Origin of the sequence: Catenulispora sp. GAS73 (genome assembly GCF_041262085.1) — a bacterium.
Classification (GTDB): domain Bacteria; phylum Actinomycetota; class Actinomycetes; order Streptomycetales; family Catenulisporaceae; genus Catenulispora.
Map to the genome: position 1 here is coordinate 1 of NZ_JBGCCM010000040.1, position 107,615 is coordinate 107,615.

The 107,615-nt window shown below is 70.2% G+C and carries 83 protein-coding genes and 3 pseudogenes; 40 read left to right on the forward strand and 46 right to left on the reverse strand.

What is annotated here, in order from left to right; all coding sequences use genetic code 11:
- Positions 1-93 precede the first annotated feature (93 nt).
- The 3 genes and pseudogenes from ABH935_RS41575 to ABH935_RS41585 form a co-directional block, all read left to right on the forward strand.
- Positions 94-324: pseudogene (locus tag ABH935_RS41575) on the forward strand (flavodoxin); the annotation flags it as partial.
- 62 nt (positions 325-386) lie between these two features.
- The gene (locus ABH935_RS41580) at positions 387-2,501 is read left to right on the forward strand and encodes a cell wall-binding repeat-containing protein (RefSeq protein WP_370383494.1); all 2,115 of its coding nucleotides are present in this window, start codon (positions 387-389) and stop codon (positions 2,499-2,501) included.
- Positions 2,502-2,641: 140 nt separating this feature from the next.
- Positions 2,642-2,893, forward strand: a pseudogene (locus tag ABH935_RS41585) (flavodoxin); the annotation flags it as partial.
- 127 nt (positions 2,894-3,020) lie between these two features.
- On the opposite strand, the gene ABH935_RS41590 reads toward ABH935_RS41585, so the two are convergent.
- The gene (locus ABH935_RS41590) at positions 3,021-4,322 is read right to left on the reverse strand and encodes an alpha/beta hydrolase family protein (protein ID WP_370383495.1); all 1,302 of its coding nucleotides are present in this window, start codon (positions 4,320-4,322) and stop codon (positions 3,021-3,023) included.
- Positions 4,323-4,536: 214 nt separating this feature from the next.
- Here ABH935_RS41590 and ABH935_RS41595 point away from each other — a divergent pair, with 214 nt between their 5' ends.
- Positions 4,537-5,463 carry a phosphotransferase gene (locus ABH935_RS41595; RefSeq protein ID WP_370383496.1) on the forward strand — a complete coding sequence of 309 codons (927 nt, stop codon included), beginning with the start codon at positions 4,537-4,539 and terminating at the stop codon, positions 5,461-5,463.
- 97 nt (positions 5,464-5,560) lie between these two features.
- On the opposite strand, the gene ABH935_RS41600 is transcribed toward ABH935_RS41595, so the two are convergent.
- Positions 5,561-6,400: an SDR family oxidoreductase gene (locus tag ABH935_RS41600; RefSeq protein WP_370383497.1), complete on the reverse strand. Its 840-nt coding sequence runs from the start codon at positions 6,398-6,400 to the stop codon at positions 5,561-5,563.
- A 93-nt stretch (positions 6,401-6,493) separates the two neighbouring features.
- On the opposite strand from ABH935_RS41600, the gene ABH935_RS41605 reads away from it, so the two are divergent.
- The 6 genes from ABH935_RS41605 to ABH935_RS41630 all read left to right on the forward strand — a co-directional run bounded on the left by ABH935_RS41605 (position 6,494) and on the right by ABH935_RS41630 (position 14,963).
- Positions 6,494-6,865 (forward strand): winged helix-turn-helix transcriptional regulator, encoded by a 372-nt coding sequence (locus ABH935_RS41605; protein WP_370383498.1) that lies wholly within the window; start codon positions 6,494-6,496, stop codon positions 6,863-6,865.
- Positions 6,866-7,017: 152 nt separating this feature from the next.
- Positions 7,018-8,322, forward strand: a complete 1,305-nt coding sequence (locus tag ABH935_RS41610) for an ROK family protein (protein ID WP_370383499.1) — start codon at positions 7,018-7,020, stop codon at positions 8,320-8,322.
- A 70-nt stretch (positions 8,323-8,392) separates the two neighbouring features.
- Positions 8,393-9,691 (forward strand): helix-turn-helix domain-containing protein, encoded by a 1,299-nt coding sequence (locus tag ABH935_RS41615; RefSeq protein ID WP_370383500.1) that lies wholly within the window; start codon positions 8,393-8,395, stop codon positions 9,689-9,691.
- Between the two features lie 189 nt (positions 9,692-9,880).
- Complete coding sequence (locus ABH935_RS41620; RefSeq protein ID WP_370383501.1) at positions 9,881-10,771, forward strand: hypothetical protein; 891 nt, start codon at positions 9,881-9,883, stop codon at positions 10,769-10,771.
- A 47-nt stretch (positions 10,772-10,818) separates the two neighbouring features.
- Positions 10,819-12,486 carry a hypothetical protein gene (locus tag ABH935_RS41625; RefSeq protein WP_370383502.1) on the forward strand — a complete coding sequence of 556 codons (1,668 nt, stop codon included), beginning with the start codon at positions 10,819-10,821 and terminating at the stop codon, positions 12,484-12,486.
- Between the two features lie 122 nt (positions 12,487-12,608).
- Entirely contained in the window at positions 12,609-14,963 is a 2,355-nt protein-coding gene (locus ABH935_RS41630; protein WP_370383503.1) for a glycoside hydrolase domain-containing protein, read from the forward strand.
- Between the two features lie 66 nt (positions 14,964-15,029).
- Here ABH935_RS41630 and ABH935_RS41635 read toward each other — a convergent pair whose 3' ends face one another.
- The 3 genes from ABH935_RS41635 to ABH935_RS41645 form a co-directional block, all read right to left on the reverse strand.
- Entirely contained in the window at positions 15,030-15,452 is a 423-nt protein-coding gene (locus tag ABH935_RS41635) for a ribonuclease domain-containing protein (protein ID WP_370383504.1), read from the reverse strand.
- 203 nt (positions 15,453-15,655) lie between these two features.
- A complete protein-coding gene (locus ABH935_RS41640; RefSeq protein ID WP_370383505.1) occupies positions 15,656-16,477 on the reverse strand; it encodes a CHAD domain-containing protein in 822 nt (273 codons plus the stop codon).
- On the reverse strand, positions 16,474-17,430 hold the full coding sequence (locus ABH935_RS41645) for a hypothetical protein (RefSeq protein WP_370383506.1): 957 nt from the start codon (positions 17,428-17,430) through the stop codon (positions 16,474-16,476). Before ABH935_RS41645 ends, ABH935_RS41640 begins: the two co-directional genes overlap by 4 nt.
- Positions 17,431-17,522: 92 nt before the next feature.
- Between ABH935_RS41645 and ABH935_RS41650 the strand changes: the two genes are divergently transcribed.
- Positions 17,523-18,302 (forward strand): cyclase family protein, encoded by a 780-nt coding sequence (locus tag ABH935_RS41650; protein WP_370383507.1) that lies wholly within the window; start codon positions 17,523-17,525, stop codon positions 18,300-18,302.
- Positions 18,303-19,020: 718 nt separating this feature from the next.
- Positions 19,021-20,664: a thiamine pyrophosphate-binding protein gene (locus ABH935_RS41655; RefSeq protein WP_370383508.1), complete on the forward strand. Its 1,644-nt coding sequence runs from the start codon at positions 19,021-19,023 to the stop codon at positions 20,662-20,664.
- A 29-nt stretch (positions 20,665-20,693) separates the two neighbouring features.
- Here the strand turns inward: ABH935_RS41655 and ABH935_RS41660 are convergent, their stop codons facing one another.
- The 4 genes from ABH935_RS41660 to ABH935_RS41675 form a co-directional block, all read right to left on the reverse strand.
- Positions 20,694-21,638: a carbohydrate ABC transporter permease gene (locus tag ABH935_RS41660; protein WP_370383509.1), complete on the reverse strand. Its 945-nt coding sequence runs from the start codon at positions 21,636-21,638 to the stop codon at positions 20,694-20,696.
- Between the two features lie 19 nt (positions 21,639-21,657).
- Entirely contained in the window at positions 21,658-22,605 is a 948-nt protein-coding gene (locus tag ABH935_RS41665; protein ID WP_370383510.1) for a carbohydrate ABC transporter permease, read from the reverse strand.
- Positions 22,606-22,713: 108 nt separating this feature from the next.
- Positions 22,714-24,177 carry an N-acetylglucosamine/diacetylchitobiose ABC transporter substrate-binding protein gene (ngcE, locus tag ABH935_RS41670; RefSeq protein ID WP_370383511.1) on the reverse strand — a complete coding sequence of 488 codons (1,464 nt, stop codon included), beginning with the start codon at positions 24,175-24,177 and terminating at the stop codon, positions 22,714-22,716.
- 264 nt (positions 24,178-24,441) lie between these two features.
- Positions 24,442-25,479: an N-acetylglucosamine kinase gene (locus ABH935_RS41675; RefSeq protein WP_370383512.1), complete on the reverse strand. Its 1,038-nt coding sequence runs from the start codon at positions 25,477-25,479 to the stop codon at positions 24,442-24,444.
- Positions 25,480-25,838: 359 nt separating this feature from the next.
- Between ABH935_RS41675 and ABH935_RS41680 the strand changes: the two genes are divergently transcribed.
- A complete protein-coding gene (locus tag ABH935_RS41680; protein WP_370383513.1) occupies positions 25,839-27,035 on the forward strand; it encodes a LacI family DNA-binding transcriptional regulator in 1,197 nt (398 codons plus the stop codon).
- A gap of 155 nt (positions 27,036-27,190) precedes the next feature.
- Here the strand turns inward: ABH935_RS41680 and ABH935_RS41685 are convergent, their stop codons facing one another.
- The 4 genes from ABH935_RS41685 to ABH935_RS41700 form a co-directional block, all read right to left on the reverse strand.
- Positions 27,191-27,790 (reverse strand): hypothetical protein, encoded by a 600-nt coding sequence (locus ABH935_RS41685; protein WP_370383514.1) that lies wholly within the window; start codon positions 27,788-27,790, stop codon positions 27,191-27,193.
- A gap of 99 nt (positions 27,791-27,889) precedes the next feature.
- The gene (locus tag ABH935_RS41690; protein ID WP_370383515.1) at positions 27,890-29,611 is read right to left on the reverse strand and encodes a bifunctional aspartate transaminase/aspartate 4-decarboxylase; all 1,722 of its coding nucleotides are present in this window, start codon (positions 29,609-29,611) and stop codon (positions 27,890-27,892) included.
- 153 nt (positions 29,612-29,764) lie between these two features.
- Positions 29,765-30,031, reverse strand: coding sequence for a hypothetical protein (locus ABH935_RS41695; protein ID WP_370383516.1), 267 nt, complete (start codon positions 30,029-30,031; stop codon positions 29,765-29,767).
- A 173-nt stretch (positions 30,032-30,204) separates the two neighbouring features.
- The gene (locus tag ABH935_RS41700; protein ID WP_370383517.1) at positions 30,205-30,792 is read right to left on the reverse strand and encodes a DUF421 domain-containing protein; all 588 of its coding nucleotides are present in this window, start codon (positions 30,790-30,792) and stop codon (positions 30,205-30,207) included.
- A gap of 176 nt (positions 30,793-30,968) precedes the next feature.
- Here ABH935_RS41700 and ABH935_RS41705 point away from each other — a divergent pair, with 176 nt between their 5' ends.
- Positions 30,969-31,595: a hypothetical protein gene (locus tag ABH935_RS41705; protein WP_370383518.1), complete on the forward strand. Its 627-nt coding sequence runs from the start codon at positions 30,969-30,971 to the stop codon at positions 31,593-31,595.
- Positions 31,596-32,514: 919 nt separating this feature from the next.
- The gene (locus ABH935_RS41710; RefSeq protein ID WP_370383519.1) at positions 32,515-34,827 is read left to right on the forward strand and encodes a YbhN family protein; all 2,313 of its coding nucleotides are present in this window, start codon (positions 32,515-32,517) and stop codon (positions 34,825-34,827) included.
- A gap of 16 nt (positions 34,828-34,843) precedes the next feature.
- Here ABH935_RS41710 and ABH935_RS41715 read toward each other — a convergent pair whose 3' ends face one another.
- From ABH935_RS41715 to ABH935_RS41730, 4 genes are all read right to left on the reverse strand, one after another.
- Positions 34,844-35,524: a response regulator gene (locus ABH935_RS41715; protein WP_370383520.1), complete on the reverse strand. Its 681-nt coding sequence runs from the start codon at positions 35,522-35,524 to the stop codon at positions 34,844-34,846.
- Between the two features lie 115 nt (positions 35,525-35,639).
- The gene (locus ABH935_RS41720; RefSeq protein WP_370383521.1) at positions 35,640-37,058 is read right to left on the reverse strand and encodes a sensor histidine kinase; all 1,419 of its coding nucleotides are present in this window, start codon (positions 37,056-37,058) and stop codon (positions 35,640-35,642) included.
- 4 nt (positions 37,059-37,062) lie between these two features.
- Positions 37,063-39,360 carry an MMPL family transporter gene (locus ABH935_RS41725; RefSeq protein ID WP_370383522.1) on the reverse strand — a complete coding sequence of 766 codons (2,298 nt, stop codon included), beginning with the start codon at positions 39,358-39,360 and terminating at the stop codon, positions 37,063-37,065.
- A gap of 180 nt (positions 39,361-39,540) precedes the next feature.
- Complete coding sequence (locus ABH935_RS41730) at positions 39,541-40,341, reverse strand: Cof-type HAD-IIB family hydrolase (protein ID WP_370383523.1); 801 nt, start codon at positions 40,339-40,341, stop codon at positions 39,541-39,543.
- 159 nt (positions 40,342-40,500) lie between these two features.
- On the opposite strand from ABH935_RS41730, the gene ABH935_RS41735 reads away from it, so the two are divergent.
- Positions 40,501-41,799 carry a glucarate dehydratase family protein gene (locus ABH935_RS41735; RefSeq protein WP_370383524.1) on the forward strand — a complete coding sequence of 433 codons (1,299 nt, stop codon included), beginning with the start codon at positions 40,501-40,503 and terminating at the stop codon, positions 41,797-41,799.
- Between the two features lie 32 nt (positions 41,800-41,831).
- Positions 41,832-42,971, forward strand: a complete 1,140-nt coding sequence (locus ABH935_RS41740) for a hypothetical protein (RefSeq protein ID WP_370383525.1) — start codon at positions 41,832-41,834, stop codon at positions 42,969-42,971.
- Positions 42,972-42,982: 11 nt separating this feature from the next.
- On the opposite strand, the gene ABH935_RS41745 is transcribed toward ABH935_RS41740, so the two are convergent.
- From ABH935_RS41745 to nagB, 3 genes are all read right to left on the reverse strand, one after another.
- Positions 42,983-43,813, reverse strand: coding sequence for an SDR family NAD(P)-dependent oxidoreductase (locus tag ABH935_RS41745; RefSeq protein WP_370383526.1), 831 nt, complete (start codon positions 43,811-43,813; stop codon positions 42,983-42,985).
- 46 nt (positions 43,814-43,859) lie between these two features.
- Positions 43,860-44,465: a DUF2867 domain-containing protein gene (locus ABH935_RS41750; RefSeq protein ID WP_370383527.1), complete on the reverse strand. Its 606-nt coding sequence runs from the start codon at positions 44,463-44,465 to the stop codon at positions 43,860-43,862.
- Between the two features lie 73 nt (positions 44,466-44,538).
- Positions 44,539-45,321, reverse strand: coding sequence for a glucosamine-6-phosphate deaminase (nagB, locus tag ABH935_RS41755; protein ID WP_370383528.1), 783 nt, complete (start codon positions 45,319-45,321; stop codon positions 44,539-44,541).
- Between the two features lie 197 nt (positions 45,322-45,518).
- On the opposite strand from nagB, the gene ABH935_RS41760 reads away from it, so the two are divergent.
- Complete coding sequence (locus ABH935_RS41760) at positions 45,519-46,055, forward strand: hypothetical protein (protein WP_370383529.1); 537 nt, start codon at positions 45,519-45,521, stop codon at positions 46,053-46,055.
- Between the two features lie 20 nt (positions 46,056-46,075).
- Here ABH935_RS41760 and ABH935_RS41765 read toward each other — a convergent pair whose 3' ends face one another.
- A complete protein-coding gene (locus ABH935_RS41765; protein WP_370383530.1) occupies positions 46,076-46,879 on the reverse strand; it encodes an NAD(P)H-binding protein in 804 nt (267 codons plus the stop codon).
- An 84-nt stretch (positions 46,880-46,963) separates the two neighbouring features.
- Between ABH935_RS41765 and ABH935_RS41770 the strand changes: the two genes are divergently transcribed.
- Positions 46,964-47,446, forward strand: coding sequence for a MarR family winged helix-turn-helix transcriptional regulator (locus tag ABH935_RS41770; RefSeq protein ID WP_370383531.1), 483 nt, complete (start codon positions 46,964-46,966; stop codon positions 47,444-47,446).
- Positions 47,443-48,285, forward strand: coding sequence for a phosphotransferase enzyme family protein (locus ABH935_RS41775; protein ID WP_370383532.1), 843 nt, complete (start codon positions 47,443-47,445; stop codon positions 48,283-48,285). Before ABH935_RS41770 ends, ABH935_RS41775 begins: the two co-directional genes overlap by 4 nt.
- Before the next feature lie 170 nt (positions 48,286-48,455).
- Here the strand turns inward: ABH935_RS41775 and ABH935_RS41780 are convergent, their stop codons facing one another.
- A complete protein-coding gene (locus ABH935_RS41780) occupies positions 48,456-49,571 on the reverse strand; it encodes a glycosyltransferase (RefSeq protein WP_370383533.1) in 1,116 nt (371 codons plus the stop codon).
- Between the two features lie 164 nt (positions 49,572-49,735).
- On the opposite strand from ABH935_RS41780, the gene ABH935_RS41785 reads away from it, so the two are divergent.
- Genes ABH935_RS41785 through ABH935_RS41800 form a run of 4 tightly spaced genes read left to right on the forward strand, consistent with a single transcriptional unit; the run spans position 49,736 to position 53,287 of the window.
- Positions 49,736-50,641, forward strand: coding sequence for an ABC transporter ATP-binding protein (locus ABH935_RS41785; protein WP_370383534.1), 906 nt, complete (start codon positions 49,736-49,738; stop codon positions 50,639-50,641).
- Positions 50,638-51,441 (forward strand): ABC transporter permease, encoded by an 804-nt coding sequence (locus ABH935_RS41790; RefSeq protein WP_370383535.1) that lies wholly within the window; start codon positions 50,638-50,640, stop codon positions 51,439-51,441. The genes ABH935_RS41785 and ABH935_RS41790 overlap by 4 nt, the downstream gene beginning before the upstream one ends.
- Entirely contained in the window at positions 51,438-52,577 is a 1,140-nt protein-coding gene (locus tag ABH935_RS41795; RefSeq protein WP_370383536.1) for a sensor histidine kinase, read from the forward strand. Before ABH935_RS41790 ends, ABH935_RS41795 begins: the two co-directional genes overlap by 4 nt.
- A complete protein-coding gene (locus tag ABH935_RS41800) occupies positions 52,574-53,287 on the forward strand; it encodes a response regulator (protein WP_370383537.1) in 714 nt (237 codons plus the stop codon). Before ABH935_RS41795 ends, ABH935_RS41800 begins: the two co-directional genes overlap by 4 nt.
- Here ABH935_RS41800 and ABH935_RS41805 read toward each other — a convergent pair.
- The 4 genes from ABH935_RS41805 to ABH935_RS41820 form a co-directional block, all read right to left on the reverse strand.
- Positions 53,266-54,321, reverse strand: coding sequence for a hypothetical protein (locus ABH935_RS41805; protein WP_370383538.1), 1,056 nt, complete (start codon positions 54,319-54,321; stop codon positions 53,266-53,268). The two genes, ABH935_RS41800 and ABH935_RS41805, sit on opposite strands and share 22 nt — an antisense overlap.
- A 120-nt stretch (positions 54,322-54,441) precedes the next feature.
- Positions 54,442-55,704, reverse strand: coding sequence for a peptidase S8 (locus ABH935_RS41810; protein ID WP_370383539.1), 1,263 nt, complete (start codon positions 55,702-55,704; stop codon positions 54,442-54,444).
- A 349-nt stretch (positions 55,705-56,053) separates the two neighbouring features.
- Positions 56,054-57,064, reverse strand: coding sequence for a M56 family metallopeptidase (locus tag ABH935_RS41815; protein WP_370383540.1), 1,011 nt, complete (start codon positions 57,062-57,064; stop codon positions 56,054-56,056).
- A gap of 222 nt (positions 57,065-57,286) precedes the next feature.
- Entirely contained in the window at positions 57,287-58,162 is an 876-nt protein-coding gene (locus tag ABH935_RS41820; RefSeq protein WP_370383541.1) for a helix-turn-helix transcriptional regulator, read from the reverse strand.
- Between the two features lie 176 nt (positions 58,163-58,338).
- On the opposite strand from ABH935_RS41820, the gene ABH935_RS41825 reads away from it, so the two are divergent.
- The 4 genes from ABH935_RS41825 (at position 58,339) to ABH935_RS41840 (ending at position 62,182) form a co-directional block, all read left to right on the forward strand.
- Entirely contained in the window at positions 58,339-59,262 is a 924-nt protein-coding gene (locus ABH935_RS41825) for an alpha/beta hydrolase (protein ID WP_370383542.1), read from the forward strand.
- Between the two features lie 103 nt (positions 59,263-59,365).
- Positions 59,366-60,634, forward strand: coding sequence for an FAD-binding protein (locus tag ABH935_RS41830; protein WP_370383543.1), 1,269 nt, complete (start codon positions 59,366-59,368; stop codon positions 60,632-60,634).
- Positions 60,635-60,757: 123 nt separating this feature from the next.
- Positions 60,758-61,174 (forward strand): CBS domain-containing protein, encoded by a 417-nt coding sequence (locus tag ABH935_RS41835; protein ID WP_370383544.1) that lies wholly within the window; start codon positions 60,758-60,760, stop codon positions 61,172-61,174.
- 165 nt (positions 61,175-61,339) lie between these two features.
- Positions 61,340-62,182: an SAM-dependent methyltransferase gene (locus ABH935_RS41840; protein ID WP_370383545.1), complete on the forward strand. Its 843-nt coding sequence runs from the start codon at positions 61,340-61,342 to the stop codon at positions 62,180-62,182.
- An 18-nt stretch (positions 62,183-62,200) separates the two neighbouring features.
- On the opposite strand, the gene ABH935_RS41845 is transcribed toward ABH935_RS41840, so the two are convergent.
- From ABH935_RS41845 to ABH935_RS41855, 3 genes are read right to left on the reverse strand one after another with little or no spacing between them, the layout of a single operon-like run.
- Positions 62,201-64,189 carry a hypothetical protein gene (locus ABH935_RS41845; RefSeq protein ID WP_370383546.1) on the reverse strand — a complete coding sequence of 663 codons (1,989 nt, stop codon included), beginning with the start codon at positions 64,187-64,189 and terminating at the stop codon, positions 62,201-62,203.
- On the reverse strand, positions 64,186-65,124 hold the full coding sequence (locus ABH935_RS41850; RefSeq protein WP_370383547.1) for a protein phosphatase 2C domain-containing protein: 939 nt from the start codon (positions 65,122-65,124) through the stop codon (positions 64,186-64,188). Before ABH935_RS41850 ends, ABH935_RS41845 begins: the two co-directional genes overlap by 4 nt.
- On the reverse strand, positions 65,124-65,804 hold the full coding sequence (locus ABH935_RS41855; protein ID WP_370383548.1) for a VWA domain-containing protein: 681 nt from the start codon (positions 65,802-65,804) through the stop codon (positions 65,124-65,126). Before ABH935_RS41855 ends, ABH935_RS41850 begins: the two co-directional genes overlap by 1 nt.
- 133 nt (positions 65,805-65,937) lie before the next feature.
- Here ABH935_RS41855 and ABH935_RS41860 point away from each other — a divergent pair, with 133 nt between their 5' ends.
- Positions 65,938-67,530, forward strand: a complete 1,593-nt coding sequence (locus ABH935_RS41860) for a hypothetical protein (RefSeq protein ID WP_370383549.1) — start codon at positions 65,938-65,940, stop codon at positions 67,528-67,530.
- An 8-nt stretch (positions 67,531-67,538) separates the two neighbouring features.
- On the opposite strand, the gene ABH935_RS41865 is transcribed toward ABH935_RS41860, so the two are convergent.
- Positions 67,539-69,281, reverse strand: a complete 1,743-nt coding sequence (locus ABH935_RS41865; RefSeq protein WP_370383550.1) for a serine/threonine protein kinase — start codon at positions 69,279-69,281, stop codon at positions 67,539-67,541.
- A gap of 141 nt (positions 69,282-69,422) precedes the next feature.
- Between ABH935_RS41865 and ABH935_RS41870 the strand changes: the two genes are divergently transcribed.
- Positions 69,423-70,226, forward strand: a complete 804-nt coding sequence (locus tag ABH935_RS41870) for an FHA domain-containing protein (RefSeq protein WP_370354109.1) — start codon at positions 69,423-69,425, stop codon at positions 70,224-70,226.
- A gap of 4 nt (positions 70,227-70,230) precedes the next feature.
- Here ABH935_RS41870 and ABH935_RS41875 read toward each other — a convergent pair whose 3' ends face one another.
- A complete protein-coding gene (locus ABH935_RS41875; protein ID WP_370383551.1) occupies positions 70,231-70,770 on the reverse strand; it encodes a hypothetical protein in 540 nt (179 codons plus the stop codon).
- Positions 70,771-70,948: 178 nt separating this feature from the next.
- Between ABH935_RS41875 and ABH935_RS41880 the strand changes: the two genes are divergently transcribed.
- On the forward strand, positions 70,949-72,187 hold the full coding sequence (locus ABH935_RS41880) for a GNAT family N-acetyltransferase (RefSeq protein ID WP_370383552.1): 1,239 nt from the start codon (positions 70,949-70,951) through the stop codon (positions 72,185-72,187).
- Between the two features lie 60 nt (positions 72,188-72,247).
- On the opposite strand, the gene ABH935_RS41885 is transcribed toward ABH935_RS41880, so the two are convergent.
- The 7 genes from ABH935_RS41885 to ABH935_RS41915 all read right to left on the reverse strand — a co-directional run bounded on the left by ABH935_RS41885 (position 72,248) and on the right by ABH935_RS41915 (position 83,248).
- Entirely contained in the window at positions 72,248-74,140 is a 1,893-nt protein-coding gene (locus tag ABH935_RS41885; protein ID WP_370383553.1) for a pentapeptide repeat-containing protein, read from the reverse strand.
- Positions 74,141-74,199: 59 nt separating this feature from the next.
- Positions 74,200-74,745: an AAA family ATPase gene (locus tag ABH935_RS41890; protein ID WP_370383554.1), complete on the reverse strand. Its 546-nt coding sequence runs from the start codon at positions 74,743-74,745 to the stop codon at positions 74,200-74,202.
- 133 nt (positions 74,746-74,878) lie between these two features.
- On the reverse strand, positions 74,879-75,415 hold the full coding sequence (locus tag ABH935_RS41895) for a dihydrofolate reductase family protein (protein WP_370383555.1): 537 nt from the start codon (positions 75,413-75,415) through the stop codon (positions 74,879-74,881).
- Between the two features lie 124 nt (positions 75,416-75,539).
- Complete coding sequence (locus ABH935_RS41900; RefSeq protein WP_370383556.1) at positions 75,540-79,106, reverse strand: ricin-type beta-trefoil lectin domain protein; 3,567 nt, start codon at positions 79,104-79,106, stop codon at positions 75,540-75,542.
- A gap of 116 nt (positions 79,107-79,222) precedes the next feature.
- Positions 79,223-80,899 (reverse strand): protein kinase, encoded by a 1,677-nt coding sequence (locus tag ABH935_RS41905; protein ID WP_370383557.1) that lies wholly within the window; start codon positions 80,897-80,899, stop codon positions 79,223-79,225.
- Positions 80,900-81,014: 115 nt separating this feature from the next.
- Positions 81,015-82,568, reverse strand: coding sequence for a succinic semialdehyde dehydrogenase (locus ABH935_RS41910; protein ID WP_370383558.1), 1,554 nt, complete (start codon positions 82,566-82,568; stop codon positions 81,015-81,017).
- 47 nt (positions 82,569-82,615) lie between these two features.
- Complete coding sequence (locus ABH935_RS41915) at positions 82,616-83,248, reverse strand: hypothetical protein (protein WP_370383559.1); 633 nt, start codon at positions 83,246-83,248, stop codon at positions 82,616-82,618.
- Between the two features lie 77 nt (positions 83,249-83,325).
- On the opposite strand from ABH935_RS41915, the gene ABH935_RS41920 reads away from it, so the two are divergent.
- From ABH935_RS41920 to ABH935_RS41930, 3 genes are all read left to right on the forward strand, one after another.
- Positions 83,326-84,159, forward strand: a complete 834-nt coding sequence (locus ABH935_RS41920) for a hypothetical protein (protein ID WP_370383560.1) — start codon at positions 83,326-83,328, stop codon at positions 84,157-84,159.
- Complete coding sequence (locus ABH935_RS41925; RefSeq protein WP_370383561.1) at positions 84,156-84,551, forward strand: GntR family transcriptional regulator; 396 nt, start codon at positions 84,156-84,158, stop codon at positions 84,549-84,551. Before ABH935_RS41920 ends, ABH935_RS41925 begins: the two co-directional genes overlap by 4 nt.
- 86 nt (positions 84,552-84,637) lie before the next feature.
- Entirely contained in the window at positions 84,638-85,324 is a 687-nt protein-coding gene (locus tag ABH935_RS41930) for an SDR family NAD(P)-dependent oxidoreductase (protein WP_370383562.1), read from the forward strand.
- Between the two features lie 310 nt (positions 85,325-85,634).
- Here the strand turns inward: ABH935_RS41930 and ABH935_RS41935 are convergent, their stop codons facing one another.
- Entirely contained in the window at positions 85,635-86,615 is a 981-nt protein-coding gene (locus ABH935_RS41935; RefSeq protein WP_370383563.1) for a zinc-binding dehydrogenase, read from the reverse strand.
- A gap of 93 nt (positions 86,616-86,708) precedes the next feature.
- On the opposite strand from ABH935_RS41935, the gene ABH935_RS41940 reads away from it, so the two are divergent.
- Together ABH935_RS41940 and ABH935_RS41945 are read left to right on the forward strand one after the other, a co-directional pair.
- Positions 86,709-87,344 carry a TetR/AcrR family transcriptional regulator gene (locus tag ABH935_RS41940; protein WP_370383564.1) on the forward strand — a complete coding sequence of 212 codons (636 nt, stop codon included), beginning with the start codon at positions 86,709-86,711 and terminating at the stop codon, positions 87,342-87,344.
- A gap of 112 nt (positions 87,345-87,456) precedes the next feature.
- The gene (locus ABH935_RS41945) at positions 87,457-88,761 is read left to right on the forward strand and encodes a lipase family protein (protein ID WP_370383565.1); all 1,305 of its coding nucleotides are present in this window, start codon (positions 87,457-87,459) and stop codon (positions 88,759-88,761) included.
- Positions 88,762-89,216: 455 nt separating this feature from the next.
- Here the strand turns inward: ABH935_RS41945 and ABH935_RS41950 are convergent, their stop codons facing one another.
- From ABH935_RS41950 to ABH935_RS41960, 3 genes are all read right to left on the reverse strand, one after another.
- On the reverse strand, positions 89,217-90,431 hold the full coding sequence (locus ABH935_RS41950) for an ROK family protein (RefSeq protein ID WP_370383575.1): 1,215 nt from the start codon (positions 90,429-90,431) through the stop codon (positions 89,217-89,219).
- Positions 90,432-90,542: 111 nt separating this feature from the next.
- Positions 90,543-94,619, reverse strand: coding sequence for a glycoside hydrolase family 3 C-terminal domain-containing protein (locus ABH935_RS41955; protein WP_370383566.1), 4,077 nt, complete (start codon positions 94,617-94,619; stop codon positions 90,543-90,545).
- Positions 94,620-94,715: 96 nt separating this feature from the next.
- Positions 94,716-96,887 carry a glycoside hydrolase family 42 gene (locus ABH935_RS41960; protein ID WP_370383567.1) on the reverse strand — a complete coding sequence of 724 codons (2,172 nt, stop codon included), beginning with the start codon at positions 96,885-96,887 and terminating at the stop codon, positions 94,716-94,718.
- A 335-nt stretch (positions 96,888-97,222) separates the two neighbouring features.
- Between ABH935_RS41960 and ABH935_RS41965 the strand changes: the two genes are divergently transcribed.
- Positions 97,223-100,681, forward strand: a complete 3,459-nt coding sequence (locus ABH935_RS41965) for a hypothetical protein (RefSeq protein ID WP_370383568.1) — start codon at positions 97,223-97,225, stop codon at positions 100,679-100,681.
- Positions 100,682-100,866: 185 nt separating this feature from the next.
- Here the strand turns inward: ABH935_RS41965 and ABH935_RS41970 are convergent.
- Positions 100,867-101,040, reverse strand: a pseudogene (locus tag ABH935_RS41970) (YegP family protein); the annotation flags it as partial.
- 160 nt (positions 101,041-101,200) lie between these two features.
- On the opposite strand from ABH935_RS41970, the gene ABH935_RS41975 reads away from it, so the two are divergent.
- Positions 101,201-101,773: a TetR/AcrR family transcriptional regulator C-terminal ligand-binding domain-containing protein gene (locus ABH935_RS41975; RefSeq protein ID WP_370383569.1), complete on the forward strand. Its 573-nt coding sequence runs from the start codon at positions 101,201-101,203 to the stop codon at positions 101,771-101,773.
- A 15-nt stretch (positions 101,774-101,788) separates the two neighbouring features.
- Here the strand turns inward: ABH935_RS41975 and ABH935_RS41980 are convergent, their stop codons facing one another.
- Positions 101,789-102,865 (reverse strand): YihY/virulence factor BrkB family protein, encoded by a 1,077-nt coding sequence (locus ABH935_RS41980; RefSeq protein ID WP_370383570.1) that lies wholly within the window; start codon positions 102,863-102,865, stop codon positions 101,789-101,791.
- 18 nt (positions 102,866-102,883) lie between these two features.
- On the reverse strand, positions 102,884-104,233 hold the full coding sequence (locus ABH935_RS41985; RefSeq protein ID WP_370383571.1) for an MFS transporter: 1,350 nt from the start codon (positions 104,231-104,233) through the stop codon (positions 102,884-102,886).
- A 12-nt stretch (positions 104,234-104,245) separates the two neighbouring features.
- On the opposite strand from ABH935_RS41985, the gene ABH935_RS41990 reads away from it, so the two are divergent.
- Positions 104,246-105,568 carry a PLP-dependent aminotransferase family protein gene (locus tag ABH935_RS41990; protein ID WP_370383572.1) on the forward strand — a complete coding sequence of 441 codons (1,323 nt, stop codon included), beginning with the start codon at positions 104,246-104,248 and terminating at the stop codon, positions 105,566-105,568.
- Here ABH935_RS41990 and ABH935_RS41995 read toward each other — a convergent pair.
- The gene (locus ABH935_RS41995; protein WP_370383573.1) at positions 105,513-106,412 is read right to left on the reverse strand and encodes an alpha/beta fold hydrolase; all 900 of its coding nucleotides are present in this window, start codon (positions 106,410-106,412) and stop codon (positions 105,513-105,515) included. The two genes, ABH935_RS41990 and ABH935_RS41995, sit on opposite strands and share 56 nt — an antisense overlap.
- Positions 106,413-106,525: 113 nt before the next feature.
- Between ABH935_RS41995 and ABH935_RS42000 the strand changes: the two genes are divergently transcribed.
- Positions 106,526-107,470, forward strand: a complete 945-nt coding sequence (locus ABH935_RS42000) for a LysR family transcriptional regulator (RefSeq protein WP_370383574.1) — start codon at positions 106,526-106,528, stop codon at positions 107,468-107,470.
- Positions 107,471-107,615: the final 145 nt, after the last annotated feature.

A 107,615-nucleotide genomic window follows, 5' to 3' on the forward strand; every position in this document is an offset into this window, starting at 1 on the left:
CCAGCTCACCGGTCCACTCACCCTGCATAGAAGCAGTCTGGCCCCGTCAACAAAACGACGAGGCCAGAACCAAACATCTTCAGCAGCCTTCTAGATCAGGTCTTCTATCTCTGTCTGGACGCTACGAAGAAGCTTCCTTATGCCACCTACATCCATGGCAACAGTGACACCGGTGGCGCGTTGCGGGCGATCGAGTCCATCGCTAGCGGCATGGGGTGGGAACGGGCGTCACATCCGGTTACCGTCACTGGGGAACCGACGAAGGCCGATCTGGATGCTTGCTGGGAACTGGGGGCCACGCTCGCCGCTGGACTCATGGATTGACTCACGATGGATGTATGCCTTCACATACACCGTCGCACCGGCAGACCGAAAGACCGACTCCGATGAAGCAGGAACACAGCGATTCGGATGGTTCTCGCTCGGCGTACGGACTGTCCTCCGGCCTGATAAATGCGCCCCATCGTCGCCTCTGGTGCCGGAGCAGTCGCAGCGCATACGATCGCCGCCGAACCGGCAGTCTCCGCGTTTCGGCAGTCTTCGAGGAAGGACCTCTGTTGTCCAGGCCCATCAACCGTCGGACCTCGCTCGCGCTCAGCGCCGTCACCGCCATCGCGGGGACTGGCGTCGCGACCGCGTCGGAGGCGCACGCTGCTCTGTCGCCAACAAACGGGGTCCTGGCCTACTCCTTCGGCTGGACCTGGCAAGAGATCAACCCCGACGGGAGCGGGCAGCATCAGGTCGTGCCCAGCGGGCCTGCGACCGTGGGCAAAAACGTTCTTCCGATGCGCCCGGAGTTCTCCTTCGACGGGACGCAGGCCGTTTTCCAGAACGCACAGGACGGCGGCATATGGGTCTCCAATGTGGACGGGACCAACGCCCATCCGGTTGCTCAGAACGCTGGGAGCCCCGCGTGGTCCGCCGACGGCTCGGCGCTCTACTTCATCCGGAACTACCAGGTGTGGACGGTCAAAGCCGATGGCACCGGTGAGACACAGATCCTCTCCTCGGTGCTCGCGCAGAAGAACCCCATGTCCTTGCAGACGTCGCAGTCTGGACTGATGGCGATCGGGACCAGTCAGAGCTCGACCGCGACACTGATCGTCGACCCGGTCGCGCAGACCCTGAAGGGCACTGTCGCAGGCACCGACCAGGGCGCCGTTTCGCCGGACGGCAAGCACGTCGCAGCTGCCGCGCTATTGCAGCTCCCTGGCAGTCCCACGTACGTCATGGGGATCTACCAGTTTGACATCACCGGGGCCAACCCGGTCCTCCTCACACCTGCGGATTGGAACATCAACAACAAGGCGCCGAGCTGGTCACCGGACGGAACACAGCTCGCCTTCGTCGGCACCGCACCCGGAGCGAGCGGCGGCATGGCTGTGATCGCTACCGTCGCCGGGTCGGCTCCCCGGCCGATCCCCAACACCGTGGCCCAGACGTCAGAGGATTTCCCTGCCAGTTGGCTGAACGGCCCGTACTACACCGCTCCCCCGCCGCCTCCCCCGGTCACGCCGCCGACCTCGCCGATCCCGCCCGGCACACATGCCGCTGTCCGGCTCGGCGGGCAGGACCGTATCCTGTCTGCGATCGCCACGGCTGATTTCGCGTTCGGAGACGGGCAGCCCAAGGCAACGGTCGCGGTCATCGCACGCTCCGACGGGTTTGCGGACGCGCTGGCAGGCAACGCGCTCGCCGCAGAGAAGCACGGACCGCTGCTGCTCACCAACGGTGGAAGCCTCGATCCCCGCGTCAGTCAGGAGCTCGGGCGGGTCTTGCCACAGGGTTCGACGGTATACGTACTCGGCGGCGTCAACGCCGTCAGCCAGCAGACCGCGGACCAACTGCACACCGACGGGTACTCCGTGGTGCGGATCGGCGGCATCGACCGGTGGGGCACCGCGGTCGGGATCGCCGAGGCGATCTCCTCGACGCCTCACACCGTCATGATCGCCACCGGGACGAACTTTCCCGACGCCCTGGCCGCGGGTGCCGCAGCCGCGCAGGACCCGGCCGGCGGCGTCGTGGTCCTGACCGCGGACGGCACGATGCCCGCCGAGACCGCCAATTATCTACACGGCCTCGACACCTCAAAGGTCACAGTGTATAGCGTGGGCGGCCAGGCGACGGCCGCCGTGGCCGCGATGCCAAGCATGGTCGGACACTTCACCGCGCTGAAAGGCAGCGATCGCTTCGGCACCACCCTCGCCGTCGCGTCCGACACGACGCTGTTCCCGCACCCGACTACCATCGGCCTTGCCACTGGCGCGAACTATCCCGACGCCCTGGCCGGCGGCGCATTCGTTGGTCTGATGCACGGGCCGATCCTACTGAGTGACGGCGGTACGGTTCCGTCCGGCGAACTCGCCTGGCTGCACGGCCAGGGCGCGGGGATCGGGACGCTCGCCGTGTTCGGCGGTACCGCCGCGGTCCCGGCCAGCGCACTTAAGGCTGCCGCGAACGCCATCTGGTCCCCTGGCGGATGGCGCACGTGGCCATGAGGCCTTCAGCCCGTCTATCTGGCGCAACATGGTCGCGTCACTGCGCGGATGGACATCGCCCACAGCTGGGGAGCCCATCCCCTCTGGGACACCGCCGAGGCGTGCGGCGCGGCGGCGCCGCAATCTACGGCAATTGATATGGCGGATCCAAGGAGTCCTTCGACCAGGTCTACTACCCCTGCCTCGACGCGACCAAGAAGCTCCCCTACGCCGCCTACGTCCACGGGAACAACGACACCGTCGGTGCGCTGCGTGCGATCGAGTCCATCGTCGGCGGCATGGGGTGGGAGCGCGTGTTCCGGGCGGTGACGGTGACGGGGGAGGCGTCGAAGGCTGATTTGGAGGCGTGCTGGGAGCTCGGGGCGACTGTCGCTGCGGGACTTAGTCCATGACAGCGCAGTCGTCGCGTCAGCTGTAACGAACGCGTGTGCCGTTGGTCGGGCGTGAGTCCGGTGGCCGCGCCCGAACGGGGGTGCGGCCACCAGTGGTACGTCTGGCACCCGATCTCAGGCCACTGACTCAGGCCAGGAACTCGATCTCGGGGAACGCCGCAGACGGCCGGTCGAGCAGGTGGTTGTCGTGCCCGCGAACGAACCGGTCGAAATAAGCCCGCATATACGTCCGCACGTCGAGCACCGACCGAGTTGGATCCACAGTCCCGATCAGCTGCTGCACCATGCTCGGCGGGAAGCCGATCGTCGCAGCGGCCTCGGGCACCAGCGACTGCAAGTCGGTGTACGAGTTGTGCGCGGCGTTCGCCAGGCGCAGCAGCTTGTGCCAGCCACGCAGGTGCGACCAGGTCTGGGCCCAGCTCGGGTCGTCGCTGAGATCGTGCAGCTGCGAGCACATGAACAAGAACGGCCGGTCCAGCCCGGTGCTCAGGACCGGCCCGTACAGCGAGCCGTCAAGGTTGATCCCGGCGCGGATCCGCCGGTCGTCGAGCATCGCCCACGCCGACGTCGCGCCACCCATCGAGTGCCCGTAGATCCCCACCCGGGACAGGTCCAGCGCCTCGGCCAGGCCGTGTGGCAGCGGACGGTGCTCGGCGTCCGGGTTGCGGCCTCCCGCGATGGCACACAGCTGGTCGAGCACGAACAGGGCGTCAGCGCTGCGGACCGAGACCGCCTCGGTGTTGATCGGCAGGGACTCCGGCGGGATCGTGCGGGGTTCGACGCGGCCGTCGGGGAACTCGACCTCCGCGCCGTCGTGGGTGTGGTCGATGGTGACGACTACGTAGCCGTGGCTGACCAGCTCCTCGGTGAGCGTCGTGCAGGTGTCGCGGTCGCCGCCGGAGCCCGGCGAGAACAGCAGCACCGGACGCCGCCCGCCCCGGCGCTCGGCCGGAGCACCGTCGTGGCCGTGCGTGACGGGCACGGACAGCACACCCGGCGGGATCCCGTTGTCCTGCAGATACACCGACCACGCGTTGGCCGGCAGCCACGGCACGGCGCCGTGGCCGTCGACGTCGCGAGCCGGGTACCAGATGCCGATCATCAGCTCACGCACCGGATGCGACGGCACCCACGGATCGCGCCGGGAACGGTCGATCAGGTGCAGCGCGACGTTCCCGATCCGGTGCGGGCCGGTCGGCGCGGGCAGACTGAGCTGAACCGGCCCGGCGGCCGCGAGTGCTCCCGCCGCGGTGGAGGACCCGGTTGAGGACCCGGTGGCGGCCTGGGCCGTCCCGGCGGCCAGCGTCGGCACGACGGCGCCGACCCCGAGCGCGGTCAGGCCGGCCAGAGCGGTACGTCGGCTGGGATGCGCAGCGGCGAGCGCGGCGGCGAAGGGTGTGGAGCGAGCGGTGGAGCGGGGCACGGACATGAGTTCTCCTATCCCGAGAGACCATTGTCACAGAGCTCTGATTTACCAGACTCGGGTGCTTGTGCGCGCGCGAAATCAACGCGACGCCGGTACGGCGGCCAGTTAAAGTCGCACCGTGGCGTGACGACTCCCGGCCGCCCGCAAAGCGGCCACTCGGCAACGACCGTGCCCCGCGCCGAACCGCGCAGGGGCTTCCTTGTCATGGGAGTGTCCCTTGTCTGTCAATCCTTTCCCCGCGCACGAAGACCGCGACCTCCAGGCCACAGAGCGCGTCGTGGCCTCCATCAATCACACGCACGGCACAGACTTCGTGCTGGACCACCGCCTTAAAGGCGGCTTCCAAAACGGCGCCTACGCCCTGCGCGCCGGCGCCGCACCAGAACTGACAGCCGTCCTGAAGTGGACCGCCGACGCCAACCGCGCCGGCCTGATCCAGCGCGCGCAGCCGGTCGTCGTCGCCGCCCGCGCGGCCGGCTGGCCCACGCCGGCGTGGCTCATGGCGGGAAGCACGCCGAGCGGATACCCGTACCAGGTCCAGGAGATCGCCGAAGGCACCCACCCCGAGCGCGTGACCCGCAACCTGGTGCAGGCCGCGTTGCCGGTGCTCGACGTGCAAGCAGGGCTGCGGCCCGAGACCGACCAGGACTGGTCCGCCTACGACCACGCCGTCGTCTTCGCCGACGAGTCCGGCTTCAGCAGCACCCTGGCCGCGTACTCCCCGGCCGGCGCGGAGTTCGTCGAGACCATGCGCCGGTGGGTGGCGCCCCACCGCGGAGCCGAACTGTGCACCACGGACCTCGTCCACGGCGACCTCAACCCCAGCAACATCTTCCTCGTGGACGGCCGAATCAGTGCCCTGGTCGACGCCGAGGCCCTCGGCAAGGGCAGCCGATTCCACGACCTGGCCACGCTTCTGACCTACGCGCATCTGTGGGACGGCGGCGAGCCAGGGGTCTGCGACGACCTGCTCGCCTACGCCCGCCGCCATGCGGCACCCGGCGAACTCGAAGTGAGTTTCGCCTCGTGCCTGCTGGGTTTGCTGGCCTTCGTGGCGGACCGGAACCCCGGTGACTCCGACGGCCGTGCCGACGTCGACACCCAGATCCGAACGGCGACCGGACTGCTCCGGCCGCCGCACTGAGCCGGGATCGACGCTCTTCCCGCCCTTCCTCGGCCTTCCCCGCCGCAGCCGCCGCAGCCCCCGCCCCGCCGCAGCCGCCGAAGGTGCCGCAGCCCGCTCAGCGGAAAGCGGCGATATTGCTCTGAGCCCAGTCCGCGAACGACCGCGGCGCGCGGCCCAGCACCCGCTCGACGTCCGGGCTGATGCGCAGCTCGGCCGGCGTGGGGGAGCTGAGGATGTCCAAGGTGTCGTCGGCGAGCTCACCCGGCATGCTCTGCTCCATGCCGGCCTTGGCTTCCGCGCGGGTGAGCTCGTGGAACCGCACCGGCGTACCGAGCGCCGCGGCGATGGCCTCGGCCTGCTGCCGCGGCGTGATCACCTCCGGCCCGGTCAGCTCGTACACGCCACCGCTGTGCCGATCGTCGACCAGGCCGGCCGCGGCGACCGCGGCGATGTCCGCCGGGTCGATGATCGGCACGCCGGTGTCGCCGAAGGGCGCGGCGACGAGTCGCTGCGTACGCACGGACTCGGCCCACCACAGGGCGTTGCTGGCGAAGCCGCCGGGCCGCAGGATGGTCCAGTCCAGGCCGGACTCCCGCAGCGTGTCCTCCAACTCGCGCATCGCGATCCGCGTCCTGCCGAAGGGCCGGGTCGCCACACCCAACGTGGACAACAGGACGATGCGACGCACCCCGCTTTCCGCAGCCTTGCTGATGACGTCCGCCGGGTTGGCCCCGAGTGCGTGCAGGTCGCCGGACAGCAGCAGGAACAACGCCTTCGCACCCGTCAGCGCGGGCTCCAGGCCGGCCGGCTCGGCGAGGTCGGCGACCACGTGCCGGACACCCGCCGGGACCGTCGCGGTGTGCCGCGACACCGCCGTCACCTGCTCGCCGGCCTCGGCCAGCGCCCGCGTCAGAGGACGGCCTATGTTTCCGGTAGCACCGGTCACCACGATCATGAACTGCTCCTTCGTCCGAATGTCTTGCCTGCTCACGACGGTAGGAGCCTGGCTAACTTTTGGTAAGGACATACCTGGAGGTAAGCTCATGGCATGACTGGAGGCGCGCAGCTGACACCGGCCGACAGCAGGCCGCGGTATGACGTGTTTCACACTGACTGCCCGGCGCGCGACGTGGTCGACCACGCGACCAGCCGGTGGGGGATCTGGGTGCTGATCTCCTTGCACGACCGGGATCTCCGGTTCTACGAACTGCGCGACAGGATCGAGGGCGTCAGCGAGAAGATGCTCGCTCAGTCCCTGCGCGCGCTGGTCGAGGACGGCCTCGTCTGGCGGCACGTCGAGCCGACGACGCCGCCTCAGGTCACCTACGGTCTGACCGACTTCGGCCGCGAGGTCGGCGAGCCGCTGATGGAGTTGTTCAACCGGGTCACGCGCCGGTTGACGCCCTCCGGCATCGAATGAGTCCGTCCGGCCTTCAAATCTCCTCTCTGCCCGTCGTTTCCGCCGGTTAGTTCTCGTAGGATCCGAACTAACGAGCCGGCATCTCAGGGGATTGCGATAGAACGCCGGCTCGGCGGGCGGACACCCGTCCGCGGACACGGAGGGTCGGGGGCATGAAAGCAGATCCACCAGACGGCTCAAGCGACTTCAGCCTGGGCTTCTGGGGCCGGCGCCCCAGCAACCGCGCTTCGATCCGGCGCACCAACCTCGGCATCATCCTGCGGCTGCTCCGCGACGAGGGGCCGCGCTCGCGCGTCCGCATCGCCGCCGCCACCGGCCTGCCGAAACCGACCGTCACCAGCCTGGTCGCCGAGCTCGTCGAGCTCGGCCTGGCCGTCGAGGGGCGGGCCGAGTCCGACGGCGCTGTCGGCCGACCCGGGACGACGCTGCACCTAGACGGCGCGGCGGTCTGCGGCATCGGCACCGAGATCAGCGCCGACTACGTCAGCGTCGTGGCGCTGACGATGCGCGGCGACGTGCTGCACGAACGGCACCAGCCGATCGCCGTCGCCGAGGCCGGCGTCGAGCCGGTGTTGGACCTCGTCGCCGCTCTGCTCACCGAAGCCCTCGACCGCGCCGCCGAGTCCGGTACCCACGCCGCCGGCATCGCCGTGGCCGCGCACGGCGTCGTCGATCTGGCCGGCGGCCGGGTGCGGTACGCGGCGAACCTCGACTGGCACGACGTCGAAGTCCTCGCCGGGCTCCGCCGCCGCCTCGGCCCCGCCGCCCCGGTCCTGCACCTGGACAACGACGCCAAGCTCGCCGCGCTCGCCGAATACCTGGCGATCAAGGACTCTGACATCCACGACCTGCTCTACATCTCCGCCGGGAGCGGCATCGGCGGCGGCATCATCAGCGGCGACCGATTACTGCGCGGCGCCTCGGGCTTCGCCGGCGAGATCGGCCACATGCCGTTGGATCCGCGCGGCCGGCGCTGCGTCTGCGGACGCACCGGGTGCTGGGAGACCATGGTCGGCCTCGGGGCGCTGCTGCGTCTGGCCGGTCCTTCTCAGGAGTCTGTGAATGAGTCCGCTCCGGAGTCGGCTCCCGCCCCCGTGATGGACGCCGAGCAGCGCCTGGCCGAGCTCAAGCGCCGTGCGCTCGCCGGTGACGGCCCGACCCGCGACGCCTTCCGGCAAGTGGCGACCGATCTCGGCCTGGGGCTCGGGGTGCTGGCCGACATCCTCAATCCGCGCGCGGTGGTCCTCGGCGGATACTTCGCGCACGTCGGCGAGCTCATGCTGGACCAGGTGCGGACGATCGTCCGCGAGCGGGTGATGGCCCCGGAGGCGGCGGCCTGCGAGATTCTGTTGTCAACCCTCGGTTTTCGCGCGCCCGCTCTGGGCGCCGCGCATCTGGCCCTGGAGGACGTCTACCAGGATCCCGCCGGCTATCGGCATCACGGCAGCAGCAGGTAGTACCAGGCAGCACCAGGCAGTACCAGGGGGAATGGTGATCCACCGATCAATCACGGCGGTCGTCGATCGGATGCCGTCCGATCCATCCGATCCGTCCGATCCGCAGGAGACTGACGGAAGCCACTTCGGGGTGGCTCTGCGGCGGTTGCGGGTCGCGGGGATGATGAGCCAGGAGCAGCTCGCGCAGCGGGCCGGACTGAGCGTCCGCGCGGTCCGCGACATGGAGCGCGGTCGCGTGACCCGGCCGCGCGGCGACTCGATCCGGTTGCTGGCCGAAGCGCTGGGCCTCGACCCGGCCGCCAGGACCGAATTCGTGCGGGCGAGCACGCGACCGGCCGGGCCCGGGCCGGCCGGGACGATTCCGGTCGTCGCCCAACTACCGCTCGACGTGCCCTGCTTCGCCGGCCGGCGGCCCGAGCTGGCCTGGCTGAACGCCCAGATCGCCGAGGTGCGGCGGAACGTCGAGGCGGTGACCGTCCTGTCCCTGTCCGGCGTGGCCGGCGGCGGCAAGAGCGCGCTGGCCGTCCACTGGGCCCACACCGTACGGAATCAGTTCCCTGACGGTCAGCTCTACGTGGACATGCGCGAGACGGACACCGGCCGCAAGCCGGTCATGCGCTCCCTGACCGACGTGGTCACCGCGCTGGGCCCGGCGCCGGAGGATCTGCCGAACACCCTGGACGCGCTGATCGGCACCTACCGGACCCTGATGGCCGACCGGCGGATGCTCGTCGTCCTGGACAACGTCGACGACTCCGACCAGGTTCGCCCGCTGCTGCCGGGAGCCGCCGGCAGCGTCGTCGTCGTGACCAGCCGGGGACCGCTGGTCGGGCTGGTCGCGGCCGAAGGCGCGCAGCCGCTGACCATCGGCCTGCCCTCCTGGCCGGACGCCCGCGAGCTGTTGGCGAGGCGCATCGGCGCCGACCGGGTGCGGGCCGAGCCGGAGGCGGCCGAGGAGATCATCGGCCGGTGCGCGCGGCTGCCGCTCGCCCTGGCGGTGATCGCCGCCCGCGCCGCGGTCCGGCCCGAGGCCCCGCTGCGGACTCTGGCCGCCGAGCTGGACGGCTCCGTCGGGCTGCACGCGTTCACCGTGGACGACGCTTCGACCGACATCCGCGGGACGTTCCGGTCGGCGCTGCGATCGCTACCACGCGACGCCGTCCGGCTGTTCCGGCTGCTGGGCCGCAGCGGCACCGGCCACCTGACCGTCGACGCCGCGGCCGAGCAGACCGGGATGTCCTCGTCCCGGATCCGCGGCGCCTTCGACGCGCTGGTGCGCGAGCACATCATGGCCGAGAGCGACCCGGGACGCTTCGGCTCCCACGCGCTGCTGCTGGCCTACGCTCGGGAGCTTTCTGCCGGTACATGATGGTTTCTGCCGGTTAACCGCCGCGCATCTGCCTCGTCCCGAATGGGCGCCGCTGCCTAGTCTGGCAGTCATGACAGGGCCGGCCTGCATCAGCCGGCAGTAGACATCGCAATCTTCTGTGACCCCCCGAACCGACGACGTCGGGACCGGTGCGGGCCATGCCGTCGTGCCCAAATCCCGGGAGACCTCATGAACGACTTCCTCACGCAGCGGCACCGGCTGCGAACCCTGGCCGCGGTGCTCACGGCGGCCGGCGTCGGCGTGGCGATCGCTTCGTGCTCCAGCCACAGCGCCGCCCACACCGCGGCTGGACTTCCGGTGGCTGCGAGCTCTGTTTCCAGCACCGGCGCCGGCCTGAGCACGAGCGCCGGAACCAGCGCCGGAACCAGCGCGATCGCCGCGCCCGGCGGGCCGTCCGCCTCCACCACCGCCGGTCCCAAGGCGCCGACGACTCCGCCGGCAACAGGTTCATCAGGACCCTCATCTTCGCCGGGACCGGTCGGGCCGCCGAACCAGGCGGCACCTCCGGTCCCGCCGCCGGTCTCGGCCTCGAACCTGCCGAACGCCGCCAAGGTGTCCTGGAAGCCGATGGGAGGCCTGGTCGCCATGACCGTGCCGACCACCCGGGACATCGGCATCGTCGAGTGCGCCAAGGTGCACGGCGCCGTCGCCTGGCACGAACAGGGATACGTCAGTGCGCAGAACACCCCGGCCCAGGAGGACATCTTCGGGTTCGGCGACGCCCAGAGCGCCGCGCAGCAGTACTCGGCCATCGCCGTCGGCCTGAACGCGTGCACGCAGACCACACGTGACCTGCAGCGCACCGCCGGCGTGCCGCAGGACGCGGTGGTCACCACGACAGCCACCGCCGCGCAGGCGCAGTCCTGGTCGCGGCGCTGGACCGGGGTCGCCGGGCAGTCCGCCGCCGGCCCCCAGGCCAACCACTACTACCTGGTCCAGCGCGGCCCGACTGTGATCCTCGCGAGCTTCACCGAGTTCGGCGCCAACCCCCCGAACCCCTATGACCCGGCCGGCGATCCTGCCGTCCTCGCGATGCTGTCGACCTCCGTCGCCAGCTGAAGCAGCACCTGTCAGCACATTGCTCCGACACACGAAGAAAGGAAGCCATGCACATTCCCAAGACCCGGCGCGGGATCGTCCCGATCATCGCCGCCGGGATCGTCGCCTCGATGGTGAGCCTGGTGCCCGCGGCGCACGCCACCAGCATCGTCGGCGGGCCGATCACCTCCGCCGAGATGATGAGCCGCGCGCAGCTCTGGGTGGACAACGCAGTCCCCTACAACCAGAACGCTTCGGCGCCGGATCCCGAGGGCCGGCAGTACCGCACGGACTGCTCGGGCTACGTCTCGATGGCCTGGCACCTGAGCGACAGCCTGGTTGTCACCGACCCCGCTCCGCTCGACTTCACCAATGTCGACGGCAGCCCGAACACCACCTACGACTACGGCATCGGCAGTTTCACCAACCTGCAGCAGGGCGATGCCATGGCCTATCCGCACCAGCACATCTGGCTGTTCGACAGTTGGACCGACAAGGCCACCGGCGACTTCAACTACTACGCCGAATCACACCCCGGCACCGTCGCCCACGGCCCCGCCACCAGCACCGCCAACATCTACTCGGACACCCTTGAGGGCTGGCCCACCTCCGGCTACGTCGGCCTGCGCTACAACAACCTGGCGCAGCCCCCCTCCGCCCCCACGCCGGACAGCGACAGCGGCTGGTCGGTGTACGACCCGAACACCAACGCCACGACGGTCTTCGGCATGGGGGCCAACGGCCGGATCGGCTACACCACCGGCGCCGGCACGAACTGGCCCAACTGGTCCGAGGTCAGCAACATGTGGCTGTTCCCGACCACGGCGAAGCCCACGGCGGTCTACAACCCGGACAGCAAGACCACGTTCGTGTTCGCTCGGGGTACCGACGGGTCGATGGGGGTCAGCACGCGTGCCGACGGGGCGTCCGGCTGGACGCCCTGGACCGAGATGAACAACTACTGGAAGCTGGCCGGGGATCCGAGCGCGGCGTACAACCCCACTACGCAGACCATGTACGTCTTCGCTCGGGGAAGCGGCGGTCATGTGGGCTTCATCCAGAGCGTCAACGGCGGTAGGTGGTCGCAGTGGACTGATGTGAACCAGTCCTGGACCTTCGCCGGTGACCCGCACGCGATCTACAACCCGGACACGAAGCAGGTGTCGGTGTTCGCCCGGGGCAACGACGGCTCCACCGGCGTGAGCACCTACATCCCGGGTGCGTCGTGGCCGTGGTCGAACTGGACCGAGCTGAACAACTACTGGAAGCTCGCCGGCGATCCGAGCGCGGCGTACAACCCCACTACGCAGACCATGTACGTCTTCGCCCGGGGAAGCGGCGGTCACGTGGGCTTCACGCAGAGCGTCAACGGCGGCAGGTGGTCGCAGTGGACTGATGTGAACCAGTCCTGGACCTTCGCCGGCGACCCGCACGCCGCCTACAACCCGGACACGAAGCAGGTGTCGGTGTTCGCCCGGGGCAACGACGGATCCATGGGCGTGAGCACCTATATCCCGGGTGCGTCGTGGCCGTGGTCGAACTGGAGCGAGCTGAACAACTATTGGAAGCTCGGCGGGGATCCGACCATCGCCTACAGCACTGGTGCCAAGACCATGCAGGTCTTCGCACGCGGCCAGGGGAATCCGGCGCAGATGGGCGACACGCAGAGCGTGAACGGCGGCCGCTGGACGCAGTGGAACTCGGTCAACCTCTGGTGGACCTTCGTCGGCCCCTGATGGCCGGTGACCTCGGATAAGCGCACGAAGTACTGAACGCGCGAAGCCCCTGGCGGGCGATACGGCCAGGGGCTTCGCGCGTCATGTCCCTTCCGAACCACCAAGAGTGAGGATCGAGGAGCATGATTCCACGCAGCAAACACGCTGCTGTTCTTGCCGCCGCCTGTGCGATGTTCTCGGTGACCACGATCGGCGGCACGGCCGCGCGGGCGGCGACTTCGCCACAGGCCGGCACTCAGGCCGGCACCCAGGCCGGCACCATCGGCACCGGCACCACCCAGACCGTCAGCTACCTGGGTCGGCAGTTCACCGTCCCGGCGGCGTGGCCGGTCATAGACCTCGGCGAATCGCCGTCGGCCTGCGTTCGTTTCGATCAGCACGCCGTCTATCTGGGAACGCCGGGCAGCCGTCAAGACTGTCCCACCCGGGTCGTCGGACGTACGGAGGCGGTGCTGATCCAGCCGTCTGCCGCGTCCACGGCACCGGCTCGCACGACGGAGAACTCTGTCGCGCGCGAGTTCGACGCGACGGGGAACGGCTTCCAAGCCACGGTCACCTACAACGGCGACCGGCCCCTGGCACGGTCGATTCTCACCAGTGCCGCGCTGCCGGTGCCGTCGCAAACGGCCGCAGCTGCTCCGGCGACCGCACCGATGAGCTCCGCGGCGAAGGTCGGCGCCGCTGCCGTCGTCTCCGGCAGCACCAACTTCACCGGCCAGGGTTTCGACGCCTGCGGCGCACCGGACTCGTCGTCGATGAGCGCCTGGAAGAGCTCGTCGCCCTACTCTGCCGTCGGCATCTACATCGGCGGCGCCAACCGCACCTGCTCGCAGCCGAACCTCACGTCGGGCTGGGTCTCTCAGCAGGCTGATGCGGGATGGCGGTTCCTGCCTCTCTACGTCGGCTTGCAGGGGCCGGGCAACACCTGCGGCTGCGCGACCATCACTTCCGCGAGTCAAGGCACGGCCGCCGCGGACGACGCCATCAACGACGCGGTCTCGCTCGGCTTCCCCGCGGGCATCGAGATCACCTACGACATGGAGGCCTATGCGAACGGCGGCTCCAACACGTCGTTGGTGGTCGGGTTCGAAGCCGCCTGGACGCAGGAACTCCACGCCCACGGCTTCCTGGCCGGCGTCTACGGAAGCATGGCCAGTACTGTCGCGGATCTGGTCAACAACTACACCTCGTACACCATGCCGGACGTCCTCGACTTCGCCAGCATCCCCGGCAGCGGCGGCAACACCGTCTCCGATCCGGCGATCCCCAGCGGGGACTGGCCCAACCACCAGCGCGTCCACCAGTACACCGAGGGCCACGACGAGACGTACGGCGGCGTGACGCTCAACATCGACGGCGACTACCTCGACGTCCAGGTGAGCTCGTCGGCTGGCGGTTCGTACACGACGGACAGCGACAGCGGCTGGTCGGTGTACGACCCGAACACCAACGCCACGACGGTGTTCGGCATGGGAAGTACCGGCAAGATCGGGTACACCACCGGGGCCGGCGTCAACTGGCCGAACTGGGCCGAGGTCAGCAACATGTGGCTGTTCCCGACCACGGCGAAGCCCACCGCGATCTACAACCCGGACAGCAAGACCACGATGGTGTTCGCTCGGGGTACCGACGGGTCGATGGGGGTCAGTACGCGGGCCGATGGCGCGTCGGGTTGGACGCCCTGGACCGAGATGAACAACTACTGGAAGCTCGCGGGTGATCCGAGCGCGGCGTACAACCCCACTACGCAGACCATGTACGTCTTCGCTCGGGGAAGCGGCGGTCATGTGGGCTTCATCCAGAGCGTCAACGGCGGTAGGTGGTCGCAGTGGACTGATGTGAACCAGTCCTGGACGTTCGCCGGTGACCCGCACGCGATCTACAACCCGGACACGAAGCAGGTGTCGGTGTTCGCCCGGGGCAACGACGGCTCCACCGGCGTGAGCACCTATATCCCCGGTGCGTCGTGGCCGTGGTCGAACTGGACCGAGCTGAACAACTACTGGAAGCTCGCCGGCGATCCGACCATCGCCTACAACCCCACCAGCAAGACCATGACGGTCTTCGCGCGTGGCAACACCGGCGAGATCGGATTCACGCAGAGTGTCAACGGTGGCCGGTGGTCGCAGTGGAATCAGGTCAATCAGACCTGGACCTTCGCCGGCGACCCGCACGCCGCCTACAACCCCGACACCGGCGAGGTCTCGGTGTTCGGTCGGGGTAACGACGGCACCGTCGGCGTGAGTACCTACGTTCCCGGTGCGTCGTGGCCGTGGTCGAACTGGGCCGAGCTGAACAACTTCTGGAAGCTCGGCGGGGATCCGAGCATCGCCTACAGCACTGGTGCCAAGACCATGCAGGTCTTCGCTCGGGGCCAGGGGAATCCGGCGCAGATGGGCGACACGCAGAGCGTGAACGGCGGCCGCTGGACGCAGTGGAACTCGGTCAACCTCTGGTGGACCTTCGTCGGCCCCTGATGGCGGAAGGGGCTGCGCCGCCGCCGTCCCTCGGCGGCGGCGCAGACTACGCGGCGTCCGCGGTGATTAGGACAGCACGTAGAAGTCGGCGTAGTGGTCCGGCGAGTACCACACCTGACCGGTGTTCATGTCCACGACGATCCGGACCGCGTCGCGGTGCGCGCCGCAGGAACGCGGGTAGACGTCGAACTCCTGGAAGCTGTCGCCGGAGGGCAGCTGGCCGTCGTCGTTGTAGTAGGTGCCGCCGGCGTAGTTGCACTCGCCGTCGGGCCAGTCGTACCAGCCCCGCGAGCTCGGGTAGTTCATCGACGACCAGATCGAGTTGGCCGACGCCGCGTCCGAGCAGCCGGAGATCGTGCAGGAGTTGTACACCGTCGCGTTCGCGGCGGGGCTGGCGATGACGGTGACGGTGACGGCGGACGCGGTGGCGGCGACGGCCACGGCGAGGCGTTTCGTCCAGGACAGGCCGAGACGGCGCTGGGGGGTCATGGAACCTCCAGGTCGTGGGGGAAGGTGGTCACCGTCACTGTGACGCCGAATGCGGGCCTTCGCTACAGGGCAATCCCTGTATATCGGCCGCGTCCGCAAAGGTTCACCTGTCAGGACTCGGATACGTTCCGTGCACGTCGCCCGGCGTTTGCCGAAGATCGTCGAGCGCGGATATTCGCGCGTACGCCTCGGATCGCCGCGGGCTATCGAAGACTCGGCCGGGCCGCCTTCCAGGCCTTCCGCACGTTCCGGTCGAAGTCCCGCGAGTCACAGCGCACGAGCCCGAGCAGCACGCCGTACGTGAACGCGTTCTCCCCGGCCTGGTGCGCACCGGCGGCCAGGTCGGTGAGCGCCGAGGCGGTGACCACGCGGTCGTGTTCGTCGCCGAGCACGTCCTGCAGGGCTTTGATGGGTTTGGTCGGCAGGCCCAGCGCGTCGCCGGCGTAGCGGGCCCGGCGTGCGGCCTTGCGGGCCTCGTGCATCGCGGTGTCGCGGTCGGCGCCGGGGGGCATCGGGAGCGCGTGCCGCATCCTGGTGCGGACGCGGCGGTGCAGGCGCGAGAGGTCGGGGTCCTGGTCGGGCTGCACGGCTGCGAAGTAGGCGTCGAGGTGCTTCAGGAGCCTGCGATAGCGCGGGGAGTCCATGGCCTCGGTGACGAGTCCGAGTGCTGATTCCCGCTCCAGCGCGAAGACGGCTTCGACACGGGTCCGCACCGGGCCCAGGACGTGCTCCGGCGGCGTCCGATTCAGGAGGCCGAGGACCTGGGCTTCCAGCACTTCGGCCTCGCGCGCGGGTCCCAGCGCGTCCCCGAGCCAGCCGAGTTCCTCGATCAGTGCGGCGTGCCGTTTGCCGCCGGGGAGCACGTCTTCGAACGTGCGCAGGTTCGCGCGCAGGGTGCGGGCCGCGACGCGCATCTGGTGGACGGCGTCGGGCGCGTCGTCGCGGACCGCCGGTTCCAGGGCGGAGAGTGCGTCGGCCTGGTCTTTCAGGGATGTCAGGAAGCTCATACGGGTCATGCGGTTCATGTGGTGAATCCCATGTGCACGTGGTCGTGATGGGTCCGGTCGCTGAAGAACTGCGGGCCCGAGAGCTGTCGGGGGCCGCCGACGTTGTAGGAGCCGAGCGCCGCGGCCCGGCGCATCAGGTTGTCGACGAGTGCGGTCGGAGTGGCGGGGTTCACGACAGCGTTGCCGTCAATTCGCCATACGTCAACCGCCCGGCCGCGCGGATGGTCGGACGGCCGGGTGGTGCCGAAGACGTCGATGGGGTGGCCGGAGCGCACCACGCTGACGGTCAGCTCGTGGTCCTGGGCCAGTTCGAGCAGCACGGTCAGGACACTGTCGTGCACCTGGCCGCTGCGGACGTCGGCCAGCCCGGCCGGCGGCAGGCTCACGCGCGAGGAGGCGAGCAGGGCCTGGGCGGCGGCGCTCGGGGTCGCGGTCGGCGGGCCGGGGTTCGAGGGGTTCACCTGCGTGACCTGCCAGCGCGGGCTGGCCTGGACGAGGCGGACGTCGTAGGTGGCGACGCTGGTGACGACCAGGACGCTCGCGGAGCTGTCGAGCAGGCCGCCGTACTGCGCGTCGAAGATCTGGAGGTCGGGGCGGTTCAGCTGGGCGGTGATGTGCTCGACGGCGACGGCTTTGACGTCGGGGTCGAGTTCGCCGGGGCCCGGCGTCCAGAGGGCGGCGGGGGTCGGCTTCGCGGACGACGAGGACGGTGCCGATGACGGCGGCGTGCTCGACGTGGCGCTGGATGATGTCGATCCGGAGGGGGATCCGGACGGGGATCCGGCTGTCGATCCGGACGTCGTCGCCGTGCCGGTCGCTCCTGTCGCTCCTGTAGTGCCGGTCGTCCCGGTCGCCGGCGTGCTCGTCGCCGCGCCCCCGACGTTGCCGTGCGAGGAGTCACAAGCGGCCGTGACCGCCGCCGCTCCCAGTGCCGCGATGCCGCCCCGGAGAATCGTCCGCCTTGTGCTCATACGCTTCAGTATCCGTCAGAATCCTCGCGGGGCGGGGAAAGAGCGCGCCGCTGCGGCTGACGAGCCGCCGTGCCGGGAGTACGGTGCACGGTATGACGCTGCTGGCCCAGCTGGCCGAGGCGGTCGCCACCGGGACGATCGAGGTGGTCGACCTCACCGCGCCGCTGTCGCACGAGACGCCGATCCTGCAACTCCCCGAGCCCTTCGCCAACACGGTCCAGTTCTCGCTCCGCGAGATCAGCCACTACGACGAGCGCGGCCCCGCCTGGTACTGGAACGACATCGTCACCGGCGAACACGTCGGCACCCACTTCGACGCCCCGGTCCACTGGATCACCGGCCGCGACGGCGAGGACGTCTCCCAGGTCGCGCCGAGCCGCCTGATCGGCCCCGCGGTGGTCCTCGACGCCTCCGGAAGCGCCGCCCAGGACCCCGACCACCTCCTGCGGATCGAGGACGTCCAGGAGTGGGAGGCCAAGCACGGCCCGCTGCCGGCCGGCGGCTGGCTCCTCTACCGCACCGGCTGGGACGCCCGAGCAGCTGACCAGGCCGCCTTCCTCAACGCGAACGAGACCGGGCCGCACACCCCCGGCATCTCACCCGAGTGCGCCAAATGGCTCGCCGAGCAGACGCCCCTGCAGGGCATCGGCGTGGAGACCGTCGGTACGGACGCAGGCACCGCGCACAGCTTCGACCCACCGTTCCCCTGCCACTCGTACATGCTCGGCGCCGGCAAGTACGGCCTGACGCAGCTCCGCAACCTGGACCGCCTGCCGACGCGCGGCGCCCTCCTGATCGCGGCACCCCTGCCGATCGTGCACGGCTCCGGCAGCCCGGCCCGCGTGCTCGCGCTCGTCGAGCGGGAGGCGTGAGGGGCCGGCGCGGGGGTCGGTTCGCGGCCGCGGCGGGGGAGGCGCGGTCGGATGCGCGGCTTCGGCTGACAGCGGCGCGAGTGTGCGATGCGCCGGCGTCGGCGAGACCGCTAGCTGAGTGGCCCGCGAGGGATGCGTGGGTGTGCGTGGTGCTGCGGCAGGCGTCGGCGCGAGTGTGCGATGCGCCAGCGCCGGCAAGTCGGCTGGTGCCAGGTCGCGCGCGGCTGGCGGTGCGGCCTGCGAGGCATGCGTGGGTGTGCGTGGTGCTGCGGCAGGCGTCGGCGCGAGTGTGCGATGCGCCGGCGTCGGCAAGACCGCTAGCTGAGTGGCGCGCGAAGGATGCGCGGGTGTGCGTGGTGCTGCGGCAAGCGTCGGCGCGAGTGTGCGATGCGCCAGCGCCGGCAAGTCGGCTGGTGCCAGGTGGCGCGCGGCTGGCGGTGCGGCCTACGAGGCATGCGCGACTGCATGATGTGCCGGCCCGGGCACGATCACTGGCGGCTCAGCTTGTGAGCGATGCGCGGCTGCGCGTGCCTTCTCGGCTGCCGTGGCAAGTGCCGATTCGTCGGCGGCAGTGCGGCTGCTCGGCGATGCGTCGCTCAGCGCGAGCCCAGCGGCGTACGCGCACCGCCGCGCGCCCCCCGCCGCGATCCCCACTTCTCGTTGTGAAGCGTGCCGCGGCGGGTAGGAACCTGCCGCGTCCCGAGCGATCGGAGGACTCATGTCCGCAGAAGAGACCGTCGCCTCCGAAGTCGGCAAGACCCTGCGCGAAGCCGGCGCCGATGTGGTCTTCGGCGTGGTCGGCAGCGGCAACTTCCATGTCACCAACGCCCTGGTCGGTGCCGGGGCGCGCTTCGTCGCCGCGCGGCATGAGGGGGGTGCGGCCACGATGGCCGACGCCTACGCGCGCGTCAGCGGCCGGCTCGGGGTGCTCTCCGTGCACCAGGGCCCCGGGCTCACCAATGCCATGACCGGTATCGCCGAGGCCGCCAAGAGCCGCACGCCGCTGGTCGTCCTGGCCGCCGAGGCCACGTCGCGGCTGTCGAACTTCTGGGTCGACCAGAACGCGCTCGCGCGGGCCGTCGGCGCGCTGCCGCGCCGCGTCAACAGCGCCAGGTCGGCGCGGGCCGACACGCTCACCGCCGTCGCCACCGCGCAGTCCGAGCGCCGGACCGTCATCCTCAACCTGCCGCTGGACGTGCAGCAGCAGCGTGTGGAGGCCGGCAACCGCTTCGGTCTGCTGGCCGGCGGGAGCACGGTGCACCCGCGCGAGGACGACATCTCCGCCCTCGCCGCGCTCATGGCCGAGGCCGACCGGCCGGTGTTCATCGCCGGACGCGGGGCACGGCTGGCCGACGCCGGCGAAGCCATCGCCACGCTGGCCGAGCGGTCCGGCGCGCTGCTGGCCACCTCGGCGGCCGCCCGCGGCCTGTTCCGCGGCGAGGCGTTCGACCTCGACGTCAGCGGCGGTTTCGCCACGCCGCTGGCCGCGGATCTGATCCGGTCCGCGGACCTCATCGTCGGCTGGGGCTGCGGCCTGAACATGTGGACGCTGCGCCACGGCACGCTCATCGCCCCCGACGCCAAGGTCGCGCAGGTCGACACCGAGCAGGACGCGCTGGGCCGGCACCGGCGCGTCGACCTCGGCGTGGTCGGGGACGCCGCCGACACCGCACGCCAGGTCACCGACCGCGTGCCCAGCAAGCGCGGCTACCGCTCGCGGGAGATCGCCGACCTGGTACGCACCGAGGGCCGCTGGCCGCTGATCCCCTTCACCGACCGCTCCACCGCCGACCGGATCGACCCGCGCGTGCTCTCGGCGGAACTCAACACCCTGCTTCCCACCGAGCGCACGGTGGCCGTCGACTCCGGGAACTTCATGGGCTACCCGGTGATGTACCTCGACGTGCCCGACGCCGAAGGCCTGGTCTTCACCCAGGCCTACCAGTCCATCGGCCTCGGCCTGGCGACCGCGATCGGTGCCGCGCTGGCGCGTCCGGACCGCCTGACCGTCGCGGCCCTCGGCGATGGCGGCGCGCTGATGTCGGTCACCGAGCTGGAGACGGCGGTGCGCGAACGGCTGGGGCTGCTGATCGTGGTCTACAACGACGCCGCGTACGGAGCTGAGGTCCACCACTTCGGGCCGCACGGCGACGACCTGGCTACCGTCACCTTCCCCGACACCGACATCGCCGCGATCGCCCGGGGGTTCGGGTGCGAGGCGGCCACGGTTCGCACCCCGGGGGATCTCAAGGTCCTGGCACCTTGGTTGGCCGGTCCGCGCGATCGGCCGCTGCTGCTTGATGCGAAGGTGGCCGCGGATCAGGCTTCCTGGTGGTTGGAGGAGGCCTTTCGCGGGCACTGAGGACGCTGGCCGGGGCTCCGCCCCGGGCGTTACTTCAGCGTCCCCGCCGTCAGCCCCGCCTGCACCTGCCGCTGGAACGACAGGTACACCGCCATCACCGGCAGCATCGCGATCGTCATCCCCGCGAACAGCGCCGGGAAGTCGCCGCTGTACCCCTGCGCCACCATCAGCGACACCAGGCCCTGCGACAGCATGTAGTGCGGGGCCTCGCCGTGCTGCGACTGCATCAGCACCACCGGCAGCAGGTACTGGTTCCACTGCCCCAGGATGTTGAAGATGCCCACGCTGATCAGGCCCGGCTTGGCCATCGGCAGCATCACCTGGAAGAACGCCCGCGTGTGCGACGCGCCGTCGATCAGCGCGGCTTCGAACACCGCCGAGGGCAGGGTGCGGAAGAACGCGTGCAGGAAGAACACGGTGAACGGCATCGAGAACGCGACGTACACCAGGATCAGCCCCTGGTACGTGTTCAGCATGTGCAGCTTGCTCACCTGGAAGAACAGCGGCACTAGCGCCAGGTACACCGGCAGCATCACGCCGCTGACGAACAGGTAGTAGATGAAGCGGTTGCCGCGGAACTCGAACCGTGCCAGCACGTACGCCGCCATCGCTCCGAACAGCATCGTCAGCGACACCGAGAACACCAGCACGATGACCGTGTCCTTCAGGTACGTGCTGATCCCGGTGTGCCAGGCGCGCGAGAACGCGTCGAACGACCAGTGGTGCGGCCAGGACCACGCGCTGCCGTTGAGTTCACCGGTGTTCTTGAACGCCCCGAGCACCACCCACAGCACCGGGCCCAGGACCATGATCCCCCAGATCACCATGAATCCGGTCCCGAACACGTTCAGCGTCGCGCCGGTCTCCCCGAAGCGCCGGGAGCGCTCGGTGCCGGGCCCGCTGCCGCCGGGCTTCCCGATCGGCGTGCCCGCGCCCGGTGCCGCTGGCGGCGTCTGCGTCATATCGGCTGCCATGTCGTCTTTTCCTCCGCGCTCAGTATTCGAGGCGCTCGCGGCGCGTGGCGCGCAGGACGACGAGCGAAAGGATGAGGGTGATGAAGAAGATGACGACGCCCATCGCGCAGGCGTACCCGGCCTTGCCCAGCACCTGGAAGTTGCGCATCAGGTACGTCGCCAGCACTTCGCCGTGCTCGTCCGGGCCACCGCCGAAGCTGGAGCCCGGGGTCAGGGTGGCCACCAGGGCGAAGGCGTCCATCGCGGCGACCGCCAGATACACCCACGCGGTCTGCACCGAGTCCCACAGCAGCGGCATCGTGACCTTGAAGTACGTCTGCGTGCGTCCGGCACCGTCCAGCAGGGCCGCCTCGTAGTAGTCCCGGGGGATCTGCTGCATGGCCGCCGAGAACAGCACCAGGTAGAAGCCGACCCACTGCCAGACCAGGATGAACATGATGCACCAGAGCACGAACGTGGGGGAGTTCAGGAACTCCCACGGATGGTTCGCGTCGGTCAGCCCGAGTTTGATGACGATGGCGTTGAACAGGCCGACGCTGTTGGACTCGTAGGCGGCCTGGAACAGGATCACGATGATCGCGACCGAGAGCACCTGCGGGAAGAAGAAGATGATCCGGAAGAAGGCCGAGCCCCGGATGCCCTTCACGCCGCCGAGGCCGCCGCGGCGTCCGCCGACGTTCAGCATGAACGCGAAGAACATCGCCAGCACGATGGTCACCGTGGGGAACACGATCAGGATGATCATGTTGTGGCCCAGGGCCTTGAGGAAGACCGAGTCGTGGAACAGGTCCACGTAGTTCTTGAACCAGACCGTCTTGGTCGGCGGTGCGACGCCGCTCCACTCCGTCAGGGAGTAGCCGAAGGTCTCGATGTAGGGCCAGATGACGAAGACCAAATAGACCGCGAGCGGCCCCGCGAGGAACGAGGCGATGAACAGCCGCTCTCTGGTCTTTTTGCGCAGCCGCATGGCGCGTGCTCCCGGGCAGGAAGAGGGGAGGGTGGGACTGGGACGGGCCGTGGACGCCGGACGGGGGCGGCGTCCACGGCGTGGTCGGGGCCGGTGGGGCCGGTCGGGTCAGGAGGTTGTGGTCGGCCGCTTGAACTTCTGCACCGAGGAGTCGGCGGCGCACTTGTCGGCCGCGGTCTGCGCGCGGGTGATGAACTCGGCCGGCTTGATCTTGTTGGCCATCAGCTGGCCCATCGCGTCCTCCAGGTCCTTCTCCATCTGGGAGTACCAGTTGAGGTAGTACCAGGAGATGATCTGGCCGTTGGCGGCCTGGTAGAGGTCGTTGCTGGACTTGGTGCCGGGCTTGAGCTTGGCGGAGATGTCCGGGGTGATCGAGTCCTTCACCACCGACAGCGAGTTCGCGTTCTGCGCGAAGGAAGCCCCGCCGGCCTTGGAGCACATGATGCGCAGGAACTCCAGGCCGCCGGCCTTGTTCTTGGCCTTGCTCGGCACGATGAACGGCTCGCCGGCGCCGGCCCGGATGGCGGTCTGCGCCATCTTGTCGCCGGACAGCGAGGGCATGGCGAACACCGCCATGCCGAAGTCCGCCGGCGTGGCCTTCAGCTGCTCGTTCTCCAGCCACGAGCCGCAGGGGATGACCGCGGCCTTGTTCTGGTTCCACAGCGTCTGGGACTGGATGTGCGTCAGGCCCTCGGTACCCGGGAGCATGTAGCCCTTGTCCACCAGCATGTAGATGGCCTCGACGCTGTTCTTGACCGCGTCGGACTTCCAGGCGTTGGGCTCCAGGTTGTCGATGGCGGTCTGCGCGTCCGGGCCGCCGTTCTTGGCGACCATGTCCATCAGCGGGACCATCATGTAGTAGGGGTATTTGCCCTGGTGTGCGAACGGGGCCATGCCGCTGGCCTTGATGGTCGCGCACAGCGTCATGAAGTCGTCCCACGTGGTGGGGATCTGCCAGTTGTTCTTCTTGAACAGCGTGCTGGAGTACCACAGGCCGAAGACGGTGAACGCGTAGTTCAGCGAGAACATGCTCTGTCCGAGCAGGCCCATCTCGACGGTGCCGGCCAGCAGGGTGTCCTTGACCGTCTTGCTCGGGTCGTCGATCGACGGTGCCTTCAGGAGCTGGTCGAGGTTGGTCAGCTGGCCGCTGGAGTTCAGCACGTCCAGCTTCAGCTGCTGGGCGCCGGAGTCGTCGATGACGTCCGGCGGGCTGCCGGCGTTGAACCGCGGCTGCAGGTCGCCGGTGAGGTTCTGGCCGCTGTGGTGCGAGACCTGGGAGCCGGAGAACTTCTGGGAGTACATCGACTCGAAGGACTTGGCGTAGTCGTCGCCGTAGCCGCCCTTGAAGATGTAGACGTCCAGCGGGTCGGAGGCCTTCACCCCGAACGGGTTCTTGGGGTCCGAGGAGTTGGCCCCGGTGGAGGTGCCGCTGTTGCTCTTGGGGCTGCTGCCGCTGCCGGCCGCGCACCCGGCTGCCAGGGCCGAGCCGGGGCCGACCATGGCCGCGATCGCGGCCGAGCGGACCAACATCTGCCGGCGGGAGACGTCGGCGGGCAAACCGTGTTCTGACACTGTGGTTCTCCTGATCGACGAGAAGCGGTGCGCCGGGGGGTTCCGGCTCGTGAGGGAGGTGCGCTCGTGCGGTGTGCTCAGGTGATGCGAGTGCGAGGCCGTACGGTGCTGCGCTGGTGACGCGGGTAGTGCTCGGTGCTGCTCGGTGCTGCTCGGTGCTGCTCGGTGGTGCTGCGTGGTGCTCGGTGGTGCGTGCTGCGGTGTGCGTGGTGCTCGATCGTGCTCCGTGCTTGCTCGGTTTGCTCGGTAGGTTATGAGATTTTGCTAGCTGGCGGTAGGTATCGAAAACAATCGCTCACGGATCTCCGGGGTCGGCACCGGCCCGATCCGGGCCAGGGCCAGCCACGCGGCGGCCGCCGCGCCGTCCAGCGCCGGGACCACTTCGGCGTCCGGCCAGCGCTCGCGCAGTATCCGTCGCACGCGCTCGGCGACCGGTGTCGGATTGGTCAGGACGCTGCCCGCCAGGACGATCGGCGTCGCGGTGTCCGGACCGCGCACCGTGGACAGCGTCGCGGCCAGGTGCTCGGCGGCGCGGTCGGCGATCGCCTCGGCCACCGGGTCGCCGTCCGCGCAGGCCGTGGACAGCAGCGGGGCCAGGCGCGCCAGCGCCGTCGGGGGTTCGGCCATGACGGCGGCGACCAGGTCGCGGGCGGTCGGCGGCGGGGGCGGTGGGGTCGTCGGGGTCGTGGCCGCTGAATCATTGCCCGGCCCGGGGTCGCGCAACCGCAACGATTCGATCACGAGGCCGGTCAGCGCGGTCTCCGGGCCGTCGCCGTCCAGGGCCGCCATCGCCGCCAAGACCATCCGCCGTCCCAGCCAGAAGCCGGAGCCGCGGTCCCCGAGCAGCCAGCCGTGGCCGTCGGAGCGCTCGGCCATCGCGCGGTCCTTCACCGCGATCGCCACCGCGCCGGTGCCGGAGAGCACCAGCGAGCCCTCGGGCGCGTCGGTGCCGGCCACGAACGCGATCAGCGCGTCCGGCTCGTAGTCGACCGGACAGGTGACGCCGACGCTGTCCCAGACCCGGGCGAACGCCTCGCCGCCGGGCAGGTCCGCGCCGGAGGGCAGGACCCCGCCGCCGGCCAGACCGAGCACGACGTGCCGGACGTCCGCCGGGTTCAGGCCGGTCAGGGCCTGTTCGACGGCCTCGGCCAGGGCGACCGCGGCCCGCTCGGGACCCAGGCCCGTCGGATTGCCGCCGGAGGCGCGGCCGGCACCCCGTCTGACCCCGCGCGGCGTGACCGCCAGGACCCGCGTCGACGTTCCGCCGACGTCGAGCCCGAGGACCAGCGCCTCGTCGGTCATGGTGGGTGTCGCCTCTCGCCTGCCGGGTGGAACGTTTCAATTCCACGTTGCGTGGAACTTAGAACCCGGATAATCCGACGTCAAGGGTTTACCTTGAAGCGCAACCATAACGATGCGAAGGGTACGGCGCACGGCGCAGGCTCCACCGCCGCCGGTCCTTGAAACGTTCCAACGGGACAGGCGCCCCCTGACGGCCCGCGGCGGACCCGTGGCCGTCCCGGTTCCGACTGTGCCATAAGAAGCACAGGCGGTCTAGACCGCCCGGTACGGTGCTCGAAACAGCATGTTGACTCCGCCGAGTGCGGCCGTTTAGCCTCCTCGGCACGGCCACGGGGCGGACCGGGATACAAGGGGCGTGCGTGACGAAGAGCGCGGGCATGCGGGATGTGGCCCAGCTGGCCGGGGTGTCGGTCGGCACAGTGTCGAACGTGCTGAACCGCCCCGACGCGGTGGCCCCGGGCACCCGCGCCCGGGTGCAGGCGGCGATCGCGGAGCTGGGCTTCGTGCGCAGCGAGAGCGCCCGGCTGCTCCGCGCCGGCAGCAGCCAGGTGCTGGTGCTGCTCGCCCTGGACCTGGCGGACCCGTTCTTCGTCGGCGTGCTGCGCGGCGCCGAGAGCGCGGCGCGCGCGGCGGACCTCGGCGTCCTGGTGATGGACAGCGCCTCCAGCGCCGCCAGCGAGGCCACGCACCTGGCGATGCTGGCACGACAGCGGGTCCGCGGCGTCCTGGTGACCCCGGCCGACGTCAGCGGCGCGACACTGGCCCAGTTCGGCCGCGCGCGGATCCCCTACGTGCTGGTGGACCGCGACATACCCGGCGGCACCGGCTGCCGCGTGCTGGTCGACGACGTCGCCGGCGGCGCGATGGCGGTGGCGCACCTGATCGCCGCCGGGCATCGGCGGATCGCTTATGTCGCCGGGCCGATGGAGCTGCCGCAGTATCGGGACCGGTTGGAGGGGGCTCGGTTGGCGGTCGCGGAGGCTGGGGGTGGTTCGGGCGACGCGGGTGGCGACGCGGGTGGCGGCGGCGGTCGCGGCGGCGAGGGCAGTGGAAGTGGCGGCGCTGGCGGAGTCGGCGGCAATGGCGGTGACGTGAGCGAGACCGGCAGCAGTGGCGGCTCGGGCGTGGAGCTGATCGTCCTGCCCGGCTGCGCGCAGGGCGATGTGGCCGCCGGACGCGACGCGGCGGCCCGCATGCTCGGCCTCCCGGAGCGTCCGACCGGCGTCTTCTGCGGCAACGACCTGATCGCCCTGGGCATGCTCCAGGGCCTGTTCGCCGCGGGCGTGTCGGTGCCCCGGGACGTGGCGATCGTCGGCTACGACGACCTGGAGGTCGCGGCGGCGGCCGTGGTGCCGCTGACCTCGATCCGGCGCCCGGCGGCGCGCGTGGGCCGGGCCGCCGCGGAGATCCTGCTGGAGGAGAGCGGCGCGGCGGCGGGGGAGCATGTGCACCGCGAGCTCGTGTTCCAGCCGGAGCTCGTGGTGCGGGCTTCTAGTCTGGCGCCGGCTCCGCATGTTCCGGCTCCGAACGTTCCGGCTCAAAGCCCGGGCACGTGAGCACCGGCAGCCGCGGGTACTTCGGGAACCGGGGATCGGTCGCGGCGCGCGTACACCGCCAGTAGACCGTCCCCTTCCGGGTTTCGTTGCGGTGAACGTGCCGGCACACCGCGCACAGCCCAGGGTCCGGCCCGCTGAATCTCTGCTCGTCGTGCTCAGACATGCGCGGTCCCGCCGTCGGCCGCCAAGGCCGCGGCAATCCTCCGGTTCGTCTCGGTCCACCGCTCGGCCTCGACCTTCGGCAGCACGTCCTCCCAGATCAGCAGGCACGATCCGCGCATCTGCAGCATCCCCTCGGGACGTGCCGAGAACCACCAGTGCAGATGGTCGCCGCCGTCGCCGAAGCGCGCCACGTGCACCCGCGCGATCCCGCCGAGGCCGAGCACCGCACGCTCGACCCGCTGGAACAGCGCACCGAGTTCCGCGGCGCGCTCGGCCGGCAGGTCGGCCAGGTCGCAGTGCTCGCGCGGCTCCAGCATCACCAGCGCCGGGATCGCCGCTTCGGGGAACGTGCGAAGGCGCCAGTGCTCGTCGGTCCAGATGTAGTCGGAGTCCTGCCACGAACACGGCTGGCACGGCGTCCCACCCGGGGCACCGTTCCGCGCCGGCTCCGGGAGCACCGGCGGTTCGAGTTTCTTCACTCGCAGATCCCCTTCGAAGGGGAAGATCTCCCACCCCGGGATGCCGTCGGCGTTGAACGGGATCTCCTGGCCGATGGGGAGGTGCTTGACGTAGTCGCTCGGTTCGGTCGCCATGGTCGAGAAGGATAGCCAAGCGGCCGGCTGCGAAGGATCTTGTGCCTCCGCCGCCGGCCGCCGCCACTGCTGCTGTCCGTCCCGCCAGCTGCCCTCAGCTCACTTCTTCGTCTTCAGCCACTCTTCCTTGTACTCCTCCATGATCGAGTGCAGATGGTGCCCGATCTTCAGGTAGTCCAGGTCGTCCAGGTTCGCCAGCGACACCCGCACCGACCACTCCGGCCCGTCGAACCCGCCGCCGTTCAGCAGCACCACAGAGGCCTGATGCGCCAGCCGGAACACCACGTCCGTCGGCTCGTAGTTCTTCTCCAGGTACTCGGAGAACTCCCTGCTCTCGAAAGCCTCGGCCTCCGCCAGGATGTCGAGCTCGACGTAGTAGCAGGCGCGCCCCGGGTCGTCGCTGATGTGGTGGACGCCGATGCCCTCCATCAGCAGGTCCAGCCGGCGGTGCACGATGGTCCGCAGCAGCTCCTTGTACTCCTGGCCCTCGGGCAGCAGGTCGAACAGCGAGAACAGCATCATCATCGTCTGCTGCGGCGTGGACAGGCCGGCGGTGTGGTTCAACGCCACCGCGCGGCTGTCGGCGACCAGCCGGTCGATGAAGCGGGTCTTCTCAGGGTCCAGAGTCAGGGAGCTGTAACGCTCGTTCAGCTCCTCCTTCTTCGCCTTCGGCAGCTTGGCGAGCAGCTGGTCGAAGACGTTGTCCTCGGCCACCGCGATCACGCCGAGCCGGTGCCCGGTGGCGCCGTAGTGCTTGGACCAGGAGTAGACCAGCGCGGTGTTGCGCGGGCAGGTGGCGGCGAGCGAGCGGAAGCCGGGGACGAAGGTGCCGTAGACGTCGTCGGTGATGATGGCCAGATTCGGGTTCTTGGTCCTGACGATGCCCGCGATGCGGTCGCGGACCCGGTCGGACAGCGCCATCGACGGCGGGTTCGACGGGTTCACCAGCATCAGGGCCTTGACCTTCGGGTCGGCCAGCCGGTCGACCTCGGAGTCGGGATAGCGCCACATGTGGACGCCCTCCTCGGTCATCATGTCCGCCTTCACCTGGACCACGTCGAAGGAGTAGCGTTCCAGCTCCGGGATCTCGATGTACGGGGTGAAGATCGGCGTCATCAGGGCGATGGTGTCGCCCTTGTGCAGGATGCCGTTGGTGACCAGTGTGTCGAACAGGTAGCACATCGCCGCCGTGCCGCCCTCGGTGGGGAACACGTCGACCGCGCCGGGCGTCTTGCCGCCGTACATCTCCGCGGCCAGATACGCGCGCACGACCTCCTGGCAGTGGTCCAGCACGCGCGGCGGATCGGGGTAGTGGTCGCCGATCCAGGCGTCGGTGAGCTCGCCGATCCACGCGTCGGCGTCGAACTTCAGCTTGGTGACGCCGTAGTCGACCATGTCGCGCAGCAGCCGCACGCCGGTCATGCCTGGGTTCGACAGGCAGAAGCGGTCGAACCGCACCGCGCTCCCGGCCACCTCCGGCATCCCGCCGAGGTTGTCCATGGTCCACACCCGCCGCGACTCCTCCAGCGCGAACGCGCCGAGCGCCAGATAGGCCTCGCGGGGGCCGGTGGCTATCCAGTTGGGATTGCCGCGCCCGGCGTTGAGCAGCTGCGCGGCGGACTTCTTGTGGGCGTCGGCCGCCAGCTCGATCAGCTCGCCCTTGAGCTCGAACGGGCTCAGCGACGACCAGCGCTTGATCGTGGTGCGGGTGACGCCCGCCGACTTGACGGTGGAGGGGACGCGCTTGCGCGGGGTGCCGTTCTTGGCGCCGCCGTTCTTGGGACGCGAGGCGTTCTTCTTCTCCGGGGTGGTGGCGGTCACGGCGGTTCCTTTGCGTGTCGGCTGCGTGTCGGCGGCACGTCGTCGCGGGCGGGAAACGACGACACGCTGACGAGGTGATCACGCGCCAGTGCGCCGGGCGCGCGGGGCTGCGCCGTAGGTGTGACCTGGCTCCGGCCCCGACTCTGGCCCCGACTACGACCCCGGATTGCTCGGATTCCCCGGCTGCCAGTCGCGCCCGAGCCGGTTCATCGCCTCGTCGATCCGATCGCGGTCATCGACCAGCGCCGCGGCGGCGGCCTCCTCATCGGCGGCGGCCTCCCGCTCCGCACGCTTCTGCGAACGCCGAACAGCCAACCAGCCACCGGAGGCGATCGCGGCCAACGACGCCCACACCATCGGACGGTTCCACCACGACCTGCCGCCGTGCATGGCCACCACCGAGGCGAGCACGGAATGCATCACGACCTCCTGTCGACCGAGCCCGCCGCCGGCGCGCCCGAAGTGGCCACCATGATTTCCGGCGACGTGCGGCCCGGCGGCCGTGACACGCCAGCACCGCGGTCCCGGTGCCCCGATCGGATGATTCGGCCGATGGTCGGGTGGTGGTGATGGGGCGCGCGTGCCCTACCGTCCTACGACCCGCGCTGGAGCAGCAACATGTCCAGCCGCTCCTGAATCCGCGCCAGATCCGCACGGATGTTCTCCACATCCCGCCGATCCGCCCCCTCCTGGTCCTCCTTCAGCTCGACCAGCATCCCGCCGCCCGGCGCGATCACCATCTCCCGCACGTCCCGGACGTGCTCCGCCCCCTGCTTCCGCGACGAGGCGATGACGTCCGCCGGCCGCAGCGCCAGCCGCCGCAGCGTCTTGATCTGGAGCTTGCCGTCCCGGATCAGCACGCTGGGACTGCCTTCCAGCACGCGCTCGAACCGCGGCGTCCGGTCGCTGAGGTACGCCTGCAGGCGCACGAACAGCGCGTTCACCGCGATCAGCACCGTCGCCCCGTACACCCCGCCGACCAGCGAGTTGTCGTTGCCGATCACCGCGTTCTGCACCACGTTCGACAGCAGCAGCACCACCGACAGGTCCAGCGTGTTGAGCTGCGCCAGCTCCCGCTTCCCGGCCAGCCGCAGCAGGATCACGATCGCGGCGTAGATGAGCACGGTGCGGATGGTCTTCTCGCCGTAGGAGATGCCGGTGACGAACATGTCGTGCCACATGGGGCCCATTCTCGTCAGCCCCCACCCGCGCAGCCGGGAGGCGAGGCTGGGCCGAACGGGTGGCGATCCTCCCCGGCGGCCTAGCCGCGGCCCGGCCCCGGGTGCGGCACGCGCCGCGCGATGTTCGACTTCTGAGGGGTTCGGAAAGCGGGCACTGATCGAGACTCGGAGGCCTGATGATCGGGCTGGCGGCGGCAGCCATCCTGCTCACGCCGGTGTCCCCGCCCGGCGACGGCGGGCACGCGGCGCCGCTGTCCGTGGCGCTGTCGGTGCAGGCCGGCGGCGGCCGGGCCGACGGCGGCCAGGACGTGTCGTACGCGATCGTGGTCCGGAACACCACCGACCGCGCCGTCCCCGACGCTGTGATCACGCAGCAACTCCCGGCCAACCTGGACTACACCGGCGGCACCCCCACCCCGCACCGTACGGGCAGCCACCTGACCTGGACCCTCGCAATCCCGGCCCACGGCACCGCCCGCATCACGACCACCGGCGCCGCCGAACGCCACCTCGAAGCCAGGCCCCTGGACCACGTGACCCAGGCCGACACAGTCCACCGCGGTCACCACCGTCAGCTGACGACGACGGTATGCGCCCGCGACGCCGGCGGAGGAGACACCGGCCCCCAGGCCTGCGCGACGGGCCACAGCACCCTGCACGCGCAGTCGCTGTCCCGCTGGGAACGCACCGCAGCCGCACTAGCCTGCCTCACCGGCACGGCGGCGGCCTGCCTCGGCGCAGCGCGAGTCTGGCGACGGCGCCGCGCGTCGACCGCGCCGGGGCGAGCCGGCGTTGAAGGCTGACGCGCGGGCCGGCGCGGCCGAACCTGAGGGGGACGATGCGGGGGCGCGGGTGGCTGAGCGCGAATCAGCACCCGATGGCGCCGGGTCGGCAGCCGCCACGCGAGCCGGCGCTGATCGCAAGGCGAGATCTGATGGTGCTGGCGCGGGAGCCTTCGCGCGATCTGGCGCTGATTCGGGGGTGCGCGCGGCGGTCGATCGCAAGGCAGAACCGGATGGCGCTGGCCGGGGGGCTGCCACGCGAGTCGGCGCTGATCGCAAGGCGAGATCTGATGGTGCTGGTGCGGGAGCCTTCGCGCCATCTGGTGCTAACTCAGGGGCACGCGCGGTGGCTGGCAGCCAGGCAGAACCGGATGGCGCTGGCCGGGGAGCTGCCACGCGAGTCGGCGCTGATCGCGAGGCGGGACCTGACGGTGCTGGTGCGGGAGCCTTCGCGCGATCTGGCGCTGATTTGGGCGCGCGAGCGGCGGCCGGCCGCCAGGCAGAACCGGATGGCGCTGATCGCGAGGCGAGATCTCATGGTGCTGGCGCGGGAGCCTTCGCCCGATCTGGCGCTGATTCGGGCGCGCGCGCGGCGGCCGACCGCCGGGCAGAACCGGATGGCGCTGGCAGAGAAGCCTTCGCGCGAGCTAGTGCTGATTCGCGAGCGCGTGCGGCGGCTGGCCCTGGCGCAGGTATCGGCGCATCGGCTGGCCGCAAGGCCTCGACTCCAGCGCGCTGCTCCGGAGCACATCTGCCGAATGAGCCCGCTGCCATCGCTCCTGCCAGTGTCACAGTCGCCGGCGCCCCGCCGCCGCCTCCGCCCGACGCGCCCCCCGCCCCGCAAGTCCCCGACCCCCACCGCCGCATCCGCCTCCCCGCCGACCGCCTCCGCCTCATCGGTGCGATCGCCCTCGCGGTCCTGCTGGCACTGGCCGGCGTCGTGGGCCACCGTGCGGGCTGCGACCTGCGCCAGGAGATCCTGCACCGCGCTGCCGCCTTCCCCCGCTTCATGCTCAACGTGGTGCAGGTTCTGGCGTTCCTCTCCGTCATCGGCGTGCCGGTCGCCCTTGCTGTGGAGCGCCTGATCAAGCGGGAGACCGTGCTGGTCGTCGATGCCGTCGGCGCCGCGACCGTTGCCTACCTCGCCGCGTTCAGCGTCAATGTCATCACCTCGCACTTCCAGGACTCCGCCGTCGCGCAGGCCATCGGCGGCGCGACGCCGATGCAGGTTCAGCTCGCGGTCGGCGTCGCGGTGGTCACCGTGCTCGGGTTCAGCCGCAGCCAGTACCGCACGCTCTTCCTCACCACCGCCGCGCTCGGCGGGCTCGCCGTCGTGCTGCTCGGCCAGGACTCCGTCACAGGGGTGCTGCTGTCGGCGCTGCTCGGCCAGATCGTCGCCACCGCCTGGATCTCCCTACGCGGCGTGCTCGACACCCGCCCCGGCATCGCGCGCATCCTCGCCGAGCTCGACCATGACGGCTTCCGCGCCCACCCCGGCTCGGTGCGCGTCCTCGAACCCGGCACCGACGGCGCGCGCCGCTTCCGCGTCGCCGTAACCGCCAACAGCCACGACAACGCGGCCAGCAACCCCCGCCACCCCAAACAAACCCTCGACCTCTCCGTCCTCGACCAAAGCCAACGCGCCGCCTACCTCGCCTCCCGCCTCTGGCAGTGGATCCGCCTGCGCGGCCCGGTCCGCCGCCGCAGCTTCTTCTCCCTGCGCCGCACGGTCGAAAGCGAAGTCCTGATGGCCATGTCCGTCGAAGCCGTCGGCATCCGCACCCCGCGCCTGCGCTCGGCCCGGCAGATCGACCAGGACACCGCCCTGCTCGCCTACGACCACCTCGACGCCCCGCGACTGGCCGACCTCCCCGACCGCGCCTGGACCCCCACCCTCCACCACAGTGTCTGGGCCCTGTGGCAGCACCTGCGCAGCCGCCAGCTCGCGCACCGCGAACTCACCACCGACCACCTCCGCCTCGACCCCGCCGGCCACCTGTGGCTCACCGACGTCGGCTACGGCGAGATCACCGCCGAGGACATGCTCTGCCGCCTCGACGGCGCCGAACTCCTCGTCTCCATCGCCCTGCGCGTCGGCCCCGGACGCGCCACCGAAGAAGCCGTCGACGCCCTCGGCCCCGCGACCGTCGCCTCCTTGCTCCCGCTCATGCAGCCGATCCTGTTCTCCGAGGACACCACCAAAGCCCTGCGACGCCACCGCGCCGCCGGCGACCGCGAGGACGTCGTCGGCGCCATCCGCGACCGCATCGTCGCCCTGCACCCCGAGGCGGACGTCCAGCCGGTCAGCCTGGAGCGGGTCAGGCCTCGAACTCTCCTCAGCGTCGTCGGCGGCGCCATCGCCTTCTACCTCCTGGCCACCCAGCTCACCGGCTTCCAGGTGCCCAAGCTCAACACCTGGCAGGCCTGGGGCTGGGTCGTCGGCGCCGCCGTCGCCTCCGCACTCACCTACGTCGCCGCCGCCTTCAACCTCCTGGGTTGCGTCAAGGAACGCGTCCCAGTCGGCCGGACCATCACCGCGCAGGTCGCCGCGGCCTTCGCCGGCCTCGTCGCCCCGGCGGCCGTCGGCGGCCTGGCCGTCAACACCCGATTCCTGCAGCGCGCCGGCATCCCGGTGGCGCGCGCCGTGACCGCCGTCGGCGTGTCGCAGGTCATCGGCTTCGCCTGCTACGTGGTGCTGTTGCTGCTGTTCAGCGCCTTCGCCGGGAGCCGTCAGAAGGAGTCCGGCGGCCTGTCGGCGATCACGCCCTCCGCGACGGTCACCGGCGTCGTCATCGCGCTGGCCGTGATCGGCCTGCTGATCGCCGCGATCCCGCGGCTGCGCGCCTTCGTGATCAGCCGGGCCAAGCCGCTGGTCACCGACATCGGCCCGGAGTTCCTGCAGGTCGCGCGTTCCCCGCGCAAGCTGGCGCAGGCGTTCGGCGGCGCGGTGGGACTGCCGCTGGCGGCGAGTTTCTGCTTGTGGGCGTCGGTGAACGCGGTCAGCGGCAACGACGTGAACCTGGCCGCGATGGGCGTCGCCTACCTGGTGGCCAAGGCGGTGGGCTCGCTGGTCCCGACGCCCGGCGGCATCGGCGGCGTCGAGGCGGTGCTGACGGCGGGTCTGACCACGGCCGGGGTGCCGTCGGCGGTCGCGGCGACGTCGGTGATCGTGTTCCGGCTGCTGACGTGGTGGCTGCCGGTGATCCCGGGATGGTTCGCGTTCACGGCCTTGCAGCGCCGCGGCGCGCTCTGAGCGCCGAAACGACGAATCAGTGCCCTGACCCAGGCCGCACCAGCCCCGACTCGTACGCGATCACCACGACCTGCGCCCGATCCCGTGCCCCGAGCTTCGTCATCGCCCGATTGACATGCGTCTTCGCGGTCAGCGGCGTGACGAACAGCTGCCCGGCGATCTCCTCGTTCGACAGCCCGGCGGCGACCAGCGTCACGACCTCCAGCTCCCGCGCGGTCAGCGCGTCCAACGGAGCCGAGACGGACGACGGCGTGTCAGAGGGCTGAGCCAGGAACCGCGCGATCAGCGCACGCGTAGCGGCGGGAGAGAGCAGCGACTCGCCGCCGGCGACGGTACGGATCGCCCGCAGCAGCTCCTCCGGATCCACGCCCTTGCCCAAGAAGCCGCCGGCCCCGGCGCGCAGGGCCTCGGCGACGTACTCGTCCTGCTCGAACGTGGTGAGAATCAGAACCTTGACGCCGGCCAGCGCGGGACCGGCGGCGATCAGGCGCGTGGCCTCCAGTCCGTCGAGCACGGGCATCCGGATGTCCATCAGCACCAGATCCGGACGCAGCTCCTCGGAGAGCTTCACCGCCTCGCGGCCGTTGCCGGCCTCGCCGACCACTTCCAGGTCCGGGGTCGAGTCGATCAACAGGCGGAAGGTGCCGCGCAGCAGGGCCTGATCGTCGGCCAGCAGGACGCGGATCGCCGCGCTCACGCGATCGCCTCCGCGACGAGCGCACCGATGCCCGCCTCAACTACACCAATCCCGCTCACCCGATCGCCTCCACGCAGTGCGCTCCGCCAGCCGCCCGCGATCACGCCGAGCCCGCTCACGCGATCGCCTCCGCCCCGCCACCGGTCAGCATCCCGGTGCCGGTGCCGGTATCACCCGATCCAGCCCCGGCACCAGACCCGGACGCCGCAGCCCCAGCCCCGCGCCCACAAAGCCCGCCCCGCGCCGCTCGCTCCGGCACCACCGCTCGCTCCGGCACAGTTCGTTCCGGCACAGCCCGCTCCGGCTCCGCCCCCGCAACCCGCCGCACCGCCGCGGCCGCCACTGCCACACTCTCCCGCGCCACCAAAGGCAACTCCGCCTCCACCCGGAACCCGCCCCCGGCCCGAGGCCCCGCCCCGAAAGTCCCGCCGACCGCCTTCACCCGCTCCTGCATCCCGATCATCCCGTGCCCCGTCCCCATCCCGGACCGAGCCGGCCCGCGCCCGCCGTCGTCGTCCACCCGGATCCGGACCGCGTCCCGGGCCACCTCCACCACAACCCGCACCACCGCCAGGTTCCCGGCGTGCTTGTGCGTGTTCGTCAGCGCCTCCTGCACGATCCGGTACGCCGTCAGCCCGGTCAGCGCCGGCATCGGCAGCTCCGCCGCCGCCCCGGCCCCGGCCACCTCCACGTTCAGCCCCGCGTGCTGGAACGCCTCCACCAGCGCCGCCAGATCCGCGAGCCCCGGCGCGGGCTCGCGCGGCGCCGCGGTCTCGTCGTCGGCGCGCAGCAGTCCCACCGTCGCGCGAAGCTCGTCCAGCGCCGAGCGTGACGTGTCCCGGATCCGCTCCAGTGCCTCGTAGGCGTGCGACGGATCCGTCCTCATCAAGTGGTGCGCGACCCCGGCCTGCGCGTTGACCAGCGTGATGTGGTGCGCGACCACGTCGTGCAACTCCCGCGCGATCCGCATGCGCTCCTCGGTGACGCGCCGCAGCGCCTCCTCCTCCTTGGTCTGCTCCGCACGCTCGGCCCGCTCCATCACCGAGGCCAGCAACTCGCGCCGGCTGCGCTGCGCGTCGCCGATCGCCACCGCGAGCCCGGTCCAGGCCAGGATCCCGAGGTTCTCACCGAGCGCGGCCATTTCCGGGTGCGTGGCCAGCGCCAGTGTGGTGAGGGTCACCGCGCTCACCGTCCCGACCTTCACCGTGGTCGGGCGGTCGGAGCGCTTGGCGAAGGAGTACAGCGCGATGGCGCAGGCGATCGGCGGGATGCTGGGCGGGCCCACGAACGGCGTCGCGACCGCGGTCACCGCCGAGGTGGCGATCACGGCGCCCAGCGGCCACCGGCTGCGGAACAGCAGCGGGACGGCCACCGAGGTCAGCAGAGCCCCCGCCGTCTCGGCGCTGACGTGCTTGTGCAGCGCCGAGACGAACAGGGCCGGGGACAGGAGTACCAGGTACATGGCGGTGGTCACCACGTCCCGGCTGGTGGTGCCGGGACGCACCCACTCCTTGATCCGCCGCAAGTCAGTCACCGTTTCAGGGTATGCGGTGATTCGCGGAGGCCAGCTCGTGCTCGTCGTGCGGACCGCCCTGCGCGGGCACGGCACCGGGGACCGGCTCCGGCTCACCCTCCACCGACATGTGCGGCAGCACCTTGTCCAGCCACGACGGCAGCCACCAGTTGGCGCGTCCGAAGCGGTGCATCAACACCGGGACCAGGATCAGCCGCAGCATCAGCACGTCCAGCAGGATGGCCAGCGCCAGCGCCATGCCGAACTCGGCGATGACCCGCTCGCCGTTGAACAGGAAGGCACCGAACACGCAGGTCATGATGATGCCCGCGGCCACGATCACCTGGCCGGTCTCGCCGTGGCCGACGCGCACCGAGCGGTGGTTGTCCGCCGAGTGCGACCACTCCTCGTGCATCCGGCTGATCAGGAACACCTGGTAGTCCATCGACAGCCCGAACAAGATGCTGATCACGATGACCGGTACGAACGCCTCGACAGGCCCCGCACCACCGGCTCCCAGCGCCTCCGAACCCCAGCCCCACTGGAACACCGCGACCAGCGACCCGAACGCCACCCCCATGGTGAGCAGGTTCATCGCCACGCCGATCAGCGGCACCAGCAGGCTGCGGAAGGCCAGGATCATCAGCAGGCAGCCCAGCCCCACGATGATCGCCACGAACAGCGGCAGCTTGCTGGTCAGCGTGTGGCTGAAGTCGTTGCTGATCGCGGTCGGCCCGGAGACCATCACGTGCAGCGTGGTCCCGGCCTCGGCCTTGGGGATCACGTCGTGCCGCAGGTTGTCGATCAGGTCCGTGGTGGCCTTGTCCTGCGGCGAGCTGACCGGCACCACCTGCACCACGCCGAGCGTCTGGCCGGGCTGCATGGGACGCGCGGAGACGGCGGCGACGTCCGGCACGGTCTTGATCGTGTTCACCAGCGTGGTCAGCGCCTGCTGGTCCCCCGCCGCCGGGGTCTGCGCGACCAGCGTCAGCGGGCCGTTGAAGCCCTTGCCGAAGCCGTCGGCGAGCAGGTCGTAGGCCTGGCGCGTGGTCGTCGACTTGGGGTCGTTGCCGGCGTCGGAGTTACCCAGGTTGATGGAGAAGAACGGCACCGCGACCACCGCCATGACGGCGATCGCCAGCAGCGCCTTGCCCAGCGGCCGAGCTTCGACCTTCGCCGCCCACCGCGTGAACGCGGTCTCGGGGTGTCCGGGGGTACCGGATCCGGCCGTGGACCCGCGGCGGCGCGAGGCCTGCGCGTAGGGCACCAGGACGCCGACGCCGGCCTGGCGCGCGGCCAGCTCCCGGCGCTGCTTCTTGCTCAGCACGCGCAGCTTCAGGAAGCCCAGCATCGCCGGCAGCAGCGTGATCGCCGCCAGCACGGTCATCGACACGGTCACCGCCGCGCCGATCGCCATGCCGTTGAGGAAGCTCAGGCCGAGCGCGAACATGCCCAGCAGCGCGATGACCACGGTCCCGCCGGCGAAGATCACCGCGCGCCCGGAGGTGTTCAGCGCCTTGGCGATCGAGTCCTCGACCGACATCCCGGACATCAGGCCCTTGCGATGCCGGTTCACGATGAACAGCGCGTAGTCGATGCCGACTCCCAGGCCCACCAGCGTGGCCAGGGTCGGCGCGGTGGAGCTGATCGCGATCAGGTGCGAGAGCTGGCCGGTGCCCGTGATGCCGGTGACGACGCCGGCCACGCCGGTCAGGATCGGCATCACCGCCGCGCCGAAGGACCGGAACACCAGGCCCAGCACGATCAGCGCGGCCACCACGCCGATCAGGTCCGCGGCGCCGCCGACCTTGCGGTCGGCCTGGCTGATCGCCTGGCCGCCGAGGTCCACCTGCAGGTTCCCGCTCCGGGCGCCCTGCGCGACGTCGATGACGTGCGTGATCTGCGCGTTCGGGATGGAGTGCGCCTGCTGCGTGAAGTTGACCGTCGCGTAGGCGGTGGTCTGGTCCTTGCTGATCTGCACCGCCCCGCGCGGCCCGCTGTAGGGGCTGGTGACGGCCGCGACGCCCGGCGAGGCCGCGATCTGGTTCAGCGTGTCGGTCATGCGCTGCTGCACGGCCGGGTCGGTGACCTTGGCGCCGCCGGTGGTGTGCCACACCACCTGGTCGCTGTCCCCGGCCGAGGCCGGCATGGACTGCTTCAGCAGGTCCAGCGCCTGGCTCGACTCCGAGGCCGGGATCGACATCGTGTCGTTGTACTTGGTGCCGGCCGAGCTGGTCAGCGCCCCGAGGCCGACGATCAGCGCCAACCAGACGAGGACGGTGACGAGACGGTGCTTGTGGCACCAACGGGCAATGACTGACATCAGGGCTCCCGGCCTTCTTGCGAGCATGAGACGCGTGCGGTTTACACGGTGCCGTGGAGAAGGGGTCCGGGTCGTCTGCCGAGCGCAGACACTTGCGCTGCTGCGGACGCAGTACGAGCGAGGAGCGCCTACTGCCTGGGGAGCAGGGCTGTAGTCGGGCGATCACGCTGTGCTGCCGGATCAGGCTTCGAGCATCGCCTCCAAGAACGCGGCGACGCCGTCGTCCTCGACCGAGCCGATCACGCCGTCGGCCGCCGCGATCACGCTCGGGTGCGCGTTGGCGACCGCGTAGGAGTGGCCGGCCCAGCCGAACATCGACAGGTCGTTGGGCATGTCGCCGAAGGCGGTGACGTGCTCGGCGGCGATGCCCAGGCGGGCCGCGTGCCGGGCCAGGCCGTCCGCTTTGCTGACGCCCGGCGCCACTGCTTCGACCAGGCGCAGGCCGTTGGAGTGGTAGACGGTCACCAGGTCCCCGACCGCGGGCTGGGCCAGCGCGAGCAGTTCGTCGGCCGACAGGCTCCGGTGCCGGCCGACCAGCTTCGGCGCGGGTCGCTCCCACAACGTGGCCTCGTCGAGGCGCTGCACGGTGATGTCGCGGTCCCAATCCCACGGCTCGTAAAGGGCATCGGCCGCCAACGAGTCGGCGTACTCCACGGCCAGGCCGATGCCGGGGACGGCCTCGCGCAGCCCGCGTGCCACCTTCTTCAATGTCGCCGGATCGATGGCGTACTCCGCGACGACCGCGCGGGCTCGCAGATCGTAGTCGTAGGCGCCGTTGGAACAGACGGCGATGCCGTGCAGCCGGAAGGCGTCGGCGATCTGGCCCATCAGCCGGGGCGGCCGGCCGGTGACGAAGACGAAGGGGATTCCGGCCGTTTCCAGCGCCTCGAAGGCGGCGACGGTGCGGGCGGAGACCGTCCCGTCGTGGCGGATCAGGGTCCCGTCCAGGTCGCAGGCTATGAGCGACGGCAGCTGTGTCATGGTCGACATTGTCGCCGGTGGCGGTGGCCCGTGCGGGACTCGTCCGGTGACGGGACGGCGTCTTGACGTGGTCCGGTGTGGACTACTACGTTTCACGGCGTCGAGCTTATTCATATCCGTGGGTCATGTTCATGGATGTGAACACTGTGGAGGTCTGGCGTGACCGACTTGAAGATTGTCTCCGTCGCGATCACCCCGGTCGCTCTGAAAGACCCGCCTCTGCTGAACTCCTCCGGCGTCCACGAACCCTTCGCCCTGCGCTCCATCGTCGAGGTGCACACCGACGCGGGCATCGTCGGCATCTCCGAGGCCTACGGCGACGACGCGACCCTGGCGCTGCTGCACCGGGCCGCGACCGCGGTGGTCGGGACCGACGTCTTCGACCTCAACGAGCTCGGCCGCCGGGTCGCCGAGGCGGTCGGCGGCTCCGAGGCCTCCTCGCCGACCGAGCTGATCGGCGCCGCCAGCCACGACAAGACGGTGGCCCAGGCGTTCGCGGCGTTCGAGGTGGCCTGCTTCGACGCCCAGGGCAAGGCGACCGGCCGCCGCGTCGTGGACCTGCTCGGCGGCGCCGTCCGCGAACGCGTCGACTACAGCGCCTACCTCTTCTACAAATGGGCCGAGCACCCTGGCGCCCGCGGCGGAGCCGCATATTGGCAGAGCGACGTCGACCCCTGGGGCGAGGCACTCGACCCGGACGGCATCGTGAAGCAGGCGCGCCGGATGGTGGACCGCTACGGCTTCGGCTCGCTGAAGCTCAAGGGCGGCGTCTTCCCGCCGGAGGAGGAGATCGAGGCAGTCAAGGCCCTGCGACAGGCCTTCCCGGGCCGTCCGGTGCGCATCGACCCGAACGCCAACTGGACCGTGGAGACCAGCCACCGCGTCGCCGCCGCGCTGGAGGGCGAGCTGGAGTACCTGGAGGACCCGACGCCGGGGATCCCCGGGATGGCCGAGGTCGCGGCCAAGACGTCGCTGCCGCTGGCCACCAACATGTGCGTCACCAGCTTCGCGGAGATCCCCGAGTCGGTGCGGCTCGGCGCGGTGCAGGTCATCCTGTCCGACCACCACTTCTGGGGCGGCTTCCGGGCCACCCAGAACCTGGCGGCGCTGTGCCGCACCTTCGACCTCGGGTTGTCGATGCACTCGAACACCCACCTCGGTCTGAGCCTCGCCGCGATGACGCACATCGCCGCCGCCACGCCGAACCTGACCTACGCGCTGGACACACACACGCCGTGGAAGTCCGAGGCCGAGGACGTGCTCGTCGGCGGCGGCCTGACCTTCACCGACGGCGCGGTGACGGTGCCCTCGGGCCCCGGGCTCGGCGTGGAACTGGACCGCGACGCCGTGGCGCGGCTGCACGAGCAGTACCTGACGTGCGGAATCCGGCGGCGCGATGATGTGGGATGGATGCAGCGGGTGCGGCCGGAGTGGACGGGGAAGCGGCCGCGGTTCTGACACGGTCCGGCGCGGAGTTTCGGAGGTACGCAATGACTGCGGCGACGTATGTGTATCCGTGGGATGTGGTGGGAGACGACACGGCGGCCGAGACGATCGCCGGACTCGGCGTCGACCACGCGGTCGTCGCAGCGTTCTACCACGCGACCCGCGCCCTGACCCCGCGCCACGCGTGGCACCGGGTGGTCGTGGCCGAACACAGCGCCTCGTACCTGCCGGTCGGCGACGCCTGGGAGCAGGTGCTGCCCGGCGCGCAGACGTGGGTCGACGCCGACGACGCCTTCGGGCAGACGGCCGCGGCGCTGGCCTCGGCGGGCGTCCCCACACACGCGTGGGTCGTCGTCGATCACGTCGACGACTTCGACGCGCCACACGTCGTGAACGCCTACGGCGACGTCTACACGTGGGCCCTGTGCCCGTCGCACGAAGCAAACCTCGAATACGCGGTCGGCCTCGCCGCCGTCATCGCGGCCCGCCCCGACGTCTCCGGCGTGGAGTTCGAGGCCGCCGGCTGGTACGGCTTCGACCACCTGCACGAGCACGACAAGGTGGCCGGCATCCCGCTGTCCGACGACGAGCTGTACCTGATGTCGCTCTGCTTCTGCGACGCCTGCCGCGACGAGTATCAGGCTTCTGGCATCCACGTCGGACAGCTCCGCGAGACCGTCATCACACGGTTGGACGCACGCTTCGCCGCGTCGGCGCCACTCCCCGAACCGGCCCTGCCCGACGCCGACCTGGATGCCGCAGTCCTGGGAACGCGCACACGGGTCGCGAACCGACTGCGCGGCGCGATGGTGCGCGAAGTACGGACGCAGCGCGACCCGGACTTCCCGATCCTGTTCCACGCCAACCCCGACCCCCGCCGCTCGACCGCGTTCACCGGCCTGGACGTCGGAACGCTGCCGAAGGACACCGGCGTCGTGCTGAACTGCTGGAACGGCTCGACGGAGAACGTGACCCGCGCACTCGGGCACGATGCGCCGGTCAACGCGGGCCTGCTCGGCGTCCGCGGAATGGGCTCCGACAGCGAAGGGCTCGCGGCGCAGGCCTCTGCGATGCGCGAGGCCGGCGCGAGCGGAATCCGCTTGTATCACGCCGGCATCGCTTCGAACGCGGACCTGGAGGCTATGCGGCGCGCGGTTGAGGCGTTTCACCGGGCTGCGCGCTAGCCGCCTGCCCCCTACTCCGCCGGCAGCCCCACCAGCTTCAGGCTCAGCCGGTACAACTCAGCCCGCGCCCGCTTGTCATAAGCCTGCGCCAAAGCCTTCGCCTCCCGCTGCCGGTCATAGAACCGCCCGCTGACCCCGGCCAGCTTCGGGTCCGTGACCAACCGCGCCGTCGCCTCGACCCCGGTCTCCAGGCTGTCGATGCTGTGCCCGGCCTCCTGAAGGACCATCTTCGTCGGCATGTAGGTCGCCGGGTGCAGGCTGTTGAACGTGACCTCCGAGGCGGGCACCCGCTCGGCCATCTCCACCGTCGACGAGATCTGCGCCAGCTTGCTCTGGCAGTAGGCGCGGATGCCGCTGTAGCCGCGCTCCAGCATCACATCGTCGAACTCGATGTCCTGCTGGCCGAGCGAGGCGACGTTCACCACCCGCGCCGGCGCCGAGGCGCGCAGCAGCGGCAGCAGCTCCTGTGTCAGCAGGAAGCCGGCCAGGTAGTTCACCGCGAAGCGCAGCTCGTAGCCGTCCTTGCTCTCGCGCCGGTCGCGGCCGTCGGGCTCCCCGCCCCCGATCCCGGCGTTGCTCACCAGCACGTCGAGGCGGTCGGTGGCGGCGCGTACCGCGGCGGCGAGCTCGCGCACCTGCGCGAGTTCCGCCAGATCGGCGCGGAACGTCGCGGGTCGCGCGCCCCCCTGCTCGTCGCGGATCGCGTCCGCGGTGGCGTCGAGGCGGGCCTGGTCGCGGCCGTGCAACAGCACGGTGTCGCCGCCGGCCGCCAGGCGGTGCGCCAGCGCGCGGCCGAGGCCGTCGGTCGCGCCGGTGATGAGGACTATGCGGGCATGAGTCATGGCACGGACTCCTAAACGGACGCCAATGAGGTGTGCGGGACCCAGTTTACCCCTTGTCGAGACGGCCCGTCTCGTTTAAGGTTCGCCAGCGCCGGTCCCAAGCGCGCCCCAACGCCGGGTAGACGATCAGGTGTCGGAAGGGCTTGATGAACGCCATGTACGCGGCCCCGAACCGACCGTTCGGCTTCACCAGTACCGCGAGCTGCCCGCGCCACCCGCCCCGGCCGTCGGGGACCCAGCCGATGTGCAGGACCCCGTGCATCGTGCCGTTGGCGATCTCCATCGCGCGCTCGTTGTCGCGCTCGTAGAGGAACGTGAACTCAGAGCCCTTACTCGGGAGCGGCGGCGGAGCGTCCCGGAGCTCCGTCGGCAGCCGGTCCCGCAGCGACGGCACCCGGGAACCGAGCCCGCCGGAGCCCCGGTCCAGGCGCAGCACCGCGCCGATCTTGAAGCGCAGCCAGAACAGCAGCCGCGTCGGCAGCGACGCCTCGTGTTCAAGCCCGGCGTCGAACACCGCCAGCAGCTTGGGGAAGTCGTCCGGGCCGCCGCCGGCGGCCGGAAGCTCCCAGACGTCCTCCAGCCGGAAGTCGCCCGTGATCTCGTGGACCAGCCATGGCTGCGCGGTGTACGCAGCCTCGGGGATTCGTCGCATGTGCAGCCCCTCTCCGGCGGACCCGGCCGAGCCTGAACCCGAATCAGGCCAGAGGCGCCTCAGCCCGGCGGCCTCAGAGCCCCTGCCACACCGGCTTCGACGCGTAGGTCGCCTTGTAGTAGTCCACCAGCTTCAGCTGCTGCGCGGCAGCCTCGTCCACGACCACCGTAGCGTGCGGGTGCAGTTGGAGCGCCGAGGCCGGCACCATGCTCGACACCGGGCCCTCGACGGTCGCCGCGACCGCCTCGGCCTTGCCCGCGCCGGTGGCCAGCAGCACCAGGTGCCGGGCCTGCAGGATGGTGCCGATGCCCTGGGTGATGACGTGCCGGGGCACCTCGTCCAGGCCGTTGAAGAACCGGGCGTTGTCCACCCGGGTGCGCTCTGTCAGGGTCTTGATGCGGGTGCGCGAGGCGAGGGAGGAGACCGGCTCGTTGAAGCCGATGTGGCCGTCGGTGCCTATGCCCAGCAGCTGCAGGTCCACGCCGCCGGCGTCGGCGAGCTGCTGCTCGTAGGCGGCGCAGGCGGCCGGCAGGTCCTCGGCGCTGCCGTCCGGGCCCAGGAACGCCGCGTCGCCGATGCCCAGCGGCGCCAGCACCTCGCGCTTGAGCACCTCGCGGTAGGACTCCGGGTGCCCTGCGGGCAGGCCCACGTACTCGTCGAGCTGGCACACCTTCAAGCGGCTGACGTCGACCTGCCCGGCGGCGGTCTTCGCGGCCAGCGCCTGGTACACCGGCAGCGGCGTGGAGCCGGTGGCGACGCCGAACAACGCGTCGGGCTTGCGGGCGATCAGGTCGGCGACGGCCGAGGCGACGAGTTCGCCCTGAGCTGCGGCGTCCGCGACGATGACGACTTCCATGGCGACCCCTCGGCTGTGGCTGGCATTGGTTGGAGCAATGGTCTAGAGCATTGGTATAGACCAACTTACCGGAGCGGCGCGAGCGATGCGCGGCCGGGATGTGACCGGCGTGCCAACCGTGCCCGACCAGCCGGTGCCGACGAATACCGACGAAAGCCCCCTTTCGGCTACCCTCCTCCACTGTTACGGTCGCGGCCATGGCAAACCGTTCCCACCTGTTCGCAGCGAACACGCTGCCCACCGAAGACGGACGCCCCGACCCGGTGGTGGGCATCTCCGAGCACAACTGGAGCATCCCGCTGGCCCACCTGCTGCTGGTCAGCTTCGACACCCGCGTGGTCCCCTCGATGATCTGGGGCCGGCGTACCGCGGTGGCCGGGGACTACGACCGCGGTGCGGCGCTGCTGCTGGAGCTGCTGCGGGTGGTGGGGGAGGAGGTCGCCGAGGAGCAGGACTTCGAGTCGGTGGTGGCCATGACGAAGGCCCAGCTGGACAGGCAGCGCGCGAAGTACTTCCTGCTGGAGGCCGGCGAGATCCTCGACCTGGACGACGAGCCCGCGGAGGCGGCCATCGACCGGCTCGTGGGGCAGCACATCCCCTCCCTCGCCGCCCACGCCGAGGCCGCCATTGCCGGCGAGAACGCCGAGTGGCTGGCGGTCGCGCGGGGACGGTGGCGGGAGAACTTCTACTCGTTCTATAACGACACGCTGTTCTACTCGTTCGAGTCGGAGTAGTCCCGCTTTCCCTTCGTGAATCAGCTCTCGAAGTCCTCGCGGTTCTCGACGATCCACTCCCGCAGCGGCCGTGCCGGATGCCCGGTGATCCGCTCGACGGTGTTGGTGATCGGCGCCGGACGGTTGACTGCGGCTGCCGCGCTGTCGAGGAGCGACTCCAGGATTTCGGCGGCCAGCCAGGGTTCGCGGCGTGCGAGCGCTTCTTCGCGGGTGATTTCGCGGACCGGAATCGTGCGGCCCACGACGGCGCCGACGGTCGCGACGGCGTCGTCGAGCCGTATCGATTCCGGCCCGGTGAGGATCTGCATGCGTCCTCGGTGCGCGTCATTGAGCAATAGATCGACGGCCACTTCCGCGACATCGTCCGGGTGGATCGGGACGCATTGCGCCGCCGGATACGGGAGCTCTACCGCTTTCCCGGCACGGATGGCTGCTCCCCAGTCCCGCCGGGCGTTCGTGGCGAGCCAGCTGGGATACAGGATCGTGTGATCGAGGCCTGACTCGTCCAGAGTCCGCTCAGCCGCGCGGTGGATCCGCCCTATCGGCCCACGGAACTCGCCGGCTTCGTAGGACGCCGGGGAGGACAGGAGGACCACGTGGCGTGCACCTGCCTCCCGCGCCGCGCTCAGAAACGCTGCCGCGCTGCTCCGGGTCGCGTAGAGGAAGACTGTGTCGACGCCCTTGAGCGCGTCGTCGAAGCCGTCCGCGGCGGTCAGGTCGAAGTCGTCCCGCGTCGCTGCGTGAACCTGCTGCCCGGCGGCGTGCAACCGGGCCGCGACACGGCTGCCGATGTTCCCGCGCGCGCCGGTGACAAGGACGGTCATGGTTGGACTCCCCTGGGTACGATGAGCAAATGCCCTGCAGAACAAAATATCTTTGCTATCAAAGATAAAAGGAGAACCGCCGCCATGTCCACCGCCCCGAAGCCACCCGCACCCCCCGAACCTGGCCTCGAAGAAGCCGTCCACGACCTCCTCCTCCTGATGCCGCGCCTGGTCGCCCGAGCCAAACGCATCCCCCCACCCCCGGAACTCCAAGACCTCACCCTCGGCCCCCGCCACCTGTCCCTGCTGGTCTTCCTCCTCCTCGACGGCCCCATGACGGTCAACGACCTGGCCGCCCGCCTCCAACTGGCGCCGACCACCGCCAGCCTCCTGATCGCCGACCTCAGCCGCAAAGCAGTCCTCCAGCGCGCCGAAGACGACACCGACCGCCGCCGCCGCATCATCAGCATCACCCCCGAAGCCCGCCCCGCCATCGAAACCTGGCTCGCCCCCGGCGCCGAAGCCTGGCGCCGCGCCCTGACCCCCCTGACCCCCACCCAACGCCGCACCGTCGTCGACACCCTGCTCGCCTACGAGGCCGCCGCCGGCGAACTGCGGGACGCGTGACCGCCTGGCGCGCACGCATAAGCGAGCTGCTGCGCCACTGGCCGCTCGCCACGCCGCGAATCGGCGCCGACCTCACCGACCTCGGCGACCGAGCCCTGGTGTGGCGCATCGACACTCCGGCGGGTCCCTACGTCGCGAAGCTGACCTTCGACGGCCCCGAACACGTCGAGCCCGGCCTGCGCATCGCAGCGTTCTTGGACGCCGCCGGCATCCCCTCCGGCGCGCCACTGCCGACGCGCGACGGGTGTTGGTGCCTATCGATGGACGGCGACAGCGGACGCGTGTGGACTCTTGCAGTCCTTCGCTACGTCCCGGGCACGCCTCTGGACCTCCGCGAGCCGGAAGCATCAGCCCTCGCCGGCGATCTCCTAGGCCGCGTTCATCGAACCTTGATGTCACCCGAAGCCCCAATGCCTGCCGGGTCACTCCTCGACTTCTACGCCGACGAAGCACAGCGTCTGCCGGGCTCACCGCTGGCCGAAGCACTCCCTGCGTTGCTCGACGCCTTGGCCGAGAAGCCTCTACCGATCGGCACGCTCTACGGCGACCCGGCTCCTGAAATCCTCATCATCTCGGCCGGCCCCGATACCCACGACGTTCCCGCGCTCATCGACTGGGGGACTCCCAGCCGTGGCCCGCTGCTCTTCGACGTCGTCACCTGGCACTTGTTCGTCACGTCCGGCTGCCCTCCCGCCGTCCGCGACACCGCGGGGGAACGCTTCCTCGCCGCCTACCGCCGTCGCGCCCCACTCGCCGATATTGATTTCGCGCTGTGGCCGCTCGTCGCCGATCTCTACTACGCGATCCAAGCCACCTGGCGTCCGGCCCCTCCGCCTTGACCACCAAACGAAATCGGGCCGCGCGGCGCCCTTGCCGACCCGACCCGATCCTCACACTCGCCATGAAGCCCCGCCGCCTCACCGCACCGCACTTCTCCTCGTCAGGACGCCTTCACATCACAGCCAGAACGCCGTCGTTATGCCGTAACCGTCATACATTCCATCCCGCATCAAGCCGCCTCGGCCGGTATCCGCTCCAGCCACCGCGCGTGCTGCAGCGTCGAGATCAGCGCGATGGTCGACTCCGCGCCCTGATTCGGGTTCCGCCAATCCAGGCCCAGTCCGTCGAAGCAGCCTCCGGTCGCCTCGTCGATCAGTGGGATCCCGCTGTCGTTCACGCCGAGGAACCAGTCGACCGACATGCGGATGCCGGTCAGCCATTTGCGGTCGCGCGTGGCCGTGTACGCGCGGGCGCACGCGTCCGCGTATGCCGCGGCCTCGATCGGCTGCTGGTGGTACGCCGGGCGCGGGTCGCCCGGGGACCAGCCGCCGGCCGGGGTCGGTGACAGGTGTCCGTCGCGCGTGGACAGGGTGAGGAGCCAGTCCAGCAGGTCCAGGCCGTCGCGCAGCAGGGTTTCGTCGCCGGTGTGCTGGCCGGCGGCGATGAGCGCCTCGGGCAGTGCCGGGTCTCCGTACTCCAGGCGCGGTTCGGGCCAGGGCCAGGCCGGGTCCGGCGCCGGGCGGCCGATGGTGGCGGCCGCGTCGGCGAGGACGCTCAGCGCCGCCGGGTGGCCCGGGTGGGCCTCGGCGACTTCGGCCGCGCCGAGGGCGGCGTAGGCCATCGCGTGGTTCAGGCGGCTCTGCGGCCCCAGGCCGGCGCGCAGCTTCGCGCCGTCGTCGAAGCGTTCCAGCGCCACCGCACGGATCCACGGCGTCGGCCCGCGGTTGGCCGCCGTCCCGAGCGCCCACACCCCGCGCCCCCACCACTCGCCGGTCTCCGGCTCGTCGTGCCACACCCGGTCCAGGCCCATCCGGTTGTGGAAGCCGCGCTCGCGGTCCTGCGCGTGCAACAGGAACGCCAAGTAGATCTCCGCGAGCCGGACCAGTTGGTCCGACGGCTCGGGCTCGCGGCAGATCACGATCAGCCCCCGCGTCACGTCGTCCACGCAGTAGCCGTGCCAGCGCTTGGGGATCGGCCCCCGCGCATGCTCGAACAACCCGGTGTCGTCGCTCATCCGCACCAGGTGTGCGAACGAGGGCTCCGGGACCCCGCCGGACAGCAGCCGTCGCAGTTCCTGCAGCTCCTGGTCGGACGGCCGGGTGTCGAGATGGCTGTCGATCGTCATCGGATCGGACTCCTTCCTGCCGAATCGGTCTTTCTACCGAATCAGTGGCCTTACCCGGTTTTGCTCGGTCTTATGCTTCTCACCCTCCGGGGTGAGAAAGCCGCCCGGCGATCTCCTCCCGCGGGATCTCGTGCCGCCGGGCGCCCGGAATTTAGCGTGGGCTCGTGCTCGAAGCCATCTCCTTGACGAAGCGCTACGGCTCCACCAAAGCCGTCGACGACCTGACCTTCACCGTCCGCCCCGGAACCGTGACCGGCTTCCTCGGCCCGAACGGCGCCGGCAAGTCCACCACCATGCGCATGCTGATCGGCCTGGACGTCCCCACCGAAGGCCGCGCCACCGTCGACGGCCGCTCCTACGCCGACCACCCCGCGCCCCTGCACGAAGTCGGCGCGATGCTGGAGGCCCGCGCGATCCACCCGGGACGCTCGGCCCGCAACCACCTCCGCACCCTGGCCGCCACCCACGGCATCCCCGCCGCACGCGTCGACGAGGTGATCGAGCTCGTCGGCCTGCGCTCGGTGGCGACCCGCCGCGCCGGCGGCTTCTCCCTCGGCATGGCCCAACGCCTCGGCATCGCCGCCGCGCTCCTCGGCGACCCGGGCACGCTGATCCTCGACGAACCGGTGAACGGCCTCGACCCCGAGGGCGTGCTGTGGATCAGGACCCTGCTGAAGAACCTGGCCGCCGAGGGCCGCACCGTGTTCGTCTCCAGCCACCTGATGTCCGAGATGGCCCTCACCGCCGACCACCTCGTCATCATCGGCCGGGGACGGCTGATCGCGGACTGCTCCGTCGAGGAGTTCACCAGACGCTCGGCAAAGAACACGGTCCTCGTCCGCACTCCCGACGCCGCACGACTGAGAGACCACCTCACCAGCCCCGACGTCACCGTCGACGACGACGAAAACAGAGACCTGATCATCTCCGGCCTCACCAGCGAACAGATCGGCCGTATCGCGGCAGAACTTCACATCGCCCTGTATCAGCTCACTGACCAAGTCGCGTCGCTGGAGGAAGCGTTCATGGAGCAGACCAAGGACGCCACCGAATACCAGGCCGTCTCATGACCGTCGCGACCCCCTTCCGAGGCCGGATCACCCAAACCCGAGTCCTGCACTCGGAATGGCTCAAGATCACCACCATCCGCTCGACCTACATCACCGGCGCCCTGACCGTCGCCGTGATGATCGCCCTCGCGATCGTCACCTGCTGGGGCCAGGCCGGCCACTACGCCTCGATGCCCGCCGACCTGAAGGCCCACTGGGACCCGGCGAGCTGGAGCGAGATCGGGTTCTCCTTCTCCCAGCTCTCGATCGGCGTCCTCGGCGTGTTGACGATCACCGGCGAGTACTCCTCCGGGATGATCCGCGCCACGCTCGGCGCCGTGCCGAAACGCTGGCCGGTGCTGGAGGCGAAGGCGGCGGTGTTCGGCATCGCGGCGTTCGTCCTCAACGTCGCCGCGTGCCTCGGCGCGTTCTACGCCGGACAGGCGATGCTCGCCGGGAAGCACATCGGGACCACCCTGTCGTCGCCGGGTGTGGCGCGCGAGGTCTTCGGCACCGCGCTCTACGTGACGCTGGCCGGCCTGTTCGGCGTGGCCCTCGGCGCCCTGGTGCGCTCGACGCCCGGCGGGATCTCGTGCCTGATGGGCATCCTGACGATCCTGCCGCTGATCGCCCGCGGCCTTCCCGACAGCTGGTACAACGCCATCGCGCCGTACCTGCCGAGCAACGCCGGCACCGCCATAACCCGGCTCTACCACACGCCGCATACGCTGTATCCGTGGCCTGGAATGGGATTGTTCGCGCTGTACGTCGTCGGCACGTTCGCCGTGGCCGTCGTGCTGCTTAAGAGGCGCGACGCGTGAAAGCGCCCCAAGACCGCCGCCGCACCGGCGCCATCACCGTGGCGCTGGTCGTGGCGGCGGCTCTGTTGCCGATCTTCATCACGCCGACGGTGTTCTCCAGCGATCCGTACCTGATCGTGTTGCAGATCGGGCTGGTGCTGCCGTTGCTGGGGTGGCGTCGCTCGCCGGTCGTCGTGTTCGAGGCCGTGTACGCGATGGTCTTCGTGCAGTACCTCCTCACGCCGCTGAACGTGCCGGGCGACGCGGCGCTGCTGATCGCGTTGTACCTGGTGGCCGTGAACCGCGACCTGCGGACCGTGTTGGCGGCCGGGGGGATGGCGTCTGTCCTGGTCCTGCTCGACGGCCTCCGGGCCATTCCGCACCACGCGTCGGGCTGGGCCGTCGTCGAGGCCGCGGTCGGGATGGCCGGACTGGTGATCGCGGCCGCGGCGATCGGCGCCTACGTACGAAGCCGCCGCGCCTACCTGGAGGCCGTCGCCGACCGCGCCGCACGCTCCGAGCGCGAGCGGATCGCGCGGGAGATGCACGACGTCGTCACGCACAGCCTGTCGGTGATGGTCACGCTCGCCGACGGCGCCAAGGCCGCGGCGGGCCCCGGCCAGGCCGCCGACGCCATGGGGATGGTGGCCACGACCGGACGGCAAGCGCTCGTCGACATGCGGCGCTTCCTGGAGGTCCTGCGCGACGACGAGCCGGACGCGGCACGCCATCCACAGCCCGGGATCGCGCAGCTCGAAGAGCTCGTCGGCACGGTCCGGGCCGCGGGCCTGCCGGTGCGCTTGGCGTTCGAGGGCGACGCGGCGGGGCTGCCGACCGCGGTTCAGCTGGCGGTCTACCGGGTGGTCCAGGAGTCGCTGACCAACACCCTGAAACACGCCGGCTCCGGCGGCGACGCACGCGTGCGAGTGAGTGCGGGGGAGGACTACGTCGACGTAGAGGTCTGCGACGCCGGCGGCTTGAGCACGAGCGCGCCGGCGAACGGAGGCCGCGGCGTGGAGGGGATGCGGGAGCGGGTCGCGGCGTACGGCGGCAGGTTCGACGCCGGTCCACGGGCCGAGGGAGGCTGGCGGGTCCGGGCTCGGTTGCCGCTCAGCGATCCGGCGATGGCGGCTGTCGCAGCGGAGGCGGGGACATGAGTGACCAGCACACCGACCAGCACACCGACCAGAACACCGATCCCTCCGCGAGTACCGCGCGAATCAGTGTCCTGCTGGTCGACGACCAACCGCTGACCCGCGTCGGCTTCGGCCTCCTCCTCGGCGCCGAGCCCGATCTGGACGTGGTCGGCGAGGCCGCGGACGGCCTCGAAGCCGTGCGTGCGGCCCGGCGCCTGCGCCCGCGCGTGGTGCTGATGGACGTGCGGATGCCGGTCATGGACGGGGTCGAGGCGACCGCCGCGATCGTCGCGGCCGTGCCGGAGTCGCGCGTGCTCATCCTGACCACGTTCGACCTCGACGAGTACGCCTTCGACGGGCTGCGCGCCGGCGCGTCCGGGTTCCTGCTCAAGAACGCGCTGCCCGCCGAACTGCTCGGCGCGATCCGCACCGTCGCCGCCGGAGACGCCGTGGTCGCACCGCGCGTCACGAGACGGCTGCTGGAAACGGTCGCGCACCGGCTGCCGAGTTCGACCACCGCCGGCACCGACGCCCGCCTCGACCGGCTCACGCCCCGCGAGCGCGACATCCTGATCGAGGTGGCGCTCGGAAAGTCGAACGCTGAGATCGCCGCCGATCTCTTCCTCTCCGAGAACACGGTGAAGAGCCACTTCAAGCACGTCCTGGCCAAGCTCGGCCTGCGTGATCGAGTCCAGGCGGTGATCTTCGGCTACGAGGCCGGGCTCGTCTGAGGGCTCTGAGAACCCTGCTCCACCTGCCGCTGCCAGATGCTGATGAACACGAACCCCAGCACCAGATGCGGCAGCTCGGCGACGGCGCCGAACTGGCTGTCGTGGAAGTTGAAGACCTCGGTGACGATCAGATCCAGCAGGATCGCCGACTTGGCGAGCCGGTAGGCCGTCATCCGCCGGCCCCTGATCCGCACGATCACGGCCGCGATGGTCAGCACCGCCGACGCCCCGCGAGTGAACGCGCTGGCCGTGATCGCCCCGGCGTCGGTGCTGTGCGGCTCGCCGCCCGCGGCCTGCGCGATGAACACGATCGCGACGATGACCCGCGACACGATCAGCAGCACGAAGACCACGGTCTCGGTCCACCGCAGACCCGCGACCCATTCCGCCCAGCCGCGGACCCGCTCGACGAGCCGCGTGAGGAGCCCCGGATCCCGGTGCCGGGCCTGCGCCAGCAGCCGCAGGACGGCGTCGCGGTCCTGGTCGGGACAGCCGTCGAGCAGGCGCGTGGCGTGGTCGCGCTCGTCCGGTGTCAGGCCGCTGATCAAGCCGGTCGCCGCGATCTGGGCCGCGCTGGCCAGCCGCTCGGACTCGTCGGCGGCACCCGCGGCGACCGTGTCCCGCCCGAGCAGTGCGGCCTCCACCAGCAACGCGGCGAAGACCAGGTAGATGATCGCGGCGGCGGGCCGGTAGAAGTAGTCGTTGGTGGTGGTCAGATATTTGCCGACCTCGTCGACGAACAGCCCGATCCCCACCCCGCCGAGCAGCGCGGTCCACACCCGGGCCCGGTCGCCGGCCCATACCAGCGCGACGGTCAGGGCGGCGATCATCAACAGCCCGCCCCACACCACGTGCCCGATGTGGATCCCGCCGCCCCCGATGCGCGGATACCCGGTCGCCGCCAGATAGGCACGCGTGATCAGCACGGTCGCGATCCCGGCCAGCGTCATCATCCGCAGCCGCCACACACCGTCCGCGAGTCGGAGGCGGCGGCGCGCCCGGCGGGGCGCGGTGGCGGTGGCGGTCGTGGTCATCGGTCGAGGCTATCGAAGCCGGCATCGTGAAAGCGGCCCCGCCGTGAAGCGGGGCCGCCTTCCTCAGCGCCATTCCAACCGAGGGTCACTGGTCAGTGCCGGCTGTCGACCGGCACGTCCTCAGCCACCCGCGGTGAAAGCCGCCAGCCCGTTGGGCGTGCCCAGACCGGTGGGGCCGTCGTAGCCGGCGCCCGCGGTGCAGAAGTAGCTCGGCGAGCAGGTGCCGTTGCTACCGGTGGTCACGTCGTTCAGGTTCGAGGTGTGGGCGTACGGGTACGACGCCGGGACGTCGTTCGCGCCCGGGGTGCCGGCCAGCGCGTAGACCGAGGCGATGATCGGCGAGGACGCCGAGGTGCCGCCGTACACGGCCCAGCCGTTGCCGCCGTAGGTCTGGTAGACCGCGACGCCCGTGGCCGGGTCGGCGACCGCGGCGACGTCGGCCACCATGCGGTTGCTGCAGCCGGAGTCGGTCTGCCAGGTCGGCTTGGTCTCGTCCTGCGAGCAGCCCGAGCCCGCGCCCTCGCTGCTGCTGGTCTCCCACACCGACTCCGACCAGCCGCGGCTGGAGGAGTCCTTGGTCAGCGAGGTGCCGCCGACCGCGGTGACGTACGGGGAGGAGGCCGGGTACTCGGTGCCGGCGGCGTAGGCGCCGTCACCGGAGGAGGCGGTGATGGCCACGCCGGGGTGGTTGAAGTAGCTCGCGTCCGACTGCGCCTCGGAGCCGTCCTCGTTGCCGCCGTAGCTGTTCGAGACGTACTTCGCGCCCTGGCTGACGGCCTGGTTCACCGCGGTGCCCAGGTCCGACATGCTCGCCGAGTTGGCCTCGACCAGCAGGATGTGGCAGCCCGGGCAGGTCGCCGAGACCATGTCCAGGTCCAGCGAGATCTCGCCGGCCCAGCCGGTGTCGGCGGTGGGGTAGTTGGTGCTGCCGTCCTGCGCGATCTTGGAGAAGCAGCCGTTGGCGGTGCTGCACTCCGGCAGGCCGTAGGTGGAGCGGTACGTCGCCAGGTCCGACTCCGCGTTCGGGTCGTCCTGGGCGTCGACGATCGCGACCGTCTGGCCCGACCCGCCGTTGGCCGGCAGGTTGTAGGCGCTGACCAGGTCGCTGGGGCCGTAGCCGGACGGCGTGGTGTTCGCCGCCATGGTGTGCGCCTTCTTGTCGGTGCGCTTCAGGGCGAAGCACGTGGCGTAACCGGGGGCGACGGCCTGGCTGCAGCTGTGGACCGTGGTCGGTCCCGAAGCCGCGGAGGTGGACGCCGAGGAGGACGCCGGAGCCGCCTGGGCGACAGCGGCGCCCATGGTTATCAGGCCGGCGACGCCCAGCAGGGCGGCGGCGGCACGCGGCACGGCGCGGCCCCGCTTCGTCCGAGAGAGGTGGAACACTCTTGCTCCTTATCGTGGGGGGGGGAGAGAGGTGGCGGTGCGGATCAAGGCAGGGCTGAGCCGGATCACGGCTCGCAACACCTTGATCAGTGCTAGTACTATCGCCGACAGTAGCGATGCGTATAAAGGGCGACAGCGGCAAAGCTTTAGTAAAAGCTCGTATAGGGAAAACCCTTGCAGAACCCTGGATATCCGCAGATGGGATCGCCTTTCACCACGTCATGGGCAGGAATGATGTGAACCTGCCGTACGTGTAAGGCCTCTGTTTTTTCCTACGCGGATTAGTAGTAGCGGGCCCGAGCGCATAGTCGACGCCACCGGTTACCCGACTGATGTCCCTACAAACGCCTTACGGCGAAGTCCGGGAAAACGGCGTCTCGACCGCCGCCGACGTCGACGACGCGTCCCCGTCCTTGTCCGGCGGGCACCCGTGGATCACGGTCGCGACCGACACCAGAGCGAGCACCAGCGGGATGATGATCAGCAGCGCGGATCCCAGCGCTCCCAAGGCCAGTCCGCGCCGGCCGACCTTGCGGTGCGGGCTCAGCCGGGTCACCCGCGACGAGGCCGCCGGGCGCCGGTCGATCCCGATGCCGAGCGCGAAGCCCGGGGCGTTGCCGCCGCTGAGCACGGCGAGGGCGGAGACCAGGGCCGCGGCCCCGCTGCGCCGCACCGCGGCGTCGTCGGCGATGAACTCCACCAGGCGCCGCGTCTCTTGCTCGACCAGCGCCAGCAGTCGGATCCGCGGCGCGGTGCGGTGGATCGCGTGCGCGAAGGCGACGGCGAAGTGGTGCCGGCCGGTCAGGTGCGCCCGCTCGTGCGCCAGCACCGCGCCGAGCTGGGGCGGCGAGAGCCGGGTCAACGCGCTGCTGGTGATCACGATCGTGCCGGGCCGCCCCGGCAGGCAGTAGCAGCCCGGCTCGTCGTGCTCCAGCACCAGCACCCCGAGCTCGTCGTCGGCCCGGGCCAGGATCCGCAGTATCGCGATGTGCTTGCGCCGGGTCCGCCACGCGGAGAAGAAGGTGGCGGTCATGCAGAACCCGACCCGCAGCAGCAGAGCCGCCGCCGCGACCAGGCCGAACCAGCCCAGGAACGGCCCGACCGGGGAGTCGTCGTTGATCGGCAGCTGGTCCGCGCAGCGGTCGATCTGCGGATCCACCCGCGACAGCGTGTCGACCAGCGTCAGTCCGAGCGCCAGCCCCGCCGTCGCCGCCGCCGTCAGGAACGAGCAGGTCATCACCTGCAGCATCACCACCGACAGCCGCGGCAGCCGCTCCGAGGGCCAGGCCCGGGTCAGGAGCCGCGGGCCCAGCAGTGCCAGGAGCAGAGCGTAGGAACCCAGGATGAGTGCGGCGATCACGGACGGACTTCCGCCGACACCCAGCCCCCGAGCCGTTTCATCCCCGAGTGCGTTCCTCTCCCCGGTCACCCGGTGTGTGCGGCCACCGCTGACGAGAACTCGCGCGGCGCCGTCTGGGTGGAGAGTAGCGAACAGATCTGTGGGAGTGAACCATCCGTCCACTACCAGCGCCGATGCGTGCGCGGTGCCGAGGAGTACAGACAGGACTACAGACAGGACTGACTACAGACGATCTGCTGTCACATGCCCATCGGACCAGTGGAGCAAGAAGTGCAGCGCCTTCTCGGATTCCGACCCGGGCTCCGCGGTGAAGGCGATCAGCTTCTGGTCCGGATGCGTGTCCACCGAGAACTGCTGCACATCCAGCTCCATCGCCCCCGCGATCGGATGGTGGTACATCTTCACCAGCTGGCTCGGCCCGCGCACCTGATGCGTGGCCCACCACGTCCGGAAGTCCTGATCGCGCACGCTCAACTCCCCGACCAACGCGTTCAGCGCCGGATCGTCGGGCCGCCGCCCGGCCTCCATCCGCAACGTCGCCACGCAGTCCTTCGCCGCACGCTCCCAGTCCCCGTACAGCGCCCGGAACGCCTCGTCGAGGAACGTCAGCCGGATCAGATTCCGGTGCCCCGGCGGCAGCGCGCTGAAGTCGGCCAGCAGCCCCGCCCCGCCGCGGTTCCACGCCAGCACGTCGAACCGGTGGTTGACCACGATCGCCGGGACGTCCGTCATCGTGTCCAGCAGCCGCCGCAACCGCGGAGCCGGCTCGGACTGGCTCGGCCGCCGGGTCGGGGCGCTCTGCGTGACGTCGGCAACCGTGAACAGGTACTCCCGCTCGTCCGGCGCCAGCTTCAGCGCGTCGGCGAGCGCGTCGAGCACCGTGCGCGAGACCCGCGTCGTGCGCCCCTGCTCCAGCCGCACGATGTAGTCGACGCTCACGTGCGCCAGCATCGCCAGCTCCTCACGCCGCAGCCCCGGCACGCGCCGCAGGCGGCCGTCGTCGGGCATCCCGGCCTCGATCGGATCGACGGCGGCCCGCCGCGAGCGCAGGAAGTCGCCGAGTCCGGTGTCGCTGTGAGCGTGTTGTGCTGAGGCCATGCCCCTAGTCTCCATGCGTTTCGGTCACCGTGCCTGGTACTGGCTTGCATAGGCGAGACCGTCCCTGGTTGCTCCCTTCCGGCACGGCAAAAGTTGGTGATGCGGCCGAAGGACTCCGAAAGCCGCCGGGGTGACCGAACGGGAGCCCCGCACTCACCATGATGGGAGCGGTACCGATGAGGACCGACGTCACGTTCACCAGCAACGGCCTGAAGATCGCGGGCCACCTCTACCTCCCGGACTACCTCCCGAACACCGACACCACCCCGGGCCCCGCAGTCGTCGTCGGCCACCCCGGCACCGGCGTGAAGGAGCAGGCCGCCGGCCTGTACGCCGCACGCCTCGCCGAGGCCGGCTTCACCGCCCTGGCCTTCGACGCCGCCTACCAGGGCGAGAGCGAAGGCGAGCCGCGCGGCCTGGAGGACCCGGCGCAGCGGATCGAGGACCTGAAGTCCGCCGTGTCGTTCCTGACGACGCGCCCGGAAGTGGACCCGAACCGCATCGGCGTCCTGGGCATCTGCGCCTCCGGCGGCTACAGCCTGGCCGCCGCCGCGACCGACCACCGCGTCCGCGCCGTCGCGACCGTCAGCGGCGTCGACATCGCCCGGCAGTTCAAGGTCGGCGCCGACGGCACCCAGGACCCGGCGGTGTTCCAGGGCATGCTCGACGCCGCAGCGGCGGCCCGCACCGCGGAGGCGCGCGGCGAAGGCGTCCAGAGCTTCGGCCTCTTCCCGGCCACCGCCGAGGAAGCCGCTCTCGGCGGTCGGCACGTCTTCGAGGGCTGGGAGTACTACGCCACCCCGCGCGCCGAGCACCCGCGCTCGGCGAAGACCCTGACCTGGTCCAGCGTCGACCGCATCGCCACCTTCGACGCCTTCGCGGCGGTCAGCCTGATCGCCCCGCGACCGCTGCTGCTGATCGTCGGCCGGAACGCTGTGACCTCCTGGATGGGCGTCCAGGCCTTCCAGAACGCCGGCAGCCCGAAGGAACTGCACTGGATCGACGGCGCGTCGCACGTCGACCTGTACGACAAGGACGAGTACGTCACCCCGGCGGTCGCCAAGCTCGCCGAGTTCTACACGGCGAACCTCGCCGTCTGAGACCGGTTGACCGCCTGACTGCCCCTCGCGGCGGCGAACGTTACGCTGGACCGCCTGAGGCGATGACACCGAGATCGCCGAGAGCGCCGGGAGACTCCGAGCGATGAGCGAACAGAACGAGCGGACTCATAACTGGGCCGGCAACGTCGTGTTCAGTCCCGCGCGGACCCACCATCCGGCCTCGCTCGACGAGCTCCAGCGGATCGTCGCCGGCGCGCGCTCGGTGCGCGTGCTCGGCACCGGTCACTCGTTCAACCGGATCGCCGACACCGACGGGGACCTGGTCGTGCTCGACCGTCTGGAGCCGCAGGTACAGATCGATCCGGACGCGGGCACGGCGACCGTCTCGGCCGGCATGCGCCTCGCGGACCTGGCCTCGCGGCTGCACGCCGCCGGCTACGCGCTGACCGCTCTGCCGTCCCTGCCGCACATCTCGCTCGCCGGAGCCTGCGCGACCGGGACACACGGGTCCGGCGACGGGAATCAGGGCCTTGCGGCGCTCGTGCGCGGGATGCGGTTCGTGGGGCCGGGCGGCGACGTCGTCGAGCTGAAGCGCGGCGAGTCGCCGGACTTCGACGGCGCGGTGGTCGGGCTCGGTGCGGTCGGGGCCGTCACGCAGCTGACGGTCGACGTGGTGCCCACGTTCGACGTCGCGCAGTTCGTCCACGAAGGCGTGGCGCTGTCGGAGCTGATCGGCCGGTTCGAGGAGGTGTTCTCGGCCGGCTACAGCGTCAGCGCCTTCACCGACTGGCGCGGCGACGCCGCTGTCTGGCTGAAGCTGCGCGCGGAACAGGCGCAGGCGTCACGGCCCGCCGCCGACTGGCTCGGCGGCCACCCCGCCACGCACGCCGCGCACCCGATCCCCGGCATGTCCGCCGAAAACTGCACCGAACAGCTCGGCGTACCAGGACCCTGGCACGAGCGCCTCCCACACTTCCGCCCCGGCTTCACCCCGAGCAGCGGCGCCGAGCTGCAATCAGAGTTCTTCATCCCCCGACCGCAGGCCGCCGAGGCCCTCAGCGCGGTCCGCGAACTCGGCCCGCTCATCGCCCCGGTGGTGCAGATCTCCGAGGTCCGCACCGTGGCCGCCGACGACCTCTGGCTCAGCCCGGCGTACCACCGCGACAGCGTCACGATCCACTTCACCTGGATCGCCGACCGCGCCGCCGTGGATCCAGCCCTCGCGGCGGTCGAACGCGAACTGCTGCCCCTCGGCGCGCGCCCGCACTGGGGCAAGGTGTTCCTGAGCGGACCGAAGGCGGCGCTCGCCACCTACGACAAGGCCGGCGACTTCCGCGCGCTGCTGGAACGGCGCGATCCCGAGCGGAAGTTCCGCAACGCGTTCGTGCGGGACCTGTTCCCGGACCGCTGATCGCGGCGGGCGTTCAGGGCGGGCCAAGCGCGCGGCGCCTCGCCTCTCCGGTGGCGCCCCGGCCCCAAGGTGCCCACGATAGAAGTGGCAGTCCCCAACGGGGCCTAGTCCTGGGAGGCGATCATGGCCACTGCCAAGGACATCATGCATCCCGGTGCCCAGTGGATCTACCGCGAGGAGACCCTGGACCGCGCCGCGCAGCTCATGCGGGAGCTCGACGTCGGCGCGCTGCCGGTCAGCGATCAGAACGAGCGGCTGTGCGGCATCATCACCGATCGCGACATCGTCGTGAAGTGCGTGGCGCTCGGCCACGACCCGGCGCGGGTCCGCTGCGCCGAGCTCTGCGAGGGCACGCCGCGCTGGGTCGACTCCGGTGCCGACGTCAGCGAGGTGCTGCACGAGATGGAGAGCCGCCGCATCCGGCGGATGCCGGTGGTGGAGAACAAACGGCTGGTCGGCATGATCAGCGAGGCGGACCTGGCCGCGCACCTCAGCGAGCAGCAGCTCGCCGAGTTCGTGGAACGGATCTGCGCGGCGTAGTCCACCGAGACGCGCCCGCGAGAACCAGGTGTGTCCCCGCGTTGCCCTCGGGGACACACCATGGATAAGCCGGGCGTACAACTTCTTCGGCTGATCCCGGCTGCGTGACTTGCGGCATTCGGGCCACCGCGCGCGGCGGCGTCCCGAATGCCACAATCATCTGTCATGGACTCGATCGACGCGGCCGAGTTGGCGCTGAGCCTGCCCGAAGTCGACCCCACCCGCCCGAGCCCGGCGCGCATCTACGACTTCTGGCTGGGCGGCTCGCAGAACTTCGAAGCCGACCGCGAAGCCGGGCGCCGGGCCGCCGGATCGATGCCCTCCCTGCCGGCCTCCGCGCAGGCGAACCGCGTGTTCCTGCGGCACGTCGTGGAGAACCTGGTCGCCGAGCGCGGCATCAAGCAGTTCCTCGACCTCGGCTCCGGCGTCCCCACCGTCGGCAACGTCCACGAAGTGGCGCAGGCCGTCGATCCGGACGCGACCGTCGTCTACATCGACATCGACCCGGTCGCCATCGCCCACGCCCGAGCCCTGCTCGCCGACAACCCCACCGCCCACGCGGCCCTGGCCGACCTCCGCGACCCCGACGTGGTCCTCAACCACCCGCTGGTCCGCGACTCCATCGACTGGACCGAGCCGGTCGCGATCCTGCTGTTCTCCGTCCTGCACTTCATCCCCGACACCGGCCCCGCCACCGCCGCCACCACCGGCCCCGACCAGATCATCCGTGCCTTCATGCACCCCTGCGCCCCCGGCAGCTACCTGACCATCTCCCACGGCGCCCCCGACGACGCCGCACCCCAGGCCCAAAAGGACGCGGCCCGCGACTACGCCAAGCGCACCGGCGTCCCCGTCGTCCCGCGCACCGCGGAGCAGATCACCCCCTGGCTGACCGGTCTGGAGGTCCAGCCCCCGGGCGTGTCGGACATCCGCGTGTGGCTCCCGGAGTTGGACGACACCGACAAGCCGATAGTGCCGTTCATCGGGGTGCTGGCTCGGAAGCCGTAAAGCACTCTCTGCTCCGGCTCACTGCTTCCAGCGCCAGCAGACCGTGTAGCCCAGGTCCGGGAACTCGGAGGGGCGCCACCACGACGAGCCGTCGTGGCCGCAGAAGGCCGGGTCGTCGTAGGTGCTGGTGCGTCCGGAGACCACCACGTTGGAGCTCGGGCAGGAGTCGACGTTGGTGAAGGTGTTGCCGTTCTTCACCAGGCACTCGTTCTGTTGGGCGTTGCCGAGCGCGTCGGGGTAGTTCATTTGCAGGCAGAGCAGGACGGCCAGGCCTGAGTCGCTGTTGGGGTAGCTGTAGCTCTCGTTGCTTTGCGGCCAGGCCGGGCAGCGGCTCTTGTCGGTGGTCTGCGGGTAGCGGGCCACGACCTTGAAGTTGCCGGTCTGGCAGGCCTCTGCGTTCCAGGAGTTGCCGGCGCCGTTCAGGCCGTAGACGCATTGGCCCGGCGTGGCCCAGTACGCGGTGCCGTTCGACTGGTAGCTCAGGCAGACCACGCGGTTGTCGGTCGGTGAGGACACGGTTTGCGAGACCTGGCCGGCGCCGTCGCAGGAGCTCATGTTCGTCGTGTTGTCGTAGGCGCCGACGATCTTGAAGGATCCCGGGACGCAGGCGGCCGCGGACAGCTTCGCGCTCGACGCCGTGGACGGGTTGCTGTTGTAGACGCAGTCGCCGATCTGCAGGGTCTTGATGAGGTCCGGCGGGGGAGGCGGCGGCTGCGGCGTGTAGGCGCCGGTGGTGCCCGAGCCGGTGACGCCGCCGGTGACGCCGCCGGTGTCGTCCGACGTCGTCGTTACCGGTGGTGGGACGTAGCCTGTGGTGCCGCCGGTCACGCTTGAACCGTCGGCCCCGGATCCACCTGAAGCGTCGCCGCCGGAACTGGTCGACGTGTACCCGCCCCCCGACCCAGAACTTCCGTTCGTGACGGCAGCACTGGAGCCGTGGTTGTTGCTCAGCGCGATCGCCAGCACGACCGCCGCCGCGGTCACCAGCCCACCGAACCGCGCGATCGACTTCCCGACCGGCTTGCGAGCCTTGTAGACCGGCGGGGTGCCCGGCGCCCCAGCCCCCGCGCCTGCCCCCGCTGTCGGCGCTGCTGGCGTCGGCGTCGTCGGCGTCGGCGCGACAACCTGAGCTGTCCGTGCCGCAGCCTTCAACTCCCCGATCCACTGCCCCGCCGTCGCAGGCCGCTGACTCGCGTCCGCGTCCAAGCTCGACCGCGCCAAGTCCCCGAGCCCGCCGCCCATCGCCGCGAGCCGAGCCGGATCGGTCGTGGCCTGGTCTCCGGCCGCGACCCGGACGGCCACCAGCCCGAACTTGTACACGTCCGTCGCACCGGTCGCCTTCTCCTCGCCGGCCGGTGCCTGCCAGTCGGGCGTCTCGACCTGTGGCAGGGCACTGACACCGTGCAGGCGCATGGCGTCGCAGTCGATGAGGAAAAAGCCGGCGTCCTTCCCGGCGCGGAACAACAGGTTCCGCGGCGACATGTCGCCGACTGCGATCCCCATCCGGTGCAGCCGGTCCAGCGTCGCGGCCAGGTCGGCCAGCAGGTCGAGCCGGTCGCGCGGGCTGACGGCCAGCCCGATCCCGGCGATGTAGGCCTCGTCGTTGAGCAGGAACTCCAGGTTCGTCAGCACCGTCTTCGACGACGTCGTCCCCGCCAGGCTCCGCATGCTGAACCGGAACCGGTCGGGCACCGCGCGCATCAGGAACCCGCGCACCTGCCCCGCCTGCTCGACCACCGCGACCGGCCACGCGGTCTTGTCGCACAGCCAGCGTGCGTCGTCGGCGTCCAGGTCGCCGAGCAGATCCACCATCCCGCGCAGCGCGTCGGCGTCGAGCAGGGCCAGCGTGGCGGCGTTGTACTCCTTGTAGACGACCTCCCAGCCGCCGTTCACCGCCTCGTTGATCTTCCGGTTGGCGACCGGGTAGACCGTGCCCTGGCCGCCGCGCCCGAGCCGGTCGCCGAGCTGGAGATCGGCGTGCTCCACGGTGCGGGTCCCCGAGGTCACGGCGCGCCTCCCGGTGAGCGCGGCCAGACCGCGACCAGCGTCCGGTCGTCGTCGAAGGTCTCGCGCGAGAAGTCCAGGACGTGCGCCATCCGCAGCGGCGACGGCGGCACCGCGAGATGCCGCGCGAACAGCGCGCCGACCAGGCCGTCCCCGTCGCCGAGCGGGTCCCCGAAGCCGTCGGTGCCGATGAGCAGCACCTCGCCGGTGGTCAGGTGCTCGGTGTTCTGCTCGACCGGATCGGGGACGTGCGGCAGCGGCCGCACCGTGTTGGACACCAGGTCGGTGTCAGAGCCCGTCTTCGTCCCGAACAGCGCGTGGTAGGAACCCGTCGCGCGGTCCAGCAGCCAGGCGCCGGAGTCCCCGATCCGGCAGACCCGCACCCGCGGCCCGGTCGGCTCCTGCAGCACGATCCCGGCGACCAGCGTGGTGGCGTACCAGCCGGCGGCCACGGCCGAGCTCTGCGGATCGCTGCTGCCCAACCGCCACGCAGAGAGCTGACGCAGCCGCTCGGCGGCGTGGTGCGCGACGCTGTCGAAGTCCAGCTCACCGCCCTGCGTGCCGCCGGTGTCCTGGGACAGCAGATACAGCATCCGCTCCATCGCGGCCCGGCACGCCTCCAGCGCGCCGAGCTGCGAGTCGGTCGCGCCGGAGACCCCGTCGGCGACGGCGAACACCACGGCCCCCGACTCCTCGTGCACGGCGATCCGCGCCGCGTCCTGGCGCGGCTTGCGCGAGTAGCGGTGGCTGGCCCCGCGTACCGAGGCGGAGCGGACGGTGAAATCAGGGGTCGACCATCCGTCGCACTCGGTGTCCGGGAAGTCGAACGCGAACTGCTCGGGCGGCCGCGGCTCGAATTCGGGCCCGGCGATGTCGACCGTGATCCGGGGCCACGGCGCGGTGTCGTCCGGTACAGCCGTTCCGGCCGGGTTCGACATCACGGCCCGACCTCGTCCAGCACGATGGAGAACCCCTCGGGCTTGGTGACCACCAGCTGCGGGTTGTCCGAGTTCAGCGCCTGGCTGGACGCGATCAGGCTCGCGGTCAGTGCGTGGAAGAACTCTGAGATCGCCTTGCCGAGGTCGGCGCCGCGCTCGGCGATGAATCCGAACTCCGGCCGGGACGCCACCTCGGCGATGGTCCTGCGCTCGGCCGACCCCATGCCGCAGGCGATGATGTTCGGCGCGGCCGGCATCTTCTGCCGGTCGGTGAGCTTGGCCAGTGCCCGCTTCCAGCCGAAGTCGGTGGGCTGGCCGTCGCTGAGGAAGAACACCACCGGACGGTGCACCTTGTAGCCCTCGTCGCGCAGGAAGCGCACGTCGGTGGGGATGCGTCCGGCCAGGTCGGAGAACGCCGCGCCGTAGTTGGTGCTGCCGCGCACCGTCACCCGCGGCAGGTTCGTCTCCACCCGCATGTCGGCCACCGCCAGGTGCACCCGGACGTCGTCCGAGAACCCCAGCACCGCCAGCCGCAGCTTCGCGGCCAGCATCGGCGCGGCCCGCAGTTCCTCGCACAGCGAGACCAGCCCGGCGGACAGGTCGTCCACATAGGGCCCCATCGACGCCGACTCGTCGACCAGCACGTAAGCCGGCAGCAGCACACCTCTTGCCTCGGACATCCCGATCGCCTCCCATTCGCGGTTACCAGCGCTGCGCAGCAGGCTAGGCAAGCGCGCGGAGGACCGGTCCTGAGCACGGCCGCCTAGCCTGACGGCCATCAGAGTTCGAATGCGCTGCCGACTGGGAGGTGCGATGGACGGCCTACGCTCTAGGACGGAACCCGAGGCCCCGCGCCCGGATCTGCCGATCTGGGAACGGACGCCGCGCGCCGTGCCGCCGCAGTTGGGCGCTCCGCCGCCGATCGGGGCCGAGGGCAAGCCGAAGCGGCTGACGGCGATCGGGCTCGCAGCCGCGAATCAGGGCACGATGGCGCGATCGCAGCCGGTGACGGCAGCGCCCCGGACGCCGTGGGGCGTCAAGCCGGTCGCCCCGGCGAACGGTCGCGGGGCAGGGGCCGCGAGCTTGCCGGGCGCCGGTGCCTGGCCTGGTGCCGGAGGCAACGCGGGCTATGGGATTCGAGCCGGTTCCGGGCCGTCGGCAGGTCCGGTCGGATCGCACCGGACCATCGGCCGGCCGTTTACCCGGCGGCGCCTGGTCGCTGTGGGGGCGGGAGCCGTGGTCGTGGTTCTGGCAGTCGCCGCGACCGCCATGGCGCTACGGCCGGAAACACAAGTCCGCGCGCAGGCATCGACCAGCCCGCCGAGCAAACCGTCGGTATCGCGCTCACCACAGATCCCCGCCGCCCCGCCGTCGCCGAGCGCGAGCACCGTCCAGCCCTCGCAGGGCACTGACCAATCCCCGGTCACCCAAGCACTCGCGAACCTGTCCGCGCAGCCTCTGCTGCACTACACCGGACTCGCGCCCGACGGCGCCTCCTGGCAGCTGACGGTCACGTCCAGCGGCGAGGCGCAGGGCGCCATCGATCTCGGCGGCGGGGAGCTCGGCGTCCTGAAGGTCGGCGGCCGGACCTACTTCAAGGCCGTCGACTCGGCGTCGGTCCGCCTGCTGGGGACGCTGCCATCGGGCATGCCGGCGGCCTCAGTGCGGGGGAAGTGGGTCACCGGCGACAGCGCCCTGGAAACGCTGCTGCCGTCCGGTCTGGCTTCAGCGGGGAACCTGGCGGCCTCGCTGCAGTCCGCGCTGACGTCTCAGGACACTGGCTTCCCGCCGTCGGCCATACAGAGCACACAGAGCACACCGAGTACACAGAGCACACAGAGCCCGCAGGGCGATCCGGCGACGCCGGTGACCACCTCCGCAGGCGTGCTCTACATCTCGACGACGCAGCCCTACCGCGTGCTCCGCCTGGTCCCGCCGACAGCGCAGCCCGGGCAGCCCACGGAGATCGACGCCGTAGCGCAGACCACTGCGACGGCCTTCTTCGCCGGCCTGATCGACCAGACCAAGACGCTCACCGACGCGCTCGACCTCGGGGTCGTCTTCCAATATGGCGAAGATCCGCAACTATACTGCTCGGACAGTACATGCACCGTATCCGTGAACAGCGTCGTAGCCTCGGCCCCGACCGACGCCGTCGTCGTCGACGTGACGGCCAGGGTCACCGTCGGCAGACAACCGGCCGGCCAGTGCGAGATGACCGTCAAGCTTTCGGTGGATCGCCCGAAGAACCTCTCATGTCAGGACCCGGATGCGGCGGCGGTGGTCCAGTCGCTCGGGGGCGGTGCTGACCTGACCTTCAACGTGGGCCTTGAGTTCCAGGCGCGGACCGAGACCCAGACGGACGTCGACGCCCTGGTCGCCGCCGAGGTGAATGACCAGAGCTGACCGGACTCCTACTTCTGGACCGGCGTCGTGCCACTCATCCCGAACTGCGGCGAGCACGCCTCGCCGCTCTTCTGGCTCGCGATCCAGGTACAGATCTCCATCGTGTAGCCCTGGTCGGGGAGGAAGTTCGTCTTCTCGGCGCCTTGTGACGTGCCGAATGTGTAGGCCATCCCGTCGCTGCGGATGAGTTCGGCGACACAGGACTGCCCCAGTGACGTGTTGACCACGCCCGCCAGGTTGCCGGAGCCGTCGGAGTCCAGCCAGGCCGAGCACGGCGCGTCGTTGAACACCTTCGCGGTGTCCGCCTCGGAGTTCGGGACGCGCGCCGGATCGTTGGCGCTGTCGATGCCCGGAATCGACGACGCGGTCGGCGTCGGACCGGACTTGGGCGGCGGCGCGGAACTCGGCGCGCTACTCGCGCCCGTGGTGCTGCCGACCGGCCGCCCCGGCGAGCTGGCGCCACCCTTCGGCGCGGAGCCAGGCGTGGAGCCGCCCGCCGACGTGGGCTGCGGACCCGGCCCGCTGACCGCGTTCGACGAGGACCCGCTCGGCTGCGTGCTGGTCCCGGACGTCGCCCCCGGGGTCGTCGGTCGGCCGGAGCTCGTACTCGTGCCGGTGCCGGCGTGCCCCGGGGACGAGGACAGCTCCCCGGCCACCGGCACGATGCCGGGCCCCGACGCCGCCGAAGACGGATGCGACCCGGAATTGTGATGCGAGGACAGCACCGCGAGCACCCCGGCCACCACCGCGCACAGCGTCGCTATCGTCGCCAGCGGCACGAGATAGCGCCGGCGAGTCGCCGTCGCCGCCTTCTCGGTGTCGGCCAGTGGCTGCGTCGGACCGGCCTCCGGCTCGGCGGTGTCAACGTCCTGATCAGGTGGGAGCACCGTGTCGATCACGCTCACCGGCGTCGCGGCGAAGTTCCGCCGCTTGGCTATCCGCTCCATGACCTCTGACGGCCAGGACGTGCTCGTGACGTCCGCGTGCTCCCGAGCGGCGGCGACCAGGTCGGCGGCGGTCGGCCGGGCGTTGGGCTCGGCGGCGAAACAGGGCTCGATGACGGCTGCCAGATCGGCGTCCAGCGCCCGGATCGGCCCGATGTCCGGGACGAGGCCGGGCAGCCGCGCCGAGGCCGCGTAGGTCAGTGTGGCGGCCAGCGAGTACACGTCGGCCGGCGCCGAGACCTCCCGATCGCCGGATTCCTGCTCCGGGGCCGTGAACCCGCGCGTCCCGGAGCTCGCGCCGCTGCGGGTCAGCCGGGACTGGTCGTCGGCCAGCGCGATGCCGAAGTCGATGAGCTTCACGCCGTCGCGCACCAGCATGATGTTGGCCGGCTTCAGATCGCGGTGCACGATCCCGGCGTCGTGCACGACCTGCAGGTGCGCGGCGGTCTCGGCCAGCAGCAGCCACAGTTCCCCGGCGGTCAGCGGGCCGAAGGAGCGGATCGCGTCGTCCACGGTGAGGCCCGGCACGTACTCGGTGGCGAACCACGGCTCCGGCGCGGTGTTGTCGCTGGCGAGCAGCGAGGGCGCGACGCCGAAGGGGACCCGGTGCAGGATCGCGACCTCGCGGTTGAAGCGTTCGCCGGAGACCAGCCGCGGCTTGACGCGCTTGACGGCGACGTACCGTCCGTCGCGGGTGCCGAGGTACACCTCACCCATGCCACCTGTGCCGAGCAGGCCGATGATGGTGAACTGGCCTAGCTCGCGAGGGTCGCCCGGCCCGAGCCGATCGGCGACTTCTTCATCCATCGGCGCGCCGTCCGCTGGGTGCACTCACGGTCGGTAGGTTATCGAGCACTCCGGGGCCGTGCAATTTGCGGTGATCGTTAAGGACCGGTCCTCTGCGCACCCTCATACACTGACGGACAGCTGAACGGAGGCACCCTGACCATGCCGAACGCCCACTTCCCCCCGCGTATGCTGCCGCCCGGCAGCCCGTCCGAGAGCGTCCCGTCGGCGCCGCCCGGCACGATCTTCGTGCTCGGCCCCGAAGGCGGCTACGCGGTGCCGGCGCGCAGGTACACGCTGCTGTTCGGGCGCGACCGGGAGGACGTGCACGTCCCGGTCGGCGTCGACGACCCGACGGTCAGCCGCCGGCACGGCGTGTTCACCTGCACCGGCCCGGACGGCGGCTGGTGGCTGACGAACACCGGGCAGCTGCCGATCGAGCTGCCCAACGGCTCGCTGATGCTCAAGGGCCACCGGCGCGTCATCGAACCCGGATACACCCCGCTGGTCATCAACTCCTCGAAGCAGCGCTCCCATCTCGTTGAGGTTCGCCTGGTGGACGACGACGACCACCACCCCCGCTCCACGACCAAGGCGCCGACGGTCGATCCGGAGACGGTGTACGAGCTCTCGGCGCAGGAACGGCTGGTCCTCACCGCGCTGGCCCGGCGCTACCTGGAGGGCCAGGAGACCTTCCCGCTCCCGCTGACCTGGGAGGACACGGCGCAGACGGCCAACGCCTCGCCGTACACCACCAAGGCCTGGAACTTCCGCACGGTCGCGAACACCGTCGAGGAGGTGCGTGAGCGCCTGCACCGCCGGGGTGTGCGCGGGCTGATGCGGGACGAGGTGGGGGAGCCGGTCGGGTCGACGCTGAGCGTGAACCTGATCCGGGAGCTGGTGAAGACGGTGACGCTGAGCGCGGAGGACTTGGAGTTGCTGGCCGATCAGACCGAGCAGGGCTGACGGGTCAGCGCCGGACGGGCCCGTCCAGGCGCTGCGGCGCCGAGGGGGCGAACGTCCCGATCGTGCTGTGCAGCGCGTGCAACTCGTCGACCAGATCTTCGGCGTCGACGTCGAGCACCAGGGCGATCTCCTCGACGACCATCCGCTCGAAGGCCCAGATGAGGCGCAGCTCGCCACGGGAGGACGCGTACGGCGACGCGTAAAGCCGGCGCAGCAGCTCCACGAACTCGTCGTCCACGCTCGACACCAGCGCGGCCTCGTACTCGGCGAAGCGCTCCGTCCAGGCCCGCACGTCGTCGGCCGGCTCGGTGTCGCGCAGCCGCTCCAGCCACCGCTCGGCCTGCTCCCAGGACACCGGCATCCGCAGCAGGGCGTCGGCCTCGCCGAGCGGGATGCTCATCGTCGTGGCGTCGTTGTGCACCACGACGTAGTCGAGCCCGTCCCGCACCGTCCGCCCCTGCACCCGCACGACGCCGGATTCCGGACCCAGCGCCATCGCGATGAGGGCGCTGCCCTCGGCGAGGTCCAGGGCGACGTCGGTCATGGGTGATCCTTCCGGAGTTGAGGATGCTCGACTCTAGGCGGCGGGTTGTGGCGGTGACGCCGGTATTAGTACCCGCATTGTGATCAGCATGCGCACCGCTCAGGCCTCGGTTCTAAATTCCGAGCCGGGGCGGCTGTCTCTGGTGGATCATGGAACGGTCTCCAGGGAGGATCACCGTATGACCATCGAGATCAGAACTGTCTCCGACGCCGAGTTCCCCGCGTGGTCCGACGCGGTCAGCGTCGGCTTCTTCCATTTCGACCACCGCGGCAGCGACGGCCTGCGCCGGATCTTTTGGGAGAAGGAGATCGGGCAGGGGCGGGTGTTCGGCGCGTTCGACGGCGAGCTGGTGGTCGGCACGCACGGGACGTTCCACACCGAGCTGACGGTGCCCGGCGGCGCGCCGCTCGGCGTGGGTGCCGTCACCGCGGTCACGGTTCAGCAGACGCACCGCCGCCGCGGCATTCTCAAGGAGCTGATGACGCGCGGCCTGCGGCAGTCGGCGGAGCGCGGCGAGGCCGCCTCGATCCTGATCCCCTCGGAGTGGCCGATCTACGGCCGGTTCGGCTACGGCCGCGCGACCGAGGAGGTCACGACCCGCATCGACGCTCGTGCGGCCGGCCTGCTGGCGCCGCTGCCCGGCACCGTGGAGTTGGTGAGCGCCGAGCGCTGGTGCGAGGAGATGCCCTCCGTCTACGACCGGATACGTGCGACGACTCCCGGCGCGATCGAGCGGTCGCCGCAGTGGTGGCGCCGCAGTGCCGGGTTGCTCCAGGCGCAGGGCCAGCCCGTCGACAAGAGCACGTTGTTCGCGGTCTGCCGCGACGAAGACGGCGTCGCCCGCGGCTACGCGAGCTACTCGGCCGAACGCGCGCCCCAGAACGTCGGCTTCACGAAGAACATGACGCTCAACGCCTCGGTCCTGGCCGAGACCCCCGCGATCTGGGCCCGCCTGATGCAGTTCCTCTGGGAGCAGGACTGGATCGTCCGCGTCGAGGTGGACCTCCAGCCGAACGACGACACCTGGCGTCTGTTCATGACGAACCCGCGCGCCGCTTGGCAGGCGGACCGCTACGACACGCTGTGGCTGCGCATCCTGGACGCCGAGGCGGCGCTGTCGGCGCGTACGTATGGCCACGAGGCCAAGCTCGTCCTGGCCGTCCACGACACGGACGGCTACGCCGACGGCGTCTACGCCCTCGAAGCGGGCCCGGACGGCGCGACGGTGAGGCGCACGACGGAGAGCCCGAACCTGTCGCTCCCGGTGCAGAGCCTCGGATCGCTGCTGCTGGGCGGCTACGCGCCGTCGCTGCTGGCGGCGGCGAACCTGGTGACGGAGGAGACGCCGGGGGCGTTGGGGGTCGCCGACCGGATGTTCAAGACGGCGGGGCAGCCTTTCGCGCCGACGTGGTTCTGACGACGTGGTTCTGAGGCCGTCGGTGGGGCGGCGACTGGCGGCCCACGGCACTTGAGGCTGCTAGTCCGCCTCCAGCGCCTCTAACAGAGCTCTGATGGCCCCGGTAGCCGCCTCCCACTGCTCGCCGATCAACTCTGGAAAGCTGTCTGCTCCGTCGAGTCGCCCCGCCACATCCGCCAGCAGCACATCCGTTCCGCTGACCTTCAGCCCGGTCCGTGCCTCCCACGGCGCGTCCGGCGGCCCCGGCACCGGGCCGTACTCCACGTTCCGGCCGATCGTGTCCGACCGCAGTGCCCTGCGAAACTCGGCGGTCACGTGCGCCGGCTCCGCGTCGAGCCGCGCCGCCAGCAGTACCCTGATCAGGTCCTGGTCGGTGCCGGAGGCGCGGACCGCGCCGTCGGTGTGGAAGCGGCAGCGCATGAGGCCGGAGCGGCCGACCGGGACGCCGGTGAAGTCCGCGGGGCCGTAGAACGTGGCGCGCCCCTGGTGGCCACCGGAGGCCAGGGCGAACATGACCTCGGTGCCGTAGCTGGGCTTCTCGCCGCCGAAGGTCGCGCCCGCGAAGCTCGTGGTCCCGTAGAACTGCGCGCCGGCGAAGTCGCCGCTGGCCAGGCGGCAGCCGCCGGCGTCGAAGTCGATCAGGGTGGCGCCGGAGAGTTGGAGGTCGACGTCCTCCCAGAGCGGGTGTCCGGTGCCGGGGCGTGTCCGGTCGGTGAGCAGGCGTTGGGCGGCGCGGCGGGCGCGCAGCTCGGCGAACTGTGCGGGGGTGAGGTCGAAGACGTCGATGGTCACGTCGAACGCCAGCGGGGTGCGCAGGTACGCGCACACCGTGTCGGCTATCCGTTCCCTGAGATCGGCGTCGGCGTCCCCGAGCTCGCCGAGGATGTGCAGGCCCGCGAGCCGGACCTCGGGGTCGGGGTCGGCGAGGTGGCGGTGGTACGGCCGCAGCGATTCGTCGAGCACGACCAGCGCCGCGCCGTCGTCTTCGAGGTCTGATGCCGTCGCCCAGCCGAGCGGCCAGTCCTGCCCCTCCGGCCACTCCTGCCCGCGTGCTCTGGCGTCCGCGGTGAGCCGGGCGCCGGTGAGGTCGACCGCGGGCTGGATCAGGTTCACGCGTCCGCCGAATTCGCAGCGCTGGAACGACACCGCGCTGCCGAAGCGCGCCTTCCAGAACCACGCCTCCATCGCGAACGTCGCGTCGGCGAACGACACCCCGTGGTTGAACCGAGTCCCGTCGCCGCCCTCTTCCCACGACTGGTAGTCGTCGACCAGCTTGGCCATCGGCCACCGCGGATCGTCCTCGTTGAGCTCGTCCCAGGCCAGCGGCTGCCGGCTCTCGATCTCCTCGCACGCCTCGTCGTCGTCCTCGTTCAACAGCTCCTCGCCCCGGCCGAACCAAGCGATGCTCTGGAAGCGCACGCGCGAGAAGTCGGCGTCCGCCCGGAACCTGGTCCGCCCGAAGTCGGCTTCGCGGGTGAACCGCGCCCCGGCGAAGGACGCGTCGCCTTCGAAGACCGACCGCTGGAACAGCGCCGTGTTGGCGAAGCGCGTCCGGGCGAAGACGGAGGCGCCTCGGAAGTGGGTGTCGGTGAAGCTGACGTCGCCGAGCCGGCAGCCGCCGAAGTCGACGTCCGGCAGCACCGCGGTGTCCAGCTCCAGGTCGAGGCAGTGCTCGCAGCCGGTCTCGCAGGCCGAGCTCGACGCGTCCGCACCGTCCGCCGAACGGTCGCCGACGTCAGGATGCTGACGCGCCAGCACGGCCAGCAGCGCGACGGCCTGCTGCCCGGCCGCCGCCGGCCCCGCCGGTTCGCGCAGGTAGCGGCACACGACGTCGGCGATGGGCTGTCGCTGCTCGGGGTGCTCCCGCGCGAGAGCTTCGAGCTCTTGAAGGGCGGCGCGATGCGCGGCCACGTCCCCGTCGGCCAGTAGGCGAGTTGTCAGCCGGGCGTCCATGAACGCACGTTACGGATGGACGGCTGACGTCGGCGACAGTAGAAATACCGCCATCTCGGCTACGTCGTCGATGCCTGCGCGCGCACGAAGTCGGCGCGGACATCGAGCGGTCCGGGCTCGACCGGGATCAGCTCGTAGCCGAGCGAGCGATAGACCTTCGCGTGCAACTCCTCGAAGCGCGCGGCGTCCGCCGGCGTGATCCGCCGGGCCGGGGTCGGGGTGACGAAACCCTGGCCGACGACGAAGAACACGCGGCGTTCGTAGACGTGCTCTTTGCGGACGCGGTCGAGCTCGGCGGCCAGCACGGGCCCGACGGGATGGCCGAGGAACAGGGCCAGCGCGTACGTGCAGACCGGGGAGCGGTCGAAGAAGACCGGCTCGTCGGCGCGGATGCGGTCGGCGGCAAGCTGGCGCCGGCGTTGCAGCGCGGCGATGGCCTCGGTGAAATCAGGCTGCTGCCACGGCTCGTCGACGCCCCGGGCCTGCGCCACCGCGATGACGTCGGTCGCGGCCTCCTCGACCACGCCGAGCCCGTCGAGCTCCAGCTGCCGCAGAATCGCGGTTTTCCCCGACCCGGGTGTGCCGGTCAGGACGAAGCGGTTCACGGAACTCCTTGAAATCAGCTCTCAGCGACCAACGGCGCCAGCGCCGGCGGCAGTTCGCTGTACGTCACCGGCATCAGCGCACGCCATGCCAGCGCGCCGTTGCGGTCGATGATGAGCAAGGTCAAGCCGGTCGCTACTGCGCGATGCGGTAATCGGTCAGCAGGAACCCGGCCGGCGTCGCCACGCTCTGGACCAGTTCGAGCCGAATCTCCGGCAGCCCCTCCAGCAATCGCCGCCCCCGCCCGACGACCACCGGCACCACCGCGAACCGCATCTCGTCGATCACCCCCGCCGTGAGCAGCGCCTGCGCGATCGAGATGCTGCCGTGGACCCCGATGTCGCCGCCGACGGAGTTCTTGAGGTCCTGCACGAACGGCACCAGCTCCCCGTCGATCGCAGCGGCGTTGTCCCACTCGCGCGCCAGCGGCGTGGAGGTGGCGACGTACTTGGGGACCTTGTTGATGAACGTGGCGAACGGCTCGATGTCGCTGCCCGGCCAGAACTCGACCCACTCGTCATAGGTGCCACGGCCGAAGATGACGGCGTCCTGTGTGGCGATGATCTCGGCACCGCGGCCGTCGACCACATCGTCCCACCCGGTCAGGAACGTGTCCGCGGCCTCGGCCACGCCGTCGGCGGACAGGAACTGGGTCAGAACCACCTTGCGCATCGGATTCTCCTCTGGTCGAGCACGTTGTTGTCCACTCAGACGGCTCGACCCGCCGAAACTCATCGGTGCCGCGGCGGGACGCCGACCGACGTCCCGCCGCGGCCAGGAGACCGAACCGCCTGGCTCAGCCGCCCAGGCTGAACACCTGCGCCGCAGTGTTGTCGCAGTCGTAGATCTGCAGCAGATCCCCTGCCTTCTCATTGTTGTTCGGATCGTCCAAGCAGCGCCCCGACTGCGGGTTCAGCAGCGACCCGTTCGCCTGCGTCACCCAGGTCTGGGAGCCGCTCCCGTTGCAGTCGTACAGCTGCACCGCCGTCCCGTTCGCCGTCCCGCCGTAGTCCACGTCGAGGCACTTGCCGAACACGCGGATCGTCTGGTCGCCCGGCGTGTACCAGCGCTGCGCGTCCGTCTGGTTGCACGTCCACAGCTGCGCGCTGGTCGCGTACGACGGATCGGCGCCGGCCACGTCCACGCACAGTCCGCCGGGTCCGTTCACCGGCCCGGGCGGCAGCTTCCACACCTGCGGTGCGCCCGCGTTGCAGTCCTGCAGTTGCAGCTGGACCGCACCCGGAGTGGTGTTCCCGCCGGGCACCGTGAGGCAGCGTCCTGATTGCGGGTTGACCAGTTCGCCGTTGCTCTGCGCGACCCAGTTCTGCGACCCGCTGGTGTTGCAGTCGTAGAGCTGGACGGCGGTCCCGTTGGCGGTCCCGGCGTTGGCGGCGTCCACGCACTTGCCGAGCACCTTCAGCGTGCCGCCGGTGGTGCCGTTGGCGGTGTAGGCGAACTGCTGCGCGGCGCTGTGGTTGCACGTGTAGAGCTGCATCGCCGTGCCGTTGGTCGTCGTGCCGCCGCGGGTGTCCAGGCACAGCCCGGCGTCGCCGATCACCTCTCCGCTCGTCGGATTGGCCGTCGCGCTCCCGCTCAGGCTGATCGTGTGTGACGAGCCGACCGGCAGCGCGCCGGTGGTGACCGTCGTCGTCCGCAGGTTCGGGTTGTACGCCCACGCGGTCTCCGGCACCTGCGTGCCGTCGACGAACACCGCGGTCGGCGCGACCGTGTTCGACAGCCGCAGCGTGTAAGAGCGCTGCGTCGCCGCGCCGCTGAAGCCGCCGGTGTCGGCGCCGACGGTCAGCGTCCTGGAGGCGTCGCTCCAGGAGATCGGCGTGGTGGTGGACTGGCCGCTCTGGTAGCCGTTGCCCTCGCCGGCGTCCTGGTAGAGCGGGAACGAGCCGTCCGCCCCGGCCGCGACGGACAGCGTGACCTGCGTCAGCGGCGAGGAGTTGGCGTCGGGCACGTAGTTGGTGCGCTGCGGCATGATGCCGCCGCTCTTGATCAGCACCGGCATCTGCGAGAGCGGATCGGTGATCGTGACGGTGGTCGGGCCGGTGTAGCTGGTCCCGGTGAAGTAGTCGGTCCAGGTGCCCGGCGGGATCCACGCGCTGACGGAACCGTTTCCGTTGGCGTCGCTGGCGCTGGTGATGGGAGCGACGAGCACGTTGTCGCCGTACAGGTACTCCTGCTTGAAGGTGTACGCCTCGTTGCTCGACGGATAGTCCAGATACAGGGGCCTGATGATCGGCACGCCGGTGGCGTTGGCCTGCGCCGCCAGCGTGTACGTGTACGGCACCAGCGCCTCCCGCAGCCGCAGGAACCGCTCCGCGCTGGCGTCGGCGGCCGTGCCGTAGTTCCACGGCAGCCGGTCGCCGTGGTCGGAGTGCAGCCGATCGACCGGCTGGAAGGTGCCGAGCTGCACCCACCGCGCGTACATGTCGTCGGCCAGGTGGTTCCCGTGGAAGCTGCCGATGTCGTTGCTGACGTTGGAGATCCCGGCCGCGGCCTCGTCCCCGGCGAACTGCGCCTCCAGCGCCATCATGGCCCAGGTGGCCTCGGTGTCCCCGGTGAACTGCATGGTGTTGCGCCGCTCGGACCACGGCCCGAGCGCGTAGTTGCCGTTGTCCCCGGCCTGCGACGAGGAGCCGATCCGGCCGAAGGAGAAGCCGCGCAGCCCGCGCGCCGTGCCGTCCTGGGCGTACGCCTGGTTGATGAAGTTGCCCGGGGCGACGTGCGGGTCGCTGGCGGTGGAGTTCCCGCAGCCTCCGCAGTAGTCCAGCCACCATTCGCGCACACCCTGCTGCTCGAACGGCTTGTGCAGGTTGAAGTAGGCCGCCAGCTGGTTCGGGTTCGACCAGTCGAACTCGTAGTCGCCGGAGCGCGTGACGTCCGGGGACAGGCCGCCGGCCGTGCTGTTCGCGCCGGAGAACTGCGGGTCCGAGCCCGAGATGGCGGTGTGGATGTTGAGGGCCGTCTCCAGCCCCTGTTGCTGCGTCCAGCTCATGAACGCATTGGGATCAGGGAACAGAGAACCGTTCCAGTTCCAGCCGTCCCACTGGTTCGGAGCCTTCCAGTCGGTGTCGATGACCAGCCAGTCCAGTGGCGTGAACGTGCTGCGGAAAGTCGGCAACAGTGTGTTCTCGTAGTCGGAGGTGCTGTAGGCGTAGTAGCGCGAATACCAGACACCGTAAGCGGATTCCGGCAGCAGGTTCGTGCTGCCCGTCAGGGCATTGAGATCGGACAGACCCTGCTTGTAGTTGGTCCCGTACCCGAAGAAGTACCCGTCCTGATACGGCTGGCCGCCGTGGCCGGGCCGGTCGGTGACGGTGCCGCCGGCGTTCAGCAGCGCCGAGCGCGAGTCGTCCAGCAGGTACCAGCCGTCGCGGTCCAGGATCCCAGGCCGCTCCGTCGCGGTGGCCGGGTTCTGGTTGTCCAGCGAGCTGGACCAGCCGCCGAGGGTGTCGGTGGGGCCGGCGCCGTAGGCGGTGGTCAGCAGCGCGCTGGAGGCCCCGGGCGCGGGGTAGCCGGCGCCGGAGGCGGTGACGGCCAGGCTGTCCAGGTTCACGTTGGCGCTGTCGGAGGCGTTCTGCACGATGCCGATGGTGTTGACGCCGGCGTTCAGCGTGACCGGCACCGACACCGTGGACCAGGTGTCCCACGAACCGGTGACCGGCATGCTGAGCGTCGGTCCCGGCGTGCCGTTGACGGTGGTCGACAGCGTCCGGGTGATGCTCTGGCCGTCGCCGCCTTGGGCGTTGGCGTAGCGCACACTCAGTTGGTACGTCCCGCCCGACGGCACGGCCGAGACGTCCTGCTGGACCGCGCTGTGCACCTGGTTGAACCCGGCGACGAAGCCGGACCCGGTGTGGTTGTTGTGGTCGTAGGCGGCCATCGCGCCCCAGCTGAGCAAGCCGTCCTCGGCCTCGCAGGCGGTGCCGAAGACGCAGTAGGACGGGAACGACGGCGCGGCGGTCGCGTTGGTCCCCGAGACCGTGATCGAGGTGTTGGCCGCGGTGAACGGTCCGCTGCCCTCCTTGTAGCGAAGGGTCACGGAGCCGGTGTCGATCACGCGGTACCCGCCGCTGACCGACGTTGTGTACGGTACGGACGGAAACGTGCGGTTTACAGCGTTGAAAGTCGCAGCGTCCTGGAACTTGTTGTCGCCGGCGTACTCCATGCGGATCAACGTCGGAGTGAGCACCTCGAACCGGGCGCTGCCGTCCAGGACGGCGGTCGACGCGGCTGTGGCCTGGGCTTTGCCGCCGGCACCGGCCGCGGTGGCAGCGGACGGCGAGTACAGGGCGGAACCCGCGAGGGCTAGTAGGCTGACGGTGACCGCCAGCCGGGCTCTTCGTTTCATGCCTGATCAGCTCCATCCGGTGGCTTTGACAACGTTGCAAACAACGTTGTAATAGGCATTTAACAGACCCTCAGCGGATGAGCAAGGGGTGAAAGTCAGGATGCTGTGACGCGGGGCTACTGCCGGTTCAGCTCCGCGATGTAGCCGCCGACGCTCATCTGCAGGGAGCCGTTCTGGTTCAGCGTGTAGATCTCGTCCGCCATGATCGGTACGCAGCCGGAGCTGACGGTGCCCGGCACGTACCGGAGCACCATGCGGCCGGCGCCGGCGGAGACCAGCGAGGTCTTGATCGTGCACGTCTGGCCGTTGCCGCCGTCGTTGGCGACGGTGCCGACCGGGTCGCCCACGCGCCCCTGAGCCACGGTGACGACCATCGGCAGCGGATGAGGGAGCTGCGATCCGGTCACCGTGCCCTGCCACGATCCCAGATAGCCGCTGGGGATCGCACCGCCCGCGGCTCCCGTCGTGACCTGCTTTCCGGCCTGGGCATTCGAAGTCGGTGTGCCGCCGCCCTGCTGCAGCGACGTCGTGTCAGAGGACGAAGACTGCGACACGGCGATGGCGATGGCCGCCACCACGACCACCGCACCCGCGCCGAGCGCCGCGATGAGCGGCCCGCGTCGCTGCTTGGGCCTCGGCGGTGGCTGCGTGTTCTGCCACGCGGGAAGGGCCGCCGGGCTGGTCATCGTCGCCATGGCGGTCGGCGGGGGCTCTGTCGGCGGGTGGGTGAAGGACGGCTGCCCTTGGTAGACAGGCGCCGGGAAACTCTGTGACGGCACCGGATTTGCAGCTGCCCCCGGCACCGGATTACCGGCCGCGGGCTGCTGCGGCGGAAGCGTCCGGGTCGGGGCGAGCGCCGAGGGATCGGCTTGCGACGGGTCGGCCCCGGGGTCGGAGTCGAGGTCCAGCAGCTCCACGGCCAGCCGGCCGACCGACGCCGAGATGGCCGGCGGCAACCAACCCTCGGCGCCGAGCCGGACTCTGTCCCCGCCGGCCTCCAGGCCGATGCGCAGCTGGTCGAGAGTAGGGCGTGCGGCGGGATTCTTCGCCATGCACGCCGCGACGAGTGGACGCAGCTCCGGGGCGAGCCGGCTCAGATCAGGGTCCTCATGGAGGACGCGATACAGCAGCGTCGCCACCGGCAGCTTCTCACCGAACGGCGACGCGCCCGCCGCCGCGAACGCCAGCACCGCACCGAGCGAGAAGACGTCGCTGGCTGGCCCGGCCGCCGTGCCCTGCGCCTGCTCCGGCGACAGGTATCCCGGCGAGCCGACGAGCAGACCGGTGCGGGTGAGCTGCACCGCGGCGTCCAGCGCGCGGGTGATGCCGAAGTCGATGAGCCGGGGCCCGTCGAGCGCGAGCAGGACGTTCGACGGCTTCACGTCCCGGTGCACCAGCCCGAGCTTGTGCACGGCGTCCAGTGCCTCCGCCAAACCGGCTCCCAGCGCGCGCACCGACGCTGGCGGCAACGGACCGAACTCCTTCACCGCCGCCTGCAACGAGGGTCCGGCGACGTACCCGGTCGCGACCCACGGCTGCGGCCCCTCGGTGTCGGCGTCGAACACCGGCGCCGTCCAGCGTCCGCCGACCCGCCGCGCCGCGGCCACCTCCTGCCGGAAGCGCTCACGGAACTCGTGGTCGGCGGCGTATTCGGCGTGCACCCGCTTGACCGCCACGGTCCGGCCTCCGGCGGTGCGCCCGAGGTAGACCGTGCCCATCCCGCCGGCACCCAGCCGCCGCAACAACCTGTACTGCCCGATCCACCGCGGATCATCAGCTGTCAGCTGTTCCATCCCCGAACCGCTCCCCTCAGCCTTCGCCCGGCATCGACCTTAGTGGACGCGGCAAGGGGTGCGATTCATCTCAGCTGGCGATCCAATCCGCCGGCGGGCGCTCTATGTGCGGCGATCACCGGATCCCGAGCTTCCGCATGAACCGCAGACCCTTGACGGTCTTGTCGACCTGCTTGGTCCAGTCGGTGTCCGGCGGATTCGTCAGCACCTGCCGCTTCAGCACGGCGACGTTCTGCACGTCCGTGTACTTCAGCATCCCGGCGTCCCCGTGCCGGCTGCCGACCCCGGACGCCTTGAAGCCGCCGGACGTGCTCTTCTTCGACGCGTAGGACGCGGCCAGGCCGTCGTTGACGTTGATGTTGCCGGCCTCGATCCGGCGTCCGACGGCCTCGGCGGCCTTCCGGTCGCCGCCCCACACGCTGGCGTTCAGCCCGTACTCGGTGTCGTTGGCCATCGCCACGGCCGCGTCGACCGAGGAGTAGGGATAGATGGCGGTGACCGGTCCGAACGTCTCGGCCGTCGCCAGCGTCATGTCCGGGGTGACGTCGGTGAGCACGGTCGGCTCGAAGAACGCCGGGCCCAGGTCCGGCCGCGCCTTGCCGCCGGTCAGCACCGTCGCGCCCTTCGCGACCGCGTCGTCCACGTGCGACTGCACGCGCTCGCGCTGCGGCACCGACACCAGCGAGCCCATGTCCGGCGAGAAGTCGTAGGCGGCCGCGACCCGGATCGCCTGCACGGCCTGGACGAACCGCTTGGTGAACTCCTCCCGGCGCCGCTCGGAGACGTAGATCCGCTCGATGTGCATGCAGGCCTGGCCGGTGTTCAGGAACGTCGCGGTGACCGTGCCCGCGATCACCTCGTCCAGGTCCGCGTCGTCGAGCACGATCAGCGGGTTCTTGCCGCCGAGTTCGAGCGTGCAGCCGATCAGGTGCTGCCCGGCCTGGGCCCCGATGATCCGGCCGGTCGCGGTCGAGCCGGTGAACATGACGTAGTCGGCGCCCTCGATCAGGGCCGCGCCGATGTCAGGGCCCTCACCGCAGACGATCTGCACCAGCCCGGCGGGCATCCCGGCCTCGTAGAGCAGGCCGACTCCGTAGGCGACGTTCAGCGTGGACTTGTTGTCCGGCTTCAGCACGACGCCGTTCCCGGCGATCAGCGCGGGCATCGCGTCCGACAGGCTGGTCGCGAACGGGAAGTTCCAGGGGGATATCAGCCCTATGACGCCCTTGGGGATCCGGACCTCGGTCGAGGTGGACACCAGCGGCACCACCCCGCCGTGCTTGCGCTCCTTGAGGATCCGCGGCGCCGCCTTGATGTAGTGGCTGGTGACCATCAGGACGTCGCAGGTCTCTTCGAAGGCCATCCGCCGGGCCTTGCCGGTCTCGACCTGCATCAGGTCCGCGACGGCCAGGCCCCGCTCCAGCAGCAGCGCGTGGAACCGCTTCATCACGCCGACGCGGCGCTTGAGCGGCCAGGAGGCCCAGACCGCCTGCGCCGTTCGGGCTGCGGCGTAGGCGGTCTGGACGTCGGCGGGGTCGGACTGCGGGAGGTCCACGACTTTGTCGCCGGTGTAGACCTCGGTCACCGCGTACGTGCGACCGCTGGTGGAGACGACCATGCCGGTGAGCTTCGCGAGCAGTTCAGAGGTGACTGACGGCGGCAGACTCATGGCCGAACTGTAACTCGTTCTAGTTGCGATGTCTCCAGTCGTGTGACTCAGAATCGGCGCGGATTGCAGGCGTTGTCGGCCATCTCCTTCTGCCAGCCGACCATGTCCGTGGCGGGCACGAGTCCGTTGGTGGTCCCGGGGGCGGGGGTCAGCGGCATCGCGATGTCGATCGTCTGCGTCCCCCACGGCCGGTCGACGCGGAGAGTCACGGGGAACGAACCCGACGGGACGGCTGCGCAGTCAGTGACCTGATAAGCGACCTCCACGGTCACGATCTGGCCGGGATGAAGGTCGAACGGCGCCGGCGTGCTGCCGACGAGTTCCAAGTCCTTCGGGAACCCCTCCGGTCCGCCGGGCCGGACGAGGCGCAGACCAGGGCCGTCCTGGCCGACGCCGGTCACGTGGACCGTGGTCCAGCCGGTGTTCCGCACCGCGACTTGCCGAGTGAAGAACTTCGGGTTCGGTGTGGTCGCCCCGATGTTGCCGGAATCGCCGTAGTAGTCGATGTGGGCCCGGACCACGCCGGAGCGGTCGATCGTGTAGCCGGCGATCAGCAGGGCGACCGCCGCCAATGCCGCCGCGAGCGCCCGCCGGCGCTGCGCGCGGCTCAGGGTCCCGGCGGTCGGATCCAACTCCGCCCAGACCTCGTCGCTCACCCACCGTGTCTTCGTCCGTGTCATGCCTACCCCCTGATGGCATCCGGGCCGAGTCGTTCTCGGCGTGGACAATGTAGCAATGTCTCGCTACATTGACCAGCATGCTGCCGATGTCCTTCATCGCCGTGCTCGTACTGGGCCTGGCCGTGTTGCTGCTCATGACTGTGTACGCGGCGGTGGGCCCGGTTCCGCGCCGCCGCGTCGAGGAATTCGCCCGTCTGCACTCGTTGCGGGTGACCGTCGGGAACGGGAACCAGATCATCGCCTACCGGGCGACCACCCGGAGGTGGCGCGCCGCCGGGTTCACGGTCGGCGTGCTGGCCACCTTCCACACCTCCGGGTCCTACGGCTTGGAGTTCCAGTGGGCGCTGGCCGGCTGGTTCGCCGGCGCCGCCGTCGCCGAACTCCGGGTCGCGCACCTGGACCGCGGGCCGCGCACGTCGGCCTCGCTGGCGTCCCGCCGCGCCGCCGACTACCTGCCGTGGGCCGGACGCTGGGCCTTGCCGGCGGCTATGGTCCTGTGCGTGCTGACCGCCGCCTTCTGCTTCGCTCGCCGTGGATCCCACTCCGAGGGCGATATCAGAGCTATGACGCTCTGGACGGTTTTCGGACTCGGCGTCGGTGCGGTCGCACTCGCGGCCCAGCGTCACGTCCTGCGCCGCCCGCAGCCGCTGGCCGAGCCGGACCGGATGGCCGCCGACGACGCGATCCGCTCGCGGTCGCTGCATGTGCTGGCCGCGGCCGGGATGGTGCTGGTCGGTTCGTGTGTCGCGTCCCAACTGGTGGCGGCCGACGTCCTGCTGCACAACCGCGAGACCGGGATCTTCGAGGCCCTGTTCGCCGTCGGCTTCCCGATCCTCGGACGGATCCTGGCCTATTGGCCCTCGCCCCCGCGCGGCTCCGTTTCCGGACCCGCCGCACCGGAAGCCGCATGATCGTCGAGCTCGACGACACGAGCCCGGTCCCGCCCTACGAGCAGATCCGGGCCCAGGTGGCGGCGATGATCGGCTCCGGGGCGCTGCCGCCGGGCACCCGGCTGCCGCCGATCCGGCAGCTGGCCGGGGATCTCGGCCTGGCTGTGAACACCGTGGCCCGCGCCTACCGCGAGCTGGAGGCCGGCAGCCTGGTCACCAGCCGCGTGCGGACCGGCACGGTGGTCGCGGCCCGCACCCCGCACGACGCCGACGACCGCACCGTCGCCGACACCCGCCGCCTCCTGACCGAGGCCGCGCGGTCTTTCGCGGCCACCACGCGGCGGCTCGGCATCGCCGACGGCGACGCGCTCGCGGCGGTCGCCGCGGAGCTCGGCTGCGACTCAGCGGGTTGAGGTTTCGGGAAGCAGGACGCTGACCTCCGGCGTTGACGGACACGGAACATTCGACAACTGCCGTCAGGCATGGAAGAGGGTCAAGAATGGCGAACACCATAGTCATCGGCGGTACCGGCGGGCTCGGGCAGGTCATCGCCCAGCGTCTGGCTGATCGCGGGGACGATCTCGTCATCACCAGCCGGGACCTCGCGCGGGCCGAGGAGGCGGCGGGCAACGTCAAGGGCGTGGCCCGGGGGCTGGCCGTCGATCTGTCCGAGCCGGCGGGCATCGCGGAGGCGCTCGCCGGTGTCGAGGACGTGGACAACCTCGTCATCGCCGGCATCGAGCAGGCGCCGAACACACTGGCCTCGTTCGACGTCGAGGCCGCGGTGCGCGTGGTGACGATCAAGCTGGTCGGTTACGCCGAAGCGGTGCGGGTGCTGCGGCCGCGGTTCCGGCCCGGCGCGTCGGTGGTGCTGTTCGGCGGTGTGGCCAAGGACAAGCCGTATCCGGGCTCGACGATGGTGACGGTCATCAACCAGGGCGTGTCGGGACTGGCGAAGACGCTCGCGATCGAGATCGCGCCGCACCGCGTCAACGCCATCCACCCGGCCGTGGTGGGGGACAGCCCCAAGTGGCGCGACTACGAGAACCACCCGGCTGTGCCCCGGACGCCGATCGGCCGGCTGGTCACCATGGACGAGGTGGCCGGGGCGGTGGAGTTCCTGCTCACCAACACCGGGATCAACGGTCAGGACCTGGTCATCGACGGCGGGGTGCAGCTCACCTGATCGGGCGCTGATCGACTGCCCTGACCGGTCGGCGCTCACCAGAGAATCGCGCGGACGCCGTCGGCGAGTCCGGCCGCGTCCGCCACGCGCGGAGGGACAAGCATGAGCACGTCGCTGAGGATCGCCTCGTACGTTCGAGACGGCGCCGCCGGTCTCGGACCTTCCGGGACATGATCGAGGGGCGCTACGACGTCGCAGAGCTCGGACTCACCTACTTCCTGCGCACCTTCGACCCGGACGACCCGCGGTACCGAGCAGGGGCTGTCGGAGCGGTTGCTGACGTGCGCTGACATCTTCGTGCCCGAGCTGCTTACGGCGTGAGGACGACGCGGCCGAAGACCGAGCCGTCGTCCATCAGGCGGTGGGCGTCAGCAGCCTGATGCAGTCCCATCACCCGGTGGACGACGGGGTGCAGGCTTCCTTTTGCCGCCGCCTCGAACAGCTCGGCGCGGGTCTGGTTCCGCGTGTCGATCGGGACGGTGTCGAGGCTGAACGTCGCGAACGAGCGTGACAGCCGGAACGCTTGCAGGAGCCGCATCCCGAAGTCCGCCAGCGGCATGCCCGCCACGACGCCGACGAGGACCAGGCGGCCGTTGGGGTTGAGGCGGTCGATGAAGTCCGGGACGGCTTCGCCGCCGACGATGTCGATGATGACGTCGAAGGTGTCTGATTCGCTGTCGTCGGCTTCGCCGCTGCGGCTCCTGTTTCCGGCACGGTCGAGGACGAGCGTCGCGCCGAAGTCGCGCAGCCGTTGTCCGCGTTCGGCGTCGGAGGTGGTGACGGCGACGACGCTCGCGCCGCCGCGCGCGGCCAGTTCCACGGTCGCGATGCCGATGCTGCCCGCCGCACCGCGCACGAGCACTGATTCACCGGCGGTGAAGTGCGCGTGCGCCAGTGCGAAGTGGGCGACCGGGGCCGCGCTGCCGAGCGTCACGGCGTCGATGGAGGAGAGTCCGTCGGGGAGGGCGGTGATCCGGTTGAGGTCGGCCGTGGCCAGGTCGGCGTAGGCCCCGGCGGTCCCGGTGAACGCCCACACGCGGCGTCCGAGCCAGGCCGGATCGACGCCGTCGCCGACCGCCGTGACCGGGCCTGCGACTTCGCTGCCCGGGATCATGCCCTCGGTGAACCCGAAGGTGCCGAGGGTTCCGCGACGGATCACGGCGTCGACCCCGCCGACCCCGACCGCCTCGGGGGTGATCAGGACCTGGCCCGCCTTAAGGACCGGGTCCGGGACCTCGCGTACCGCCATCCCCGACGGGTCTCCGAACTTCTCGATCACGACCGCGCGCATCATCTCTCCTCTTGGTTGATCTGCCTTGAGCTGCTGATCAGCTACGATTCGAACGTAGTGGACGCCTGCGTCCACTTAGCGGAAGTGAGATCGATGAGCGAAGAAGTGACTCAGAAGCTCCGCGCCGACGCGCAGGAGAACCGCGACCGGATCGTGGAGGCCGCTCGCGCGCTGTTCTCCGAGCGCGGTCTCGAAGCCTCGATGCGCGAAGTCGCGCGGGCCGCCGGGGTGGGGCCGGCGACGCTGTACCGGCGGTTTCCGACCAAGCAGGCGCTCATCGACGGGGTGTTCGCGGACGAGCTGCGGGCCTGTCGGCAGATCGTGGTGGACGGATGCGCCGACCCGGATCCGTGGCGCGGGTTCGCGTGGGTGATCGAGCACCTAACCGTGCTGAACGCGCAGAACAAGGGATTCGTCGACGCCTTCATGTGGGCCAACCCCGAGGCGCCGGTGTTCGCCCGGCATCGTGCTTCGCTGCTGCGCGAGCTCGAAAAGCTCGCCGCGCGGGCCAAGCGTGCGGGGCGGCTGCGGCACGACTTCGTTCTCGATGACTTCGTGCTCATCCTGCAGGCCGGCCGGGGACTTTCGGCGACCCGCCCCGCTGATCGGACGCTGGCGGCCCGCCGGTTCGCCGCGCTCGCGCTGGATTCGCTGAGGGAGAGCGAGACAAACGGGGCGTTGCCACGGAAGCCTTCGCTCGTCGCGGAAGCCATCCGCGTCCCTCGGTGACTGTTAGCGATCACTCGGATGCTCTGAGCTCTTGACGGGACCGACGCGGGTCGCGAGGATCGCGGATATCAGAGCTCTGTGATGAGCTGTCGATCTCCGGAGGGGACCAGCCATGGCCAACGACTTCGTGCCGCGTGAACCCGAGATCGAGTTCTACATCGAGACCGAGAAGGACGTGACCGGCAGCGCCGGCGACCTGATCCGGCACGAGCCGATCGAGCCGGGGGAGTACGCCTTCGTCGCCGGCGCGGGCGCGATGTACCGGGTGCTGTACCAGTCGACGAGCGGCACGAAGGCGCGCTTCGGGCAGCCGATCGCGGTGTCGGGGCTGATCGCCTTCCCCGACGGCCGCGCGCCGGTCGGCGGCTGGCCGGTGGTGAGCTGGGCGCACGGCACGGTCGGGAGCGCCGACAAGTGCGCGCCGTCGATGGACGCCTACGTCGGAGCGGAGCCCGGCGACGAGGGCCCGGGCCTGCTCCGCAAGATCAACCGGGCACCGCACCGGCTGTTGAGCGGGCTGATGGCGGCCGGCTGGGCCGTGGCGATGACCGACTACGAGGGGCTGGGCACCCGCGGCAACCACCCCTACCTGCTCGGCGAGTCCGAGGGGCGCGGCGTGCTCGACATCGTCGAGGCCGCCCGGCAGCTGGCGGTGCAGACCGACCGGCCACCGCTGTCGGAGCGCTACGCGATCGTCGGCCACTCCCAGGGCGGCCAAGCCGCGCTGTTCGCGGCGCACCTGGCGACCCGGAGTACGGACCCTTACCCGACGCACGGCACCCTCGCCGGCGTCGCCGCACTCGCACCGGCCTCCAACCTGAAGGGGACGCTGAACCCGTTCGACGACCCCGGCCTGCTGCTCGCGTACCGGCACCCGGAACCCGTCGGCGACCTGGGCGGCTTCTACGTGCTGTTCAGCAACGGAGTCTTCGGCGGCGACCCGGACATCGACGCCACCGAGATCTTCCAGCCCGACGCCCTGGCCAAGTACCGCGAGGACTTCGACACCAAGTCCCGCGCGGAGCTGAGCCTGGACACGTTCTGGACGGAGCGGGCCCCGGTGGACGCCGACGAACCGGAGAACGGGATCTTCCGCTCACCGACGCTGGACCCGTTCAGCCCGCGCGCCAAGGCGTGGAACGCGTACTGGAAGCAGATCGACGGCTTCGACCCGGCCCGCCAGATCGGGGTTCCGATCCGCATCTCGCAGGCGCTCGGCGACGAGCGGGTCAAGGCGGACAAGACGCGCCGCCTGATCGCCGACCTCCGCGGCATCAACGGCGAGGACTCGGTCGCAGAGCTCTACTACGGCGTCCTGGCCGGACGCCCGGACCCCGCATCGCTGGGGGAGCACTTCGCCCTGCTGGTCGATGACAGCGAGATTCAGGCGGTGGCCGACTGGCTTGATGAGTTGTAGGGGCTGGCGCTGACGCAACGGCTGCGCTGAGGCAAGAAGCGTGGTGCACGGCGGACGGGGCTCGGGCTGGCGCGCGCTGGCAACCGGCGGCGGCTGATCGGCGGCCGGGGCCGGCGTTGAGGTAACGCGCCTGGTGTTCGTCGGCGGGCGGGCTCGGGCGGGAGCGCTGGCGATCGGCGGCGCGGGGTACCTCGGCGCGCTGGTGACTGGTCGACGGCCTGGTCAGCGTTGTGGTGAGAGCAGCGGTGCTGTTCGGCGAGCGCTGCTCGGGCCGGAGCGTTGGCGATCGGCGGCGCCGGATACCGCAGTGCGGTCGTGCGATGCTGCCTTCGCGTGCGGCTGATCGGCGGCCTGGGTCAGCGTTGCGGTCAGGGCAGCGGTGCTGTTCGGCGGGCGGGCTCGGGCCGGAACTTCGGCAAGTGCTGGCTGGCGGTGCGGCGGATCGGCCCCCGAACTCACACCGCCACATCCCCCGTCTCCGCCCCGCTCATCACCGCCAGCGTCTGCGGCGCCCGCGCCAGCACCCGCGCCGCCGCGCCGCGGGCCTCGGCGCCGGAGCCGAGGCGGCCAGCTACTACCGTGACCTGGCTCGCCGCCGACGGCAGGGCGTAGCGGGCGATGCCGCGGCGGATGGGTTCGAACAGGGGCTCGCCGATGGTGGCGAGGTCGCCGCCGACTACGATCAGGCGCGGGTTCATCAGCGTCACCAGGGATGCCAGGGCTCGGCCCACTGCTTCGCCGGTGTCCTCCACGACGCGGGCGGTGCCCGGGGTGCGGGTTGCGAGGAGCGCGGGGAGGTCGGCGGGGGACACCGGTTCGCCCCAGCTGTCTTGGAGCAGGCGTGCCACGGCCACGGGGCTGGCGATGGTTTCCAGGCAGCCTCGGTTGCCGCAGCGGCAGACCAGGCCGTCGTGGACGGCGGGCAGGTGCCCGATCTCGCCGGCCAGGCCGCCGGCGCCGAGTTGGAGGCGGCCGGCGGAGATGACGCCGGCGCCGATGCCGGCGGACAGGCGGATGTAGACCATGTCCGCGCTGTCGCGGCCGGCGCCGTACATGTGCTCGGCCAGGGCGCCGGCGTTCGCGTCGTTCGTGATCTCGGTGGGCAGGCCGGTGCGGCGTTCGAGTTCGGGGCCGGGGCGGATGCCGGTCCAGCCGGGCATGATGCCCTCCGCCGACAGCGCGCCGACGGCGTCCACCGGGGCGGCGATGCCGGCGCCGAGGCCCAGGACCCGCTCGCGCGGGACGCCGTACTCGGTCATCGCGCGCTGGACCAGGTCGGCGGCGAGGTCGAGCGTCTCGTGCGGCGCGCGGTCGACCTCCTTGGCCTCGACCGTCTCCCACAGCGGCGTGCCGTGTACGTCGCACAGCGCGACGCGCACATGTGCGTGCCCGATGTCCGCGCCGATCGCGTACGCGACCGAGCGGCTGAGCGCCAACGGCAGTGCCGGGCGCCCCATCGAGCGGTTCTCCGGCTCGGCGGCGCCGTTCCCGCCGTTCTCCTCCACCACCAGCCCGGCCGCGATCAGGTCCGCGACCAGCACGGACACCGTCGCGCGGGACAGCCCGGTGAGCCGGACCAGCTCGGGCCGACTGGTCGTGGCGCTGGCGAGCAGGACCTGGAGGACCCGCAGGCGGCCCTCTTCTCGCAGATTCGGCGGCGTGGCGACGATGCTCTCCTCGGCTAGTTCCTGTTGTCTCGTATATTACGGCCGCAAACCCGAAGGCTCGTGGGGTCTGCGCAGCGCAGACCCCACGAGCCCCGGAATGCTACGGACCCTGTCTCAGTCGTTGATGAGGTCGAACTCCTCCCACGGCCCGATGGCCGTCCGGTTCGCGATCAGTGGCGCCGCACCGGCGTTGTCGGCCGTCACGATGTCGTTGTTGGCGTGGGACCGGAAGCTGACGCTGCCATCGGAGTTCTTGATCAGATCGAACTCCTCCCACGGCCCGATAGCCGTGCGATTGGCGATCAGCGGCGCCGCGCCGGCGTTGTCGGCCGTCACGATGTCGTTGTTGGCATGGGACCGGAAACTGACGCTCCCATCCGCGTTGTGGATCAGATCGAAGGACTCCCACGGCCCGACCGCCGTCCGGTTCGCGATCAGCGGCGAAGCGCCGGCGTTGTCCGCCGTCACGATGTCGTTGTTCGCGTGAGCCCGCAGGCTGATCACCGAACTCGCCGTATTGCCGGACACTCCCACGTAGAAGAGGTGCATCGACACCGAACTGCGTGCGGCACCCGCACTGACATTCGGCAGCACCACAGCCTGCACCGTCTTGCCCGCCTGCAACGGAATGGCCGCGTAGTACAGGTTCACAGCCTGCGTGATCTTCCCGCCGGTGCCGTTGATGTACGTCGGGCTGGCGATGATGTCAGTACCCTGAGCCGCCGTCTTGGACCACCAGTCCGCGAACCCCAGGCTGTAGTTCTGCGTGCTCCCGTCGGTGTAGATGACGGTCCCGCTCCCCGAGGACGCCCCGTACGTCGAAGTGCCGACCACCGACAGCGTCGTACCCGACCCGGACACCGGCACCGTCTGCCCGGAAGCCACGACGTCGTCGTTCGTCCCTACCGCGACGTTCGGCCAGCTGATGGTCGCGCCGTCGTGCGTCAGCGTCGCCCCGGGCGTGATCCCGGCGGCAGCGGACAGCGCCTGCGAGGAATAGCTCGTCCCGCCGCCGTCCAGGTTGCCGTTCGCCGTGCTCGCGTCATCGGTGATGCCGACGTTGTCGAACGCGGCGTTCAACGACGAGTAGGCGATGTTCATCGTCCCGGAGTCGGTGTACGGACCGCTGCCGTTCAACGTGGCCTGCGCCGACACCGCGTACGGCCCGGCAGCCGCGCCGGACGCCGCGGTCACCTTCCACGTCGTCTGCACCGACTGCCCACCGCCGACACTGGCGAACGTCGCCGGAGTCGTGGCCTGCGCGGTCCATCCCGACGGAACGCTCAGCGCCACGGCTACATTCGCTTCTGCGGCGGTGCCCCCGTTGACGAACGTCGTCGTCGCCGTACCGCTCCCGCCGGCTGTGATCAGCGCCGGCGCCGCGAGCTTCAGCGTGTGCCGCACCACGATCGGCGCGGTGCCGGTGACGCCGTTGACCGTCACGCTGATCAGCGCCGTGCCGTCGCCGACCGCGTGGACCTGGCCGGAGCTGGTCACGGTGGCCACCGTCGGGTCGCTGCTGCTGTAGCTGACCGAGGCGTTGGCAAGGTTGACGAACGACTGGTCGTTGTTCACGGCCTCGACCACGTTGTCCGCGGTCACGCTCATGTCCCGGCCCTGCGGCTGCGACCCCACGCCGGTGGTGTCGTCCTTGATCCACTGGTTCTTGCCGGTCAGGTCGACGGTCGAGCCGGCGTCGTAGACGACGCTCTCCGGCTGCACGGTCACGTACTGCACCTTCGGCGTGATCGCGCCGGACACCGCGACGTTCACCGTCGAGCGGATGTCGGAGGAACTGGCACCGACCTGGAGGCTGTACGTGCCGTCGTAGACCACTGACTTCATCGTCGTCGCGCTCCACAGTGACAGATCACTGATCTTCACCGGGATGGTGATCTGCTGGGAGGCACCGGGGTTCAGGACGTTCGTCTTGTGGAAGCCCACGAGCCTCTTGCTCGGCAGCTGCACACCGGAGACCGTGAACTGCGTCCCGGCGTACAACTGCGCCACGGTCGCTCCCGCGCTGCTCCCGGAGTTGGTCACGGTGAACGAGACGTTGACCGTGCCGTCGGCGTTCGGGCCGGCGTTGTCGACGGTCGCGGCGGAGTAGCTGAAGTTCGAGTAGCTCAGGCCGTAGCCGAAGGGATACGTCGGCGTACCGGTGAAGTACTGGTAGGTTCGGCCCAGCCCGCTGGTGTCGCCGGGGGTGAGCCCGTAGTTGCTCATCGCAGGGAGCTGCGAATCATCGGCGTACCAGGTGAAGTTCAGGTGCCCGCTCGGATTCTGCTTGCCGAGCAACACGTCGGCCAGTGCGGTGCCCTGGCTCTCGCCGTTGTAGCCGCTGAACAGGACCGCCGGCACGCTGCCCTGGACGTCGCTGATCTTCACCGGGCCGTCCGACTGGACGACCAGCGCGGTCTTCGGGTTGCCCAGCGCCGTGGTCTGCGTGATCAGGGAGTCGTAGTTGCCCGGCATGTTCAAGGTGGTGCGGTCGTTGCCCTCCTGCGCGTTGTTCTGGTTGGTGCCGACGAACAGCAGGACCAGGTCCGCGTTCTTGATCGCGGTCTGTGTCGCGCTGCTGAGCGTCGCCGCGCCGGTCGCGGTGCTGGAGGTGCCGGCGGCGTCGAACAGGATGTTCGCGTTCGGATTCGCCGCCTTGATCGCCGCGGTCAGCCCCTGCACAGCGTTCACCTGAAGCGTCGGCGCCCCGGAGTAGTCGCCGAGGGTCACGGCGTTCGCCATGTCGCCGAGGATGACGACGTTGTTCAGCTTGCCGGCATTGGCCGGCAGCAGCGGTGCGCTGGTCCCCGAGACGTTGCCGTTCTTGAGCAGCACCAGCGAATTGTCGGCGACGGTGGTCGCCAGCGCCTGGTGCGCCGGGCTCTGGATCTGCGCCTTGGTGATGCTGGTGTAAGGGACCTGCGACGCCGGGTCGAACTCGCCGGTCTCCATGCGGATCGTGAACAGCTTGGTCAGGTCGGCGTCGATGACGCCCTCGGACAGGATCCCGGTGCTGATCGCGGCCTGGATGTTCTGCAGCGAGAACTCGTCGCCGCCGCAGTTGACCTGCGTGCCGGCGCGCAGCGAGTACGCCTCGCCGCCGGCCGCGCCGGAGATCTTCGCGCCGGTGGAGGTGTTGGTCCAGATCGCGTTCGTGTCGCCGCCGTCCGTGGTCCAGCCCGGCGGGGCCCAGGCGTGGCCGGCGGGGAAGTTGCGGTACGCCGTGCCAACGGCGCCGCAGTCGGAGGTGACGTAGCCGTTGAAGCCGTACGTGCGCTGCGCGAGCTGGTTCGCCGTGTAGGTGTCGGCGACCGAGGGCGTGCCGTTGATCGCGTTGTAGGAGGTCATCAGACCTGCGACATGCGAGTTCTCGATCAGGCTTGCGAACTGCTTGGTGTAGTAGTCGCGCAGATCGGTGTCGCTGACGTTGGAGGAGATACCAGTCCGGTTCTGCTCCACGTTGTTCAGTGCGTAGTGCTTGGCGGTCGCGGCGGCCTTGAGATAGCCGTTCAGCGACTGGCCCGTGATGGAGTTGCCCTGGAAGCCGTTCACGAACGCCCCGGCCATCTGCCCGACCAGGTACGGGTCCTCACCGAACGCCTCGTCCGTGCGGCCCCAGCGCGGGTCCCGGTCCAGGTTGACCGTCGGGGCCCAGAACGTCAGCGAGCCGTAGTCGCTCGCCGAGGGGCCGAGGTTGTTCTGGCCCGTGCCGAACAGCGACTTGTCCACCAGGCCGCGGGCCTCGTCCGAGACCGCCGTCGTCTCCTGGTAGACCAGGGCCGGATCCCAGGACATCGAGGACGCGAAGTTGGTCGGGAAGCTGGTCGCGACCGGCGGGTTGCCGGCGGCGCTGCCGCTGTTCTGGTCGGCGCCGAGGTAGTTGATGCCGTGCTGGGCCTCGGCTTGGTACGTGTACTGCTGGACGCCCAGGCGCGGGATCGCCGGGGCGCTGGTGGTGTTCAGCTGCGCGGCCTTCTCGGCCAGCGTCATCCGCGAGACCAGGTCCGCGGCGCGGGCCTGGAAGGGATAGCTGGTGTTCAGGTAGATCGGCGTGCTGCTGGCCGCGGGTGTGGGGGCGGCCGCGACACTGGTCACTGACGCCGCGAGGGCACAGATTTGGCCGACGGCACAGACCAGGACGAGGGCCGATCCCGCGGCCAGCAGCTTGCGGTGGGGGGTGGTACGTCTCATCGACTCGACTCCGGGCTCGGTGGCTGGGGTTGGAGCGGGGACAGAAGGACGGTGCTGACGGTGCTGTGTGCTGTGTGCTGTGTGGGGGTTCGGATCTCAGTCGTGGATGAGGTCGAACTCCTCCCACGGCCCGATGGCGGTGCGGTTGGCGATCAGCGGGCTGGAACCGGCGTTCTCGGCGGTGACGATGTCGCCGTTGGCGTGTGCCCGGAAGCTGACGCTGCCGTCGGAGTTGTGGATGAGGTCGAATTCCTCCCACGGCCCGATCGCGGTGCGGTTCGCGATCAGCGACGACGCGCCGGCGTTCTCGGCGGTGACGATGTCGCCGTTGGCGTGTGCCCGGAAACTGACGCTCCCGTCGGAGTTGTTGATCAGGTCGAACTGCTCCCAGGTGCCGATCGCGGTGCGGTTGGCTATCAGCGGCGCCGCACCGGCGTTGTCGGCGGTGACGATGTCGTTGTTCGCGTGCGCTCGCAGGCTGATCACCGGCGTGCCGCCGCTGCCGCCGCACGCCGAGGGAACCGGGGTCCCGGCGGGAGCGGCCCCGGCCACGATGTTCCACTGCACGAGTTGCGCGGCCTGAATACTCGGGGCTGTACAGATCCCGCCGGTGACGGCGGCCTGCGGCACCACGTTCCCGGCGGCGTCGACGACGTGATAGCTCCCGGCCGTCATGCCGAGGCCTGCGATATCGAATGTCAGCGCAGCGTTGTAGGCGGTTCCGGAGGTGATGTCCGCGAGCGTCACCGTCGCGCTGGTGCCGGTCGTGGCGACGTCCGGTACGACTTGCAGCACGCCGTTGTTGGCGAGGGCCGCGTAGGCCGGGGCGTACGAAGCGAGCTGCGATCCGTTGCTCAGCACCGTTCCGCCCGCGGACTGGTAGGCGCTCAAGTTCGCGTCGGTGCCGTTCATCGGCAGCACCGCCTTGTACGACGACAGCTTCACGGTCCCGTTGTCGACCTCCTGGCTGGTGACGACCGCGAACCCGGCCTGGTAGCCGTTCCAGAGGTTCGTGATCGCGTCTTCCATGCTTCCCACGGCACCGCCGGAGGTGTTGCCGTAGGCCTGGGAGAAGTCCATGTAGACGGCCACCGGCTGCTGCGGGTAGGAGCCGGTGATGGTCGGCAGCGTCGGCAGCCACGAGGTGTAGATCGGCCAGCCGACGACGTCCTTCTGCGTCCCGTCGTGGATGAAGAAGTCCTCGCCGCCGCCTTCCGGCAGCCCCATCCCGTAGTTGGACAGCCACTGCACCGCCTGCGCAGCCAGCTGCGTGCTGTCGCTCGGCGCCGTCCACTCCTGCGCCAGCGGGACGCCGTAGGCGCGGGCCAGGCTACCGAAGGTCAGCGTGAGGCCGGGGGACTGCGCGGCGTCCACGATCACCGTGGCCGAGTACTGCTTGGCCAGGGTGAAGAAGATGTCGGGGATGTTCGCGTAGTTGACGGCGTTCCCGAAGTGCCCGCCGAAGTAGTAGTAGAGCGGCGTCGAGGCGGTGACCGCACGGACCGCGGCGGTGAGCCGGCCGTAGGTGTCCTGCACGCTCCAAGCGCGGAAGGCCTGGTAGACGCCCCACAGCGACTGGCCGATGGCTGCGGCCGGGACTGCACTGAAGGAAGCGTAAGAGGTCTGATACTTGGTGTTGAACGCCGCCACGGTGCCGTAGGTGTTCGGCAGGTAGGTGTTGTGGAACTCGTTGATGTCGGCCGGGGCCCAGCCCGAGGCGCCGCCGTTGATGTCCCACTGCGCGTCGAGGAAACCGTAGTCGAGGATGCTGCCGCCGTAGCCGGCGTTCCCGGCGATGTGCGCGACCGTCTTGGTGACGTAGTCGAAGTAGGCGGGCTGGTTGGCCGGATCCCACCAGACCGGGGCCGGGCTGCTCGCGCCGGTGCTGTCGACCTCTCGGCCGTTGACCCAGGGTGCGGGACTGCCGCCCCAACCGGAGTACCAGAAGATCGGTATGAGCTTTATCCCGGCGGCTGAGGCGTTCGCCAGCTCCTGATCGAGCTCCGTGAAGTTGAAGCTGCCCTGCGACGGCTCGACCGTGCCCCACGGCATGTCGATCTCCGCGGTGGTGAGGCCTTTCGCCTTCAACGCCGCGAAGGAGGCTTGGGACCAGGCCGTGCCGTTGTTGTCGAACTGGAGCTGGGTGGCCCACATCGGGCTCGGTGCCGCTGCGGCTTGGGTGGTGGCAGGGGCGGCGGAGGCGGTGCCGAGCCAGGCTGTCGCAGCTGTCGCGCAGGCTGCCAGGAAGGCCAGAGCCTTGAATCTCATGATGGATACATCCGATGACTGGGCTCAGGCGCTGGCAACCAGACAATCTGCGGCGGAACGCCTGTGCGGGACGCATGACTTATGCGTAACACTAAAACAACATCAGGGTTCTTCTGGCAACAGCTCCGAGAGTAAAGACTAAGTATGGATCTAGTGCATGCTCGCGGCGGCTCTCACGCGCCGTTGCCGCACGACGCTGCGGCAACCTTTGGATCAGTACCCGAAAATACTGTCGCAGCATGTCGCAAGAAGTTGCGCAACATCCCAGACACCTAGACGCCGTCCGGATCGTGCGCTACAACACCTCCGATGTCTGTCGCATCCAGGGAGCGCTCGTGTCCAGTCGAAATCCCCATACTCGCCTCTCCATCGTCGCCGCGGCCGTGATGATCGCCGTGCCGTCCGTCATCGCGGGCGGCCTCGCCCCACCGGCCCTCGCGGCCACGACCACCACCGCGTGGCAGAACGGCGCGTTCCAGCTGAACACCGGCGGGGTCGTGTCGCGGTCCGACGTCGTGCTCGGGCAGCCCAACAACGCGGCCACGCAGTCGCTGCCGTTGGGCAACGGCTCGCTCGGGGTCGCCGAGTGGGCCGCGAACGGGTTCACCGCACAGCTCAACCGCAGCGACACCATGCCGAACCGGCTGTCGCCGGGGCAGGTGAACATCCCCGGGCTCACCGCGATGACCTCCGCTTCGAACTTCACCGGATCGCTCGACCTCTACAACGGGGTGCTGAACGAGTCCGGGGGCGGGATGACGCTCCAGGCGTGGGTGCCGGCGGGCAAGGACGAACTGGTCGTCAACGTGACCGGCGCCAATCCAGGCGCGCGGCAGACCGCCACGCTGAGCCTGTGGAGCGGACGGACGCCGTCCACGGCCGCCTCCGGCGCGGTCGGCAGCCTGGCGCAGACGTGGGTCGACAACTCGCAGACCGGGAGTTCCGGGCAGACCTTCGGGGCGATGGCCGCGGTCACCGCCGGCGGGCAGAACGTGTCCGCGTCCGTGGTGAACTCCACGCAGGTGCAGGTGAGCTTCAATCCCAACTCCGACGGGTCGTACCGGATCGTCGTCGCCTCACCGCAGTGGACCGGCGGTGATCCGACGAGTGCCGCGAACAACGTCATCGGCGGCGACACCACGGCCAGTACTTCCTCGTTGCTCGCCACGCAGTCGTCGTGGTGGAACAACTACTGGGCCAACAGCGGTCTGATCGAGATGAACTCCTCGGACGGCACGGCGCAGTACATGGAGAACCTGCGCACGCTGTACCTCTACTTCGAGGCCGCGACGATGCACGCCGGCACCTATCCCGGCAGCCAGGCCGGCGTCGCGGACCTGTTCAACTTCTCGCAGGACAAACAGGACTGGTACCCGGCCGGGTACTGGCTGTGGAACCTGCGCGGGCAGATCGCGGCGAACCTCAGCTCCGGCAACTTCGCCCTCAACACGCCGATCTTCGACATGTATCTCAATGATCTGCCGAACATCGAGTCCTGGACGAGCGCTCAGATGGGAGGCAAGCCCGGAGCCTGTGTGCCGGAAACCATGCGGTTCAACGGCAACGGCTTCTACAACGGCGGCAACAACACGCAGAACGCCTCCTGCGCGCAGGCATCCAGCCCGAGCTACAACGCGCTGACGCTGACCAGCGGCGCGGAGATCGCGCTGTGGGTCTGGCAGCAGTATCAGGACACTGGGAACGCGGCCTTCCTGCAGAAGTACTACCCGATCCTGAAGCAGACCGCGACGTTCCTGCTGAACTACCAGAGCGTCGGCTCGGACAACTTCCTGCACGCCACCGCGAACGCGCACGAGACTCAGTGGGCTGTCACAGACCCGACGACGGACATAGCCGCCAGCCAGGCGTTGTTCTCCGCGACGGTGAAGGCCGCCACTCAGCTGAACTCCGACCCGACGCTGGTCTCGCAGCTGAACACCGCGCTCGGGCAGATCGAGCCGTACGCCCGGACGGACTCGGGCAAGACCCAGCTGCTGAACCCGCAGCCGACCTCGGCGTCGGCCGCGGCGAACGTCGACGCGCAGGGCACTGACATCATCGCCGACTCCTACCAGCCGTCGGCCAAGCCGCAGAACGGCGAGAACATCGGCCTGGAGCCGGTCTGGCCCTACGGCCTGATCGGCGACAACACGGTCGTCAACGGTGACAACCTGACCGCCCTGGCGCAGCGTACGTATACCGACCGGGTCAACAAGACGAATCCGGACTGGAACTTCGACGCGGTCCAGGCGGCTCGGCTCGGGCTGGGCGGCGAGGTCGCCTCGGATCTGAACGCGGTGACGCAGGGGTATCAGGCCTATATCAGCGGCCTGGCGAACCTGTTCAACGGCAACACCGGCGACGAGCCGTACATCGAGCAGTCCTCGACCGTGGCCACGGCCGTCGACGAGGCGCTGGTGCAGGACTACGACGGGACGCTGCGGTTCGCTCCGGCGTGGCCTTCGGGCTGGGACGCGTCCGGCACGGTGGCGGTGCAGGGCGGGACGCGGGTCGACGTGCAGGTCGAGGGCGGGACGCTGGCCACGGCCGCGATCCAGGCCGGCAGCACGCAGACGATGACCGTGCGCAATCCGTGGCCGGGCCAGCAGGCCGAGGTGGTGAACGGTTCGAGCGGGGCCGTCGTGGTGGCGGCGACGACGAACGGGACGCTGAGCGTGCCGGTGACGGCCGGTTCGACGTACCTGGTCGAGCGGCCCTCGGCGTTGACGACGTCGCTGCCGTTCGCTCAGGTGACCGGGACGAAGGCGACCGCGGCGCGGCATCTGGGCAAGGTTCAGATCGGGCTGGACCCGGCCGTGTCGTTCCCGAATCTGGCCGCGTCGTTCAACAACGTCGGGATCACGGCGGACAACAACACGGCAGCGGGGAACTTCGACGGCAACGGGGCCAGCTTCTCCGAGACCGCGCTGACCAATGCCGGTGCGGGGCCGGGGGGTTCGGTGACGTCGTCGGGGGTGACGTTCACGTTCCCGAACGTGGCGGCGGGGGTCAACGACAACACGGTCGCTGAAGGGCAGACCATTTCGTTGTCGGGGTCGGGCGCGCTGGGGTTCCTGGTGTCCGCCGACTACGGGCCGGCCACCGGGTCCGGGACGATCACGTACACGGATGGCAGTACCCAGAGTTACAGCCTGACGGTGCCGGACTGGTTCTCCACGACGCCGCCGAGCGGTGGTGCGCTGGCGGTGAGTTCGGCGTACCAGAACCGGCAGGGGAACACGACGTACAGCGGGTCCGGGAACATCTTCTCCGTGCCGGTGACGCTGACCGCTGGGAAGTCGGTGGCTTCGGTGACGTTGCCCGGCGGCGGGGGACTGAGCGCGGGGACTCCGGCGATCCACGTGTTCGCGCTGGCCGCGTCGGGGGCTGGGAGCGGCGGGTCGGCGATCAGCCTTCGGGCGCATGCGAACGGGGACATCGTGACGGCGGACAACGCCGGGGCGTCGCCGCTGATCGCGAATCGGACGGCTGTGGGGCCGTGGGAGACGTTCGATCTCATCAACAATGCCGATGGGAGTGTCAGTCTGCGTGCTCATGCCAACGGGGACATTGTGACGGCGGACAACGCGGGGGCGTCGCCGCTGATTGCGAACCGGACGGCGATCGGGCCGTGGGAGGAGTTCGATCTGATCAACAACTCCGACGGCAGCGTCAGCTTCCGGGCACACGCCAACAACGACATCGTGACGGCCGACAACGCCGGTGCGGCGCCGCTGATCGCCAATCGGACGGCCATCGGAGGGTGGGAGTCGTTCGACCTCATTCACGACTGAGGTAGACACACGCGCTGAAGCCCGCCTGGAGCTTGGTGATCGGCTCCGGGCGGGCTTCACTCGAACATGCGAGCACAGCGAGGGCTTCAGCCCGCCGCTGCTTACGGCTTCGGACTCATGCTGCCCTGACCTGCGCTCATGCTGGGCTTCCCAGCCTCCATGCCGGGCTTCGGCGTGCTGTCCGTCAGGTCGACCAGCGCGGCGGCCTCGGCGTTGGAGCGGATCGACTCGATGCCGTGCAGCGCGCTGGTCTTCGACTCGTAGGCCTCGCCGACGGCGATGATCTCGCCGTTGCCCGCCTTGAGGCGGAAGCGGAACTTCCCGGCCTTGTCCTTGTAGATCTCGAACTTCCCGGGCATGTCGCGGGTCCTCTCTGCCGTGCTTCGTCGCGGTCCCGACCACGGTCGGTCGCGGCGGCGCGATCCGCCATCGGGCCTGCGCCGTTCGTGGCGTCACCCGCCCCGGATGCGAGCCGACAGGCTCGCCACGTATAACGTTGCGGTAGCATATCGGAATATAATGAGCTCCCCGCAAACGAAGGCCGGCCGCCCCCGCAACCCGGCCCTGGACCAGGCGATCCTGAAGGCCGCGGCCGACCAGCTCGGCGAACTCGGCTACGCCCGCATGTCCCTGGAAGCGGTGGCAGCCGCCGCCGGCACCACCGTCCCCAGCCTCCGCCGCCGCTTCCGCAACAAAGCAGACCTGGTCGCAGTAGTGATCGGCGCCCTCCGCGTCGAGGACCCACCGACCGAGGCACCAACCCCCCGCGCCCACGCCCTCGCGATCCTGGAGAACTTCCACGGCAACCTGCGCGCCATGCCGGCGATGGCCATCCTCGGCTCGCTGCTGGCGGAGGAGGCACGCCACCCGGAGCTGCTGGAGCTGTTCAAGACGCGCATCGTCGAGCCCCGACGCGAGCTGCTGCGCGCGGCGCTGGCAGCGGGGGAGGGGGAGCTCGGAGAGTCGGCCGATCTTGATGCGCTTACCAGCATGCTGATCGGCGCGTTCTACGCGCGGTACGTCACGGTCGACGGGATTCCGGACGACTGGCCGGAGCGGGTGTTGGGCGCGGTGTGGCCGGGGTCAGGGTGAGCACCGCTGAGTGCGTCAGGACTCGTCGCTCCTGACGGCCGGCTCGCGGCTCTGCCCCCGTGCCAACTCGGCGTTGAACTCCAACCCGAGCAGGATGGCCAGGTTCGACAGCCACAGCCACAGCAGGAACACGATCACGCCGGCGACGGCGCCGTAGGTCTTGTTGTAGGAGGCGAAGTTCGCGATGTAGGTGGCGAAGCCGCTGGACAGGATCAGCCACAGCACCACCGCCAGTGTGCTGCCCGGCGAGATCCAGCGGAAGCCGCCGCTGTGCGCGTCGGGGGCGGCCCAGAACAGCAGCACGATCATGCCGGCCACCAGCAGTACCAGGACCGGCCACTTCAGGATCGACCAGACCGTCACGGCCGTGTGGCTCAGGCCGAAGAGGTTGGCGGTCTTCCCGGCCAGCGGGCCGGTGAACACCACGATGATCACGCTGATCATGGAGGCGAGCATCATCAGCATCGTGAGACCTATTCGCAGCGGCAGGACCTTCCAGATCGGCCGCTTCTCGCGGACGCCGCCGTAGATCACGGTTGATGCGCGAATGAAGGCCCCCACGTAGCCCGACGCCGACCACATCGCGCCGGCGATACCGGCCAGGGCCAGGGTCCCGCCCGTGCCACTGGTGGACCGTACCTGCTGGATGGCGGTGCGCAGGACGTTGCGCACCGAGCCCGGGGCGAGCTTCTGGACGTTCTCCAGGACCGTGTTGACCTCCGAGGTGCCGAGGAGGCCGAGGATGGAGATGGCCAGCAGCAGAGTCGGGAACACCGCGAGGAAGCCGTAGTACGTCAGCGCGGCGGCCCGGTCCAGGAGCTCGTCGTCGCGGCACTCCAGCGCGGTGCGCTTGGCCACTTCCAACCAATGCCGTACGGACCTCGACGCGGGCTGGTCGGAGCCCAGCTCGACGGACTTCGCGGCAATGGCCGCTTTAGGAGCCTTGGCAGGCTTCGTCGACTTGGCAGGCGTCGCCGCCTCCGCAGGCTTCACCGCCTTCGAAGCCGCCTTCGAAGTCGCCTCTGTGGCCTTCGAATCCGCCTTCGCCGCAGCGATGCGCTTGTCGAGGCGGCTTTCGGTTTTCCGTCGCATCCACAGCTTGTATCCGTTTCAGCGGAGGTGACGCAAGCGGGTCCCGGCCGCAGGAACAACCGCGAGCATCAGCGCGCCGGTCATGACGAACGCGGCGGGGTATCCGGTGTGGCTGACGACGAGTCCGAACGCGGCCGGCCCGGCTCCGTATCCGACGTCATAGGCCAGATTCCACAGGGCGCTGGCGGCACCGACGCCGGATGTCGACGCGCCCTCGATCAGGAGGGCGAAGGTCGCGTTCTGGACGATCCCGAAGCCGGCGCCGAACACGCTCATGCCGGCGATCACAGCGATCGGAGAGGTGGGCCAGAGCAGTGCGGCCATCGCCAACGAGGTGATCGCGAGCGCCGGCGCCAGCAGGCGTGCATGTCCGTTCCGGTCACCGGAACGTCCGGCCCACCAGCGGCCGAGGGCAGCGGTCACAGCCTGCGCGAGCAGGCCCGCGGCGGCCAGGTTCTTGGATATCCCGCCTGCGAGCGGAAGGAAGGAGACGACGACACCGGCGCCCACGGTGCTGGCGGCGAAGATGAGCCCCAGGCGCAGCTGTGCCCTCTGCCGAAGGATGTCCGACAGGGTCTGCTGCCCGGAGGCGGTGTGTCGCCGCGACGCTGACGACTTCCAACGCTGCTCGGTCGCGTCGGACAACCACGGAAACACCACCAGCGGAACCAGCCCGGTGACAGCCGTGGCGACGATCACGACCGAACTGCCGAAGTGTCCGGCGAACCAGAGCCCCATCGGCAGCGCCACGACAGCCGGCACGGTGGCCATCATTCCGAAGAGCCCGAATCCCTCTCCCCGCCGCTCCGGCGGCACCAGCTCCGCGGCCATCGCGCCCGCGACGACCGTGCTGAGCCCGAACCCGAATCCACGAACAGAGCTGACAGCGATGATGATTCCCAGAGTGCTGCCGGAGTGGAGAGCGAGCGTCGGGAGTCCCATGAGCACGGCTCCGACGGCAAGCACAGTCCGGTTCGCGAAATGCCTCATCACCGCGGATGAGACGAGTTCCGCCGCCACGGTACCCGCCAGCAGCGAGCCGTTGACGAGTCCGGCCCCGGCGCTCCCGGCGCCGGCGGCCGCGGCAAGCAGCGGTGTCACCGAGAGCAGCAGATAGAAGCTCGACAATGTGCAGAACTGGGAAAGGAAAACAAGAACCAGAGGTCGGCTTATGATCCGAGTCTGGAGAGCAGTGAGTTCTGCATTCCGTTCGGGTGCTGTGCGCATCTGCGTGCTCATATTGTTCACGGTAGATCGCGAGTTACCGCGGTGGTAAGGTCCAATCTTGTGGCAATCCAGTGGTCCGGTTTGAGCCCAGAAATCTTGGTCCGGTTGGATCGGGGCAGCGGACAGCCGCTGCGGTCGCAACTGGAGACGGCCTTGCGCGAGGCGATCCGGAGCAACCGGCTGCCCGCCGGCGAACGCCTGCCGTCGTCGCGGGAACTGGCCCGCGAGCTGGGGGTCTCCCGCGGGCTCGTGCAGAACTGCTACAACCAGCTCCTCTCGGAGGGGTATCTGACCAGCCGGACGGGTTCAGCCACCAGAGTCGCGGAACGCGCGTTTCCGACGGCGCCGCCGGAGCCAGTGCCGCCTCCGGTGACCTCACGGCTCCTCGCAGATCTGCGGGCCGGAGTACCCGATTTGGCGAGTTTTCCGCGCGGCGATTGGGTCTGGGCCGTCCGTGAAGTGTGCGGCAGTATGGCGAATGCCGATCTGAATTACGGAGACCCGCGCGGGCATATCAAACTCCGCCAAGTGCTCGCCGGCTATTCCGGTAGAGTGCGCGCGGCGGCGGCTGCCCCCGAGCAGCTGATCGTCACCACCGGATTCGCGCAGGGCGTCAATCTCGTGGCGCGGGCATTGGTTCAGGCCGGCGTTCGCTGTGTCGCCTTCGAAGACCCCGGCTACGGAAATGTCGAGAACAGCGAAACCGTGCGGGCCGCTGCCGAGTCGGGCTTGCGGATCGTCCACGTGCCCGTCGACGACCTGGGCATCGATGTGGCGGCGCTGGCGGCCACCGACGCGCAAGCCGTGCTCGTCACGCCGGCGCACCAGTCGCCGACGGGCGTCGTGCTCGCGCCCCGGCGGCGTCAGGCTCTGGTCGACTGGGCGGTCCGCAACGACGCCTTCATCGTCGAGGACGACTACGACTCGGAGTTCCGCTACGACCGCGAGCCCATCGGTGTCCTGCAAGGCCTGGCACCCGACCGCGTCTTCACGCTCGGCACGGTGAGCAAGGCGCTGGCGCCGGCGGTTCGGCTCGGCTGGGTGCTGACGCCGGCCTCGCAGACCGAGGCGGTCGCCGAGCAGAAGCACATCAGCGACCGGGGCTCGTCCACCTTGAACCAGTTGGCGCTGGCGGCTTTGCTGGAATCCGGCCGCTACGACCGCCACCTCCGTCGGATGCGTACGATCTACGCCGGCCGCCGCACGGCGCTGATCGCGGCGCTGGAGCGGCACGCGCCGCACGTCAAGCTGACCGGTCTGGCCGCGGGCTTCCACGCCGTCGCCCACCTTCCGGAGCACGCGGACGAGCGGGCCGTGGCCGCGGCCGCCCGCGAGCGGCGGGTCGGCTTGTATCCGCTGGGGGATTACCGCGCTGCCGCCGAGCCCGCGCCGCCCCGACTGGTGCTGGGATTCGGCAACGTCAGTGAGCGGGCGATCGAGAGTGGGATCGCCGCCGTGGCCGATCTGTTGGCGTGATCGGGTCCGGGGTGAAGAAGGCGCCGACTTCGTCGAGGAAGGCCTCGGGCTGCTCGATCCAGGGGTAGTGCCCTGAGTCCAGGACGACGGCCCGGCCGTGGGGGAAGAGGTCGGCCACGGCCAGGACCGGCTTGAGGCCCAACAGCGCGTCCGAACCGCCTGCCACCACGAGCACCGGGCTCGTCAGGGCACGCAACACGGGCAGCAGATCGGCTTCCAGCGGCACGGCGAAGAAGGCTTCCAGCGCCTCCAGATTCCACGTGCCGAGCTGTTCGTGCGCCTGGGCGCGCGCGTCCCAGCGGGCCCAGGTCATGGGAGCGAGTCCAGGATGGAGCGCACGACGCTGCGCCATCGTGGTGGCGTTCGCCTCCTCGGCCAGGGCGGCCTCGAACTCGGCGAACCACGGTTCGCCCCGGCGGGCGGCGATGAGCTCAGCGCTGTCGGAAGGCGTGTCGACCAGCCAGCCCGGTGGCGGGGTGACCAGGCACAGCCGGCCCGCCCGGGCCGGGTGGAGCGCGGCGAACGCCAGCGCGACGCGGGTGCCGGCCGAGTGGCCGAGCACGTCGAGCCGTTCCAGGCCCAGATGGACGCGCAGCGCTTCCAGGTCCTCGCCGAGCCGGTGCCACGCGGCGGTGGCTGGATCCGCAGGGTTCTGCGATCGTCCCACGCCGCGCTGGTGCAGCAGGGCCAGCGGGCGCACGGAATCCAGTCCGGCGAGGTCGCCGAGATACTCCGGATGCCGCGCCGCGCCGCCGGCGTGGACCGCGATCGGGGGTCCGTCGAGGTCGGCGCCGAGCAGGTCGTAGTGCAGCTCGGTGCCGTCGTGAGAAGTGAAGGAGGGCATGTCGGCAAGGCTAGGTCGGGGCCGGACATGCGACCAGCGACGATCCTGCAGTGCCGGCATGCATAATCTGCATGGTGGAGCCGAGTTAGTGGAGCCGAGTTGGTGGAGCTGACATGGTGGAGCTGACACTGTCGGGGCTGCGCGTCCTGCGCGAAGTGGCCGCACGAGGATCGTTCACCGCCGCTGCCGAGGCGATGGGCTACACCCAGTCGTCGATCTCCCGGCAGATCGCGGCTTTGGAGGCGGCGGCCGGCGGGCGGCTTTTCGAGCGTGAGACCCGGGGCGTACGCCTCACCGAGGCCGGGCGCGTCCTGCTGCGCCACGGCGCGAAGGTCCTGGAGCAGGTCGAGGCGGCGGATCACGAGCTGACGGCGCTGCGTGAGCTTTCCACGGGCACCCTCACGGTCGGCGGTTTCCCGACCGCGCTGGCCGCGCTGTTGCCGCGCGCCCTGGCAGCCTTCGGGGATCGGCACCCCGGCGTCGCGATCGCGCTGCGGGAGGGGACCACACCGGCTCAGCTGCGGATGCTGCGAGCCGGGACAACGGATCTGGCCGTCGTCGCCCCTTCTGCGGACGAGCCCGAAGACCCCCGTCTGGTCCTCGATCCGCTGCTGCGGGACCCCCTGCTGCTCGCGGTCAGCCGCGAGCATCCGCTTGCCGCGGCCCGCGAAGTCGACGTGGACGACCTCGCGACGCACCAGTGGATCATCGGCAAGGACGAGGCCGGCGACCCACAGCTGGAGCTGTGGCGCCGAGTCGCGTGGCAGCCGCGGACCCGGTTCGTGGTGAAGGACTGGACGGCGAAACTCGCCCTGGTCGCATCAGGCCTCGGCGTCGCGCTCGTCCCAGGTCTGGCAGCACCCTGGATCCGAGACGACGTGGCGCTGATCGCGATCCGCACGCCCGACCGGGTGCCGGTGACCCGCGACGTCGTCACGGCCATGCGCACAGGGGCGCGCGAACTGCCCCACGTGCGGGTGATGGTCGATCTACTGCATTACATGGCCGCAGAGTTGGCACGCGAGGTGGAAGCACGGCTTCAGGACCGTTGGTTGTGACCGATCGGGTCAAAGGAGGCGCCCTTGCTTGATGTGTGGGTGTGGGTGGTTGGGGTGTGGTGGGTGCGGTTTGTTGGTGGGTTTTAGGAGCTTTTTACGGCTTCGCACGGGTTTAAGAAGGATCCGCTGGGTGGCGCAGTTCGGT

Excerpts from the sequence above, each read along its gene's own strand:
- ABH935_RS41580 (WP_370383494.1), top strand. The coding sequence starts at position 387 with ATGAAGCAGGAACACAGCGATTCGGATGGTTCTCGCTCGGCGTACGGA.
- ABH935_RS41590 (WP_370383495.1), bottom strand. The coding sequence starts at position 4,322 with ATGTCCGTGCCCCGCTCCACCGCTCGCTCCACACCCTTCGCCGCCGCG.
- ABH935_RS41600 (WP_370383497.1), bottom strand. The coding sequence starts at position 6,400 with ATGATCGTGGTGACCGGTGCTACCGGAAACATAGGCCGTCCTCTGACG.
- ABH935_RS41605 (WP_370383498.1), top strand. The coding sequence starts at position 6,494 with ATGACTGGAGGCGCGCAGCTGACACCGGCCGACAGCAGGCCGCGGTAT.
- ABH935_RS41610 (WP_370383499.1), top strand. The coding sequence starts at position 7,018 with ATGAAAGCAGATCCACCAGACGGCTCAAGCGACTTCAGCCTGGGCTTC.
- ABH935_RS41615 (WP_370383500.1), top strand. The coding sequence starts at position 8,393 with ATGCCGTCCGATCCATCCGATCCGTCCGATCCGCAGGAGACTGACGGA.
- ABH935_RS41620 (WP_370383501.1), top strand. The coding sequence starts at position 9,881 with ATGAACGACTTCCTCACGCAGCGGCACCGGCTGCGAACCCTGGCCGCG.
- ABH935_RS41625 (WP_370383502.1), top strand. The coding sequence starts at position 10,819 with ATGCACATTCCCAAGACCCGGCGCGGGATCGTCCCGATCATCGCCGCC.
- ABH935_RS41630 (WP_370383503.1), top strand. The coding sequence starts at position 12,609 with ATGATTCCACGCAGCAAACACGCTGCTGTTCTTGCCGCCGCCTGTGCG.
- ABH935_RS41635 (WP_370383504.1), bottom strand. The coding sequence starts at position 15,452 with ATGACCCCCCAGCGCCGTCTCGGCCTGTCCTGGACGAAACGCCTCGCC.
- ABH935_RS41640 (WP_370383505.1), bottom strand. The coding sequence starts at position 16,477 with ATGAACCGCATGACCCGTATGAGCTTCCTGACATCCCTGAAAGACCAG.
- ABH935_RS41645 (WP_370383506.1), bottom strand. The coding sequence starts at position 17,430 with ATGAGCACAAGGCGGACGATTCTCCGGGGCGGCATCGCGGCACTGGGA.
- ABH935_RS41650 (WP_370383507.1), top strand. The coding sequence starts at position 17,523 with ATGACGCTGCTGGCCCAGCTGGCCGAGGCGGTCGCCACCGGGACGATC.
- ABH935_RS41655 (WP_370383508.1), top strand. The coding sequence starts at position 19,021 with ATGTCCGCAGAAGAGACCGTCGCCTCCGAAGTCGGCAAGACCCTGCGC.
- ABH935_RS41660 (WP_370383509.1), bottom strand. The coding sequence starts at position 21,638 with ATGGCAGCCGATATGACGCAGACGCCGCCAGCGGCACCGGGCGCGGGC.
- ABH935_RS41665 (WP_370383510.1), bottom strand. The coding sequence starts at position 22,605 with ATGCGGCTGCGCAAAAAGACCAGAGAGCGGCTGTTCATCGCCTCGTTC.
- ABH935_RS41675 (WP_370383512.1), bottom strand. The coding sequence starts at position 25,479 with ATGACCGACGAGGCGCTGGTCCTCGGGCTCGACGTCGGCGGAACGTCG.
- ABH935_RS41685 (WP_370383514.1), bottom strand. The coding sequence starts at position 27,790 with ATGGCGACCGAACCGAGCGACTACGTCAAGCACCTCCCCATCGGCCAG.
- ABH935_RS41695 (WP_370383516.1), bottom strand. The coding sequence starts at position 30,031 with ATGCATTCCGTGCTCGCCTCGGTGGTGGCCATGCACGGCGGCAGGTCG.
- ABH935_RS41700 (WP_370383517.1), bottom strand. The coding sequence starts at position 30,792 with ATGTGGCACGACATGTTCGTCACCGGCATCTCCTACGGCGAGAAGACC.
- ABH935_RS41705 (WP_370383518.1), top strand. The coding sequence starts at position 30,969 with ATGATCGGGCTGGCGGCGGCAGCCATCCTGCTCACGCCGGTGTCCCCG.
- ABH935_RS41725 (WP_370383522.1), bottom strand. The coding sequence starts at position 39,360 with ATGTCAGTCATTGCCCGTTGGTGCCACAAGCACCGTCTCGTCACCGTC.
- ABH935_RS41730 (WP_370383523.1), bottom strand. The coding sequence starts at position 40,341 with ATGACACAGCTGCCGTCGCTCATAGCCTGCGACCTGGACGGGACCCTG.
- ABH935_RS41740 (WP_370383525.1), top strand. The coding sequence starts at position 41,832 with ATGACTGCGGCGACGTATGTGTATCCGTGGGATGTGGTGGGAGACGAC.
- ABH935_RS41745 (WP_370383526.1), bottom strand. The coding sequence starts at position 43,813 with ATGACTCATGCCCGCATAGTCCTCATCACCGGCGCGACCGACGGCCTC.
- ABH935_RS41750 (WP_370383527.1), bottom strand. The coding sequence starts at position 44,465 with ATGCGACGAATCCCCGAGGCTGCGTACACCGCGCAGCCATGGCTGGTC.
- nagB (WP_370383528.1), bottom strand. The coding sequence starts at position 45,321 with ATGGAAGTCGTCATCGTCGCGGACGCCGCAGCTCAGGGCGAACTCGTC.
- ABH935_RS41760 (WP_370383529.1), top strand. The coding sequence starts at position 45,519 with ATGGCAAACCGTTCCCACCTGTTCGCAGCGAACACGCTGCCCACCGAA.
- ABH935_RS41765 (WP_370383530.1), bottom strand. The coding sequence starts at position 46,879 with ATGACCGTCCTTGTCACCGGCGCGCGCGGGAACATCGGCAGCCGTGTC.
- ABH935_RS41770 (WP_370383531.1), top strand. The coding sequence starts at position 46,964 with ATGTCCACCGCCCCGAAGCCACCCGCACCCCCCGAACCTGGCCTCGAA.
- ABH935_RS41780 (WP_370383533.1), bottom strand. The coding sequence starts at position 49,571 with ATGACGATCGACAGCCATCTCGACACCCGGCCGTCCGACCAGGAGCTG.
- ABH935_RS41790 (WP_370383535.1), top strand. The coding sequence starts at position 50,638 with ATGACCGTCGCGACCCCCTTCCGAGGCCGGATCACCCAAACCCGAGTC.
- ABH935_RS41800 (WP_370383537.1), top strand. The coding sequence starts at position 52,574 with ATGAGTGACCAGCACACCGACCAGCACACCGACCAGAACACCGATCCC.
- ABH935_RS41805 (WP_370383538.1), bottom strand. The coding sequence starts at position 54,321 with ATGACCACGACCGCCACCGCCACCGCGCCCCGCCGGGCGCGCCGCCGC.
- ABH935_RS41820 (WP_370383541.1), bottom strand. The coding sequence starts at position 58,162 with ATGGCCTCAGCACAACACGCTCACAGCGACACCGGACTCGGCGACTTC.
- ABH935_RS41825 (WP_370383542.1), top strand. The coding sequence starts at position 58,339 with ATGAGGACCGACGTCACGTTCACCAGCAACGGCCTGAAGATCGCGGGC.
- ABH935_RS41830 (WP_370383543.1), top strand. The coding sequence starts at position 59,366 with ATGAGCGAACAGAACGAGCGGACTCATAACTGGGCCGGCAACGTCGTG.
- ABH935_RS41835 (WP_370383544.1), top strand. The coding sequence starts at position 60,758 with ATGGCCACTGCCAAGGACATCATGCATCCCGGTGCCCAGTGGATCTAC.
- ABH935_RS41840 (WP_370383545.1), top strand. The coding sequence starts at position 61,340 with ATGGACTCGATCGACGCGGCCGAGTTGGCGCTGAGCCTGCCCGAAGTC.
- ABH935_RS41850 (WP_370383547.1), bottom strand. The coding sequence starts at position 65,124 with ATGTCGAACCCGGCCGGAACGGCTGTACCGGACGACACCGCGCCGTGG.
- ABH935_RS41855 (WP_370383548.1), bottom strand. The coding sequence starts at position 65,804 with ATGTCCGAGGCAAGAGGTGTGCTGCTGCCGGCTTACGTGCTGGTCGAC.
- ABH935_RS41860 (WP_370383549.1), top strand. The coding sequence starts at position 65,938 with ATGGACGGCCTACGCTCTAGGACGGAACCCGAGGCCCCGCGCCCGGAT.
- ABH935_RS41865 (WP_370383550.1), bottom strand. The coding sequence starts at position 69,281 with ATGGATGAAGAAGTCGCCGATCGGCTCGGGCCGGGCGACCCTCGCGAG.
- ABH935_RS41870 (WP_370354109.1), top strand. The coding sequence starts at position 69,423 with ATGCCGAACGCCCACTTCCCCCCGCGTATGCTGCCGCCCGGCAGCCCG.
- ABH935_RS41875 (WP_370383551.1), bottom strand. The coding sequence starts at position 70,770 with ATGACCGACGTCGCCCTGGACCTCGCCGAGGGCAGCGCCCTCATCGCG.
- ABH935_RS41880 (WP_370383552.1), top strand. The coding sequence starts at position 70,949 with ATGACCATCGAGATCAGAACTGTCTCCGACGCCGAGTTCCCCGCGTGG.
- ABH935_RS41885 (WP_370383553.1), bottom strand. The coding sequence starts at position 74,140 with ATGGACGCCCGGCTGACAACTCGCCTACTGGCCGACGGGGACGTGGCC.
- ABH935_RS41895 (WP_370383555.1), bottom strand. The coding sequence starts at position 75,415 with ATGCGCAAGGTGGTTCTGACCCAGTTCCTGTCCGCCGACGGCGTGGCC.
- ABH935_RS41900 (WP_370383556.1), bottom strand. The coding sequence starts at position 79,106 with ATGAAACGAAGAGCCCGGCTGGCGGTCACCGTCAGCCTACTAGCCCTC.
- ABH935_RS41905 (WP_370383557.1), bottom strand. The coding sequence starts at position 80,899 with ATGGAACAGCTGACAGCTGATGATCCGCGGTGGATCGGGCAGTACAGG.
- ABH935_RS41910 (WP_370383558.1), bottom strand. The coding sequence starts at position 82,568 with ATGAGTCTGCCGCCGTCAGTCACCTCTGAACTGCTCGCGAAGCTCACC.
- ABH935_RS41915 (WP_370383559.1), bottom strand. The coding sequence starts at position 83,248 with ATGACACGGACGAAGACACGGTGGGTGAGCGACGAGGTCTGGGCGGAG.
- ABH935_RS41920 (WP_370383560.1), top strand. The coding sequence starts at position 83,326 with ATGCTGCCGATGTCCTTCATCGCCGTGCTCGTACTGGGCCTGGCCGTG.
- ABH935_RS41925 (WP_370383561.1), top strand. The coding sequence starts at position 84,156 with ATGATCGTCGAGCTCGACGACACGAGCCCGGTCCCGCCCTACGAGCAG.
- ABH935_RS41930 (WP_370383562.1), top strand. The coding sequence starts at position 84,638 with ATGGCGAACACCATAGTCATCGGCGGTACCGGCGGGCTCGGGCAGGTC.
- ABH935_RS41935 (WP_370383563.1), bottom strand. The coding sequence starts at position 86,615 with ATGCGCGCGGTCGTGATCGAGAAGTTCGGAGACCCGTCGGGGATGGCG.
- ABH935_RS41940 (WP_370383564.1), top strand. The coding sequence starts at position 86,709 with ATGAGCGAAGAAGTGACTCAGAAGCTCCGCGCCGACGCGCAGGAGAAC.
- ABH935_RS41945 (WP_370383565.1), top strand. The coding sequence starts at position 87,457 with ATGGCCAACGACTTCGTGCCGCGTGAACCCGAGATCGAGTTCTACATC.
- ABH935_RS41955 (WP_370383566.1), bottom strand. The coding sequence starts at position 94,619 with ATGAGACGTACCACCCCCCACCGCAAGCTGCTGGCCGCGGGATCGGCC.
- ABH935_RS41960 (WP_370383567.1), bottom strand. The coding sequence starts at position 96,887 with ATGAGATTCAAGGCTCTGGCCTTCCTGGCAGCCTGCGCGACAGCTGCG.
- ABH935_RS41975 (WP_370383569.1), top strand. The coding sequence starts at position 101,201 with ATGAGCTCCCCGCAAACGAAGGCCGGCCGCCCCCGCAACCCGGCCCTG.
- ABH935_RS41980 (WP_370383570.1), bottom strand. The coding sequence starts at position 102,865 with ATGCGACGGAAAACCGAAAGCCGCCTCGACAAGCGCATCGCTGCGGCG.
- ABH935_RS41995 (WP_370383573.1), bottom strand. The coding sequence starts at position 106,412 with ATGCCCTCCTTCACTTCTCACGACGGCACCGAGCTGCACTACGACCTG.
- ABH935_RS42000 (WP_370383574.1), top strand. The coding sequence starts at position 106,526 with ATGGTGGAGCTGACACTGTCGGGGCTGCGCGTCCTGCGCGAAGTGGCC.